At 63.9% G+C, this 115,343-nt stretch carries 89 protein-coding genes, 2 pseudogenes and 2 riboswitches (1 of these 93 only partly in view); of the genes and pseudogenes, 58 read left to right on the plus strand and 33 right to left on the minus strand.

What is annotated here, in order from left to right; genetic code table 11:
- The first annotated feature begins 300 nt into the window (after positions 1 to 300).
- From CLV47_RS10975 to CLV47_RS22785, 4 genes and pseudogenes are all read left to right on the plus strand, one after another.
- On the plus strand, positions 301 to 4,605 hold the full coding sequence (locus CLV47_RS10975) for a Tc toxin subunit A-related protein (RefSeq protein WP_106349091.1): 4,305 nt from the start codon (positions 301 to 303) through the stop codon (positions 4,603 to 4,605).
- An 89-nt stretch (positions 4,606 to 4,694) separates the two neighbouring features.
- Positions 4,695 to 5,054 carry an MmcQ/YjbR family DNA-binding protein gene (locus tag CLV47_RS10980; protein ID WP_106349092.1) on the plus strand — a complete coding sequence of 120 codons (360 nt, stop codon included), beginning with the start codon at positions 4,695 to 4,697 and terminating at the stop codon, positions 5,052 to 5,054.
- Positions 5,055 to 5,988: 934 nt separating this feature from the next.
- On the plus strand, positions 5,989 to 6,366 hold the full coding sequence (locus CLV47_RS10985; RefSeq protein ID WP_202862517.1) for a VOC family protein: 378 nt from the start codon (positions 5,989 to 5,991) through the stop codon (positions 6,364 to 6,366).
- Between the two features lie 201 nt (positions 6,367 to 6,567).
- Positions 6,568 to 6,856 (plus strand): annotated as a pseudogene (locus tag CLV47_RS22785) (HipA domain-containing protein).
- 12 nt (positions 6,857 to 6,868) lie between these two features.
- Here the strand turns inward: CLV47_RS22785 and CLV47_RS10995 are convergent.
- From CLV47_RS10995 to CLV47_RS11005, 3 genes are all read right to left on the minus strand, one after another.
- Positions 6,869 to 8,728 carry an acyl-CoA dehydrogenase gene (locus CLV47_RS10995; protein WP_106349094.1) on the minus strand — a complete coding sequence of 620 codons (1,860 nt, stop codon included), beginning with the start codon at positions 8,726 to 8,728 and terminating at the stop codon, positions 6,869 to 6,871.
- Between the two features lie 179 nt (positions 8,729 to 8,907).
- Positions 8,908 to 9,951 carry a Gfo/Idh/MocA family protein gene (locus tag CLV47_RS11000; protein WP_106349095.1) on the minus strand — a complete coding sequence of 348 codons (1,044 nt, stop codon included), beginning with the start codon at positions 9,949 to 9,951 and terminating at the stop codon, positions 8,908 to 8,910.
- 2 nt (positions 9,952 to 9,953) lie between these two features.
- Positions 9,954 to 10,952, minus strand: a complete 999-nt coding sequence (locus CLV47_RS11005; protein ID WP_202862520.1) for a nitronate monooxygenase — start codon at positions 10,950 to 10,952, stop codon at positions 9,954 to 9,956.
- A 146-nt stretch (positions 10,953 to 11,098) separates the two neighbouring features.
- Here CLV47_RS11005 and CLV47_RS11010 point away from each other — a divergent pair, with 146 nt between their 5' ends.
- The gene (locus CLV47_RS11010; RefSeq protein WP_106349097.1) at positions 11,099 to 11,449 is read left to right on the plus strand and encodes a GntR family transcriptional regulator; all 351 of its coding nucleotides are present in this window, start codon (positions 11,099 to 11,101) and stop codon (positions 11,447 to 11,449) included.
- Positions 11,443 to 12,450 carry a hypothetical protein gene (locus CLV47_RS11015; protein WP_146135358.1) on the plus strand — a complete coding sequence of 336 codons (1,008 nt, stop codon included), beginning with the start codon at positions 11,443 to 11,445 and terminating at the stop codon, positions 12,448 to 12,450. The genes CLV47_RS11010 and CLV47_RS11015 overlap by 7 nt, the downstream gene beginning before the upstream one ends.
- Here CLV47_RS11015 and CLV47_RS11020 read toward each other — a convergent pair.
- Positions 12,443 to 14,008, minus strand: coding sequence for a long-chain-fatty-acid--CoA ligase (locus CLV47_RS11020; RefSeq protein ID WP_170111038.1), 1,566 nt, complete (start codon positions 14,006 to 14,008; stop codon positions 12,443 to 12,445). The genes CLV47_RS11015 and CLV47_RS11020 overlap by 8 nt on opposite strands.
- Positions 14,009 to 14,168: 160 nt before the next feature.
- Between CLV47_RS11020 and CLV47_RS11025 the strand changes: the two genes are divergently transcribed.
- A complete protein-coding gene (locus CLV47_RS11025) occupies positions 14,169 to 14,492 on the plus strand; it encodes a DMT family transporter (protein ID WP_106349100.1) in 324 nt (107 codons plus the stop codon).
- Positions 14,493 to 15,053 carry a TetR/AcrR family transcriptional regulator gene (locus CLV47_RS11030; protein WP_106349101.1) on the plus strand — a complete coding sequence of 187 codons (561 nt, stop codon included), beginning with the start codon at positions 14,493 to 14,495 and terminating at the stop codon, positions 15,051 to 15,053.
- Here the strand turns inward: CLV47_RS11030 and CLV47_RS11035 are convergent.
- Positions 15,050 to 15,934: an alpha/beta hydrolase fold domain-containing protein gene (locus tag CLV47_RS11035; RefSeq protein WP_106349102.1), complete on the minus strand. Its 885-nt coding sequence runs from the start codon at positions 15,932 to 15,934 to the stop codon at positions 15,050 to 15,052. The genes CLV47_RS11030 and CLV47_RS11035 overlap by 4 nt on opposite strands.
- A 64-nt stretch (positions 15,935 to 15,998) precedes the next feature.
- Here CLV47_RS11035 and CLV47_RS11040 point away from each other — a divergent pair, with 64 nt between their 5' ends.
- The 5 genes from CLV47_RS11040 (at position 15,999) to CLV47_RS11060 (ending at position 22,314) form a co-directional block, all read left to right on the plus strand.
- Complete coding sequence (locus tag CLV47_RS11040) at positions 15,999 to 16,430, plus strand: MarR family winged helix-turn-helix transcriptional regulator (protein WP_146135359.1); 432 nt, start codon at positions 15,999 to 16,001, stop codon at positions 16,428 to 16,430.
- A gap of 13 nt (positions 16,431 to 16,443) precedes the next feature.
- Entirely contained in the window at positions 16,444 to 17,712 is a 1,269-nt protein-coding gene (locus CLV47_RS11045; RefSeq protein ID WP_106349104.1) for an MFS transporter, read from the plus strand.
- A 202-nt stretch (positions 17,713 to 17,914) separates the two neighbouring features.
- Entirely contained in the window at positions 17,915 to 19,609 is a 1,695-nt protein-coding gene (locus CLV47_RS11050; RefSeq protein WP_146135360.1) for a sigma-54-dependent Fis family transcriptional regulator, read from the plus strand.
- Positions 19,610 to 19,724: 115 nt separating this feature from the next.
- The gene (locus CLV47_RS11055; RefSeq protein ID WP_106349106.1) at positions 19,725 to 20,624 is read left to right on the plus strand and encodes an alpha/beta hydrolase; all 900 of its coding nucleotides are present in this window, start codon (positions 19,725 to 19,727) and stop codon (positions 20,622 to 20,624) included.
- A 40-nt stretch (positions 20,625 to 20,664) separates the two neighbouring features.
- A complete protein-coding gene (locus tag CLV47_RS11060; protein WP_106349107.1) occupies positions 20,665 to 22,314 on the plus strand; it encodes a flavin-containing monooxygenase in 1,650 nt (549 codons plus the stop codon).
- 141 nt (positions 22,315 to 22,455) lie between these two features.
- On the opposite strand, the gene CLV47_RS11065 is transcribed toward CLV47_RS11060, so the two are convergent.
- Positions 22,456 to 22,935 carry a pyridoxamine 5'-phosphate oxidase family protein gene (locus tag CLV47_RS11065; RefSeq protein WP_238145353.1) on the minus strand — a complete coding sequence of 160 codons (480 nt, stop codon included), beginning with the start codon at positions 22,933 to 22,935 and terminating at the stop codon, positions 22,456 to 22,458.
- On the opposite strand from CLV47_RS11065, the gene CLV47_RS11070 reads away from it, so the two are divergent.
- The 4 genes from CLV47_RS11070 to CLV47_RS11085 all read left to right on the plus strand — a co-directional run bounded on the left by CLV47_RS11070 (position 22,934) and on the right by CLV47_RS11085 (position 28,177).
- Positions 22,934 to 24,400: a cobyric acid synthase gene (locus CLV47_RS11070; RefSeq protein WP_106349204.1), complete on the plus strand. Its 1,467-nt coding sequence runs from the start codon at positions 22,934 to 22,936 to the stop codon at positions 24,398 to 24,400. The genes CLV47_RS11065 and CLV47_RS11070 overlap by 2 nt on opposite strands.
- Positions 24,397 to 25,479, plus strand: a complete 1,083-nt coding sequence (locus CLV47_RS11075) for a cobalt-precorrin-5B (C(1))-methyltransferase (protein WP_106349108.1) — start codon at positions 24,397 to 24,399, stop codon at positions 25,477 to 25,479. Before CLV47_RS11070 ends, CLV47_RS11075 begins: the two co-directional genes overlap by 4 nt.
- Positions 25,480 to 25,609: 130 nt before the next feature.
- Complete coding sequence (locus CLV47_RS11080; RefSeq protein ID WP_202862521.1) at positions 25,610 to 27,232, plus strand: MFS transporter; 1,623 nt, start codon at positions 25,610 to 25,612, stop codon at positions 27,230 to 27,232.
- Between the two features lie 102 nt (positions 27,233 to 27,334).
- Complete coding sequence (locus CLV47_RS11085; protein WP_106349109.1) at positions 27,335 to 28,177, plus strand: DMT family transporter; 843 nt, start codon at positions 27,335 to 27,337, stop codon at positions 28,175 to 28,177.
- A gap of 49 nt (positions 28,178 to 28,226) precedes the next feature.
- On the opposite strand, the gene CLV47_RS11090 is transcribed toward CLV47_RS11085, so the two are convergent.
- On the minus strand, positions 28,227 to 29,111 hold the full coding sequence (locus CLV47_RS11090) for a DUF2127 domain-containing protein (RefSeq protein WP_106349110.1): 885 nt from the start codon (positions 29,109 to 29,111) through the stop codon (positions 28,227 to 28,229).
- Between the two features lie 196 nt (positions 29,112 to 29,307).
- Positions 29,308 to 29,451: riboswitch (cobalamin riboswitch) on the plus strand.
- A 38-nt stretch (positions 29,452 to 29,489) separates the two neighbouring features.
- On the opposite strand from CLV47_RS11090, the gene CLV47_RS11095 reads away from it, so the two are divergent.
- The 3 genes from CLV47_RS11095 to CLV47_RS11105 are packed head-to-tail and all read left to right on the plus strand — an operon-like array spanning position 29,490 to position 31,318.
- Positions 29,490 to 29,705, plus strand: coding sequence for a CbtB domain-containing protein (locus CLV47_RS11095; protein ID WP_106349206.1), 216 nt, complete (start codon positions 29,490 to 29,492; stop codon positions 29,703 to 29,705).
- Positions 29,706 to 29,730: 25 nt separating this feature from the next.
- On the plus strand, positions 29,731 to 30,582 hold the full coding sequence (locus tag CLV47_RS11100) for a CbtA family protein (protein ID WP_106349111.1): 852 nt from the start codon (positions 29,731 to 29,733) through the stop codon (positions 30,580 to 30,582).
- A 25-nt stretch (positions 30,583 to 30,607) separates the two neighbouring features.
- On the plus strand, positions 30,608 to 31,318 hold the full coding sequence (locus CLV47_RS11105) for a (2Fe-2S)-binding protein (protein ID WP_106349112.1): 711 nt from the start codon (positions 30,608 to 30,610) through the stop codon (positions 31,316 to 31,318).
- Here the strand turns inward: CLV47_RS11105 and cobN are convergent, their stop codons facing one another.
- Positions 31,319 to 34,978 (minus strand): cobaltochelatase subunit CobN, encoded by a 3,660-nt coding sequence (cobN, locus tag CLV47_RS11110; protein WP_106349113.1) that lies wholly within the window; start codon positions 34,976 to 34,978, stop codon positions 31,319 to 31,321. It lies immediately after the preceding gene.
- Positions 34,979 to 35,011: 33 nt separating this feature from the next.
- Positions 35,012 to 35,164, minus strand: a riboswitch (cobalamin riboswitch).
- Between the two features lie 4 nt (positions 35,165 to 35,168).
- Between cobN and CLV47_RS21830 the strand changes: the two genes are divergently transcribed.
- From CLV47_RS21830 to CLV47_RS11165, 10 genes are all read left to right on the plus strand, one after another.
- Positions 35,169 to 36,314 (plus strand): hypothetical protein, encoded by a 1,146-nt coding sequence (locus tag CLV47_RS21830; protein WP_146135361.1) that lies wholly within the window; start codon positions 35,169 to 35,171, stop codon positions 36,312 to 36,314.
- A 1-nt stretch (position 36,315) separates the two neighbouring features.
- Complete coding sequence (locus CLV47_RS11125; RefSeq protein ID WP_238145361.1) at positions 36,316 to 36,966, plus strand: precorrin-8X methylmutase; 651 nt, start codon at positions 36,316 to 36,318, stop codon at positions 36,964 to 36,966.
- Positions 36,966 to 38,483: a precorrin-2 C(20)-methyltransferase gene (locus CLV47_RS11130; RefSeq protein WP_106349115.1), complete on the plus strand. Its 1,518-nt coding sequence runs from the start codon at positions 36,966 to 36,968 to the stop codon at positions 38,481 to 38,483. Before CLV47_RS11125 ends, CLV47_RS11130 begins: the two co-directional genes overlap by 1 nt.
- A 169-nt stretch (positions 38,484 to 38,652) precedes the next feature.
- On the plus strand, positions 38,653 to 39,570 hold the full coding sequence (locus tag CLV47_RS11135; protein ID WP_106349116.1) for a hypothetical protein: 918 nt from the start codon (positions 38,653 to 38,655) through the stop codon (positions 39,568 to 39,570).
- A gap of 148 nt (positions 39,571 to 39,718) precedes the next feature.
- Positions 39,719 to 40,636, plus strand: coding sequence for an enoyl-CoA hydratase (locus CLV47_RS11140; protein WP_106349117.1), 918 nt, complete (start codon positions 39,719 to 39,721; stop codon positions 40,634 to 40,636).
- 205 nt (positions 40,637 to 40,841) lie between these two features.
- Positions 40,842 to 42,101 (plus strand): ABC transporter substrate-binding protein, encoded by a 1,260-nt coding sequence (locus CLV47_RS11145; RefSeq protein ID WP_106349118.1) that lies wholly within the window; start codon positions 40,842 to 40,844, stop codon positions 42,099 to 42,101.
- 186 nt (positions 42,102 to 42,287) lie between these two features.
- On the plus strand, positions 42,288 to 43,541 hold the full coding sequence (locus CLV47_RS11150; protein ID WP_106349119.1) for an ABC transporter substrate-binding protein: 1,254 nt from the start codon (positions 42,288 to 42,290) through the stop codon (positions 43,539 to 43,541).
- Between the two features lie 125 nt (positions 43,542 to 43,666).
- Positions 43,667 to 44,941, plus strand: a complete 1,275-nt coding sequence (locus tag CLV47_RS11155) for an acyl-CoA dehydrogenase family protein (RefSeq protein WP_106349208.1) — start codon at positions 43,667 to 43,669, stop codon at positions 44,939 to 44,941.
- A 28-nt stretch (positions 44,942 to 44,969) separates the two neighbouring features.
- Positions 44,970 to 45,647: a TetR/AcrR family transcriptional regulator gene (locus CLV47_RS11160; RefSeq protein ID WP_106349120.1), complete on the plus strand. Its 678-nt coding sequence runs from the start codon at positions 44,970 to 44,972 to the stop codon at positions 45,645 to 45,647.
- A gap of 96 nt (positions 45,648 to 45,743) precedes the next feature.
- Entirely contained in the window at positions 45,744 to 46,901 is a 1,158-nt protein-coding gene (locus CLV47_RS11165) for an acyl-CoA dehydrogenase family protein (RefSeq protein WP_106349121.1), read from the plus strand.
- On the opposite strand, the gene CLV47_RS11170 is transcribed toward CLV47_RS11165, so the two are convergent.
- Genes CLV47_RS11170 through cbiE form a run of 3 tightly spaced genes read right to left on the minus strand, consistent with a single transcriptional unit; the run spans position 46,902 to position 49,676 of the window.
- A complete protein-coding gene (locus CLV47_RS11170; RefSeq protein WP_106349122.1) occupies positions 46,902 to 47,591 on the minus strand; it encodes a GntR family transcriptional regulator in 690 nt (229 codons plus the stop codon). It lies immediately after the preceding gene.
- A gap of 34 nt (positions 47,592 to 47,625) precedes the next feature.
- The gene (locus tag CLV47_RS11175; RefSeq protein WP_238145363.1) at positions 47,626 to 48,408 is read right to left on the minus strand and encodes a cobalt-precorrin-4/precorrin-4 C(11)-methyltransferase; all 783 of its coding nucleotides are present in this window, start codon (positions 48,406 to 48,408) and stop codon (positions 47,626 to 47,628) included.
- Positions 48,375 to 49,676 carry a precorrin-6y C5,15-methyltransferase (decarboxylating) subunit CbiE gene (gene cbiE, locus CLV47_RS11180; protein ID WP_238145365.1) on the minus strand — a complete coding sequence of 434 codons (1,302 nt, stop codon included), beginning with the start codon at positions 49,674 to 49,676 and terminating at the stop codon, positions 48,375 to 48,377. Before cbiE ends, CLV47_RS11175 begins: the two co-directional genes overlap by 34 nt.
- A gap of 277 nt (positions 49,677 to 49,953) precedes the next feature.
- Here cbiE and CLV47_RS11185 point away from each other — a divergent pair, with 277 nt between their 5' ends.
- From CLV47_RS11185 to CLV47_RS11215, 7 genes are read left to right on the plus strand one after another with little or no spacing between them, the layout of a single operon-like run.
- Positions 49,954 to 52,080, plus strand: coding sequence for a putative cobaltochelatase (locus CLV47_RS11185; protein ID WP_170111039.1), 2,127 nt, complete (start codon positions 49,954 to 49,956; stop codon positions 52,078 to 52,080).
- Positions 52,080 to 52,694 (plus strand): cob(I)yrinic acid a,c-diamide adenosyltransferase, encoded by a 615-nt coding sequence (gene cobO, locus CLV47_RS11190; protein WP_106349123.1) that lies wholly within the window; start codon positions 52,080 to 52,082, stop codon positions 52,692 to 52,694. The genes CLV47_RS11185 and cobO overlap by 1 nt, the downstream gene beginning before the upstream one ends.
- Positions 52,688 to 55,213 carry a bifunctional hydrogenobyrinic acid a,c-diamide synthase/histidinol phosphate aminotransferase CobBC gene (locus tag CLV47_RS11195; protein ID WP_106349124.1) on the plus strand — a complete coding sequence of 842 codons (2,526 nt, stop codon included), beginning with the start codon at positions 52,688 to 52,690 and terminating at the stop codon, positions 55,211 to 55,213. Before cobO ends, CLV47_RS11195 begins: the two co-directional genes overlap by 7 nt.
- Entirely contained in the window at positions 55,214 to 56,293 is a 1,080-nt protein-coding gene (gene cobA / locus CLV47_RS11200) for a uroporphyrinogen-III C-methyltransferase (RefSeq protein WP_106349125.1), read from the plus strand.
- Positions 56,290 to 56,862 carry a histidine phosphatase family protein gene (locus CLV47_RS11205; RefSeq protein ID WP_106349126.1) on the plus strand — a complete coding sequence of 191 codons (573 nt, stop codon included), beginning with the start codon at positions 56,290 to 56,292 and terminating at the stop codon, positions 56,860 to 56,862. Before cobA ends, CLV47_RS11205 begins: the two co-directional genes overlap by 4 nt.
- 30 nt (positions 56,863 to 56,892) lie before the next feature.
- Positions 56,893 to 57,945, plus strand: a complete 1,053-nt coding sequence (gene cobT / locus CLV47_RS11210; protein WP_106349127.1) for a nicotinate-nucleotide--dimethylbenzimidazole phosphoribosyltransferase — start codon at positions 56,893 to 56,895, stop codon at positions 57,943 to 57,945.
- 2 nt (positions 57,946 to 57,947) lie between these two features.
- Positions 57,948 to 58,721: an adenosylcobinamide-GDP ribazoletransferase gene (locus CLV47_RS11215; RefSeq protein WP_106349128.1), complete on the plus strand. Its 774-nt coding sequence runs from the start codon at positions 57,948 to 57,950 to the stop codon at positions 58,719 to 58,721.
- A gap of 17 nt (positions 58,722 to 58,738) precedes the next feature.
- Here CLV47_RS11215 and CLV47_RS11220 read toward each other — a convergent pair whose 3' ends face one another.
- A complete protein-coding gene (locus CLV47_RS11220; protein ID WP_106349212.1) occupies positions 58,739 to 59,314 on the minus strand; it encodes a bifunctional adenosylcobinamide kinase/adenosylcobinamide-phosphate guanylyltransferase in 576 nt (191 codons plus the stop codon).
- Between the two features lie 35 nt (positions 59,315 to 59,349).
- Between CLV47_RS11220 and CLV47_RS11225 the strand changes: the two genes are divergently transcribed.
- Positions 59,350 to 60,288 carry a cobalamin biosynthesis protein gene (locus CLV47_RS11225; RefSeq protein ID WP_106349129.1) on the plus strand — a complete coding sequence of 313 codons (939 nt, stop codon included), beginning with the start codon at positions 59,350 to 59,352 and terminating at the stop codon, positions 60,286 to 60,288.
- Here the strand turns inward: CLV47_RS11225 and CLV47_RS11230 are convergent.
- A complete protein-coding gene (locus CLV47_RS11230; RefSeq protein WP_106349130.1) occupies positions 60,269 to 61,051 on the minus strand; it encodes a cobalt-precorrin-6A reductase in 783 nt (260 codons plus the stop codon). The genes CLV47_RS11225 and CLV47_RS11230 overlap by 20 nt on opposite strands.
- Before the next feature lie 63 nt (positions 61,052 to 61,114).
- Between CLV47_RS11230 and CLV47_RS11235 the strand changes: the two genes are divergently transcribed.
- Positions 61,115 to 61,870 (plus strand): enoyl-CoA hydratase-related protein, encoded by a 756-nt coding sequence (locus tag CLV47_RS11235; RefSeq protein ID WP_106349131.1) that lies wholly within the window; start codon positions 61,115 to 61,117, stop codon positions 61,868 to 61,870.
- Here CLV47_RS11235 and CLV47_RS11240 read toward each other — a convergent pair whose 3' ends face one another.
- Positions 61,871 to 62,599 carry an enoyl-CoA hydratase gene (locus CLV47_RS11240; RefSeq protein WP_238145367.1) on the minus strand — a complete coding sequence of 243 codons (729 nt, stop codon included), beginning with the start codon at positions 62,597 to 62,599 and terminating at the stop codon, positions 61,871 to 61,873.
- A gap of 28 nt (positions 62,600 to 62,627) precedes the next feature.
- Positions 62,628 to 63,473 (minus strand): SCO6745 family protein, encoded by an 846-nt coding sequence (locus tag CLV47_RS11245; protein WP_106349133.1) that lies wholly within the window; start codon positions 63,471 to 63,473, stop codon positions 62,628 to 62,630.
- A gap of 144 nt (positions 63,474 to 63,617) precedes the next feature.
- On the opposite strand from CLV47_RS11245, the gene CLV47_RS11250 reads away from it, so the two are divergent.
- From CLV47_RS11250 to CLV47_RS11285, 8 genes are all read left to right on the plus strand, one after another.
- Positions 63,618 to 66,923: an acetyl-CoA carboxylase family protein gene (locus tag CLV47_RS11250; protein ID WP_106349134.1), complete on the plus strand. Its 3,306-nt coding sequence runs from the start codon at positions 63,618 to 63,620 to the stop codon at positions 66,921 to 66,923.
- Between the two features lie 192 nt (positions 66,924 to 67,115).
- Positions 67,116 to 68,045, plus strand: a complete 930-nt coding sequence (locus CLV47_RS11255; protein ID WP_106349135.1) for an alpha/beta hydrolase — start codon at positions 67,116 to 67,118, stop codon at positions 68,043 to 68,045.
- Positions 68,046 to 68,102: 57 nt separating this feature from the next.
- Positions 68,103 to 68,438 (plus strand): YnfA family protein, encoded by a 336-nt coding sequence (locus tag CLV47_RS11260; protein WP_106349213.1) that lies wholly within the window; start codon positions 68,103 to 68,105, stop codon positions 68,436 to 68,438.
- On the plus strand, positions 68,435 to 69,628 hold the full coding sequence (locus CLV47_RS11265; RefSeq protein ID WP_170111040.1) for an MFS transporter: 1,194 nt from the start codon (positions 68,435 to 68,437) through the stop codon (positions 69,626 to 69,628). The genes CLV47_RS11260 and CLV47_RS11265 overlap by 4 nt, the downstream gene beginning before the upstream one ends.
- Positions 69,629 to 69,669: 41 nt before the next feature.
- On the plus strand, positions 69,670 to 70,347 hold the full coding sequence (locus CLV47_RS11270; RefSeq protein ID WP_146135362.1) for a hypothetical protein: 678 nt from the start codon (positions 69,670 to 69,672) through the stop codon (positions 70,345 to 70,347).
- Entirely contained in the window at positions 70,344 to 71,060 is a 717-nt protein-coding gene (locus CLV47_RS11275; protein ID WP_146135363.1) for a hypothetical protein, read from the plus strand. Before CLV47_RS11270 ends, CLV47_RS11275 begins: the two co-directional genes overlap by 4 nt.
- Positions 71,057 to 71,731, plus strand: coding sequence for a hypothetical protein (locus CLV47_RS11280; RefSeq protein WP_106349139.1), 675 nt, complete (start codon positions 71,057 to 71,059; stop codon positions 71,729 to 71,731). Before CLV47_RS11275 ends, CLV47_RS11280 begins: the two co-directional genes overlap by 4 nt.
- Positions 71,731 to 72,429, plus strand: coding sequence for a hypothetical protein (locus CLV47_RS11285; RefSeq protein ID WP_106349140.1), 699 nt, complete (start codon positions 71,731 to 71,733; stop codon positions 72,427 to 72,429). Before CLV47_RS11280 ends, CLV47_RS11285 begins: the two co-directional genes overlap by 1 nt.
- Before the next feature lie 12 nt (positions 72,430 to 72,441).
- On the opposite strand, the gene CLV47_RS11290 is transcribed toward CLV47_RS11285, so the two are convergent.
- From CLV47_RS11290 to CLV47_RS11300, 3 genes are all read right to left on the minus strand, one after another.
- Positions 72,442 to 82,452: a WXG100-like domain-containing protein gene (locus CLV47_RS11290; protein WP_146135364.1), complete on the minus strand. Its 10,011-nt coding sequence runs from the start codon at positions 82,450 to 82,452 to the stop codon at positions 72,442 to 72,444.
- Positions 82,453 to 82,528: 76 nt separating this feature from the next.
- A complete protein-coding gene (locus tag CLV47_RS11295; protein ID WP_106349142.1) occupies positions 82,529 to 82,855 on the minus strand; it encodes a hypothetical protein in 327 nt (108 codons plus the stop codon).
- Positions 82,856 to 82,859: 4 nt separating this feature from the next.
- Positions 82,860 to 83,264 (minus strand): YbaB/EbfC family nucleoid-associated protein, encoded by a 405-nt coding sequence (locus CLV47_RS11300; RefSeq protein WP_106349143.1) that lies wholly within the window; start codon positions 83,262 to 83,264, stop codon positions 82,860 to 82,862.
- A 228-nt stretch (positions 83,265 to 83,492) separates the two neighbouring features.
- Here CLV47_RS11300 and CLV47_RS11305 point away from each other — a divergent pair, with 228 nt between their 5' ends.
- Complete coding sequence (locus CLV47_RS11305) at positions 83,493 to 84,836, plus strand: S8 family serine peptidase (RefSeq protein ID WP_106349144.1); 1,344 nt, start codon at positions 83,493 to 83,495, stop codon at positions 84,834 to 84,836.
- Positions 84,837 to 84,911: 75 nt separating this feature from the next.
- Here the strand turns inward: CLV47_RS11305 and CLV47_RS11310 are convergent, their stop codons facing one another.
- The 4 genes from CLV47_RS11310 to eccD form a co-directional block, all read right to left on the minus strand.
- Complete coding sequence (locus CLV47_RS11310; protein WP_106349145.1) at positions 84,912 to 85,217, minus strand: WXG100 family type VII secretion target; 306 nt, start codon at positions 85,215 to 85,217, stop codon at positions 84,912 to 84,914.
- A gap of 41 nt (positions 85,218 to 85,258) precedes the next feature.
- Positions 85,259 to 85,594, minus strand: a complete 336-nt coding sequence (locus CLV47_RS11315; protein WP_170111041.1) for a type VII secretion target — start codon at positions 85,592 to 85,594, stop codon at positions 85,259 to 85,261.
- 204 nt (positions 85,595 to 85,798) lie between these two features.
- Positions 85,799 to 87,226 (minus strand): type VII secretion protein EccB, encoded by a 1,428-nt coding sequence (gene eccB, locus CLV47_RS11320; protein ID WP_106349147.1) that lies wholly within the window; start codon positions 87,224 to 87,226, stop codon positions 85,799 to 85,801.
- A gap of 3 nt (positions 87,227 to 87,229) precedes the next feature.
- A complete protein-coding gene (gene eccD / locus CLV47_RS11325) occupies positions 87,230 to 88,621 on the minus strand; it encodes a type VII secretion integral membrane protein EccD (protein WP_106349148.1) in 1,392 nt (463 codons plus the stop codon).
- 126 nt (positions 88,622 to 88,747) lie between these two features.
- On the opposite strand from eccD, the gene eccCa reads away from it, so the two are divergent.
- The 5 genes from eccCa (at position 88,748) to CLV47_RS11350 (ending at position 97,912) form a co-directional block, all read left to right on the plus strand.
- Positions 88,748 to 92,719, plus strand: coding sequence for a type VII secretion protein EccCa (gene eccCa / locus CLV47_RS11330; RefSeq protein ID WP_106349149.1), 3,972 nt, complete (start codon positions 88,748 to 88,750; stop codon positions 92,717 to 92,719).
- Between the two features lie 229 nt (positions 92,720 to 92,948).
- Entirely contained in the window at positions 92,949 to 93,524 is a 576-nt protein-coding gene (locus CLV47_RS11335) for a hypothetical protein (protein ID WP_106349150.1), read from the plus strand.
- A gap of 39 nt (positions 93,525 to 93,563) precedes the next feature.
- Positions 93,564 to 95,645 carry a hypothetical protein gene (locus CLV47_RS11340; protein ID WP_106349151.1) on the plus strand — a complete coding sequence of 694 codons (2,082 nt, stop codon included), beginning with the start codon at positions 93,564 to 93,566 and terminating at the stop codon, positions 95,643 to 95,645.
- Between the two features lie 99 nt (positions 95,646 to 95,744).
- On the plus strand, positions 95,745 to 97,238 hold the full coding sequence (gene eccE / locus CLV47_RS11345; protein ID WP_146135366.1) for a type VII secretion protein EccE: 1,494 nt from the start codon (positions 95,745 to 95,747) through the stop codon (positions 97,236 to 97,238).
- Entirely contained in the window at positions 97,235 to 97,912 is a 678-nt protein-coding gene (locus CLV47_RS11350; RefSeq protein ID WP_106349153.1) for a hypothetical protein, read from the plus strand. The genes eccE and CLV47_RS11350 overlap by 4 nt, the downstream gene beginning before the upstream one ends.
- Here CLV47_RS11350 and CLV47_RS11355 read toward each other — a convergent pair.
- On the minus strand, positions 97,909 to 98,310 hold the full coding sequence (locus tag CLV47_RS11355; protein ID WP_106349154.1) for a hypothetical protein: 402 nt from the start codon (positions 98,308 to 98,310) through the stop codon (positions 97,909 to 97,911). The two genes, CLV47_RS11350 and CLV47_RS11355, sit on opposite strands and share 4 nt — an antisense overlap.
- Positions 98,307 to 99,290 carry an SseB family protein gene (locus tag CLV47_RS11360; protein ID WP_170111042.1) on the minus strand — a complete coding sequence of 328 codons (984 nt, stop codon included), beginning with the start codon at positions 99,288 to 99,290 and terminating at the stop codon, positions 98,307 to 98,309. The genes CLV47_RS11355 and CLV47_RS11360 overlap by 4 nt, the downstream gene beginning before the upstream one ends.
- A 121-nt stretch (positions 99,291 to 99,411) precedes the next feature.
- Here CLV47_RS11360 and CLV47_RS11365 point away from each other — a divergent pair, with 121 nt between their 5' ends.
- Positions 99,412 to 101,178 carry a right-handed parallel beta-helix repeat-containing protein gene (locus CLV47_RS11365; protein WP_106349156.1) on the plus strand — a complete coding sequence of 589 codons (1,767 nt, stop codon included), beginning with the start codon at positions 99,412 to 99,414 and terminating at the stop codon, positions 101,176 to 101,178.
- A gap of 58 nt (positions 101,179 to 101,236) precedes the next feature.
- On the opposite strand, the gene CLV47_RS11370 is transcribed toward CLV47_RS11365, so the two are convergent.
- The 5 genes from CLV47_RS11370 to CLV47_RS11390 all read right to left on the minus strand — a co-directional run bounded on the left by CLV47_RS11370 (position 101,237) and on the right by CLV47_RS11390 (position 106,950).
- Positions 101,237 to 101,800: a hypothetical protein gene (locus tag CLV47_RS11370; protein WP_146135367.1), complete on the minus strand. Its 564-nt coding sequence runs from the start codon at positions 101,798 to 101,800 to the stop codon at positions 101,237 to 101,239.
- The gene (locus CLV47_RS11375) at positions 101,797 to 103,170 is read right to left on the minus strand and encodes a MinD/ParA family ATP-binding protein (protein ID WP_106349158.1); all 1,374 of its coding nucleotides are present in this window, start codon (positions 103,168 to 103,170) and stop codon (positions 101,797 to 101,799) included. The genes CLV47_RS11370 and CLV47_RS11375 overlap by 4 nt, the downstream gene beginning before the upstream one ends.
- A gap of 164 nt (positions 103,171 to 103,334) precedes the next feature.
- Positions 103,335 to 104,477: an acyl-CoA dehydrogenase family protein gene (locus CLV47_RS11380; protein WP_106349159.1), complete on the minus strand. Its 1,143-nt coding sequence runs from the start codon at positions 104,475 to 104,477 to the stop codon at positions 103,335 to 103,337.
- A 91-nt stretch (positions 104,478 to 104,568) separates the two neighbouring features.
- A complete protein-coding gene (locus tag CLV47_RS11385) occupies positions 104,569 to 105,741 on the minus strand; it encodes a CaiB/BaiF CoA transferase family protein (RefSeq protein ID WP_106349214.1) in 1,173 nt (390 codons plus the stop codon).
- Positions 105,742 to 105,822: 81 nt separating this feature from the next.
- The gene (locus tag CLV47_RS11390) at positions 105,823 to 106,950 is read right to left on the minus strand and encodes a lysylphosphatidylglycerol synthase transmembrane domain-containing protein (RefSeq protein ID WP_106349160.1); all 1,128 of its coding nucleotides are present in this window, start codon (positions 106,948 to 106,950) and stop codon (positions 105,823 to 105,825) included.
- Positions 106,951 to 106,979: 29 nt separating this feature from the next.
- Between CLV47_RS11390 and CLV47_RS11395 the strand changes: the two genes are divergently transcribed.
- From CLV47_RS11395 to pgi, 3 genes are all read left to right on the plus strand, one after another.
- A complete protein-coding gene (locus CLV47_RS11395; RefSeq protein ID WP_106349161.1) occupies positions 106,980 to 108,377 on the plus strand; it encodes a glucose-6-phosphate dehydrogenase in 1,398 nt (465 codons plus the stop codon).
- A 64-nt stretch (positions 108,378 to 108,441) separates the two neighbouring features.
- Complete coding sequence (gnd, locus tag CLV47_RS11400; protein ID WP_106349162.1) at positions 108,442 to 109,461, plus strand: phosphogluconate dehydrogenase (NAD(+)-dependent, decarboxylating); 1,020 nt, start codon at positions 108,442 to 108,444, stop codon at positions 109,459 to 109,461.
- A gap of 3 nt (positions 109,462 to 109,464) precedes the next feature.
- Complete coding sequence (gene pgi / locus CLV47_RS11405; RefSeq protein ID WP_106349163.1) at positions 109,465 to 111,117, plus strand: glucose-6-phosphate isomerase; 1,653 nt, start codon at positions 109,465 to 109,467, stop codon at positions 111,115 to 111,117.
- 135 nt (positions 111,118 to 111,252) lie between these two features.
- Here pgi and CLV47_RS22655 read toward each other — a convergent pair.
- A pseudogene (locus tag CLV47_RS22655) lies at positions 111,253 to 112,296 on the minus strand (M23 family metallopeptidase); the annotation flags it as partial.
- 194 nt (positions 112,297 to 112,490) lie between these two features.
- Between CLV47_RS22655 and CLV47_RS11415 the strand changes: the two are divergent.
- On the plus strand, positions 112,491 to 112,910 hold the full coding sequence (locus CLV47_RS11415; protein WP_170111043.1) for a nuclear transport factor 2 family protein: 420 nt from the start codon (positions 112,491 to 112,493) through the stop codon (positions 112,908 to 112,910).
- A 30-nt stretch (positions 112,911 to 112,940) separates the two neighbouring features.
- Here the strand turns inward: CLV47_RS11415 and CLV47_RS11420 are convergent, their stop codons facing one another.
- The 3 genes in view from CLV47_RS11420 to CLV47_RS11430 are tightly spaced (at most 27 nt apart) and all read right to left on the minus strand, a layout consistent with a single transcriptional unit that may run on beyond the window.
- Positions 112,941 to 113,702, minus strand: coding sequence for a 3-hydroxyacyl-CoA dehydrogenase (locus CLV47_RS11420; RefSeq protein ID WP_106349165.1), 762 nt, complete (start codon positions 113,700 to 113,702; stop codon positions 112,941 to 112,943).
- 27 nt (positions 113,703 to 113,729) lie between these two features.
- Positions 113,730 to 114,716 (minus strand): NADPH:quinone oxidoreductase family protein, encoded by a 987-nt coding sequence (locus CLV47_RS11425; RefSeq protein WP_106349166.1) that lies wholly within the window; start codon positions 114,714 to 114,716, stop codon positions 113,730 to 113,732.
- Positions 114,716 to 115,343: the final stretch of a long-chain-fatty-acid--CoA ligase gene (locus CLV47_RS11430; RefSeq protein ID WP_106349167.1), read on the minus strand. It continues 953 nt past the right edge of the window; 628 of the gene's 1,581 nt are visible here — the last part of the coding sequence; the start codon falls outside the window, past its right edge; its stop codon occupies positions 114,716 to 114,718. The genes CLV47_RS11425 and CLV47_RS11430 overlap by 1 nt, the downstream gene beginning before the upstream one ends.

The following is a 115,343-nucleotide window of genomic DNA, read 5'->3' on the forward strand; positions in this document are numbered from 1 at the left end:
GTTCTTAATGCCCGCCGAACGCATCTGCTATTACGGCACCGATATCTTTTATCGTCCGGCGCCGGGAACAGTCGAATCTTCGTGGTGATGATGACGGAGCAAATGAACCAGGCGATCTGGCTCAATTGATGGCAGAATTGGAAAACCCGATCGACATCGGCGCCGCGCGCACGGGAGAGCAAGGGCGAAATAGGCCATTGTTTGCACGCTTCCGGAGAGTCATACTGACTGTGTTAAGTCCACGTTTTTGGTAGCACTCCATCACCCCTTTGCTGGCTGGCGCACATTCCGGAGTTCCACATGCTCAAGGACGCCCAACCCCTTGCTGTTCGGATCCAGGCCAGTCACGCTGACACCGGCGTACCCCTCGGATCGGTCGCGGTAGAGGCATATCTCCAAGACGGCGCTGTACTGGCCCATGCCAGCACCGGCCCCGACGGATTCGCTCAGTTGATGATCGACCCCGATAAATGGCGCAGCGAGATATTCGTGCGCGTGGCGAGCGGGGATGCGAATGGAGTGCTCGTCGACCATGCGGCGCTCGACGGCGGCGAAACGGTCTCGGTCGCCGTCAAGATCACCGAGGATATTTCACCCGACTCCTTCGCCCTGCTGGCCGACGATCTGGTCACGCGCAGGCTCGTGCGGGCCGAAGACCTTATCGCGGACTTGCAAGACCCCGCACCAGACAGCGGGGTACGGCTACTTTCGGCGAGCGACCGCGTAACGCTGATCGACCGATTGGCGCGCGAGCTGAGTGGGCATGGCGAAATCGCCGCGGACGGGTTGATCGTCGACCCGCCCAGCGTGCGAAATGGTGACCTCACGCTGGTCCCCATCGGGGACTTCACCGACCGGCCCGGCGTCCTGTTCCCCATCGATCCCACATTCACCAAGCCGGGTCTTGGCTGGGGTACGTTCCCGTGGGCGCTGCCGGACGATCAGTCCTACCGCGACTACCTTCGCACTGTCTTCGTCCTGTTCGCGCAGCAGCAGAAGCTCGGCGTCATCGCGGATCCAACGTCATTCCCCGACGTCGTGCTGCGTCAGCTGCCACACCGCTTCTTCCAGGACTTCATGACCGCGGACCGCACCGAGGTGCCGCTCAACCGGTTGCTCATACCCATCGTGACCGCGATCCTCACCGCGCCGAAAGGTTCCGGTTTCGGTTTCGCGATTCCGGCGGCGTCGCTTCCGGTCCAGGGCACCGCTGCCGACCGGCAGCACCTGGACGTGCTGCTCGCGGCTGCGCCGATAAGTGTCCAGGAATTCGCCAACCGCTACCGGCTCCAACTTAGTGAACCCGACACCACGTTGTCGACTCCGGTGAGGGTCAATGTCTACACGCTGTCGCGGATCCTCAGTGACACGGCGCAAGGGCCAATAGAGCCGCCGGACAACGTGATCGAACCTCAGCTGCCCGGGACGGAGGGCAAGACGATTCTGTGGAAGGAAGTAGTCGGGTCGGCGCCGTTCTTCCTTCGCTTCGACGAGTGGCTCGCCAGACAGCAGCCGTTCTACCCCGAGAACCTGTTTGCCTTGCGCACGCAGATCGAGGGCGTCGCGCTGGGAGTTTGGCTCACCGACGATCGCAAGAAGTTTCTCGAGTATCACCGCGATCTTGCGACGTCGTCTATCTCGTCGTACAACGGCAACTTCGCCACTATGGATGAGGTCCACCGCTCGGCCACATTTCTTCTCTCGTACGGCGTCGCCGACGCCAAATTGACTGAACTCGTCGCGGCGATCGACACGCGGCAGTTCGGTGCGGCGGCCCGGCTCGCCGATGAAGCCGAACACCTCCTGCAGACCGCGTCGCCCAGCCCGAAGGCCGGCGAAGACTGGGAGCCCAACTTGACCGTCGGCGGCTGGGCCCAGCCGCTGAGTTTCAGCCGCCGCAGGAAGGTCAAGGTTACGACGATCACCGCGCTGACGGGCACCCGCTCCTCGTACTTGCCGGACGGTTTCGAGCGCTTCTACGAACTCAGCCGGCCCGCCGATCTCTGGAAGGACGTGTCTAGTTTTCGCGACGCCCGCGATCAGGCAACGCGTAAAAGGACCTACCAGCAGGCGTTCGTGCTGCCTATGCTGCGCGCGAGCATCCGCACCGGGCTCGGCGATCTGCCTGGTGCGGTGGATGCCTACGCTCAGGTGACGGGGCTGTTCGTCGGGATTGCGATGGTGGGGACCCCGGCCGGCATGGTGCGCTACCCGGACTCGGTCGGCGTGGAAACCCGCGTGGTCGCCGGCAAGTTGCGCTGGAACGACCAGCTTGGCGATCGTCCGTACACCGCGCGGTTGATGTACGACGAGCAGCGCAACCTCCTCGAACCGTTCAGTTTGACGCCGCAGTATCGGCCGCCCCGCGACGTACTTACGCCGGACCCGCCGATCCTGCACCTGCTGGAGGAGCGGTATGCCCGAATCGCCCAGGCAGACGCGATCTTGGCGTGGGCCGAAGCGCTGTACCGGACCGACGACGCGGCGCTCCTTGAACGCGCCCGCGAGCTCTATAAGTCAGTGATCTTTCTGCATGGCGAAGATCCCGGCACGAGTGCCTACCTTCCTCGCCAACTGCACATCGCACCGTGGATGGGCCTGACCGAAAACCCTCGGCGTCGTAACCAGATCGACAGGGCCAGGTTGGCAATGCAGCAGCTGGAGGCGGGGCTGAACTTCTACGGCTACCACGAAGACGCGGTACCCACGCTGCGATATCAGACACTTGTCGATGCCGCCCAGCGATGGGTCAGCGGCGCCAGGTCCGCGCAAAGTGACTACCTCACCTATCTTGGCCGGGTCGAGCAACTCGACCTCGACATGCTCGCGGCGAAGGCGCAGGAACAAAAGGCCGCCGCTACCGTGCAGATCTCGACCGAACTCGTCGAGATCGCCAAAGCCGGCGTGGTCGTGGCGCAGAAGGCGGTCGCCGACGTACAGAAGTTGATCGCCGCGAAAAAGGCCGAGATCGAGGACAAAAACTCTATCTTCAGCCAGTTCTCGGACTACTTCAGCGGCATGAAGTCGAGCGTCAGTTCGCTGGTCGACACTGGCAAGTCCGTGTCGGAGGGGTACAGCGCGTTGAGCGGAAGCAGCGCGGGCGAGGCGCTTGGCCTGGGCCAGGGAACCGGCGGGGGAGCCGGGGCGGGCGGCGGTGCCGAGGCGGCCGGTTTGGGCAGCGCGGCGGGAGGTTTCGCCGTACTCGGTGCGTACGGCGCATTCGTAGTCCTCAGCACGACCACCTTGCAAGGCATGGCGGATGCGGCGACCAAACGGCAAGGTGACCTGACCGCATTGATCAATGAGGCGCTCCCCGCTGCGCAGGCCGGCGTGCGGGTGCAGGAGCGCAACGTCGCGATCACTCAGTTGCAGGGGCAGATCGCAGTCACCGACCTTGCCTACGCCCGCGACTTGGTCAACTACCAGAACGAGCGCTTCCTCAATCGTGACTTCTGGGATGCACTGGCCGGTGTCGCTGGCCGATCACTGCATCGCTACCTCGACCTGGCGGGTCAGGCGGCGTGGTTTGCCGAGCGGGCGTTGGCCTACCGGCTGGCGAGCCCGATGCGGCTAATCAAACTTGGCTATTTCGATCCGCGCATGCGTGACCTGGGCGGCCCGGACCGACTTGCGCTCGATCTCGCCGAACTCGAGGCCGTCCGCCTGGGTGCTGCCCGCGTCAGTGTGCCGATCACTCGGACCTACTCGCTGGCGCGGGACCTGCCGCTGGCGTTCGGTCAGCTCAAGAGGGACGGGCGCTGCACGTTTTCGTTGAGCGACGACGACCTACTGGCGGCGTACCCGGGGACCTTCGGCCACCGGATTCGGGCCGTTGAGGTCGCGGTCGACGTCCCCGGAACGGCGGTCGCTGCGGCGGGAATGCTTACCAACAGCGGGTTTTCGCTGCTACGGCGCGCACCGGGCGACGCGCGGGTGCCGTTGCTGAGGTACGCCGACGCCTACCCGATCAGCGAGTTTCGGATTCGTAGTGACGGTGCGCTGCACGGCATGCCCGGGGAGCAGCTCATGCCGTTCGAGGGGGCGGCGTTCACCACGACCTGGACCCTCGAACTGCCGCCTGCGGCCAATCCCGCCGGATTGCAACGGCTCGCCGACGTACGGATCACCTTCGATTTGGAGGCGGGGTACGACGCGCGGACCCCCGCGGTGACCGGGCCCGCTCCAGCGGTCAGTCGCTCGATGGTCGTTTCGGCGCTCGCGTTGGACCCGAAGGGGCTGGCGACATTGCACGCAGCCACCGGTCCGATCCAGGTGACGTTTGGGCTCGATCGTCTCGCCGTCCCGGCCAGCGGGGTGGTGACCAATCTGGCCGTCGTACTGCCCGGTATTTCTGGTGGGACGTTCTCCGCGACACTTGCGCCAACCGGTGGGCCGGCGACCCCGTTTGTTATTGAGGATGGCCTCGCGCTGTCCAACCTCGGCGTACTCGATGATGGCGATCCGTCACACGCTCAGCCGCTGAACGCCGCCGCGGGCGGTGGTGCCGATCGTGCCGTGTCGCTGACGATCACGCGCGCGGGCGGTGCCGGGGGACTGGCGAAGGCACGCGACGTACTGCTCTGGGTCGAGTACGACGTTCCGTAAACCTTCTCGATCGATGGCGATCACTGGCGGATACTGGATCTCGTGCGAAAACGCGACTGGCCCCGGGTCATGATCGACGGGTTCTGCCCATGGCGGTGATCGAGGACCTGCGGCCGCTGGGAGTCGAGTTGGAGCGCTCGTACGAGGTGTATGTGCGCGGCAGGTTGAAGTTCCGCGTCAAGCAGATCGTCTACGTCGCGTTCTCCCTCGACGAGCGCGTGATGGGTTTCGCGTTCCCGAAGGAGGAGCGCTCGGCGCTCGTCGCGAGCGAGCCGCGCAAGTTTCAGCTGCCGTCGGTGTCGGACATGCGCTTCAACTGGGTACACGCCGACCTTGCGACCATCGACCGGGCCGAGGCCCGCGAGCTCGTCGTCGACGCTTGGCGCATGGTCGTCCCCAAGAAGCTCTCTCTCGCTTACGATCTCGCGCATCCGACCGGGCCGGGCTGAAAGGTGCGCTCCGGGACGACTGGGCGAATCGTTTGTGATTCCACTGTGGCGCAATGCGCCGGTTGAGCGGGTTTGCCAGTCGAAACCTCGTAACCAGAGAGTGTCAGCAACGGGAGGCTGGGTCCGCACCGACTCGTGTGCCGGACAGAATATCGCGGGTGCCGTGGTAGGCCCATTCCCGATTGTCGACGTCACGGCGTGGCAGGTGGCGGCACCGACGAAAAGGCGTGGCTGACGGCGGCCGGCGACGTGCGGTGGCTCTTTAAACCGGCGGTTGTCCGCGATGGGCGTCGGCAGGGGGAGACTGGGCAGAGAAGGTGTCGTCGGAACTCGCGGGGTTGATCGCCGTTCCGGTAGCGAGGACTCAGATGGCAGTTCGTTCGATGGCGCCAGGTTCAATCTCGCGTAACCTAGCGTCAGATCGGATACGAAATTCACCCCGAGACGGCGTCGATCAAGGATCTCGAGGGCGCCGTGCCGCAGCCTGCGCGACCAAATCAGTGTCGACGAGGTGAGTGAGACCGACCAAGGCTTCCTCAGTTTGGTTACCCTCGTCAACCTAGAGTCGAACGAGACGCGATCGTGCGGGACTGGGATCGGGCGACCATGAACTCAGCGCCGAGACCTACATGCTGGAGTCGTTGACCAATCCGTATCCGAATCGGCGGTTCACGAAAACTGCCGAGGAGTGGTGGCATTACCTGGATCTGGGCTGGTGGACTCGCTCACGCTGTCGATGGTCGGGCGGCGGTTGAGCGCCCAATTCGCGTGGCCGGGGTATTCGGTGGAGGATTCCCAGTGGTGCTTGCGCACCATCATGCGGCACGATCCAGAGCAACGTCTGCCGCCTGCCGCCTGCCGCCTGCCGGCTTGCGGTCGTCGTGGCAGGACGTAATGACTTTCGGTCCGCACTGGGGTCTAATGAAGCATGACGATGACGACGAAAGTGCTGAGCGTGTCGGTTCCGGTGGCCGATCAGGACCTCGCGTTGAAGTTCTACACCGAGGTGCTGGGCTGCGAACTTCGCACCGACGTGGAGGTATGGCCGGGTGCGCGGATGATCGAGGTTGTGCCACCGGGCTCGAATGTCTCCCTCGTGCTTCTGCCGCCGGACAGCCCGATTCCCGTCGCGATCCGGTTAGGCACCCCTGACGCTCAGCAGGCCCACAACAAGATCCGAGAGGCCGGGGTGACCCTGCATAACGAGGAACTGGTCCGCATGGAAGGGATTCCGGCAATGTTCTCCTTCACCGACCCCGACGGCAACGGACTCGTCTACCTCGAAGACACCGACGAGAACGAACCTCGCTGAGCACCGAACCTCTCCGCCCAACAGCAAGGAGAAGGATCACGACCTGGGTAATCCCGGCCAGCGAAGAGTTCCAAATCGAATATGCACGGCTACCAGTAGACCCGACGACATGCAAGGGACCTAGGGTGCGCGCGACACAAATGGACAAGGAAATCTTGCGACGTGCCCCGAGCACAGATCATCCAATCAGTTGGGAGACATGTGCTGCTCATCGAACGATTCGACCGCCCGGCTCGCGGTCAACGGCGTCACGTCGTGTCGGGACTGACGTTGCTGGGATTCGATGCACTCCTCGGGGCGCGCTACGGTTCGTACCCCGAGATGCTGGACGTGCTTCTCGAGTATGCCCGCGCGCCGCGCGAGATCAGTCGTAGCGCTCTTCCAGCGCGTGGTCTTCAACGTCGCCATAGGCAACAACGATGATCACGCGCGCAACCACGCCGCGCTTTGGAAGCGTTCGATCCTCAACCGCTCCACCTTTTATGAATGAACGCCGCCTGCGCTAGAAGGCGGCCTCTGGGATCTCCATAAGCGAGCCGTCGGTGGCATCGACGATCGCGCGTTCGGCGGCGATCTTCGGCAGTACCTGTGCCGCGAAGTAACGAGCGCTGGCGATCTTGCCTTCATAGAAGGCCTTGTCGACATCGCTCACGCCGCCGGCATCAAGCGCGTCGATGGCTACTACAGCGTGCCGCTGCAGTAGCCATGCGATCACTAGATCGCCCGCAGCGAGTAGCAGGCGCGAGGTGTTTTCGCCGACCTTGTAGATGCTTGTCGGGTCTTCCTGGGTGTTCATGAGCGCGGCAGTCATCGTGCCGAGCATCGACTGCACATGGTCGAGGGCGGTCGCGAGCTGAGCGCGCTCCTCCTTGAGCCGGCCGTCACCTGGGTCGCTCGCGGCGAACTGCTCCACCTGAGCGGCGATCCACATCAACGACTGTCCTTGGTCGCGGACGATCTTGCGGAAGAAGAAGTCCTGGCCCTGGATCGCCGTCGTGCCTTCGTAGAGCGTGTCGATCTTCGAGTCGCGGACATATTGCTCGATCGGGTAGTCCTGCAGGAAGCCCGATCCGCCGAATGTCTGCAGCGACTCGGTGCCCAGCAGCGTGTAGGCGCGCTCCGAGCCGCAGCCCTTCACGATCGGCAGCAGCAGGTCGTTGATTCGCTCGTACTTCTTGGCCTTGTCGGCATCCTTTTCGTACGTCGCAATCTGTACTTTCTCCTGTATGGAGGCGGTGTAGAGCACGAGCGCGCGCAGGCCTTCGGCGTACGACTTCTGGAGCATCAGTGACCGGCGTACGTCGGGATGCTTGATGACCTCGACCCGCGGCGCGGTCTTATCTGTCTGGCGGGTCAGATCGGCGCCCTGCTTACGAGTTTTCGCGTAGTCCAGCGCGTTGAGGTAACCGGTGGACAGTGTCGCCATGGCCTTGGTGCCGACGAACATCCGCGCGTATTCGATGATCTTGAACATCTGCGCGATTCCGTCGTGTACCTCGCCGACCAGCCAACCGACCGCCGGTACGCCGTTCTGGCCAAACGTCAGTTCACACGTGGTCGAGACCTTGATGCCCATCTTCTTCTCGACGTTGGTGACGAAGGCGCCGTTGCGCTCGCCGAGCGCACCAGTCTTCGGATCGAAATGAAACTTCGGTACGACGAACAGCGAAAGTCCTTTAGTGCCAGGACCTCCGGCGCCTTCGACCCCTTCGGGACGGGCGAGCACGTAATGAATGATGTTGTCGGTCAAGTCATGCTCGGCGGAAGTGATGAACCGTTTCACGCCCTCGATATGCCAGCTGCCGTCGGCGTTCTTGTATGCCTTGGTGGTCGCGGCGCCTACGTCGGATCCGGCATCGGGCTCGGTGAGCACCATGGTCGCGCCCCAGAGCTTGTCGATGAACAGTTCCGCCCACTTCTTCTGCTCATCGGTCGCCAGATGCCAGAAGACGTTGGCGAAGGCCGGTCCCGCGGCGTACATCCACGCCGCCGGATTGGCGCCGAGGATGAGCTCGGCGAAAGCCCACCACAACGAACGTGGCGCGGGAGTGCCACCGATTTCGGCGGCCATGTCGAGGTTGTAGCCGCCTGAGTCCATGAGCATCGCGAAGCTCTTCTTGAACGATTCGGGGATGGCGACGGAGTGATTTTCGGCGTCGTACGTCGGGGGATTGCGGTCGGCATCGGCAAACGAGTCGCCAAATGCTTCGGACGTCGCCATCTTGTGGACCTGGTGGAGGAAGTCGCGCGCGCTCGCCTCGTCGAGGTCGGAGAACGCGCCCTGTCCCAGGCGCTCGTTGGTCTTCAAGAACTCGTAAAGATTGAACTCGAGATCGCGCAGGTTGGCTTTGTAGTGCGACATGGTGACTCCAGAGACGGTGTTACTCGCTAGTAACTTCACTATATTACTCGTGAGTAACTTATGCTCGGCGGGCTCGAGGTCGCCAGCTACCCCGTGACGGATGGGTGGGGACTTTGTGACGGATGGGCGGGGACTTTGCGACGGATGGGCGGGGATTTTGTGACGGATCGCGGGGCGGGTTAGGGGCGGCTTGTGTCGATGTGCCCGATTGACGTCACCGGCTCGATGTCGACCGGCTTTCCCGTCTCGAGTGACTCGATGCACGCCTGCGCGACGAGCAGCGAGGCGTAGCCGTCGTACGCCGAGGCCAGCTCGGAGAAGCCGGTTTGCGGTTCGCGCACCGAGGTGATCCACGCCTGCAACTCAAGGCGGTAGGCATTGGAGAACCGGTCACGCCAATCCCGACAAACATTTGTGTTTAATTGAGGGTCGCCGATGGCGGCCGGGGCAGTCGCGCTGCGCGACGAACCGTCCAGCGTTGCGGTACCGGAGTCGCAGACGACCTCGCAGCGCACTTCGTAACCATATTTGGCATTCGAGTACATTTCGATGTCGGCGATGATGCCGCTCGCGGTCCGGCACACAATGAAGATTGGGTCGTCGAGTTCGGCAGGTTTACCCTCGCTCTGCTTGCCGGTGTACGCCGTGACCTGGGTGATCTCTTCGCCCGACAGCCATCTGATCGCATCGAACTCGTGCACTGGCAGGTAGCGGATCTGGTCGGCCGTTGTCTCCCATTGGTTCTGGACGTTGCGGTGCACGTTGTGGATCAGCAGCGGCGGACCGTCGTTGCCCTCGGTGATGAAGCGGCGCAGCGCGCGGTATCCAGGGTCAAAGCGGCGCATGAAGCCGACCGATATCAGCCTTCCGTGGGTGGCATTTTCGGCCGAGACGACCGCGAGGCAGTCTTCGATAGTCGTAGCCAGCGGCTTCTCGCACAGCATCGGCGTGCCAGCGGCGAGGGCTTTTTCGATCAGCATCCGGTGCCGATCTTCGGGCGCCGCGATGACGACCGCGTCGGCCTCCTCGATTGCCGCGTCGACATCCGTTGTCGCGACCGCGCCCTCAATAGGGTCGGCGACGTCCGCGGCGCGCGAGAGGTCGAGGTCGACAACGTGCGAGACAACCGCGTTCTTGGTGGCGAAACTCAACGTCGAAGTGTGTTCTGAACCCATCCGGCCGGCGCCGATCACGGCGATCCGGACATCCGGCAGCTTGCCCACGCCTAGCCCTCCGCGCCGGTCGGCCAGAGGTCTGCAAGGACCTGCGCAGCCGGTCGACGTATGGCGCTGGCATGACCGGATCCGGCCCACAGCGCCATTCCCTGCGGATCACCGGCCTTGCCCGCGGCGCCGCGAATGGTCTTGGTCATGTGGTGCAGATTGGGGTACGCCGAGGGGGCGGCAGCGTCATGCTCCCGGACGAAGTCGTTGGTCAATGCCCGAGCCAACCGTCCGCTGAAGGCGCGCGTCACGGTTGCCTGGGTGAAGTCGCCGCTGGCGAGTGCGTCCTTGTGGGGTTCGGGGCTCGAGCTTTCGTCGGCCGCCACGAAGAGGGTGCCGACTCCGGCCGCGAAAGCGCCGGCGGCGACCAGGGCTTTGACCGCATCGGGTCCGTCGACTCCACCGGCCGCGACGGTGGGTAGGCCGGTGGCCTCGATGACGGCCCGCGTCACGGTGGCCGCGTCGTCGGTGTTGGGTACGTCGGAGATATTCCAGGTGCCGCGGTGCCCGCCGGCCTCCGCGCCTTGCGCGAACAAGAAGGTTGCGCCGAGCCGGACTGCTTCACGCGCTTCGTGTGCGGACGTGACGGTGAACCCGACCTCGCTGCCGGCCGCGCGCAACGCGGTGACGGTCTCGACGTCGACCGGGCCGAAGGTAAACGTCACGGCCGCGACGGGATGGGCACTCAGGTAGGCGATCTTGGCCTCGAAGTCATCGCGGTCGTACGCCGCTACGCCGAGCTCGACCCCGTACTTCTGTGCCGTAGCGGCAAGTGAGTCCCGGTAGCGCGCGACGCGCGGGCCGAGCTCGTCCGTGCGGTCGAGCTGCGGAGTAAAGAGGTTCATCGCGAACGGCTCGGCCGTGAGGGCGCGCATTCGGTCGATTTCGGCGGCCATGCCCTCGCAGGACTTGTAGCCGGCGGCGAGGAAGCCGAGCCCGCCTGCGTTGGAGACCACGGCCGCGAGTTCCGGCGTACATGCGCCCGCCATTGGTGCTTGCACGATAGGGATCGGGCGTTGGTAGATAGGTGATGTAGCGCCCGGTTGCCCTTGCTTCACTGTGTACCTCTTGGATATTCATTCGGAAAGCTGACGCCCTCAACATACGCGGCTTGCGATGGGACGAATTGTTATAGTATAAATAGAACATGTTCGTTAGCGTTGATCCGCGAAGCACGGTCCCCCTGACCGGGCAGATCGCGGCGAGCATTCGCAAGTCGATCGCGGCGGGCACGCTGAATCCCGGCGATAGATTGCCGCCCGCTAGGCAGCTGGCGCACGACCTTGGCGTCAACATGCACACGGTCCTAAAGGCATACCAACGGCTGCAGGAGGACGGCTTGCTCGAAGTACGTCGCGGCCGCGGCGTGAGTGTTGTCGGCACGGCGTCGGCGGCCACCGCTGCGCTGCACAACGCAATCGAGGACGTCATCCGGCTCGCGCATTCCGGTGGGCTGAGCCGGGACGAGCTGACAGACCTACTAAGGAGGTCATGGTGAGAACGGCAACTCCAAGGCAACCGCCTCGGACACCCAAAACCGCGCGAGAGTGGTGGGTGGCGTCGGTGCTGCTTGTCGCGATCGCCGCGGCGACCGTCGTCGTTGTCGCGCTCAGCAAAAGTCACCTGCCCGATCCGATGGGATCGCACTTCAGCGGGTTTGCCAACTCACCACCCGACGGATTTAGTTCGCGGACGGCTAATTTGTTGGTGATGCCCGCCATTGTGGTCGCGCTGTGCGTCCTGGCCTGGGTGGTCTGGTTCGTGAGCACGTCGTTCGCGGTACGACGCTGGGTAGTCGCCGGTGGTAGCGGTATCGCGATGATCCTGTTCGCGGCGCTGCTGTCAGTCATCGTTGCCAACTACGGCCTCACAGACGCGCACGACGCGCGCACCGGCGCCCTCGATGTGCTGTGGCCAATCGTCGGCGCAGTGGTGATCGCTGCGCTGGCGCTGTACGTGTACGGCCCGGTGCCCGAAAGCGAGCGGAACCTGAGCCTGATCGACAGCGACCGGCCGCTGATCGAGGTGTCGCCGACCGAGCGTGTTTCCTGGAGCCACCGCGGTCACAGCGACCTCCTCATCGCGATCGGGCTCGTCGTCACGTTGGTCCCGCTAGTGCTGGTGTTCGTAGGGATGGGCCCGAGCCTGCTGATTGCCGTGGTCGCCGGCGTCATCGCTCTCCAGTTTGCGTTCTACAACGTCAGGATCACGAACGATAAGATCGTCGTACGGTCCGGCGCTATCCCGTTCGCGTCGATGTCGATGCACATGCGCGACGTCGACCACGCCGACTACGCGGACAAGATCTCGCCGCTTCGGTACGGCGGCTGGGGTCTGCGGATGCGTCCCAACGGTCGCAACCTGATCATGGGCAGCGGTCCTGCTCTCCTGGTGCGCATGACAAACGGCAACGAGCACGTCATCTCGATGCCCAGCCCGCGCGAGGCCGCCGGCGTCATTAACGGCGTACTGCGGCACGCGACTAGGGGCGCTAGCTGAACTGTTCGCGCAGCACCCGCTTGAGGATCTTGCCGTTCGGGTTGCGCGGAAGCGCATCGACGAAAGTCACGCCGACCGGGCACTTGAAGTGCGCGATCTGTTCGCGAGACCAGCTGATGATGTCCTCTTCGCTGGGGTCGGTGCCGGCTCGCTTGACGACAATGGCGTACGGCGACTCGCCCCACTTCTCCGACGGGACGCCGATCACGGCGACCTCGGCGATCTGTGGGTGATCAGACAGCGCGTTCTCGACTTCGGCGGGGTAGACGTTCTCACCGCCGCTGACGATCATGTCCTTGATCCGGTCGGCGAGGTAGAGGTATCCCTCTTCGTCGAGCGAACCGCCGTCGCCGGTGCTCAGCCAGCCGTCCTCGGACAGCGCGCGGGTCGTCTCGTCGTCGCGGTTCCAGTAGCCAGCCGTGACCCGTGAACCGCGGACCTGAATCTCGCCGCGCTCGCCGACCGGTAATGGCTCGCGAGTGACCATGTCGACGATACGGATCTCGGTGTCGTTGAGCGCCCGACCGACCGACCCGATCTGCTTCTCGCGGCCAGGACTCGGCAGATGATCTTCCGGCCACAGCACGGTCACTGCCGCGGTCGTCTCGGTCATGCCGTAACCCTGGAATAGTCCACAGCCGATCAATTCGGTGGCCGCCTTGATTACCGCCACTGGCATGGGGGCGCCGCCGTACCCAAAGAACTTCAGGTTGGACCAATCGGCCGTTTGCGCGTCCGGATGTTGCGTGATCATCTGCAGGATCGTCGGTACGCCGACCGCGTGCGTCACCTTCTCCTCGGTGAGCAATCGGATGAGATCGCCCGGGCCATTGGGCATCTTGAGCAGCAGTACGCCGCCTTTGGAGTTGGCGCTGAGTGCGGAGGTGAGCCCGGTGATGTGGAAGAACGGCACGGGCGCCATCGAGATAGGCGTGCCCTCGAACTCGAGGTGGTCCTCGGGCGCGGACAAATTGCCGCTGAAGTTGATGCCATTGAGCTTGATGCCCTTGGGTAGGCCCGTGGTGCCTGAGGAGAACAAGATCACGCCGGTATCGGTTGGTTCGCTCTGGTGACCGGGATCGGTCGTCGGCTGATCCTTGATGAACTCTTCGTACGACTCAGGATCGAGGTTGATACGGATGCTCGGGACCGCACCGGTCGCAGGTGCAGCCTCCCCCTCATCGGCGCCGACAAACAGCACCGTTGGATCGCAACTGCTCAGTACCCGAACGATCTCTGCAGGCGCCAGCAGGGTGTTCGCGGGAGCGGCGATGGCGCCCATTTTGGCTGCGCCGTACACAATCTCCAGAAAATAGTGGCTATTGCCGCTGACGAGTGCGACCCGATCGCCGGGCTGGACGCCTGCGGCGATCAAAGCATTCGCGAACTGGCTGGAACGTTCATCGAGCCGTCGATAGGTGGTGTCGCCGGACTCCTCGCGCAGCGCGACGTCGTCGCCGAACGCCTCCGCGCTTTGCCGGATGATGTCGGCGACCTGGCGAATTGGTCTGCCCATGGCCCCATCGGCAAACGGGATCGACAGTGGTGCTGCAGTCATGCGCGGTCTCCATCCATCTATGCGGCGCGTCACACTTCTGGGGCCCATTCTGCATGACGAGTGCGCGGTGGGTCAGAACGGTCACCAAGCCGGTTCCGTGGATCGATAATTGGTACGCTCGTACCAGTAATCAAATCGCAACCAATCAGGGAGTTTGGCGATGGCGTGGGCCGTGTTGATCGTGTCCGGGTGTATGGAGGCGGGCTGGGCGCTCGCGCTCAAGGCCTCGCACGGGTTCAGCAGATTATGGCCGTCTGTCACGTTCGTCGTGCTGTCGATCGTGTCGCTTGCCGGTTTGATGTATGCGCTCAAGTCGCTCCCGGTAGGTCCGGCGTACGCCGTCTGGGTCGGTATCGGGGCATCGCTGACGGCGATTATCGGGATCGTCTGGCTGAAGGATCCGGTGAACGCGATGGTGATCGTCTCGATCGGGCTCATCATTGCCGGCGTGATCGGGCTGCAGGTGTTTGGAGCGGGGCACTAGATGACTACGCCGCAGCAGGATCGGGCGATCGCCAAACGCGCGCTTCTTATTGAGGGCGGCGCCGAGCTGATCCAGACCGATGGGCCCAGCGGGTTCACCGCTCGGGCCGTCGCCGCTAAGGCTGGGGTCGCGTTGTCGGCGGTCACCTATTATTTCGCGTCGGTCGATGACCTTCTCGCCCTCAGTGCGGCCGAGGTGTGCCGGCAGTGGGCCGATGCCGCGCAGGAGGCGGTACGGCGTACCAATCGCCGCGGTTCATCCGCGGCCGCGGCGGCGATCACGGCCGCGCTCCTTCCGCCGGGCGATACCGACGACGTGCTTTGCCGCTACGAACAGCTTCTTGCTGCGGCCCGGGTGGCGCCGGTTGCCAATGCCCTGACCGGGCTGCGGCCGGCGCTCGTGAGCGCAATCGAGCAGATCCTCACCCGCTGTCAGGTGCGCACGAGGCTGTCGGCCGACCTGATCCTGTGTGTCGCCGACGGCGCCATCTTCGGTGCGCTGTCTGAGCGCCGCCCCGACCCGCGCGCCGTCGTACGCGATCGCCTCACCGAAGCGCTCTAGGCGCTCCCGCGGAAACGCTCCGCGGCGAGGTCCAGCGAGCGCTGCGACTCCGGGGTGTCGACGCCGATGTATACGTGGAACGCGCCCTCTACAAGCTCAAGCTCCACCTCGGCACCCTGCTCTCGGGCACGGTCGACGAAGGTGAGTACGTCGGGCAGCAGCAGGTCGTTGGTGCCTTGCAGCACCGTAATTGGCGGTAGTCCGCTCAGGTCCGCAAACAGTGGACTCACCATCGGGTCGGTGATCTCGCGCGCACCGGACCAGTTTCGTGCGGCACGGTGAAGCTGATCCACAATCATGAGGGCATCGATGTCCTCCATCTCCAGCGACTTTGGGTCACACGTGCGAAGGTCTACCCACGGCGCGTGGATCACCAGGTGGTCGGGCAGCCGCGTGCCGTTGTCGCGTGCCCGCAACGTCTGCACAAGAGCCATGTTTCCGCCGGCCGATTCTCCAGACACGATGTAGCGGTGGTCGCCGGCGGCTTCTGGGACCGTGAGAGCGAGTGCATCGATGAACGGCAGAGCGTCGTCGACCGTGGCATCCGGCGAGGGGGTGTAGTGCGGTATCCACAGGTCCGCGCCGGTGCGGTCGGCCAGGCCGACGACTATCGGCCAGTGCAGCTCCAGGAAAGGAAGCGTATAGGCGCCGCCGTGAAAGTACACCGCCTGAATCCCGGAGCCACCCTGGCGAGGATGCAGGATCTGCACGCCGAACCCGGCCACCTGGCGCTCCTCGATGTCGTAGCGTCTGCGCACCTCTTCAGGCGCGGGGGCCGGCGTTTTCGGCGCACCCGGCGCGAGGGCCGCCTCGAAGTCGTTGACGAGTTCCGGCTTCATCGCTAGGAACTCCCGGTACACCTGCTCAAGCTGCTCCGACATGCGCTCATCCTAACTCTGGAACCCCATTGCGAGGTTATATAAGTCAGTTATATAGTTCCTTAACGTGGCTAAGCAATTAAACGCGATGGCGCTCGCCGACGGTCTCGATCGACTGATCCTCTGGGGTAGGCGTTATGCGCCGGTGATGGTCAGCTCGACGACGGTGACCACACTCGACACCTTGCGCACCGACGGGCCGCTGCGGATCTCCGCACTCGCTGTCCGCGAAAGCGTCTCTCAGCCGGGCATGACGACCCTCGTCAACCGTCTCGAAGCAGCCGGACACGCCGAGCGGTATCCCGATCCGCATGACGGTCGGGCATCCCTTGTGCGTATTACCGACGCCGGGCGCAAACTCCTTGCCGATCGGCACACGACCCGCACCCGCTCATTGCTCGGCCCGATCGAGCGATTGGACAGCGCCGACCGCGCGGCTCTGATGGCAGCGCTGCCAGCCCTCGAAAGACTCATCAACATGCCAATGACAACAGAATAGGGAGCTTCCTCGTATGAGTGTGTCTACGCCTCAACAGAGCCCATTCAAGCAACCCAAGGCTGTTTGGGCCGTCGCGTTTGCGTGCGTGATCTCGTTTATGGGCATTGGCCTGGTGGACCCGATCCTCGCCTCCCTAAGCAGCGAGCTCCACGCGTCTCCAAGCCAGGTCGAGCTGCTGTTCACCAGCTACCTCGTCGTCACTGCGGTCGCGATGCTCATCACCGGATGGGTCTCGAGCCGGATCGGCGCTAAGCGCACCCTGATCGCCGGGCTGGTCCTGATCGTCGTGTTCGCCGCCCTCGCGGGAATGTCTGACACCATCGGCGGAATCGTCGGCTTCCGCGCCGGCTGGGGTCTAGGTAATGCTCTGTTCATCGCCACCTCGCTGTCGGTGATCGTGAGCTCGGCCAGCGGCGGTTTCGCCGGTGCCATCGTCCTCTATGAGGCCGCACTGGGTATCGGTATCGCACTGGGTCCGCTGTTAGGCGGCACGCTGGGCGACATCAGCTGGCGCGGCCCGTTCTTCGGCGTCGCGGTCCTCATGGCGATTGCACTCATCGCGACGGTGTTCCTCGTACCCAAGAGCGAGAAACCACAGCGCCGCGAAAGCGTGCTCGAACCGATCAAAGCCCTGCGCCACCGCAGTCTAGCGACCACCAGCATCGTCGGACTGCTCTACAACTGGGGGTTCTTCACCCTGTTGGGGTATTCGCCGTTCCTGATGCACGCCAGCAGCCCACAGATGCTCGGTTTGGTCTTCTGTGGATGGGGCATACTCGTCGCGATCTTCGCCGTCTTTGGCGCGCCGTGGCTCAAGGCTCGTTTCGGTACGGCGGGGACCCTCTACGGAAACTTCGTCCTGATGGCAATAGACCTCGCCATCATCGGGATATGGCCAAATAACCCGACGGTGGTCGTCGTGGCGGTTATCGTGGCCGGGGCGTTCATCGGTGTCAACAACACCCTCGTCACGACCGCGGTCATGAGCATTGCGCCGGTCGAGCGGCCCGTGGCCTCCGCGACGTACGGCTTCGTCCGGTTCATCGGTGGCGGTCTGGCGCCGTTCGCTGCCGGACTGCTCGTCGAGTCGTTCAACGCGCACGTGCCGTTCATCATCGGTGCGGTGGCGGTGCTGGTCGCGGCCGTCGTGCTCAGCACGGTCCATCGCGCACTTGCCGCAGCGGATCGCGGTGAGGTCGCGCAGCCCGAACTGGACGACCTCGACCGGGTAGAACGCGAAGACGAACTCGCCGTGGGGGCGGCGTACGGCAACGAAAACTAGCCGGTACGACGCCCCGCCGGGTATCGTGTGATGCACATCATGCGAGTCCGTTCGGCGTACCAAGTCGTTGCCCACTGGCACGAAGGACGCCAGAGAGGGCACCGGAGTGGGAAGTCGGCCAGCTCAACAAGCACGTACGGCGGCGGCGCGAGAATCGCTGATCCGTAAAGGACTCTTTGCCGAAGTGGCGAAGGAGCCCGGCGTGCCGGAGACGATCGTGCGCAGTTGGCGTCGATCGTTGGCGAGCGCCGTACCGCACGACGGCGAAGTAAGAGTGCGTTACGTCAACAATATCGATCCCGAATCGCTGCTGATCCGGGCCGCGACGCCGGTGCTTGACCGTCTCGAACACGACCTGGCCGACGTCAACGTCGCTATGGTGCTGTCCGATCAGAGCGGCCAGATCATCCTGCGGCGTACCCGCGACCGGACGCAGACCAGGAAATTCGACCGCGCCTCTGCGGCGCAGGGTTTCGACTACTCCGAGCTTTCGATCGGCACGAACGGGCTCGGCACGGTGCTTGAGGAGAAGAAGCCCGTATTCGTCCGGGGCGCCGAACACTATTCCGAGTTGCTTGCGGATCTGTCCTGCGCCGGCGTACCGATCAAGAGTCCGATCTCCGGTCGGGTGCTTGGCGCGTTCTCGTTCGCGTGTTCCATCGGCGCGACCAGCCCGCTCATGAGCGCACTGACGCTCGACGCCGGTCGGCAGATCGAGTCTCGGCTGCTCAGCCTCGCCTCGGAAAGTGAGCAGCACCTGATGCGGATCTACACCGCGCGCGAACGCCGCCACCGCGGGCCGCTCGTCGTCCTCAGTAGGCGCACCATCCTGGCCAACTCCCTTGGATTGGCCTACATCAACACTGAGACCCACGCGCAGCTCTGGGAAATGTTGTCCGGGCACGACTGGGTCGGCACACTCCCTCTCACCTTGCAGACTGCCGTTGGCGAGGTCGGCTGTGTCGCTGAAAGAGTCGACGGTGTCGGGCAGTCGGCGTACTACTCGCTTGAGATCATGCCGCAGGCCGCGCTCCCCCGATTCCAAGTCTCCCGAGGGGACTCGTCAGGGGGCGAGGCGCGGCACCACCGGTTGCCACACGTCGAGGAGCAACTTCGTCAGGTAGCGCAGATGGGTGAGAATCTAGCGCTGTGCGGTCCCACCGGGGCCGGGAAGCTTCACATTGCACGGGACTTCGTCGAACAGCACTTGGGAGCGACCGCTCCGATGACTCTCGACGTGACTGCGTTTGCCCTTGGCGATGGTGCGTCTTGGTTCAAGGACGCCAGCGGTCGCCTCGCGGGCGGCGGAACGCTCGTCCTACGGCACTTGCAGGACCTTCCTTCGACGGACGTCACCAAGGTCCGGCATCTCGCCGAGACGGCGTCATCCGGCGATGGACGACTGGTCGTGACCGCCGACCCAGACTCCGCACCGGCTCACGTCGGCGCATTGATCGGTCAGATTGCTACCGTCGTTGAGATCCCGGCCCTGGCCGCGATGCGCGAGGATATCGTCCCGTTCGTGCGCGCGATGGTTGCGGGATTCCCCGAGCCGCTCAACGCGATGACGCTGTCGTCGCAGGCCATGCAAGCGTTGATGAGGTGGACGTGGCCGGGCAACCTCGCGGAGCTACACCGGACGCTTCTCGCGCTCGCTCAGCGCAAGCGCGGTGGTTTGGTACAGCTAACGGACCTGCCCGTGCAGCTCGTCGAGTCGGTGCAGGCCCGCCAGCGTACGCCTATCGAAAACGCCGAGCGCGAAGCCATTGTCGCCGCTCTCGCCAGTGCCAACGGTAACCGGTCGGAGGCCGCAAGGTCGCTCGGCATCGGCCGCACGACGTTGTATCGAAAGATTCGGGTTCATCACATCGATGAATCCGAGGCGTTGGCCGACTGACGCTTCAGCAACTTCCAAAAAAGCGGGGTGTTCCACAATGGAACACCCCGCGTTCTCTATTCACCGTTAGAAATGTCAGTAAGACAGATTCCGACATGAGTAGAGGAGCAACGCAATGTCGCCAAGCCGCGAATCAGACAGCCTGCGGGCGCTGTACCAGGGATGGACCGACCGGATGGTCGCCGATCCGGCGATGGATCTTCCGACGATGCGGGACATGTTCGACCAATGGCACTCGACCGCCAGCGAACCTGAGGACGTGCGCTACAAGACTGAGACCGTCGCCGGCGTACCGGTGATCTGGGCGCTGCCCGATGGTGCGGACGAGGCGAAGCTGATGATTTACACCCATGGAGGCGGTTTTGCGGTGGGGTCAGCAGACTCCCACCGCAAGATGGCCGGCCACACCGCTAAGGCGTGTGGGGCAAACGCGATCGTCGTTGACTATCGCCGCGCGCCCGAAGACCCGTTCCCAGCACAGCTGGAGGATTCGCTGGCGGTCTACAAGGAGTTGCTCGATCGCGGCTACAAAGCCGAGAACATGAGCACTATTGGAGACTCCGCCGGCGGAAACCTGGCCGTCGCCAGCGTGCTCAAGTTCCGCGAGGAGGGTCTTCCGTTGCCGGGCTGCGTCATCGCCTACTCGCCATGGCTCGACATGGAGCACAAGGGCAAAACCCTTGACACAAACGCCGACACGGATGCGCTTGTCTCCCGCGCAATCCTTGAAGGTATGGCGGGGATGTTTCTTCCCGAAGGGGCATCGCCGAGCGATCCGTTAGCGAACCCGTTGTACGCCGACCTCACCGGATTTCCTCGCCTGTATATCAACGTCGGGGGAGTCGAAACGCTCCGCGACAACGGGGAGCGACTACACGCGCTAGCGACGGCGGCCGGCGTCGACTCCACGCTGTCGATTGTCGACGGCATGCAGCACGTGTTCCCGTCCATGTCCGGTACGGCGCCGGAGGTCGATGAGGAGATCCAGCGGGTCGCCACTTGGTACAAGAAATAGCAGCCAACATATCTATTTATGTAAGGAAAGTTCTGTAATCATGACTCAGACACAAACCCGAGGTAACTCCTCGGATACGAAGACGACCGACTACGACGCGATCGTCATCGGCACCGGATTTGGCGGCATTTACTCGCTGTACAAGCTTCGCAACGAGCTCGGGCTGTCGGTGCGGGCGTTCGACAAGGCTGGCGGCGTGGGCGGCACGTGGTACTGGAATCGGTACCCAGGAGCGCTCTCAGACACCGAGAGCTATGTCTATCGCTACTCCTTTGACAAGGAACTGCTGCAGGAATGGGAGTGGGACACCCGCTACCTTCAGCAGCCCCAGATCCTCGCGTATCTCGGGCACGTCGTTGAACGCTACGACCTCGCCCGCGACATCCAGTTCAATACCGGCATCACCGGCATCCTGTACGACGATGCCAGCGGTCGTTGGACACTCAAGACCGACACCGGCGAGACGTTCACCGCGCGTTTCGTCGTTACCGCCCTCGGCCTGTTATCGCGCACTAACATTCCCGACATCAAAGGAATCGAGACGTTCGCCGGCGACATGGTCCACACCGGTGCGTGGCCCGACCAGCACGACTTCTCCGGGAAACGCGTGGGAGTCATCGGCACCGGGTCAACAGGGATACAGGTCATCACCGCCATTCGCGACGAGGTCGACCATCTCACCGTCTTCCAACGTTCTCCGCAGTATTGCGTACCGGTCGGCAATGGTCCGGTGACGCCGGAGTACGTCGACTCGGTGAAGTCCGATTACGACCAAATCTGGGAACACGTCCGCAACTCCGTGGTCGCGTTCGGGTTCGAGGAGAGCGACGTACCGGCGATGAGCGTGTCGGAGGAAGAGCGCCAGCGCGTGTTCGAGAAGAACTGGAACGAGGGCGGCGGCTTCCGTTTCATGTTCGCTACCTTTAGCGATATCGCTACTGATGAGGAGGCCAACAAGGCCGCGCAGGACTTCATCAAGGGCAAAATCGCCGAGGCGGTCAACGACCCGGAAACGGCGCGCAAGCTGATGCCTACCGACTATTACGCGAAGCGTCCACTGTGCGGGACGGACTACTACGACACCTACAACCGAGAGCATGTTGAGCTCGTGGCGTTGAAAGAGAACCCCATCGACGAGATCACCCCGAAGGGGATTCGCACCGCGGACGGCGTTGAGCACGAAATCGATGTGCTGATTCTCGCGACCGGATTTGACGCCGTCGACGGCAACTACACCAAGCTGGACATCCGTGGCCGAGGCGGCGTCACGCTGAATGACCACTGGAATGCAGGACCCACGAGCTTTCTCGGTACGACAATCTCGCAGTTCCCTAACCTATTCATGATTCTGGGCCCAAACGGACCGTTCACCAATCTGCCGCCAAGCATCGAGACCCAGGTCGAGTGGATCTCCGACTTGGTCAAGCATGTGAAGGATCGGGAGGGTGTCACCGTGGAACCGACCAAAGACGCCGAAGACGGCTGGACCAAGACCTGCCAGGAGATCGCCGATATGACGCTCTTCCCGAAGGCTGACTCCTGGATCTTCGGTGCCAACATCCCGGGCAAGAAAAACACGGTGATGTTCTACATGGCCGGACTTGCCGCCTATCGGGAACAGCTCGCCGAGGTAACCGATAACGGCTACCGCGGGTTCGACATCAAGACTCCCGCTGGAGCCGATAAGTAGTTGGGCCACTCGCTACCCGTCCCACCCCGCCGTCCGTCACGTATGTCCGGCGATCCGTCACGAATGTCCGGCGATCCGTCACGAATGTCCGACCGTCCGTCACGAATGTCCGACCGTCCGTCACGAATGTCCGGCCGTCCGTCACGCGGTACCGGCCGTCGTGACGTGCCCCATCATCGAGTCGACCTGCATGACGAGCGCGATACGACGCGGATTTTCGCGTGGCTGACGATATCGAACGGCGTATCGGCGTACCGCTTCGGCGATCTCGGCCGGGTCGCGGGACAGGCGAATCGTCCCCTCGAGTGTCAGCCAGCTCGGACCGTTCAACTGACAGATCGATGCGCGCGCGGATCCGCCGGCCATCTCGGCGTTCTCGATGTTGCGCACCTTGACTGACGTGACCGAGGTCGTCACTCGAGCGGTCTTCGTCGACGGATCGTAGGTGAAGCCGACCGGTACGAGATGCGTCGTACCGTTGGCGCGGGTGGTCGCGAGAGTTGCTAGATGGCGCGCCCCCAGCTCGTCGAGCACAGATTCAGGGAGGCGCTCGAGGTCGAATTTCATGAGCTCAGCATGCCAGAGCGGCGTCGTGACGGCGGCGAATAGGGTGGAGACCATGTCTCATGCCCCTGGTCGCGGCCTGCTGGTCGCCGGTACGTCGTCGGACGCCGGAAAGTCCCTCGTCACGACGGGTATCTGTCGATTCCTCGCCCGCCAGGGACTCGCGGTCGCGCCTTTCAAAGCGCAGAATATGTCTAACAACTCGATGGTCTGCGCCGATGGAGCGGAAATCGGCCGCGCCCAATATCTCCAGGCCCAGGCCGCCCGCGCCGTACCAACCTCCGCAATGAACCCCGTGCTCCTCAAGCCCGGCTCGGACCGTCGGTCGTTCGTCGTGGTGCGTGGTAAGGCCGACGGCGTACTGGAAGCAGGGGAGTTCGCGAGTGGGCGCGGGCACCTGGCCGCGGCCGCGTTCACGGCGTACCGCGAACTCCAGGAGCAGTACGACGTAATCGTGTGTGAGGGTGCCGGTTCGCCGGCCGAAATCAACTTACGGTCCGGTGATTACGTCAACATGGGGCTCGCGCGCGAGTTCGACCTGCCGGTGGTTGTTGTGGGGGACATCGACCGAGGCGGGGTGTTCGCATCTCTGTATGGAACCGTCGAACTGCTCGAGCCAGCAGACCGCGCACTAGTGAAAGCGTTCATCATCAACAAGTTCCGCGGTGACGAATCGTTGCTGCGTCCCGGTCTTGAGCGGTTGTCCGAGCTCACCGGGCGGCCGTTCCTCGGGGTGATCCCGTGGATGCGCGACATGTGGCTGGACAGCGAAGACACGCTCGAGGTGGGCCGGTGGACCGACGCCGACGGCGGGACCCTACGCGTCGCGGTCGTCCGCTTGCCGCGCATTTCCAACGCGACCGACGTCGACGCTCTCGCCGCCGAGCCGGGAGTGGCTGTCGCCGTGACCATCGATCCGGCAGCGATCCGGTCGGCGGATCTCGTCGTACTCCCCGGTTCGCGTGCAACTGTGAGCGATCTGCATTGGCTGCAGGACAGCGGAATCGCCGATGCACTTCGCCAACGGGCCAATCAGGAGCTACCTATTCTTGGCATCTGCGGTGGTTACCAGATGCTCGCGCGGACACTCGACGACTCGGTCGAGTCCGGTGCCGGCGTGGTCGAGGGGCTGGGTCTGCTGCCGACCGCGGTGCGCTTCGAAGACGAGAAGACGCTTGGCCGTCCGCAAGGCAGCTGGCGCAGTCACGTCGTTGAGGCATACGAGATTCACCACGGCATTACGAGGACGATCGGTGATGGCGGCTCCGCGATCGCTTTTCTAGACGGTATCCAGCTCGGTACGACGTGGGGTACGACGTGGCACGGCACCCTAGAGAACGACGCCTTCCGGCGCGCCTGGCTGGTCGAGGTAGCCGCGATGGCCGGATCAGAGTGGGAGCCAGCGAGGGACGCACCAGGGTTTGGTGAACGGCGCGAGCGGATGATCGATGCGCTGGCCGATGCGATTGAGGAAAACCTCGATACGGAGGCGTTGTTGGACATGGTCGGCGTACGACGATGACGCAGCGCGAGCAGCAGCCCGACGGCAAGATGCGTTACGGCTGGACAACCGGGGCATGCGCGACCGCCGCGACAACGGCGGCGTACACGGCCCTTTTGTCGGGGGAGTTTCCAGATCCGGTCATGATCACGCTGCCGCGCGGCCAGACGCCGTCATTTGCGCTGACGAAACATGAGCGGGTTGACGAGCAGACGGCCCGCGCGACGATTACGAAGGATGCCGGTGACGATCCTGACGTCACGCATGGCGCGCTGGTTACCTCGACGGTGACGCTCATTGGCGGCGACGCAGTCGTTTTTGCGGCCGGTGAGGGTGTCGGCATCGTGACAAAACCAGGTCTGCCTGTCGCGGTGGGGGAGCCGGCGATCAACCCGGTCCCGCGGAAGATGATGTGTGACCATGTAGCCGAGATTGCCCGCCGTCTAGGACATCCGGGCGGCGTACGCGTCGAGGTCAGCATCGAACACGGTGCGGATCTCGCGCAGCACACCTGGAATCCGAGGCTCGGGATCGTCGGCGGCCTGTCCGTCCTTGGTACGACGGGGATCGTGGTGCCCTATTCGTGCTCGGCGTGGATCGACTCGATTCGTCGTGGCGTGGATGTCGCGCGCGCTACCGGAGTCACCCACGTCGGGGCGGCGACCGGTACGACGTCCGAAGCGACCGTGCGGGCGCTCTACGGGTTGGATGAGGGCGCAATGCTCGACATGGGCGACTTCGCCGGTGCGGTCCTGAAGTACGTCAAGGGTCATCCCGTGCCACGTCTCACGGTTGCCGGCGGCTTCGCGAAGATGTCGAAACTCGCCGCTGGTCATTTGGACCTGCACTCTGGACGATCGTCAATCAACCTCGACTTCGTCGCCACCTTCGTCGAGGACGAGGCGCTCGCTGTGCAGATCGCGGCGGCCAACTCCGCACTGCATGCGTGGGAGATCGCCCGAGATCACGGTGTGCCGCTGGCCGATCGGGTGGCCGCCGCCGCGCTCGAAAAATGCCGGAGTGTCCTGGGCAACGTGCAGGTCGAGGTCGACATTGTGGTGATCAACCGGGCCGGCGACATCATTGGTCGTGCGAAGTAAAGACCCCGTGAGTAGGTCCGCGCACGTGTATCTCGCCACTAATTAATGCTTAGCACTGCTAATTACCGTAGTCTGTTGCTGTGAGCAACTATCTACCAAACTACGAGCATTGCGAGTCTGATCAATCCGTATGACGCTTCTTGACACATCGACGACGACGCCATCCGTGCAACGGATGGCGTCACCGCGTCGGGTCACCGCAATCCTCGCGATGACCGGCATGGCCGTTTCGATCATGCAGACCCTGGTCATCCCGATTTTGCCGAGTCTGCCGAAGATCCTGCACACCCATCCGGCGAACTCCACCTGGGTGCTAACAGTGACGCTATTAGTAGGCGCCGTCTTCACGCCGATTTCGGGGCGTTTGGGCGACATGTTCGGTAAGCGACGGATTCTGCTCATATCGGTCAGCACAATGGTGATCGGGTCCGTGTTCTGCGCGTTGAGCAACTCGCTCGCACCGATGCTCATTGGTCGGGGTTTGCAGGGGATGTCCCTCGGCTCGATCGCGCTCGGGATCAGTCTGATGCGCGACACGTTGCCGCGCGAACGTCTCGCGTCGGCCGTCGCGCTGATGAGCGCGACCCTAGGCATTGGCGGGGCGGTCGGTTTGCCGCTATCGGCAATGGTCGCCGAGAAACTGAGCTGGCACTATCTTTTCTGGGGTTCTACGGTCATCGGCGTCATCGCAATGATCGGTATCGCCCGCTCGATACCGGAATCGACGATCAAGACCGGCGGGCGGTTCGACTTCGTCGGCGCGGCGGGGCTCTCGATCGTGCTCGTGTCGTTGCTGTTTGGCCTATCGAAGTCCACCGACTGGGGTTGGGGCGATCCGAAACAACTGGCGCTGTTCGCTGTGGCGGCGATCGTATTCGTCGCCTGGAGTCGCTACGAGCTGCGCTCGAAAGCCCCCCTCATCAACATCCGGACCTCGATCCGGCGAGTGGTGCTCTTCACCAACTTGACGTCGATCCTCATTGGTTTCGCGATGTACACCCTCAACCTGGTGATGACTCAGCTGCTTCAAGCGCCGGACGGGACCGGACTCGGTTTCGGTCAGTCGATGATCGTCGCGGGCCTGTGCTCCGCTCCGATGGGCATCGCGATGATGCTCGTCTCTCCGCTGGCGGCTCGTATCATCGTCCGATTCGGTCCACGTTTCGCTCTGCGGCTCGGATCGCTCGTTATCGCCTGCGGATTCATCTATGCGGCGTTCTTCCTTGAACACGTGTGGGAAGCGTTGATTGTTGCCGCAGCCACCGGTGTCGGCATCGCCATCGCGTATGCCGCGATGCCCACAATCATCATGCGATCGGTGCCGACGACGGAGACCGCGGCGGCCAACAGCGTCAACACGCTGTCCCGCTCGCTCGGGACCTCGCTGGCGGCGGCGGTGCACGGTGCGATTATCGCGGTAGCCTTCGCCAGCTCGGCGGCGCACCCCGAGATCATGCACCACCATTCATTCACGGCATTCGACCTGTGTTTCCTGCTCGGCGCGATCTCCTGCGTGCTGGCAATCGTCGTCGCATCGTTCATTCCCAAAGACCGTAAGGACACGCAGCCGTTGGTTCTCGATCTCGACGTACTCGCCGACCTCGAAGGCGTTGCAGGTATCGAGATGGATCGAGACCTCCTGGACACGCATCACGATCGGCGTGCCTCGGTCCTGATCAGGGAAGCTCGCCCTCGCAGCGTCGTACGCCGGCGCCCGGCAGCGCGTCCGCGCAGTCATGCTCGGCGTCGCTGACGCAAGTCAGCCCCAAGCACATAGCCAACCACTTTGCCGGCAACTCGCCTGCGTGGATCGGCCTCGATCAGGCATAGGGCATCGTGCAGTTAGTCTGACCCGATGCACACCTTGTTGCCTGCGCTGCTCGCGATTGGAGCGGCCATGCTCATGGCGTTGGGGACGGTCCTGCGGCAACGAGCCTCCCGCGCCGACGGCCGCATCACCGGGCGTTGGTGGATTGGCGCGTTGGTCGCATTTGGCGGCTTCGCGCTGCAGGCGGTCGCGCTGGGCCTGGGTGCGGTGTTGTTGGTGCAGCCGCTGATCGTGCTCTCTGTCCTGTTTGCCCTGCCCATCGACCACTTGCTGAATGGCGTCGCCGTGACGGCTCGCCAATGGCTCTGGGGAGTCCTGCTGGCAGCCGGAGTCGGTGCGTTCGTGGTCTTCGCGAGGCCCGTACCGGCGCGGATTGGGCCGCAGTGGTGGATCCTGGTCTTGGTGGTGTCCTTGTTATTGGGCGGGCTGGCCGCTGTCCTGGTGTACGCGGAGCGGTCCCCGCGAGCGCCGCGCGCGCTGATATACGGGACGGTCGCGGGTGCTCTCTTCGGGATCGTTGCGGTGCTGATTCACTCCATCGGTCAGGATTGGCAGCATCCGACCCGGGTGCTCGTCCACCCACCGCTGTACATGGTCGCGGTCGCAGGCCTGGCGGCGGTGTATTGCCAGCAGCGAGCGTTCGCCGCCGGTCGGGTGCAGGCATCATTTCCGGCCATGACGGTTGCCGAGCCGATCGTGGCCATGGTGCTAGGAATGGCGGTGCTCGGCGAGAAGCTCAATCGACACACCTGGGCGACCGCGGTAAGCCTGCTAGGGCTGGCACTCATGGTGACTGGTGTGCTGCGGTTGTCGCGGCTGTCCGCGGCGAAAACCAGGCAGTCTGAGGCACGCGCGGCCGAGACAGGCTGAGCGACAGGCGTTCCCGGTACGACGAGGCTCCCGATAATCCGGAAATGTCCTATCGATCGGGGTTCTTTGCCTCCCACGGGGTGCTGCGGTAGAGCGGTTCCCAGCCTGTGTCGCGAGCCATTTCCGCACGATCAGCGCGTCCGCCACCGCGCACACCGAGAAGCCGGTGAGCCCACAGCAGGTAGGCCACGACCGCGAGATTGAGCGCCAGAGTGAGGGCCTTCAGGGGGCTCACGCTGATCGTCAGCTCGTGAATCTCGATGGGCAGCAGTACGACAACTTCGATAAGGGTGAGGTATTTAGCCCATCGCCGCGATCGCCACAGCCCCACGGCCTCGACGCCGTTGATCAGCGCGTACAGCGCGATGCCCGCGCCGTACAGGTAGAGCGTCTTGGTGGGTACGGCGAATAGCTGGTTGAGGTCGTGCAGGAGGCCATGGCGTGCCGAGCTGCTCAGCGGGCCGCCGAACGCGCCCTGAAGGCCGTTGAGGATTCGGAGATAACCACCGTGCAGATTCACCCGGTCCTGCGCGAACAGAAAGATGGACACCGCGACGGCCGCGAGCACTAAGAAATGAATGACGCGATCGGCTGCGATCAAGCGGAGCACGAACCTGTCGCGCAGTGGCCGGCCGCGCAATGGCGGCATCAGGGTGTCGTCGACTGCGTGCTTGCCCGAGCGGGGTGCGGGTACGTCGGCCTCGCGTAGCGGGACCCAGGCATCGCATCGCAAGCACCGCAACCACGTGAAGGCACCGCCCGGCTCGGCACGCGTCAGGAGGTCGACGTGACCGGTGGCCGCGGCGTCGACCGGTCCGAGCAGCTCGTGACTGTGGAGAGCGCAACCGAGCAGCTCATAATGCACACGGGGCCGCCGCGACGACTCTGCGCCTGGCGGCTGCGTCACCTGCGTCTCGACGTCATCGAAGACCATCGGCTGAGTTGTCTCAAAGCGTGTCTGAAGGTTGGTCGACAACGCTGACTTTCATGAACTGAAGATAGCGCTGACAGTCACACTGCAGCCTGGCCGAGGCCTTGCTCGCCGCATGCGGCGCAGGAGCGTCGGCGAGACCATGCCCGTGGCGGTCTCGACCGGTGGCAGCGATGCGTGATCCTTGCCCCGCTCTCGACCGGTTTGCCGTTTGATTGCTAGTGTCGTCGTATCGCGTATTGGTGTGAGGAAGCTGGTGTGATTCCAGCACGGTAGCGCCACTGTGAGCCTTGTCGCACCTGCGGCGGGCAAGTCAGACACTTTGCCATCACGCGGCCACATTTCAACGAGGGACGCATCATCCCCGAAGGAGGCATTCTCATGGCCAACATTTCGGCTCCGATCGTCGGCGCCACCCCAATCGTCATCCCGATATCCCACGCGGTGCGCTGGATCATCGGCACCTTGATCGCGGCGTTCGCGGTTTACTACTTCGTCGGAGTCGACCAGGGTGCGACGTCAGTTTTCGGCGCCGACACTCACATCCACGAGTTCGTCCACGACGCGCGCCACTTCCTCGGCTTTCCTTGCCACTGATTTTGCCGGTTAAGGACAACTTTATATGGATAAGTTCATTCTTCGTGGCGTGCTCAGTGGCGCGCTCGGCGGGCTAATTGCTTTTGTTTTCGCCCGTATCTTTGCCGAACCGCAGATCCAGGCAGCGATCGACTACGAAGAAGGTCGCGGCGCCGCCCAAGAAAAGCTCGACAAGGCGGCCGGCATAGCCGTCAGTGGCCATGAGCACGAGATCTTCAGCCGTACAATTCAGGCTAGTCTCGGCATCGGCGTCGGCATGATTCTGCTGGGCGCCGCACTCGGCGCAATTTTCGCTGTCGTGTTCGCCGTATGCCTCGGCCGGGTCGGCAAGCTGAAGGCCCGCTCGCTGGCACTTCTCCTTGCTGGTGGCGGGTTGGTCGGCTTCTACCTGGTGCCGTTCGTCAAGTACCCCGCCAATCCGCCGGCGGTCGGCAACGCAGACACGATAGGCGCGCGGACCGGGCTCTATCTGGCCATGGTCGTGTGCTCACTGCTGTTCCTGGTGCTGGCGGTGTTCCTTGGGCGCAAACTCCAGGCGCGCCTTGGCGCCTGGAGCGCCAGCCTGGTCTCCGGTGCTGCCTTTATCGTCGCTGTCGGCATCGTGATGCTGATCCTGCCTTCACTTGGCGAGCTGCCTGCCAACGTGGCCGCGTTCGGACATCACGCAACGGAGACTCCGCTGCCGCTGACCGATCCGGATGGCGCGATCGTCTACCCGGGATTCCCAGCAGATGTACTGGCAGACTTCCGGCTCTATTCGGTCGGCGCGCAAGTGATCATCTGGGGCACGATCGGCCTGGTATTTGCGCCGCTCGCCGACCGGTTGCTGACTCGACTCGGTACAACCGCCGCGACCAAGGCGACGGCCAACGCCTGAGCGGGAGACACTTGGTGTCGCTACAGTGACGGACGGCCTGCAAACTCTTGAAGCCTGCGGGCCGTTCTTCGCCGTCGAGAGGCATAAGCCGGGCGCCTCCCCGGTAGCGCCGTGGCGACCCATTCGCGACCTTGTCGACGGTGACGACGCACTTGGTGACCGTATTGCCGCCGTACGAAGCGTGCTCGCCACCTCCGCGCGGATTTCGGCAGAATCTGTCGAGCTTCGCGTCGCCGGGTCGGTGATGCAGCTCGGCGTGGTCGCCCGCCTGCTCTCACCCGTTCTCGGCTTTGCCGCGGCAGTGGGGCGCCAGCTTGTTTTCGACGTGGACAGCTGGTGGTGGCAGCCCGAACCTGGTGGCGCTTTCCCGCTGTCCTTGCCGAGCACGGCGTTCGTCGCGGGCCCCACGGACGCAGGCGGTGGGGTTCGGGCGCTCGATGAAGTGATCGCGGCGATCGTCGCCGAGACAAGAGCCGCCTGCGGTGTCTCCCAGGCTCTGTTATGGGGCAACGTCGCCTCCGCTATCAACGGGGCAGCGAGGATGGTTGCTTCCACGCGTCCAGATCTGTCCGATGCTGTTTACGCGCAGGCAGCGTCTGTCGCGCAACGCTTACGGCTCCACAGGTCGTCGACCGGGCCGTTCGGTCCTGAGTTCCGGCGACGCAGCTGCTGTCTGATCTACCGAACGGCTTCGTCTACGCCGCAGGCGATCTGCGGTGACTGTGTTTTTACCTAGCTACTCGTCATCCTCCAGGTCGCCTTCGACGTCGAGGTATAGCTGAGCGAGTTGAGACATGAGCTCTGGATCTGGTTGCTCCCAGAGCCCCCGGTCACTCGCCTCGGTGAGGCGCTCAATGATGCCGCGTAACGCCCACGGATTCGCGTGCCGCAGAAAGTCTTGATTGACCTTGTCCAGCGCGTATGTCTGCGCCAGTTGCTCGTACATCCAGTCCGTGACGACGCCAGCCGTCGCGTCGTACCCGAAGAGATAGTCGACGGTCGCGGCCAGCTCGAAGGCGCCCTTGTAGCCGTGCCGGCGCATCGCGGAGATCCAGCGCGGGTTGACGACCCTCGCCCGGAAGACGCGTGCCGTCTCCTCGGTCAGAGACCGCGTGCGGACAGCATCGGACACCGTCGAGTCGCCGACGTACGCCGCCGGCGCGGTGCCGGTCAGCGCACGCACGGTCGCGACCATGCCGCCGTGGTACTGGAAGTAGTCATCGCTGTCAGCGATGTCATGCTCGCGGGTGTCGGTGTTCTTAGCCGCGACCGCGATCCGCCGGTAGTTGGCTTCCATATCGTCACGTGCGGGGACGCCGTCCATGTCGCGGCCATACGCGAATCCGCCCCAGACCGAGTAGACCTCGGCGAGATCCTTGTCGTCACGCCAGTTGCCGGACTCGATCAGCGGCAGGATGCCCGCGCCGTACGACCCGGGCTTGGACCCGAAGATGCGCGTGGTCGCCCGACGCTGGTCGCCGTGCTGGCTCAAGTCGGCCGCCGTATGAGCCTTGACGAAGTTCAGCTCATCAGGCTCGTCGAGGTCAGCGACCAGCCGGACCGCATCGTCGAGCATCGTGATCACATGCGGGAACGCGTCACGGAAGAAGCCCGAGATCCGCACCGTGACATCGATCCGGGGCCGATCGAGCTCCTCGAGCGGTACGACGCGCAGACCGGTGACCCGACGTGATGCCTCGTCCCACTCAGGAATGACGCCCATGAGAGCGAGCACCTCGGCGATGTCGTCGCCCGACGTACGCATCGCTGACGTGCCCCAGACGGAGAGCCCGACGTTTCGGGGATAGTCGCCGTTGTCGGTCTTGTAGCGCTCAACAAGCGATTCGGCCATGGCGGCCCCGGTGTCGTAGGCAAGGCGAGACGGGATCGCCTTGGGATCGACGGAGTAGAAGTTGCGCCCGGTGGGCAGCACGTTGACCAGGCCGCGCAGCGGCGACCCCGAGGGGCCGGCCGGAATGTATCCGCCGTCAAGGGCGTGGAGTATCGCCGGGATCTCGCCGCGGGTTGCATCGAGCCGCGGGATGACCTCGGTGGCAGCGAAGTGCAACGACGTACTCACGTCGGGATTGGCCTCCCCGAGTACGTCGAGGACGATCTCGTCGACCCGCTCGTGCGCCCAGCCCGCGGCATCAAGGGCGGTCACGAGCGCCTTGGCCTTCTCCTCGGCGGCGTCGACATCGGCGAGCTCACTGTCGTTTTCCTTCAGCCCCAGGGCAACTCGCAGTCCGGGGACGGCTTGGACTGTCCCACCCCACACCTGGTTGGCGCGAAGAATCGCCAGCACGAGGTTGATCCGGCCCTCAGCGGCCGGCGCTTCGCCGAGGATGTGCAGCCCGTCGCGGATCTGTACGTCCTTGATCTCGCAGAGCCAACCGTCGACGTGCATGACGAACTGGTCGAACTCCTCGTCGTCCGGGCGCTCGGAAAGCCCGAGATCGTGGTCCATCTTCGCGGACTGGATGAGCGTCCAGATCTCCGCTCGCATTGCCGGCGCCTTGGCGGGGTCCATCGCCGAGACGTTGCCGTACTCGTCGAGAAGCTGCTCCAGGCGGGCGATGTCGCCGTACGACTCGGCGCGCGCCATGGGCGGGATGAGGTGGTCGACGATCGTCGCGTGGGCGCGTCGCTTTGCCTGAGTGCCTTCGCCGGGATCATTGATGAGGAACGGATAGATCAGCGGCATATTGCCGATTGCAGCGTCGGCAGCACATTCCGCCGACATGCCGACGTTCTTGCCGGGTAGCCATTCCATGTTGCCGTGTTTGCCCATGTGTACGACGGCGTGGGCGCCGAACGACTTCTCCAGCCAGCGGTATACAGCCAGGTAATGGTGCGACGGAGGCAGATCCGGATCATGGTAGATCGCGATCGGGTTCTCGCCGAACCCGCGTGGCGGCTGGACGATCACCAGGACGTTGCCCGCTTGCAGGGTGGCAACGACGATCTCGCCGTCGGGATCGCGCGAGGTATCGACGAACAACTCCCCGGGGGCTTCGCCCCATTTCTCGACCACGCTGTCGACCAGCTGCTTCGGCAGCTCAGCGAGCCAAGCACGATAGTCGGCGGCCCTGATCCGCACTGGCTGCCCGGACAGCTGCTCGTTGGTGAGCCATTCTTCGTCTTGCCCGCCGGCTTCGATGAGCGCGTGGATGAGCGCATTTCCGGCAGTCGTATCGGGCGACTCGTCCTCAATAGGCTCAAGGGGAGCGAGCCCGGGGAGCGCGTCTTTGGTGCCGACCGGGCCGACGTCGTAGCCCGCCTCATGCATCGCGCGCAGGAGCCGGACGACGGAGACTGGCGTGTCGAGCCCGACCGCGTTACCGATACGGGAGTGTTTGGTCGGATAGGCAGACAGCACGACCGCGATCTTGCGATCGGCGGGCGGGATGTGCCGCAACCTTGCATGCGCGACCGCGATCCCGGCGACTCGAGCGCACCGCTCAGCATCCGGAACGTAGTGCGGCAGTCCGTCCGCGTCGGTCTCCTTGAACGAGAAGGGCACGGTGATCAGGCGGCCGTCAAACTCGGGTACGGCGATTTGGGTTGCGACGTCGAGCGGTGACAGTCCCTCGTCGGAGGTAGCCCAGGTCTCGCGGTCCCAGGTGAGGCACAGCCCTTGCAGCATAGGGATATCGAGCGCCGCCAAGGCCCGCACATCCCAGGCCTCGTCATCCTGACCGGCGCCCGCCGTACCGGGCTTTGTACCGCCCGCGGCGAGGACCGTAGTGACGAGCGCATCGAGAGTTCCCAGATGAGTCAGGAGATCGTGCGGTGCATCACGCAGGGATGCGCAGAAGATCGGGATACCAACCCCGCCAGCGTCATCGATAGCGTCGGCAAGCCCATGGACGTAGTCGGTGTTGGCGGCGGTGTACTGCGCTCGGTAGAAGAGAATTCCAACGCGTGGCCGGACCGCCCCGTCCGTGGCCGGGCCGGCCGGTGCCGGGCGATCGAGCTCGCCCCAGTTGGGCATCCGCAGGGCCGGCTCGAATCCTTCACCCGTGAGCAGGATCGTGTCGCAGAGAAACGCGTGCAGCTGCCGGAGGTTGTCGGCACCGCCCTCCGCGAGGTAGACGTGTGCGTCGGCTGCGACTCCCATCGGCACGGACGAGATCTCCATCAAGGACGCGTTGGGTGTCTGTTCGCCACCGAGTACGACGAGCGGCTTGCCGGTCTGGCGCATCCTGTCGAACTCCTCGCGCAATGACTCGGGCGAGCCGAGGATGCGCGCAACGATCAGGTCGGCACCGTCACAGAGCGAGCCCATCTCGTCCAGCGTGATCTTGGTTGGATTGGCATAGACGTAGTCGGCCTGGCTGGCCCGGGCCGAGAGTAGGTCGGTGTCTGAGGTCGATACCAGCGCGATGCGGGGCATGAGACGAGCTCCTTATCGAGGTCCGCGCCTCGAGTCGTAGATGCCATCGCGGTTAGTTCCTGACTTGCGCGGCAGCTGGTGCGTGCCGCGTTCACAGTGGCGGGACCGTCCCGGAGTTGCACCGGGTTCCTATTCCATCGATGGGTTGCCGGCTCAGCCTATCGGGCGACAATCCCACTACGATGGGCCGGTGACATTAGCTGACCACGCCGAGCCAGACCGCTGCCCCGGGCTGTTGCGTCCGTTCGTCGCGGCGGACGGCGCGCTCATCAGGCTGCGGGTGCCGGGCGGGCAGACAACGATCGCGGGATTGGTTGCGCTGTCACGACTTTCGACGGCGTACGGCGATGGCCACATTGCGATCACGTCGCGGGCGAACCTGCAGGTCCGCGGCTTGACCCTGACGGATGGAGAGGTCGACGAGCGACTTGCCCAGGGCGTTATCGACGCGGGCTACCTGCCGTACCCCACGCACGAGCGTGTCCGCAACATCGTCGCCTCGCCACTGACCGGTCTCCTTGGCGGGTTCGCCGATATCCGTCCTCTTGTGGCGCAGGTTGATCGGTTGCTCGCCTCCGAGCCGATCCTCGCCGACCTTCCTGGTCGTTTTCTTTTCGCTTTGGACGACGGACGTGGCGACATGGAGGCATTTACCTCGGATTTGTCCTACCGGTTGGTCGATGGGACTCGAGGAATTCTGCGTGCCGGCCGCCAAGGGCTGGGCGAGCACCTGGCATTGACCGAGGCCGCGCCGGTCATTGTCGAGCGAGCGAAGCGATTCATGCAGGCGCGTCATTCGCAGTGGCGCGTCTTTGACCTGCCAGATGGGGGAGCCCAGATCGTCCAATCGCGGGTTGTGGCGTCTGCTGTTCGGCCTACGCCACGCGCGCTGGGCACACTCAAGCAGGACGATAGCCGGATCGCGCTCTATGTTCACGCGCCACTCGGCCTGCTCACCGCTGACCACCTTGGCGCCCTCGGGCAGGTTGCGGGTGACGGATCGCTCGTCATCACGCCCGCGCGGGACATCGTCGTACCGGGGATCGACCGTGATGCGGCGGGCGATTCCCTGGCCCGGCTCAGTGCGGCGGGTCTTGTCGCCGACGCACAGTCGCCGTGGAGCCGGGTCTTTGCCTGCGCCGGAGCACCCGGCTGCGTAAGGGCCGCGTTCGACACGCGTAGAGTCGCCGAGCGGATCGTCGAGGCAGGTGGTCTAGCCCCAGACGAGATTGTGCACATCAGCGCCTGCGATCGCCGTTGCGGCCAGCCCGCCGTACCGCATCGTGTAGTTAGCTCACCCGATGGCTTCGACGCCGTCCCAACGAATGGATCTTGACGTGACCACGCCGCCGCCGAGCGTCTACGACTACGAGCGCGACGGATCGCAGATATATGAGCGATCTTTCGCGATGATCAGAGCCGAAGCGGACCTGACGCAGATTCCGCACGACGCGCGGGCCGTCGTCGTGCGGATGATTCACGCGTGCGGCCAGGTCGACCTACCGGCAGACGTCGTCGTACACGATCAGCTGGTCGCGGCGGCCCGTGCGGCTCTCGAGTCCGGAGCGCCGATCTTTACCGACGCAATGATGATTGCGTCCGGGATCACGCGCAAACGGCTGCCCGCAGACAACAACGTGGTGTGCCTGTTGCGCGACCCGCGAGTTGCAGAGCTCGCGAGCACATGGGGCACAACGCGTTCGGCCGCGGCGGTCTCGTTGTGGGGAGACCGGCTCGAAGGCGCCGTGGTGGCGATCGGTAATGCGCCGACGGCGTTGTTCCACCTGCTTGAGTTGATCGCCGCAGGAGGACCTCGCCCGGCCGCGATTGTCGGCGTACCAGTCGGTTTCGTCGGGTCGGCCGAGTCCAAGCTGGCGCTGACGGCCTTTACGCCTGCGATTCCGCACCTCGTCGTACACGGTCGTCGTGGCGGTTCGGCGCTCGCCGTGTCGGCGATCAATGCGCTGGCGCAGGAACGCGAGATCTGATGACAAGCCCAGGACGGCTCTACGGGATTGGCGTCGGGCCAGGCGATCCGGAGCTCGTCACCCTCAAAGCGGCCCGCCTCATTGGCGCGGCGGACGTGATCGCCTACCACTCGGGCCCAATGCGCAAGTCGATCGCGCGAGATATCGTCTCGTCACTGGTCCCCGACGGTGCATTGGAAGAACTGCTGGCATATCCGGTGACAACCGGCTCAAGCCCTCATCCTGGCGGTTACTACGGCGCTATCAATGACTTTTACGACGAGTCCGCCGATCGGCTCGCGGTGCATCTTGAAGCCGGGCGGACGGTCGTCGTACTCGCCGAAGGGGACCCGCTCTTCTACGGATCCTTTATGTATCTGCACGACCGGCTGTCACCACGCTTTGAGTGCGAGGTGATTCCGGGCGTAACCTCTGTGTCGGCATCGACCGCGGCCGCCGCCGTACCGCTCGTTCGACACGAGGACGTGCTGACCGTGTTGCCTGGCACGCTGCCGAAACCCGAGCTCGCCCGGCGGCTGGCGGACACCGAGGGTGCGGTGATCATGAAGCTGGGCCGGACGTTTCCCGCTGTCGTGGAGGCGTTGCGCGAGTCGGGTCGACTCGGCGATGCGGTGTATGTCGAGCGGGCGAGCAAGTCGCAGCAGCGAGTGCTGCCGGTGACCGAGGTTGATTCAGCGTCGGTCCCGTACTTCTCGATGATCGTCGTACCTGGTATCGACAAACGCGCCGACTCCGCCGGACGCGCTGCGGCGCCGGAAGTCTCGGTGCCCGCGGCGAGCGCCGGACCGGCGGAGGTCGTCATCGTCGGGCTCGGTCCTGGTCCGGACAGATGGCTGACACCGGAGGCCTCGGACCTGCTCGCCGAGGTGTCGCACGTCGTGGGTTATGCGCCGTACGTCAACCGGGTGCCGCAGCGTCCTGGCCTCACCAGGCATGCCTCTGGCAACACCGTCGAGCTTGACCGGGCCCGTCACGCGCTTGACCTCGCGGCCGCGGGGGAGAAGGTGGCTGTCGTATCGGGTGGGGATGCAGGGGTCTTTGGGATGGCGGCCGCTATTTTCGAGGCGGCTGCTGACGAGAGGTACGCCGGCGTACCGATTCGGGTTGTTCCCGGATTGACTGCAGCGCAGGCCGTCGCGGCGCGTGCGGGTGCGCCGCTCGGTGCGGACTTCGCAGTCATGTCCCTGTCTGATCGACTCAAGCCGTGGCCTGTGATCGAGCGTCGGCTCTTGGCGATCGCCGAGTCTGACCTCGTTCTCGCGATCTACAATCCACGGTCGAAGTCGCGGACCGAACAGGTTGCGATGGCGAAGGCCGCGCTGCTGTCACGAAGGTCCGCCGACGTACCGGTGGTCATCGGCCGGGATGTCGGCCGATCCGAGGAGTCGCTGACGGTCACCACCTTGGGCGAACTCGACCCGGAGCAGATCGATATGAAGTGCCTGCTCATCGTCGGCGCGAGTTCAACTCAAGTCACCCCCGCCGGCCAAGTCTGGACTCCCCGCTCAGTGACCTAGCCCCGATCCGTCACAAAATCCGCCGCGATCCGTCACAAAATTTGCCACGGTCCGTCACAAAATCCGCCGCGATCCGTCACAAAATTCGGCACTATCCACAACGGGTGTGTCATCCACATTTGCCATTGAGTGATGTGCGGACAGGCGGCGTCGGCGCTGCAATTGAAACATGGGACTTATCAATGACGGAATACCTTTCCGTGGCGACCAATACCGGGATCTGGGGTTTAGCCGGAGTCAGCTGTTCGATGCCGTACGGGCGAATGATCTACGTCGGCTGTTTCATGGTGTTTACGTCGACGGCGAGGTCTCGGACAGCCGCGAGTTACGGTTGCGCGCAATAAAACTAGTTACGCCGCCTTACGCCGTGGTTAGTGATTGCTCCGCGTCGTGGGTCTATGGTGTCGATACCTTCAGGCCAAGTGATCGGTTCCTGATGGTCCCATCGTTAGTGATACCCCATGGAGCTTCGCGAGTTCGGCAGCGATTTTCACACTGCCGCGAGGCCTACATCGATCAGAACGATGTCACGGAACTGGATTCACTGCTCATCACCACGCCTGTACGGACGTCGGCTGACCTTCTGCGCGGACTGTGGCGTCCATACGCGCTCGCTGCCGCCGATGGGCTGACGAGGGCAAACCTTGTTTCTGCCGAAGAGGTTCGCGGCTACCTCAGGAGGCTTCGCCGCTTTCCGGGAATCATCCAAGCACGTCAGCTTGCCGAGCTGATCGACCCACGGGCTGAGTCACCGGGAGAGTCCTGGATGCGGTTGCGCGTTATCGACGCGGGATTTCCGCGGCCCGATTTGCAGATCTGTATCAATGACCGGAATGGTGTGGAGATCGCGCGCATAGATATGGGTTACAAGAGCTTGCGTATTGCGAGCGAGTACGACGGCAAGGAGTTCCATACGAGCACCGCCGACCGCGAACACGATGAACAACGTCGCGACTATCTGCACGAGCTCGAGGGCTGGCGATTTGTGGTCGGGGATAAACGAAAGATCTTAGGCCCGGACGCGGGTTTTGAGCTATGTCTCGGCAAGTGGCTAGATATAGAGCCACGGCTACCACGGATGTGGTGACGCACTCGTTGAGTATGCCGCCGAACGGGATTTTGCGACGGACGGAGCCGAACTTTGTGACGGACGGAGTCGAACTTTGTGACGGATGGACAGGGATTTTGTGACGGACGGAGCCGAACTTTGTGACGGATCGTGCGAGGATGGCCGAATGAGCGAGTATTCCTGGGTCAAGTACGAAACCATCGACGATGGCGCGATCGCGATCATCAGCCTCAACCGCCCGCGGCAGCGAAATGCGCAGAGCCGCGGATTGCTGGTCGAAGTGGACGATGCGTTTATGGCGGCCGAGCGTGACGATGCGGTCAAGGTCGTCATACTCCGTGGTGAGGGCGGGTCGTTTTCGTCGGGCCATGATCTTGGCTCCAAGGACTCGCTCGCCGAGCGTGAGCCCGGCCCGAATCAGCATCCAAGTTTCTCGACCAACGGCGCGACCAAGGACGCGGTCGAGCGCACGTGGCGCCAGGAGTGGCACTACTACCTGACCAATACTCGCCGTTGGCGGGACCTTCGCAAGATTACGATCGCGTCGGTCAACGGGCCGGTCATTGCCGGAGGACTCATGCTCACGTGGTGTTGTGACTTGATTGTGGCGGCCGAGGATGCGTTTTTCTGCGATCCGGTCGGGTCGCGGCTGAGTATGTGCGGTCTCGAATACTTCGCGCACCCTTGGGAGTTCGGTCCACGCAAGGCGAAAGAGCTGCTGCTGACCGGTGACGGGATCGAAGCGGAAGAGGCCTATCGGCTTGGCATGGTGAACAAGGTATTCAAGACCGAAGAACTCGCCGACAAAACCATCGAGTTTGCCCGCCGAATCGCCAAGCGCCCGTCCGCGACGGCCTTGATGATCAAGGAAAGTGTCAACCAGACGGTCGACAACCAAGGCTTCTACAACTCGCTGCAGGCGGCGTTCAACCTGCACCAGATGAACCACGCGCACTGGCAGGTCCACACCGGCGGCGACGGGATCGTACCGGTGCCGGGCAAAGGTGCCGAGGAATGGAACGAGTCCGGGCCGATGTTGCCCGCCGTCAAAGACGACGTATATCCGCCGGCTCCAACCAACTAAAACGCCGCACGCGGGCGTGAGTTGAACGTTAAGGGCGTTACCGACGTGCGTATTGCGAACGCGTAATCAGCATCGGGGTCGCCCCGGTTAAAAGTCAGTCACAGTATGTCCAGCCGTCTTGACGCGGACCACACGTCTTCTGAAGTATGCGGTGCGACCGTTCGTGTACACGACGGCATACTGGCATATCGAAAGAGGTTTATGAATGCGCAACCATAGGTTCGCTGTCACGGCGATCGCAGGGTTTCTCGCCCTCGCGGTCACGTCCGGATGCTCGACCAAGGGCGGAGGGGCTGGGGAAGCGAAGACCGGTGACGACGGGGTCAAAACGGACTTTGGCGTCACGAAAGACACGATCACGCTGGGCGACCTGACCGACAACTCCGGTCCGTTCAAGGTCTCGGGCATCAGCTTGGCCCACGGCTACCAAGTTTGGATGGACGACGTCAACAAGGCTGGCGGAATTTGCGGTCGGCAGGTCAAGGTCGATCTGCAGGACATGGGCTATTCCACCGAGAAGGCTGTGTCGCTGTACGCCGGGATGAAGGACGACATTCTTGGACTGGTCAGCATCGTCGGGTCGCCGATGATCGCCGCGCTGAAGAAGGAAATGACTAGCGACAAGATCATCTTCATGCCCGACTCGTGGGCGTCGTCCAACCTCGATACGCCGATGGCCATGATGATCGGCCCGTCGTACGACCTTGAGATGATCAACGGCCTGGCATATCTGCAGGAGCAAGGCGTTATCGCAGACGGTGACAAGATCGGGCACGTGTACGTCGATAGCGAATATGGCCAAAACGGGCTCGAGGGCAGCAAGAACTACGCCGAACAGCACAAGATGACCATCGTCGAGGGCAAGTTGACCTCGAATGATGTCGATATGTCGTCGATCGTTACCAAGATGAAGAGCGAAGGCGTCAAGCTTCTCCTCGTCACTACGACGCCCAAGCAGACCGCCGCGGTCGCCGCCCAGGCGCTTAACCAAGGGCTCGACGTTCCCATGCTTGGCAATAACCCGTCGTTCGACGCGACATTGCTCGACACTCCTGCTGCGCCGGCGTTGTTGAAGAACTTCATGTTGATGAACTACGCCGTACCCTTCTCGGATCCGGCAATGTCGAAGGTCGCTGCGGCATACACGGCGGCCACGACTGATCCGCCGAACAAGACCGCGGCGTACGGCTACGTCGCCGGGGTGATCTGGGGCGAGATCCTGCAGAAGGCGTGCGACGACAAGGACCTGACGCGTGACGGTGTGGTCAAGGTAGCCAAGAGTCTGTCCGACGTAGACACGAAGGGCGTCACCGCGCCGCTGGACTTCTCGCTCGAAGGCGCACCCTCCTCGCGCGCTTCGTTCATCCTGAAGCCCGATGCAGCGCAGCCGGGTGGGCTGAGCACGTTGGCAGCGAAGTACGAGTCGAAGGAAGCTAAGGCGTACAAGACGCCGTACCAGAAGTAGCTCTGTACGACACACGCACCAAACACTGCCGCGGCACCGTCAAGGTGCCGCGGCAGCGTGCTTTGTGTTCGTTGTCACGCGTGAGGTTCATGTTAAAGAAAGCACAATTCTATTGACTACAGAATCTTCCCGTCGCAATATTTGCCGTGGTCTCGCTGGGGGATCGCTATATAGCAACGGAGAATTATGCGGAAGAGATTCGCGGTGACGGCGACGGTGGGCGTGCTCGCCCTTGCCATCACTACTGGCTGTTCGACTAAGGGCGGTTCGGGAGGCGCGGCTACCACTGGGTCCGACGGCATCAAGACCGACTACGGCGTGAGCGACACCGAGATCACGCTCGGTGAGTTGACCGACCACTCGGGTGCGTTCAAGATCGGCGGGCTCAGCGTGAGCCAGGGCGCCCAAGTCTGGGTCGATGAGATCAACGCCGCAGGCGGGATCTGCGATCGCAAGATCAAGATCGACAGTCAGGACATGGGATACCACACGGATAAGGCGATTTCGCTGTATGCCGCCCAGAAAGATCGCATTCTCGGCATGATGCAGTTGCTCGGCTCACCGATGATCGCCGCGCTGAAGGGCCAGCTCAACTCCGACAAGATCCTATTCATCCCGGCGTCGTGGGCATCGACGAACCTCGACGTCGAGACGCTGCTGATGATCGGTGCGTCGTACGACGTGGAGACGATAAACGGCATGGCCTTCCTGCAGAAACAGGGCCTCATCGCCGACGGCGACAAGGTCGGCCACATCTATATCGATGGCGAGTATGGCGCGAACGCTCTTGCTGGCAGCAAGTTCTACGCCGGGAAGCACAATATGACGGTGGTGGAGCAGAAGCTGACCGCCACTGACAATGACATGTCAGCCACAATCACGAAGATGAAGAGTGAGGGTGTTAAGGGGCTGATGCTGTCCACCAGCACCGCTCAACTCGGATCGATCGTGACGCAGGCGAAGAACCAGGGTCTCGACGTACCAATGGTCGGCAATAACCCGTCTTTCGATGCTCCTTTGATGGATACGCCAGCGGCCGCTGCCATGGACAACTACTACCTATCCAACTACAGCGTCCCGTTCGCGGACCCTGCCATGGCCGACGTCGCCGCCAAGTTCAAAGCGCAATTTACCGATATTCCTAACAAGACAGTTGGGCTCGGGTATCTATCGGGACTGCTGTGGCAGGGAATCCTTGAAGAGGCTTGCGACGCAAAGGATCTCACGCGCGACGGGGTAATCGCCGCGTCGAAGAAGGTCACGAAGCTTGAAACGCAAGGAATCACGGCGCCGTTGGACTTCTCCAAGGTCGGCGAGCCATCGACACGCGCGACGTTGATCTTGAAGCCTGACGCGTCGGTCGACGGGAAATTGGTCACCGTACAAAAGGCTGAGGCCTCGAAGGAAGCAACCGAATACAAGCTCCCGTTCCAGAAATAACTACTTGCGACCTGGCCGGTTGGGCGACCACTAGTGTGGGTCGGCCGACCGGCCAGGTCTCATATCTCGATGAAGTTGCGGCGCTAGGGGTTGACTCCCAATTAATGCAAGTGCATTATCAGGTCATGTCTTGGGATTTTGAAACCGATGCCGAATACCAGAAACTACTCGACTGGGCGGATGAGTTTGTCCGCACGAAGGTCGAACCGATGGACTATGTCTACAAGAACCCGTACGACAAGTCCGACAAAGAAGCAGTCGCTGCCCTCAAGCCACTGCAGAAGGAAGTAAAGGACAAAGGTCTCTGGGCCTGCCATCTTGGGCCAGACCTCGGTGGTCCGGGCTACGGCCAGGTCAAACTCGCACTTCTCAACGAGATCCTCGGCCGCTCCAGCTGGGCGCCGATCGTTTTCGGTTGCCAAGCGCCTGACTCCGGAAACGCGGAAATCCTTGCTCACTACGCCACTGAGGAGCAGAAGAAGCGCTATCTGCAGCCGCTGCTCGATGGCGACATCCACTCTTGCTACTCGATGACTGAGCCGCAGGCGGGAGCCGATCCGGCGCTGTTCGAGACCAAGGCCGTGCGCGACGGTGATGGCTGGGTCTTGAGCGGGGAGAAGTGGTTCTCATCCAACGCGCCGTACTCCGAGTTCTTCATTGTGATGGCCGTGACCGACACCGAGAAGAGCACCTACCACGGTCAGTCGATGTTCATCGTGCCTAAGGAGACTCCCGGCGTGGAGATCATCCGCAGCACGGGGGCGGGGCCCGACACGAGCCACCAGAGTCACTCTTACATCCGCTACAACGACGTGCGCCTTCCATTCGATGCGCTGCTCGGTGAGGAAGGTGGCGCCTTCGCTATCGCGCAGACCCGGCTCGGTGGCGGCCGCATTCACCACGCGATGCGGACGATCGCGCAGTGCCGTAAGGCATTCGATCTGATGTGTGAGCGCGCACTGTCGCGGCGTACGCGTAACGGCAAGCTCGCAGACCTGCAGATGACGCAGCAGAAGATCGCCGACAGCTGGATCGAGTTCGAGCAGTTCCGACTGCTCGTGCTGCGTACGGCGTGGAAGATCGACAAATACCAGGACTATATGAAAGTCCGTAAGGACATCGCGGGCGTCAAGGTAGCGATGGCGAAGGTCTATCACGACATCGTGCAGCGTTCGATGCAGTTGCACGGCGCTTTGGGGATCTCTGGCGAGATGCCGTTCTCGTCGATGATGATTGGTGCGCAGGTCATGGGCATCGCAGACGGGCCGACCGAGGTGCACCAGGTCACCGTCGCCAAACAGGTGCTGCGTGACTACGAGGCCGGCGACGAGCGCTGGCCGTCGGCGCACATCCCGACTCGCACGGCTGAGGCACGTAAGTTACTCGGTGTCGATAAGTAGTACGCCGAACGGGTAACTGGACAAGTCAATGCTCCACACCGACGCGCGGGCACGCCTGGTGTCCTCGGCCGAGCAACTCTTCGCCGAACGAGGCATCGACGGTGCGTCACTGCGTGAAATCACCCGCAACGCCGGGCAGAAGAACGCGACTGCGTTGCAGTACCACTTCGGCGACAGGGATGGGATCTTGCGCGCGATTATCGCGAAGCACGATCCGGAAATCGAGGAGCGGCGACATGCTCTTCTCGACGAAATCGAGGCGCACGAGCCGCGGACACTCGCTGAGCTGTCCGCGGCTTACGTGCGCCCGCTGATTCCGAAGCTCAAACCTGGCGACGGCGGTCCGGCGTTCCTAATCGTCGTCGCCGAGCTGATGTACGGCGCAACTAGAACGATTGACGAGGACGATCCGCTTCATCTGATCCTCACTGGCTCGACCGACAGCATGCGCCGGTGGGGCAGACTCGTGCGGCCGTTGCTCCCTGAGGGCACGATCGGCGAGCCGTTTCACCGCAGGTTTACCGCGATGAGGTTTGCCCATCTCGAGTTTGGGCGGCGTGCCCGGTCGGGGCCTAAACGCAGCGACCGGCTCTTTACCGCCCAGCTGATCGACCTCGTCGCGGCGATCCTTCAAGCACCGCTTGGCGACGAGACGCGGCGGTTGGTCGACGGCCGCCGGCGTACGTCGACAACGAGGATCGACTAACTGAGACTCATCGAACTCGGCTACGCATTGCATCGAGCGACGTAAATTCTATAGAATCCACGGTAGTCCGCTGTCGTAGTTGTAAGGAGTAGCCGCATGCTTGCGCTCAATGAGGAAGAACAAGCGATCGTCGAAGCCGTGCGCGACTTCGTCGACGAACAGGTCAAGCCCAACGTCCAGCGGATCGAGCACGCAAACGAGTATCCGACCGAGTTCATCGAGCAGATGAAGAGGATGGGCATCTTCGGGCTGGCGATCCCCGAGCCGTACGGCGATGTCAAGGTGTCGACGCCTTGCTACGCGCGCGTCACCGAAGAGCTGGCCCGCGGCTGGATGAGCCTGGCCGGCGCGATGGGCGGACATACCGTCGTGTCAAAACTGCTGTTGACATACGGCACCGAGGAACAGAAGCAGAAGTACCTACCACGCATGGCCACCGGCGAGTTGCGCGCAACGATGGCGCTTACCGAGCCCGGTGGTGGTTCGGACCTCCAGGCAATGCGCACGGTCGCGAAGAAGGACGGCGACAGTTACGTCATCAACGGCTCGAAAACCTGGATCACCAACGCCCGCAAGTCCGGTGTTGTCGCGTTGCTCTGTAAGACCGACCCCACCGCGACCCCGGCCCACAAGGGCATCAGCATCCTGCTGGTGGAGAAGGTGCCCGGCTTTGAGGTCTCCAAAGACCTGCCCAAGCTTGGTTACAAAGGCGTCGAGAGCTGCGAGCTGACGTTCGACGACTGCCGGGTGCCGGCCGACGCCTTACTCGGCGGCGAAGAGGGCAAGGGCTTTGCCCAAATGATGCGCGGCCTGGAAATCGGCCGTATCCAGGTCGCGGCGCGCGCGACCGGTGTCGCGCGGGCGGCGTTCGACGACGCCCTGCAGTATGCGCAGGACCGCGAGAGCATGGGCAAGCCGATCTGGAAGCACCAGGCGGTCGGCAATCACCTCGCGACCATGGGCACCAAGCTCACCGCCGCTCGGCAACTGCTGTGGCACGCGGCCGAGTCGTACGACGGGGGCGGACGCTCGGACATGGTGGCCGGGATGGCCAAGCTCTTCTGCTCCGAAGTCGGCATGGAGGTCGCGCTGGATGCCCTTCGGGTACACGGCGGCTACGGCTACTCGACGGAGTTTGACGTCGAACGATACTTTCGGGACGCCCCACTGATGATCGTCGGTGAAGGAACCAACGAGATTCAGCAAAACGTCATTGTTCGCCAGCTGGTTGAGCGCGGCGGGTTAGACGAGTAACTAGTCCAGGCCGATATGACGCTTGAGGTGCGCGACCAGTAGATCGCCGACGTGATTGATGTGCTTGCTCATCGCCTCGCGGGCGGCGTCGGCATCACGTGACCGAAATGCCTTAAAGATCGCCGCGTGGTCGTGCGCAGAAGCGTTGGCCCAGCCAGTGATCTCGCCGTACGACGAGAGCGGGACGTACTGCACCGTCGTACGCAGCAAGTTGGCCAGTCGAGCGGAATCCGCTGCGTTATTGACCATGCGGTGCACCTCGTGGTTGAGCCGATCGACCTCGGCGAAGCGGCCCTTCTTGTGTTCGGCCTTGAGCTTGGCTTGGATCTCGTCGAGACGGTCCAGGTCATCGTCAGTGAGCAGCGTCGTAGCTCGCGCGGCTAGCTCTCCCGCGGCGAAGGCCTGCACGAGGAAGAGGTCTCGGATATCGCGGGCGCTGAGGTGTACGACGCGAAACCCGCGCCGCGGCTCCCACTTGACCGACCCCTCGCTCGCCAGAACCATGAGGGCCTCACGGACTGGAGTCGGGCTGACACCGAGATCTGCCGCAAGCTGTTCGGTGCGGATATAGTCCGGCGACCGGTAGTCGCCGACCATGATGGCCTCTCGCACGCGCATAGCGACTTTCTCGCTGAGCTGGGCGTGTTTGGCGCCGCCGTTGAGGGGAGCGAGCTTCTTGCCGTTGGCCATCAGGGTCTCCGTTGTTATGGGGATCCTCAATATTCTATGGGGCCGGCCGGCCGCGGTCACGCTTCGAGTAGAGATGAGATTCGGCAAAGCTGACCGATTCGAGCGCGTGACCCACGAAGATCAGCGCCGCTTGGCGGATTCCGGCCGCTTCGACGTGGTCGGCGATCGTCTCAAGTGTGCCGCGGAGTATCTGCTGGTCCGGCTGCTCGGCGTTCGCAACGACTATCGCGGGGCACCCTGCGCCGTACGGTCCAGCCAGCTCGGCCGCGAGGCGCCTGATATGCCGGATCGCCAGGTGCAGAGCCAAAGTAGCTCGCGATTGCGCCAGGTAGGCAAGCGATTCCGTCTCCGGCATCTTCGTTGAGTCGGCCTGCGCGCGGGTGAGGATGACGGTCTGCGCGACTTCCGGGACGGTGAGCTCGCGGCCGAGTAGCGCCGCCGCAGCGGCATACGCTGGTACGCCGGGAGTCACGTCCCACGGCACTCCCGCGGCATCCAGCCGCCGGGTTTGCTCGGCCAAGGCAGAGTAGAGCGATGGGTCGCCACTGCACAGTCGGGCAACGTCATGGCCGGCCGCGTGTCCCTGTACGGCGTGCGCGGTGATCTGGTCGAGGTTGAGGTGCTGAGTGTCGATCAGTGTCGCGCCAGGAGGGCAGTGCTCAAGTACGTCGTCGGTGACATAAGTGCCGGCATACAGGCATACCTGCGAAGCGCCGAGGAGCGCGGTGGCACGTAGCGTTAGTAGATCCGCGGCTCCGGGGCCGGCGCCGATGAAGTGGACTGTCATGAGTTTCGGGCCGGTCTCGTCGCGCTCCATTGGGTCACCGCGCGGGACGGGGCCCATCCGCTGAACGAGCCGATGGGTTGCAGGTATTCAACCGATACACGCACGAGTTCTCCACCGTACTTCGCCTGGGCCGCATGTAAAAGCGCCTCGGTCTGCACGGTGACGGCGTGTACGACGAGGCGCCCTCTTGCGCCGAGTGCCGACCAGCAGGCATCCAGTAGACCCTCGGCGGTCGCGCCGCCCCCGATGAAGATCGCCTGTGGCGTAGGCAAACCGACAAACGCGTCCGGCGCGTCGCCGGTGACGACATGGAGGTCCGGTACGCCGAGTCGGTCGGCGTTTCGGCGGATCGCGGCCGCACGGTCCGGGGACTTCTCGATCGCAATGGCCTGTGCACGCGCGTCGGCGCGCATCCATTCGATGGCAATCGATCCGGCGCCGGCACCGACGTCCCACAGTAGGTGGCCCGGCGACGGGGCGAGGTGTGCCAGTGCCGACGCACGGATTTCCCGCTTGGTGAGCTGCCCGTCATGCTCGTAAGCTGTGTCGGGTAGGCCCGCGATCGTTGGCAGCACGGCGATGTCGGGGTCGGCCTGGCACTCGCAGCACACGACGTTGAGCCGCGGAAACTCGGGTACGTCGCTGCCGGACCACTGCCGCGCCGTACCTGACAGCGCCGATTCGGTGGGTCCGCCGAGGTTGCCTAGCACCGTCAGGGTCGTCGGCCCGTAGCCGGCGTCGGTCAGCAGGCGCGCGATCTCACGCGGGGTGGCCTCGTCGCTGGACAGTACGACGAGGCGCCGGCCGGGTGCCAGTGCGCGCAATACCAGCGATGTGCGTCGACCGACGACCGTGATCACGTCGGAGGACTCCGCTGACCAGCCCAGCCGGGCTCGCGCCAGCGCGTCGGAGGAAACGGTGGGGATGATGCGGATATTGCCCGAACCGAAGACCGAGATCAGCGTCGTGCCGATTCCGGAGCGCAGCGGGTCGCCGGAGGCCAATACGACGCGACGCTTGTGCTTGTGCTGGTCGAGCGTCTCGCGCAGCGCCGGGAGCAATGGCCGCGGCCACGCGACCAGCTCCTGACCATCGGTGGCGGTGATTGCCGCCAACTGCCGCGGGCTGCCGAAGATGACCTGGCCGTCGTGGATGATTTCGCGGACGTGCTCGCTGAGGCCCTCGATGCCGTCGGCGCCGATGCCGACGACCTGGATGAGGCCACCACGTTGCGTGCGGCCGGGATCGAAGGTCGATCGGGGCGTATCTGGCGTTGGTTCACGATCCGGCGTACTCACATCGCCAGACTAGCCGTAACCGCGCGAACCGGGTTGTGGGATGATCAGGGAGTTGACTAACGAGGAATACAGTGCGGCGCGCACGCTGGCCCGATGCCGGCTTCATACGCGCTAATTCTGCAGCGGTCCCGCCACTGTGACCGTCCGTCTCGCCGATTAATCCAGTCGGGGAGGGGATGGAAGCCAGAGCGTCGCCAGTCAGCCGGGCGCCATCCGGTGCCAAATTTTCCGTTGCATGATGCGGGCGTGGATACCCGCAGGCTGGAGTAGTGCACACGTGCGAACGTTTCCGTTTTCGGCCGTCGTCGGGTCCGACGACATGGCTCTCGCGCTCATCCTCACCGCCGTCTCGCCCGAGGTTGGCGGCGTTTTGGTGCGGGGTGAGAAGGGTACGGCAAAATCGACCATGGTCCGCGCCCTCGCCTCGGTTCTGCCCGAACAGACCGTCGTCATGGGGTGCCGATTCGGTTGCGACCCCGATGACCCGGACCCCAGTTGCCCAGATGGCCCGCACGCCGGGGCCCGCGCGCACACCCGGTCTGCCCGGCTCGTGGAGCTACCGGTCGGTGCCACCGAGGATCGGGTGATCGGCTCGCTGGACCTGCAGCGTGCGCTCGGCGAAGGAGTCACGGCGTACGAGCCGGGACTGTTGGCGGCGGCACACCGCGGCCTGCTGTACGTCGACGAGGTCAACCTGTTGCACGACCATCTTGTGGACCTGTTGTTGGATGCGGCGGCCATGGGCCGTTCGACCGTCGAACGTGAAGGGGTCTCGGTGTCGCACGGTGCGAAGTTTGTGCTCGTCGGGACGATGAACCCTGAAGAAGGCGAGCTGCGGCCGCAACTGCTTGACCGGTTTGGCCTGACCGTAGAGATCAAGGCGCCGCGCGATCCGAAGCTGCGCACCGAGGTAGTACGGCGCCGGCTTGCCTTCGACGGCAACCCCAACTCGTTTGCCGCAAAATACGATGATCAGGAGGAGACGCTGCGTAAGCGCATCAGCGATGCGCAGCTGCGGTTGCCCACGGTCGAACTCGGCAACGAGGCGCTGGAAAAGATTGCCGAAGTGTGCGCGGCCTTCGACGTCGACGGGATGCGCGCGGACATCGTGACTGCACGTGCGGCGGTCGCGCACGCTGCGTGGAACGGCCGCACGAGCGTCGACAAGGCGGACATCCGGGCCGCGGCCAGGCTCGCTCTGCCACACCGCCGCCGCCGCAATCCCTTTGACGCTCCGGGTCTGGACGAGGATCTGCTTGACCAGATCCTTGAAGACCAGCCCGAACCTGAGCCGCCAAATGATCCGGACGACCGTGGTTCCGACGACAGCTCTCCCGACGACCAGAGCCTCGATGGTTCGCAGTCTCAGTCGCAGTCGCAACAGGATTCCGGCCAGCCAGACTCTGCTCCTCGCAACCAGTCGGCCCCGCAGCCGCGGGACCACGGACCGGCCGATACTCCGGCAGATGCGTCCGACGAGTCGCCGTCCGACGGACCCGCGCCAGGCCTGCACGTGGCCGGCGTACAGGAGCCTTACCGCACCAAGTTCTTCGCCGCGTCTGGAATTGGCGGCGGCGAAGCCGGTAGGCGGTCGCGGGCGATCACCTCGATCGGCCGGACGGTTGGCGCCGCACCGGGCGGCGAGACCAGCGGCGGTGTCCACCTTCCGGCGACGATCCGCGCCGCGGCGCCGCATCAGGTAGCGCGCGGGCGTACTGCGCGGTCGGGTTCGACGTCGCGCCGCGAGTACGACGGCCCCGAGGCGCTGCGCATCCAGGCCTCCGACGTACGCCGGTCCATCACAGAAGGTCGCGAGTCGAATCTGGTGTTGTTCTGCGTAGACGCATCCGGATCGATGGCCGCCCGCAAACGCATGGAGAGCGTGAAAACCGCCGTGCTGTCACTTCTACTTGATGCCTATCAGCGCCGCGACAAGGTCGGCCTGGTGACGTTCCGTGGTCGTGAGGCGGTGCTAGCACTACCGCCGACGTCGTCGGTGGATACCGCCGCGCGCCGGCTCGAAGAGTTGCCGACCGGTGGTCGCACACCACTGGCCGAGGGGCTGATGATGGCCGAACGCACGCTGCGCCTGGAGCGTTTGCGTGACCCGAAGCGACGCGCGCTGCTGATTGTGGTCACCGACGGGCGCGCTACCGCTGGCGCCGATGCGCTCGCCTACTCACGCCGAGCAGCGGAATACCTCGCTGCCACTGGTGTCGACGCGATCGTGGTGGACTGCGAGACCGGCCGGTTCCGGATGGGTCTAGCCGGCTCGCTGGCGCAGTCACTGGACGCGCAGTACGTCGCCCTCGACGAGGTGGGCGCGTCACAGCTCGTCTCGGTCGCCGGCGGAAAGTCCTTGCACTCCGAGGACACGGGCCAGACTCCGGGACGGGCCGCCTGATGCCAAAGGGAGAGATCGCCGTCACGCCGAACGATGGACTGAGCACCCGGCAGCGGCGCAACAGACCGCTGATCATGGTGCACACTGGCGATGGCAAGGGTAAGTCGACGGCTGCATTCGGGATGGCGCTGCGCGCCTGGAACCAGGGCTGGTCGGTTGGCGTATTTCAGTTCGTGAAGTCTGCCAAGTGGCGGATCGGTGAGCAGACCGCGCTGGAGACTCTCGCTGAGCTACACGCGAAAGACGGCGTCGGCGGGCCGATCGAGTGGCACAAGATGGGATCGGGCTGGTCCTGGTCTCGCCGGCAAGGCAGTGCCGAGGACCACGCCGCCGAGGCCGCCGAGGGCTGGCAGGAGATCAAGCGCCGGCTCGCGGCCGACACGCATCGTCTCTACGTGCTCGACGAGTTCACATATCCCATCAACTGGGGCTGGGTAGATATCGATGACGTCGTACAGACGCTTCGTGATCGCCCCGGCAACCAGCACGTGGTGATCACCGGGCGTCGGGCGGACCCCAAACTGCTCGAGGTCGCCAATCTCGTGACCGAGATGACGAAGGTGAAACACCCGATGGATGAGGGACAGAAGGGCCAGCGCGGCATCGAATGGTGAGCACATTGCCGCGGGTCGTGATCGCCGCGCCCGCATCCGGGCACGGCAAGACGACCGTCGCTACCGGACTGATGGCGGCGCTACGCCGCAACGGCCGCACCGTCGCGCCCTTCAAGATCGGGCCGGACTATATCGATCCCGGTTATCACGCGCTCGCAACCGGCGTACCCGGGCGCAACCTCGATCCGCACCTGACCAGCCCCGAGCAGCTCGTACCACTGCTGCTGCACGGGGCGGCGACGCCGCGACGGGCCGATATCGCCGTCATAGAAGGTGTTATGGGCCTCTACGATGGTTCGATCGGCGGGGACGGATTCGCATCCACGGCGCACGTTGCCGACCTTATCGGGGCCCCCGTCATACTCGTGGTCGACATTTCGGCTGCGTCCCGATCTGTCGCCGCGACCGTGCACGGGATGGCGACCTTCGACCCAAGAGTGCATATCGCCGGCGTCATCCTCAACAAGTCCGGTTCGGCCCGACACTCTGGTGAAGTCATTGAGGCGATGGCGCAGACCGGCATCCCAGTGCTCGGTGTGCTTAATCGCGACGACGGGATTTCCGCGCCATCCCGGCACCTCGGTCTCGTGCCGGCCGCCGAGCGTGACGAGGCCGCAGCCTCCATCGACCGACTTGCCGCACAGATCGCCGCGAACCTCGACGTCGACGAGATTGCCCGGATCGCTGCTAATGCAGCAGACCTCGCCGGGAAACCCTGGTCTCCCGCGTCAGTGGTATCGCCACCGTCGGACCTTCGTCCGATTGTCGCCGTGGCTGGCGGTCGTGCGTTTACCTTTCGGTACGCCGAAGCCGAAGAGTTGCTCGTGGCCGCGGGCTGCGAACCAGTGATCTTCGATCCGACGCGCGATACGTCGTTGCCGGAGGGGACCGCGGGGATCTACCTCGGCGGCGGATTTCCGGAGATTCATGCCGCGGCGCTGAGCGCCAACTTGCCACTGCGGCAGGCCATCGCCGCGGCGGTTGCGGCCGGTACTCCGACGGTGGCCGAGTGCGCGGGCCTGCTCTACCTGTGCCGCGAGGTCGACGGTTCGCCGATGAGCGGCGCGCTCGACGCGGCCGGGTCGATGACTCCGCGGCTTACCCTTTCCTATCGCACCGCCATTGCCGCTCAGGACACATTGGTCGCGCGCGCTGGCGAGCGAGTCTCCGGGCACGAGTTCCACCGCACACAGGTCGATCCGCCGATGGCCGACGGCCGTAGCGCGTGGCTGTTGGACGGCGCGCCGGCCGGATTCAGCACGGACCCGGCAGGTACCGGTACACCGACATTGCATGCGTCGTACTTACATACCCACTGGGCCGGACATCCGCGGATGGCGCAGCGATTCGCCGATGCGATGCACAGGTTTGCCGCGACGTCGCCGGCTACTACGTCGCAGGAGTCCGTGCCGTCGACGGCCGTGTCACCGGCGCCCGCGGTCGTCGAACCGGATGCGGTTGACCTGCACCACCACGGCGATCAGGAAATCGGAGAGGGGCTGGTCGACTTTGCGGTCAACGTGCGATTGGATGCGCCGCCGGACTGGCTCGCGCAGGTAGTCAACAGCGCTACGGCGTCACTGGCGGCCTACCCGCGCGCGAGCGCGGCGAGCGAAGCGCTCGCCCAACGACACTGCCGGCATCTGTCCGAGGTGCTGCCTACTTCTGGTGGGGCAGAGGCATTCACGCTTCTGGCGCGCGCCCTGCCACGGCACCAGGCGGTCGTCGTACACCCGCAGTTCACCGAGCCTGAGACAGCGCTACGGGCGGCCGGCCACGAAGTGACCCGTGTCCTGCTTTCCGCTAACGACGGGTTCGCCCTTCGACCGGGCCTCATCCCCGATGATGCGTCTTCGGTCTTCATCGGCAATCCAACCAATCCGACCGGCACCTTGCACCGCGCGGACCTACTGCGCGCGATAGCCCGGCCGGGCCGGACCGTGGTCGTCGACGAGGCATTCATGGATGCCGTACCAGGTGAGCAGCAATCGCTAGTGCAGCGGTCGATGCCCGGCCTGGTCGTGATCCGGTCACTGACGAAGACCTGGGGGATCGCGGGACTGCGCGCCGGTTACGCCGTCGGCGATGCCGCGGTCATCTCCTTGATGGCGGCGCAGCAGCCGACCTGGTCGGTCTCTACTCCCGCCCTCGAGGCCATCGTGGCGTGCAGCGAACCGCGCGCAGTGGACGCCGCTGAGTCGGCGGCCGCCCTGAACGTCCGCAACAGGCAGATCCTCGTCGACGGACTCACCGAGCTCGGCATTGCCGTCGCCGGCAACCCGCAAACGCCTTTCGTGCTCGCCGACGCCTCAGCTGTGAAGCCAGTCCGCGCCGCGGAGGGTTGGCTGCGCCGCGAGCTGCGCGATGCGGGTTTTGCGGTACGTCGGTGCGATACCTTCCCCGGGCTGCACGCAGACTGGGTGCGAATCGCCGTCCGGGCCCCGGCGCTCAGCCGCCGACTACTTCACGCCGTCGCGGCGCAGACTGGCCGCGCCCACTACCTGCAGGGAGCCAGCTAGATGCAGCCGTTCAGAGTCGCGCTGCCCGTCGCTGACAAACGAGTCGTGGTCGTCGGCGGGGGTCCTGTGGCGATGCCTTATGTAGCAGGACTTCGCGATGCCGGTGCCCGGATTGACGTGATCGGCGCCGAAGTGACTGACACACTCGAGGATTTGGCGCAGCGCGGTCACATTCGCCTGCTCCGGCGGCAGTTCGAGGCCGCCGACCTCGCGGATGCCTGGCTGGTTGTCGCGGCCACCAACGATGCAGGAACCGATGCGCAGGTGCGGCGGCTCGCCGACGAAGAACGAATCTGGTGCCTGGAAGCGAAGTCGACGTCCGCCGAATCGGTGGGCGAAGGAGGACGCGGTCGCGTCGTACTGGTCGGTGGTGGGCCCGGCGACCCCGGGCTGCTCACGGTCGCGGGCATGGAGGCCCTACGGCGGGCAGACGTTGTGGTCGTTGACCGGCTTGCGCCGGTCGCCGCTCTGGCAGAGGCGCCGCCGCAGGCGGAGATCATTGACGTCGCGAAGATTCCTCGCGGCCAGTACACGCCGCAAGATGTCATCAACAAGACGCTGATATCCCAAGCGCAGCAGGGCAAGTACGTCGTACGCCTCAAGGGTGGCGACAACTTCGTTTTCGGTCGCGGCGGCGAAGAATGGCAGGCGTGCGCAGAGGCAGGGGTCGCCGTCGACGTGATACCCGGAGTGACATCCTCGATCGCCGTACCCGCAATGGCCGGCGTCCCGGTCACGCACCGCTCATTGACCCAAGGATTCAGTGTCGTATCCGGACACGTGCCCCCCGACCATCCGTCGTGCATGCTCGACTGGTCATCCCTTGCGCAGACAAACACGACCCTCGTCATATTGATGGGACTGGCTAATCTTGCAGCCATTGCGGACAAGTTGGTGAGTTCCGGGCTCCCTGCCACCACCCCGGCGGCCACGATCGCGGACGGCGGGCTGCCTACCCAGCTGGTGGTACGTGCCGAGCTGTCCAGCCTCGCGACGGCGGTGGACGCCGCCGGACTTCGGGCGCCAGTCGTCACCGTGATTGGCGCCGTCGCCGGGTTCGACCCCGAAGTACGCCGGTGAGCGACTTCGTGTTCGTCCGCCACGGGCAGTCGACGTGGAATGTCGAGGGACGAGTGCAAGGTCAGCAGCACGAACCGCCTCTGACGGAGCTCGGCCGACGTCAGTCCCGGGCCGCGGCAGAGAAAGTGCGCGACCTCGGGGCGGCGCTGCTGGTGTCGTCCGACCAGGTGCGAGCCGCGCAGACTGCCGAGATTATTGCGACCGCGGTCCGGCTCCCGGTGCACTATGACGCGCAGTTGCGCGAGCACGACCACGGTAACCTAACCGGCTTGACCAGCGAGGAAGCCATGCGCAGGTGGGGAAGTGATCCGGACACGCCGTACGATCCCGATGCCGTCCAAGGCGTAAGTGGTGAGTCGGCGCGGCAGGTCGGTGGACGCATGATGGCGGTGCTCGCTAGCACGCAGGACTCGTTCCCGCCCGGCCCGGTGATCGTCGTCGGGCACGGGAGCGCGATCCAGCTAGCTATTGCACTACTGCTCGAGGAAGACCTAGCGCACATGCAATGGCGGCAGTTGGAGAACGGTGCTGTGGCGCGCGTGCGGGATGGACACTATGAACTGCTGTAATTACTGCACGACCTCAAAGGAAGTCAGCTGATGTCAGAACAACTGCGCGGACCGGTAGCGCCACCATCGCAGGAGGCCGCCGCCGCGGCGGCGCGGGAACGTCTCGACGGCCTTGCCAAGCCGCTGGGAGCTCTAGGACAGATCGAAGACCTCGCCGCCTGGTTATGCGCCGTACAAGGTGAATGTCCGCCACGACCGGTTGACCGGGTGCGCGCGGTGATCTTTGCCGGTGACCATGGCGTCACCAAGTCTGGTGTCTCGGCCTACCCCGCAGAAGTCACAGCGGCCATGGTTCGCGCCTTCCTCGCCCAGGTCGCGGGCGTCAGTGTCCTGGCCCGTCAGCACGACGTCGCGGTCCGGGTGCTGGACATTGCTGTGGACGACGAGCTCGTCGGCGTACCTGCGGAAGTAACGCGCTATAAGGTGCGCCGTTCGTCGGGGGCCATTCATATCGAGGACGCGTTGAGCGTCGACGAGGTCACGATGGCGCTCGATTACGGAGCGCAGATCGCTGCCGAGGAGCTAGCCGCCGGTGCGGACCTGTTGATCGGCGGAGACATGGGCATCGGCAACACCACTCCCGCAGCCTGCCTCATCGCCGCTTCGCTGGGGCTGAGCGCGGCGGAAGTCACTGGCAGGGGGACCGGGATCGACGATGCTGGGCTGATGCATAAGCGCCACATCATCGAACAAGCGCTGTCCCGCGTTGGCGACCGCGCGAGCGATCCGGTCGAGCGACTGCAGGCATTGGGAAGTGCCGACATGGCCGCTGCAGTGGGCTTCTTGATCGCAGCGGCGCGCGCCGGCGTACCTGTGCTGCTGGACGGGGTGATTTCGGTAGCGGAGGCGATCATTGCCGACGCCATCGCTCCAGGCGCAGCCATGTGGTTCGCCGCGGGACATCGTTCGCCAGAGCCCGCGCAGGCCCTGGCTTTGGAGAAGTTCGGACTGACACCCATTCTCGACCTGGGACTGCGGCTCGGCGAAGGGAGCGGAGCTGTCGCGGCGGTTCCGATTGTCCGTTCGGCCGCACTCGTGCTCCGCGACATGGCTCTGTTATCTGACCTGGTCCCGTCTGACTAACAATGGCCGGCTACTTTCTTGACGGCATACGGATGTCGGTCGGCACGCTAAGCGCCATCCCGGTCGCCGCTCCACGCGACATCAACCGTCGTACCGCTCGGGTGGCGATGACCGTTGCGCCACTCGCCGTCATACCGCTCGCTGCCGTAGCGGGGCTTCTTGGTTATGTCGCGATGTTGGTCGGCCTGCCACCGCTGGTCGCCGCCGTACTCGTTATCGGTGCGGTGGCGTGGGGTAGCCGGGGAATGCACCTTGACGGACTCGCCGATTCCGCGGACGGGCTGAGCGCGTCCTGGGACCGAACCCGCGCGCTGGAGGTCATGCGTCGCGGAGACTCGGGGCCGATGGGCGTGGCCACGCTGGTGATTATGCTTGCACTCCAGATCGCATGTATGGCTGTAGTTCTGAGCCATCCGTGGGGCGGTCTGGTGGCCGGCGTGCTGATCTGCGTCTCGCGTGGAGCACTTCTGATCGCTTGCGCCTCCGGCGTACCTGCCGCGCGGGGCGACGGACTCGGCGCGACGGTGGCCGGAGTGGTGCCTCGACCGATAGCGGTCGGTGTCTGGATCCTGGGCGCTGTCGTCGTGTCCGCCGTCTTTCTGCTGGCTGGCCGGCGCTGGTGGCAGGGCGGCCTGGCCGCGTTGGTGGGCGTGATTGCCTGCTGTGTCTGGGTCTTTCACTGCGTACGACGATTCGGGGGCATCACCGGCGACGTACTCGGTGCGTCCATCGAGATCACCCTCGCCGTGATGGTGGTCGTGGCGGCTGCCGGATGAGACTCCGCCCGATGCGCCTAGGGCAACGTCAGCGCGCGCCCGGCGATGACCAGCACCACGTCGTCACAGGCCTCCGCAATCCGCTGGTTGGTGAGACCGAGCAGGTCGCGAAATACCCTGCCGGAACGGTGTTCTGGGACGACCCCGAGGCCGACTTCGTTAGTGACGGCTACCAGACGAGCGGGGCTGGCGTGCCACGCAATCGCCAGATTGTCGAGTTCAGTATCGAACCGATGCTGCCAGTCGGCGAGCGGCTCGTCCCACGTCCCGAGGTCGTCGACCAGTCTCGTGAGCCAGGTACCCAGGCAGTCCACGATGATCGCCCCTGGAGTGTCTCTGATGGCGCCTGCGACGTCGGGAGTTTCCACCGTCTCCCAGTGCGTGGGGCGCTGCGCGAGGTGCCGCTCGATGCGCGCCGCCCACTCCGGGTCGACCCGTGGGTCTGGGACTGGTCCCGGCGCGACATAGCGAACAACCGGTTCGTCGGCGAGGAGCTTTTCGGCGTACCGGGACTTCCCGGACCGTACGCCGCCGGTGACGAGGGTGCTCGGCGGTCGCAGACCTGCCGGCCGGCGCGGGCCGATCGTCGGCATCGACACGTCGTACTCCATCGGGTTGGGGGTGTCCGATGAGCGTATCTCGTGGTTCGATAGCCGCCGGCCTTGCCTTGGGATGGTGCGCTGATCGCCTCTTCGCGGACCCACGCCGCGGTCATCCGGTCGCCGGATTTGGCTCGGTGGCCGGCGCGTTGGAGCGCCTGGCATACGCCGACCGGGCCTCCCGGGGTGCGGCTTATGCCGGGACGCTGATCGCGGGCACGATCGCGTTAGGCGCAGGCATGCAGCGGATGACCCGCGGAAGCCGGATCGCTCGCATCGCGGCCACTGGACTGAGCACGTGGGCCGTCGTCGGCGGCCGCTCGCTCGGACGAGAGGCGACGCAGATCGCGGCGTACCTGGAGCGCGGTGACCTGGAAGGGGCGCGTCGCCAAGTCCGCAACCTCGTCGGGCGCGACCCGAGTGGACTCGACGCCGCTCAGATTGCCAGAGCGGCCTTGGAGTCCGTCGCCGAAAACACCTCAGACGCCGTTGTCGCGCCGCTCTTGTGGGGCGGGATCGCTGGCATACCAGGATTGCTTGGCTATCGGGCGATCAACACTCTCGACGCGATGGTGGGCCACAAGTCGGATCGTTATCGCAAGTTTGGCTGGGCGGCGGCACGTATCGACGACATTGCCAACTTTCTGCCGGCGCGCGCGGCGGCGGCGTACACCGCGTTGGCGGGGCCGGCGTTTGGCGCCAGCGTAAGACAGGTTTTGACCGTCGTACGCCGCGACGCGAGACGGCATCCCAGCCCTAATGCGGGGCCGGTCGAGGCCGCGTTTGCCGGGGCTCTGGGCGTCACGCTCGGCGGCGTCAACGAGTACGCCGGACAGCGTGAGGACCGGGGCACGCTTGGCGATGGCCCGGCTCCGACGCCGGAAGACATCGTGCGAGCGGTCAAACTCAGCGAGATCGTGTCTGTCGCGGCGCTGGTCACCGCCGTCGTCATCGGCGTACGGCGATAGCTCTGCGCACCCACGCGGCGGCGTCGACCGTGGAGGCGACCTGAGGGACCGATTCGTCGTACTCCGGGCGGCGTACGACAATCACGTGCACGCCGAGTTCGCCTGCGGCGTCTAGCTTTGCGGCCGTGAGCGCACCGCCGGAATCCTTTGTGACAAGCGTATCGATACGGTGCTCGCGGAGGAGCAGACGTTCGCCGTCGAGGTTGTAGGGGCCACGCGAGGTGAGGACTTGCCACGTGTCAGGGAGTGCTGACTGCGGCGGATCGACCACGCGGAGCAAGACGAACTCAGCATTCAGCTCACGGAAATCGTCGATACTCTGCCGACCAGTGGTCAGGAACACCCGCCGCGATTCCCCGAGCGCCGCCCGTGCCGCCTCATCGTGGTTGTTGACCCACGTCCACGAGCCCGCAGCTGCGCGAGACCCCCATCCGGGCCGGGCCAGCCGCAGTATCGGCACCTGACCGCGGTCGCATGCGGCGACCGCGGACGTTGAGATGCGCGCTGCGAATGGATGTGTCGCGTCGACGACGAGGCAGATATCGCTGGTGCGTAGGTAATCCAGCAGACCTTCGGGACCACCGAAGCCGCCAATTCGCACGGCGCCGTCCGGCAGCGCAGGGTTCTTGACGCGTCCGGCTAGTGAGCTGATGACGTCGTACCCGTCGCGCACCAGTACCCCGGCCAGCGCGCGCGCTTCCGACGTACCTCCAAGGATCAACACGCGGCCCAGCGTGTGTGAGGTGGTCTGAGATGATGGCATGACGATCAAAGAGCCTTTGGTGTAGTCGCGGAAGGCGAGTCTTTCACAACAGAAGGAAGAATAATGGCGGGAATCAAATTGACCGATGCCGGTGACGGTATCCGCGTCTTAAGCATCGACAATCCGAAGAAAAAGAACGCGCTGAACAACGCGTTGTGTGCGGAGATGGCGCTCAAGGTCGACGAGCTGCAGCGCGACAAGAGTGCGCAGGTATTGGTCGTCACCGGCGAGGGTGGCGCGTTTTGTGCCGGTGCTGATCTGCCAGATGTCTTCGGCACGATGGGCGATGACGTCAATGACATCCGCGACCATCTCGGAGACGTCGTCTATCACAGCTTCCTTGCCTTGCGCGCGTTGAAGATTCCGGTGATCTCGGCGGTCAGCGGCCCGGCCATCGGCGCCGGGCTCAATCTCGCGCTTGTCGCCGACATCGTGATCGCGCACCCGGAGGCGGACTTCGCTGCCACCTTCTCGCGCATTGGATTGCACCAGGGCGGCGGATGTACGCCGATGCTGGTCGAAACCCTTGGCAAACAGCGCGCTTTGAAGCTGTTGCTTGAGGGCGGCCGCCTGACCGGTCAGCAGGCTTACGAATGGGGCATGGTCGCGGAGCTCAGCGACGACCCGCTCGCGGCCGCGATGAAACTTGCCAAGACGACGGTCGGCATCGACCCGCGACTGGTGCGCAACATCAAGACCGCCGTACAGCTGGCCGACACCAGCGGATTCGACGCCGCGCTGCAGTTCGAGACCTGGGCGCAGGCCTACACCGCGACTCAGCCCGGGATCCAGACGATGATCGAGAAGCTGCGCAGGTAGCTACTTGCCGCGAAAGAGCGGCGCGCGCTTCTCGCTGCGCGCCGCTCTGGCCTCGGCGACGTCTTCGCTGAAGAAGCAGGCCTTGAACTGGGCGTAGAGCTCCGTTTCGCGATCCTGCTCGTCATCCATGTCATTGAGGACGCGTTTGGAGTAGGCCACTGACAATGGCGCGAGCTTGGCGACCTGGGCGGCCCACTCAAGCGCGTCCTCAAGGCTGCCGATGCGTTGCACCAGACCGTACGACGCGGCCTCCGTGACCGACAGGCTTCCGGCTGCGATCAGCAGCAGACGAGCCGGGCCACCGCCGATCAACGACGCAAGGCTGCGTACCGTCCAGGGGTCGACGGCCAGGCCGTTCTTTGCGGTGGGTACGCCGAAGACCGCGCTTTCCGACGCGATGCACAGGTCGCATGCGATCGCGAGCTGCGTGCCAGCACCGATCGCCGGACCGTTTATGGCGGCGATCACCGGTATCGGGGCGTTGCGGATTGTCTCGAGCATTCCGTAGAGCGCCTGCAAGAACTCGTCGTCGTACGCCGCATCCAAGTCGGCTCCCGAACAGAAGCTGGTGCCCTGTCCGGTGATAACGATGACGCGAGCACCGTCGTCGATCTGCGATGTCACCGCTTCGCGCAGCGCGTCGCACAACGCGACGTTAAGGGCGTTACGCCGCTCGGGTCGGGCAAGTTCGATGACACCAACCGCGTCGTTTAACTGCTGGTTAAGCACAAAAGCCTCCTGCATTCGGGGTCAGCGATTAGGGCTTCTTGAGCCAGTTCCCGCCGCCGGGCAGTTCCGGCAGTAGCGCCTTGACGAGCGGACGTGCCAATTCGCGCAGCCGGGCGCACCCCTCCTCGCCGAGAGGCTCCCAACAACCAGCAGTCAGTTCGTCGGTGCAGTCCTCGACCCACTGGCGCGCCGCCAATCCGTCCTTAGTGAGTTCGCCGGCGCCGTTGAGCCAGCCGCGGTTCTGCACCGACGCGACGCCGGCGGCCCATGCTTCGTCTGACCATGCTCGAGTGGTCTGCAACGTGCCCGGAGGCAGGGCACCGGTCGCCTGGTGGATGACCAGGGCCTCGATTCCAGAGAGACCCTGCGTGGTCATTGCGGCGATGTGACCGTCACCGCGAAACTCGCGCAGCAGCGTCAGCGCCCACCATAGAACCAGGTGCGGTTGGGTCGGCCAGTCCTGCGCGGCGTGTCCGGCGTAGAGCGGATGACCTTCTAGATAGCAGCCGCTCGTAGCGGTCTTCGCAAGTTCGGCGGCCTCCGCGATCTCGGATCCTTCGACAGCGTCGCCGAGCACCCTGCGTAATGCAGAATCGGCGGCGCCGATTCTGGCCGCAAGGAGCTGTTCGGGACTCGCCAGACTCCACGCCTTCGGAAGGGCGGCGTACACGAGCTCGGGATTGAAGTTGAAGAATGTGCTGATCACAGTTTCGGGGCCGACCGGTCCCATGGCGGCGGAGCGAGAGGCAAAGTAGCCCATCCTGCCGTGGATTCCGAGGTCGGCGTACGCCGCAGACGCTTCGGGAACAAAGTAGATCATTCCGTGATACGCCTCGAGGCTGCGGTGCATGGCTCGGATCTGCGCGTTGTCCATCAACAACTCTTCTCTGGAGGCAATAGGACCTGAACCGACCGTACGGCACCGTGGCCGATGAGTGTGGGCCGCGCCATAACCTGCTCGGCCTAGCGCCGATATATTCGAGCAATCCTCAGCACCGAACCCCGGAGCGTAAATCGTATGAACGAAGCACCGCAAGCCATTCTGATCGCGAACCGCGGAGAGATCGCATTGCGCGTCGCTCGCACCGCGCAACTTATGGGTCTGCGTACCGTGGCCGTGCACTCAAGCGACGACGCGGACGCGCTCCACGTTGGCCGTCTCGACGAGGCGGTCGAGCTACCGGGTAACGGCGCGGCGGCGTACCTCGACACGGAGCAGATCATTGCGGCGGCGAAGCGGGCCGGCGCGACCCTGCTGCACCCCGGCTATGGATTTCTCTCGGAGAACCCTGAGCTGGCTCGGGCCTGCGCGGGGGCCGGGATCACGTTCATCGGCCCGGATCCAGAGGTGCTGGACCGACTGGGTGATAAGGGCCAGGCGCGGGCGTTAGCCGCGGAACTGGACATTCCAACCGTGCCCGGGACATCTGCCGGGTCGACGTTCGACGAAGTCGCCTCTTTCGTTGATGACCACGGCCTCACCGATGACGGTCCGTATGCCGGAGCGATCATCAAGGCGGCGTACGGCGGCGGCGGGCGCGGTATGCGGGTCGTACGGGACCGGGACTCGCTCGAGCGGGCATATGAGGCGTGCCAAAGTGAGGCGAAGTCGGCCTTTGGCCGCGACGAGGTGTACGTCGAGGCGTTGGTGCGGTCGCCGCGACACGTTGAGGTGCAGGCGATTGGTGACGGAACCGGTGCAGTGACGCACCTGTATGACCGAGACTGCTCGATGCAGCGTCGGCACCAAAAGCTCGTCGAAGTCGCACCAGCGAGCGCGGTCCCAACTCAGATCCGGCAAGCGATGGCGCAGGCCGCCGTACGGATGCTGTCGTCGCTGTCTTACCGCGGGCTAGCGACTGTCGAGTTCTTGGTCGCCGGCGACGCATGGTTCTTCATGGAGGTCAATCCGCGCATCCAGGTCGAGCACACAGTGACCGAAGAGGTGCTAGGCCGCGACTTGGTGCGCGACCAGATCAACGTCTGCACCGGTCACGCGCTAGACGCGCTCGGCCTGCGGCAGGAAGACATACCGGAACCGGCTGGGCATGCCATACAAATACGCATCAACGCAGAGAAGATGGGCAAGAACGGCCAGCCGCTTCCACAGGCCGGCACAATCGGCGAGCTGAGTTTCCCGTCCGGCCGCGGCGTACGCGTCGACTCGGCGGCGTACGCCGGTTACGCGATCAACCCGCGTTTCGACTCAATGCTGGCGAAGATCATCGTGCACGACCGCGCGAGCGACCTGGACGGTGTACTACGGTTCGCTGACGCTGTGCTTGCGGACACCGTGATTGGCGGGGTGTCGACGAACATCGGTTATCAGCGAGCCATCTTGGCCTCGGATGGGATGCGGGCCGCGGCCAGCACTCAGTACGTCGACCTGCACGCGAAGGAGCTCGCGGAGCACGCGAAGGAACTGGAACCGCAGCAGGCCGCAATGGCCGCGCCGCAACCGAGTGCCGAAACCGCTTCTGTGGCTGACATCCCAGAGGGCGCACGGGCGCTTGAGGCGCCAATGAGCGGTGTGATCACGGCAGTCGAGGTCGCGCCCGAGGATCAAGTCTTCGCCGGTCAGACTGTGGTGCTGATCGAGTCCATGAAGATGCAACACGTCGTCGCGGCGCCGTCCGGCGGCCGGATCATCGCTATCACCGTGCAGGAAGGCACCGTGGTGGATGCCGGCGCGCCCGTCGGTTACCTCGATGCTTCCGAGGCCGATGATGACGATCAGGTCGTAGTCAGCGAACTTGACCTGGATCGGATCCGCGCGGACCTGGCAAATGTGCAGGCCCGTAAGAAGCTGCTACTCGATGAATCCCGGCCGAAGGCGGTTGAGAAGCGCCGGCGTACCGGTAACCAGACCGCCCGGGAGAACGTCGACGGCCTGTGCGACAGCGGGAGTTTTGTTGAGTACGGCGGGTTCGCGGTCGCCGCGCAGCGCGGTCGTCGGTCGCTCGATGACCTGATACACAACACTCAGGCCGACGGCATGATCACCGGTGTGGGGCACATTAACGGAGATCAGTTCGGCGCCGACCGCTCCCAGTGCGCCGTGCTGGCCTACGACTACACCGTGCTCGCCGGCACCCAGGGTTACTTCAACCACCACAAGACCGACCGCATGTTGCATGTGGCCAAGGAGAGTGAGCTGCCAGTCATCCTGTTCGCCGAGGGCGGCGGTGGGCGTCCCGGCGACCTCGATCCGCCGAAGGCCGGCGGTCTGGTCACCCACACCTGGACCGCATTAGGCATCCTGAGCGGGAAGGTGCCGACGATCGGCATCGTTTCCGGTCCGTGCTTCGCCGGAAACGCCGCCTTGCTGGGCTGCTGTGACGTCATCATCGCGACCGAAGACTCTAACGTCGGCATGGCGGGCCCGGCGATGATTGAAGGTGGCGGTCTCGGTGTCTTCAAACCGACCGACATCGGCCCGATCGGCGTACAGCGTGCCAATGGTGTCGTCGACCTCGCCGTCAAGGACGAAGCCGAAGCCATTTCGGTTGCGAAAAAATACCTGTCGTACTTCCAAGGTGACGTGGCCGAATGGCAGGCGCACGATCAGCGCGAACTGCGGCACGTCGTACCGGAGAACCGCAAGCGTGCGTACGACGTACGCCGCGCCGTCGAACTGGTCTGTGATGTCGACAGCGTGCTGGAGTTGCGGGCGGACTTCGGCCAGACAATCATTACCGCGCTGGCAAGGATCGAGGGCCGCGCCGTCGGCGTGATGGCCAGTAATACCGCTGTCCTCGGTGGCGCGATCGACTCGGACGGATCAGACAAGGCAGCGCGGTTTGTGCAACTGTGCGATGCATTCGGGTTCCCGATCGTCTCGTTGTGCGACACGCCCGGGTTTATGGTCGGTCCGGAGTCTGAGGAGGCCGCGGCAGTCCGGCATTTCAGCCGGATGTTCCTCGCGGGCGCGAACGTGAGCGTGCCGATCGCCGCGGTCGTGTTGCGCAAGGCCTACGGGCTCGGTGCCATGGCGATGGTCGGCGGGTCGCTGCACGCGCCGCGCCTGACTGTTGCCTGGCCGACCGGCGAGTTCGGCGGCATGGGGCTTGAGGGCTACGTACGGCTCGGCTTTCGTAAGGAGCTTGAGGCCATCGAAGACCCGGAGCAACGCAACGCTCGGTACGAAGAACTCGTTGGGCAGATGTACGAACGCGGTGGTGCGATCAACGTCGCGATGCACCTTGAAGTGGATGACGTGATCGATCCGATCGACACGCGGCGGACAATCCTGTCGGCGATTCCCCCGGTTCCCAAAACCAAATGGTCCAACGCGAAACGGTCCCGGTTCGTCGACGCCTGGTAGACGATTGGCCGGCAGCGAGTTTGTCCCCGGCCATTCGTGAGCGGTATTGCAGCGGCCCGATGTGTCAATCCGCCGGGGAGAGACTCCGCCCGGATCATGACGTAATGACAACGGCTGTGAGGCGTGCCATAGTGCTGGAGGGGGCCGATCAAGCGCGTCCCCGTCCGGTACGTCGTCACTCATGGAGGCAACATGCCCGTGCATCCCGAAGTCCAGCAACTACTCGACGGATTGGCCGCGCAGGGAGCACCGCCGTTTGAGGAGATGACAGTTCCGCAAGCGCGGGAGGCGACGACCGCCTTCGAAGGACTCCAGGGCGAACCCGAAGACGTGTCGAAGGTCGAAAACCGCTCTGTCCCAGGTCCCGCCGGCGATATCCCGGTACGCATCTACACGCCGTCTGGCGATGGCCCGTTTCCGATCGTCGTCTTCTTCCACGGCGGCGGTTGGGTCATCGGCAACCTCGAGACCGTTGACCGACCTTGCCGCGCGCTTGCGAACGCCGCCGGTGCGGTCGTGGTGTCGGTGGACTACCGGCTCGCCCCTGAGCACCGCTATCCGGCCGCGTTCGACGACTCTTACGCTGCGACCGCCTGGGTGGCCGAACACGCTGCCGAACTCGGTGGTGACGCCGCTCGGCTCTGCGTCGCTGGCGACAGTGCAGGTGGCAACCTCGCGGCCGCTGTGTCGTTGGCCGCGCGCGACCGCAAGGGCCCCGCGATCGCTGCCCAGCTGCTGGCCTACCCGGTGATCGACTTTGACTTCAGCACTCCGTCGTACGACGACAACAAGGAGGGCTACCTGCTCACCCGTGGCGCGATGCAGTGGTTCTGGGCGCACTATCTCGGCGCGATGGAGCTCGGGCCGGATCCATTTATCTGTCCGGCACGCGCAACCGACCTCAGCGGCCTGCCACCGGCGTACGTCGCCACGTGCGAATTCGATCCGCTGCGCGACGAGGGGGAGGCCTACGCCAAGCGCCTCACCGAGGCGGGCGTGCCGGTCGTCGCCAAGCGGTTCGACGGCATGGTGCACGGATTTCTGTGGACCCTTGGCGCGACTCCGGTTGGCGCTTCGATCATGACCGATTTGGTCGACGCGGTGAAACGAACGGCGGGGTAGCGCCGCCTAGTCGTGCGCGTCGCGCGTCCGTGGGCCAGGTATGTAGGCTCGGCGAGTATGACCGTTGTGCGCTCGCTGGTGCTGTTCGTCCTTGCCGCATTCGCGGAGATCGGCGGTGCGTGGCTGATCTGGCAGGGGGTGCGAGAACACCGTGGCTGGGCGTGGATCGGCGCAGGGGTCGTCGCTCTCGGGCTCTACGGTTTCGTCGCCACGCTGCAGCCCGACGCTAACTTCGGACGAATTCTTGCGGCGTACGGCGGTGTCTTCGTCGCAGGTTCACTGGCATGGGGGATGGTCATCGATGGGTTCAAGCCGGATCGATACGACGTGATCGGCGCACTTATCTGCCTCGTCGGAGTCGCGGTCATCATGTATGCACCGCGCGCGGCATGACGGCCGCGGACGCCGTGACGGTCCCGGACGATGCACTGGATTCGCGGCGCGGCTGGTTGGTTGTCGCCGCGACGTTCCTGAGCACATTTGTCGTTTTCGGACTTGTGTATAGCTTTGGCTCGTTCTTCGAGTCGATGGCGCAAGACTTCCACACCGGCCGCGGCGCAACCGCGTTCATGTTTGCCGTGACAACGGCGTTCTACTTTGGTCTAGGCCTGGTCTCGGGGAAGGCCGGCGACCGGTGGGGGCCACGCCCATTGCTCATTGTCTCGGCGATTTTCCTGGTGCTTGGCATGGTTGCGACGTCCCGGGTGCACTCCATCTGGGTCGGCTATCTCACCTATGGCGTCGGTGTTGGCGTCGCGACCGCGTGCGCCTACGTGCCGATGGTCGCGTTCGTCGGCGGTTGGTTCAAGCGGCACCGGACCGCGGCGCTCGGTGTGGCAGTCTCGGGCATTGGTATGGGTACCCTCGTGGTCGCACCCCTGTCCTCAGCGCTGATCCGCGCGCACGGGTGGCGCAACTCGTTCGTCATCCTCGGCATCGCTGGAGCGGTCCTCCTGCTGCTTGCAGCGGTGGCCGCGCGTCGTCCACCAGGTGGCGTCACCACCGATCAGGTGCCGGTTCGTACGACGATGCGAGATCGCGGGTTCATCATCTTGTACGCCGCAACTTTCCTGATGTCGTTGACGTTGTTTGTCCCCTTTGTGTTCCTGAAGGACTATGCGACTGGGCACGGCGTCGCAGTCGGTCCTGCTTCGGCGCTCGTCGGGATCATCGGTGCCGCCAGCGTGGTGGGACGACTCGGACTCGGAGCGCTCGGCAACCGCCTCGGCGCGGTTCGCCTTACCCAGCTCAGTTTTGCCACGATTGCCGCGAGTTTCATACTGTGGTTAACCGCTGGTGGCAGTTTCGTCATTCTCGTGATCTACGCGATCGTCCTCGGCGTTGGGTATGGAGGCTTCATCGCGCTCACACCGGCCGTCGTCGCCGGTCTCTACGGCACGGTCGGGCTTGGCGGCGTACTTGGCGCGCTGTATACGGCGGCAGGGTTAGGCGGGCTTTTCGGCTCGCCGCTCGCAGGTGCGCTGATCGATGCGACGTCCTACACCGTCACGATCGTTGTCTCTATGGCAATCACCGCAGGTGCTGCTGCCGTGCTGTTGTTGCTTCCGCGATCCGCGATGTAATCTCAAGCGGGCCTTCTGGCTACTCCGGTAGGCTTAACTCGATGGCTGCAGACACCCCGATCGCGATGCTGATCCCAATCGGACAACCCTTAGGTATGGATTTCAGTCGCGCCGCAGAAACCGCTGGCACGAATGGCCGCGCAGCAGATATGCAGCCCAACTTCCGGGTCCGTGTCGGCAACACTATTGCGCGACTGACCGACGAACAGTTCGGTGCGTGGCTGCTCGCGCATGGAGACCGCGGTCGCCGTACGCCGCTGATGACGTCCCGGACCGTGCATATTGAGCTGCAGCGCTCCGGGGTAGCCGAGCCTGATCGCGCAATTGCGTCGCTAGTCGATATAGGGCTTCTCAAAGAGGTGCCGACCGATGACGTCGGACGGCTTCTGTTCGCCCGTACCCACCGGATGCGACCGCTCATGATGGGTCTGGGCAATTCGCCGGACTACCCGGACCGATTCGCCGTGGGATTTCCCAACAGCCCTTTGGTGACGATGACGAGCAAAACCTATCGGTTGGTAACCCGCTCCGCTATGTATGGGACTTTGATAGAGGCTGTGCTCGACCTGTCAGATGTCGGTTCTGCAGAGGCGACGCGAGAAGGCGAAACCGGTGATGTGCTTCGCACTCTTCTCGCGGATATACATGAGTTCTTGAGCGTAAACGTCGTCTATTTCGATCATGCAGCCGAGCGCCTTTCTGACACGGTCGGGGCATGAGAGCCAGCGCAGTGGACAGTGCGCGAGCGGTCGTACTTCCAGTCGGGCAGTACCTCGGGGCGACGTACGACGCGGACCAGACCGAACCGGGCGCACATCTCGTCCGGATGGGCTGGCAGGAGGGCGAGATCGTCGACCAGAACGACGTCGACTTGTGGCACCTTGCGCACGGCGCATGGTCCGGGCAACGCGGCCGATGGACCATGCGCGATCTTGTTCGCGCGGCCGACGACATCGGAATTACCGACTTCGAGTCGAGGCTCTCGGCGATGTGCCGCATCGGGCTGGTTGTAGTTCTTGGCGACAGCCAAGAGATGACGGACTTTGCCAAGTCGCACCGACTACATGCGCTGATGGCGGGTCTAGGTGCGAGCGACGCAGACGATCGAACTCGTAGCCTCGGCATCGTCGGGCAAACGCCGATCGCGGTCGTGGATGAAGCCTCGTATGACTTCTGGCAATGGGGGCCGCTGGCACCGGACATTTGGACCGCGGCCACGACAATGTTTCACCGTCCCGAAGGTACGGCACAACCGCACCTGTCACGTGAATCGCACCTGAGTGAGGTGCTCGGATACATTCAGATGCTCGTCTCTCGGGGAGTGGCGTACGTCGATCGGGTCGCTCCGTCAATTCCCCCACAGCGGTCGCGGCGCACTCCGGTCGCCGCCGCCGAACAACCTGCTGCCGATGATCACGGAGGCCCTGAATGACAGAGATACGGCTTCCACGGGTCTTGCTGCCCGTAGGCCACGATCTCGGCGCACATTTCGCAGACAAAGACAGCGACCCGACTTTTCGGGTCCGAGTGGGCGAGCAGATGGTGGAGTTCGACGCTTCGGAGTACGTCGTGTGGTCTTTGGCCCACGGCTCCATAGGGCGGGGTGAGGAATGGTCCCGCGCAGACGTGGCGGCCGCCGCGACTGCGCGCGGTTTGACCGATGTCGAGTCTGTCATCGATCGGCTAATCGAATGGACAATGCTTTACGACATTGGCCTCGGGACCGACGAATCGATCGACTTCTCGCTGGTGTTTCGCCCAGTGCCGCTGATGTTGGGGTTGGGCACGACGATTGACGATCCGGACGTATTCAGTGTCGGGCTCGCGAACGAGGCGTTCATCCAGACAACCAGGCCGATCTACGACCTGTATGTCTGGGCACATCTCGATGAAAATCTGTGGTCGGCGTGTGTGGCCTCAGCTGCCCTCGCGGCCAAGGACGGTGCGTCGGCGCCTGAGCGGACGGATCCGCGGTTGCTCATGGAGTACTTCCTGCTCGGTGCGCACGATTTCCTTGCCGCGGATGGCATGTACTTCGACATCGCCCGGGACCGGTCGGGAACACACAGCCCGGTGATGGACATCGAAGGCGGGGCCGTCTGATGGATCGCGACACCGCGGTGGTTTACCCAGTCGGCTATTTCGCCGGCTATTTCGGCGCTGGCACCGACGATCAGACTCGCTCGATCCGCCGCGGCTGGGAGCCAGTGTGCCTTACGCAGGGGATTGATTTCGAGTTTTGGGCGGCCGCGCACGGTTCGCTCAGCCACGACTGGTCGGTGCCATGGACTGTCGGCCAGGTCGTCCAGAGTCTTCGGAATTCGGTGGAGGGGCGCGACCCGTGGACCGCAGGAATCGTGCCGGCGCGAGCCGATCTCTATGATATAGCGGCAAACGAGGCGATTGCTCGACTTCTGGATTACGGGTTGCTCGCGCTCGTCGGCGACTCCAGCGAGGAGCGTACGGCGTTCGCCAAGACTCATAGATTCGACCCGATGCTCCTCGGTCTTGGTAACACTGCCACCCGACCGGATCGGTCCGTCATCGGACTGCGAGATCGGCCGGTGATGCAGATGCCGGAATCGCAGATCGAATTCTGGCAGATGTCGAATCAGTTCGATTCCATCTGGGATGCGTGTGAATGTATTGCGGGCGCTGTTACCGAGGGTCCGTACGCCGACGCGCCCCCGGCCACGCTTGTCCCGCAAGTGTTATCCGATATCCGTGCTTACATCGCCCACGGGGCAGGATACTTGGACGTCGTCGTACGTGAACGACATCGCCCAGTTCCCCCAAGCTAGATCGGAAACCTGCTAGCGCGGTGACCAGTCTGAGGTTTGGTCGATTCGTTCCACCGCATCCCAGAAATCGTTCGGTGCGTTGCCATCACCGCGTCCGCCGCTCACGCCCGCCTCCGTCGCAGCCGGATTGTCTGAGTGCCAATCCGGCAGGTAGTCGCCTAGCGTTTCCAGCAAGTCGTCCGGCAGGAAGGCGCGGCGTTCGGCGGCGTGCGGCGTGTCCAGGTCGAGCCCGATCGCATCGACCCGGTGGTTAAGCAAAGTCTCGAGCACCGGGCGGTCGTGGTCGGTTGCGTCCGCGAGTAAGAAGACAATTTCGCGGAGGCCCGCGATCGCTTGGTGGTCGGCGATCGTTAGTGGACTCCCTGGTGCCGGTACGGCGCCAGGCTGCAGGACCGGTGCCGACTGTGGTGCACCGAGAGCGTCCTCAATGATGGCTGTGACGCCGGCAACGATGTCGAGGCTAATGTCGGCGATCGATGCGTTGCGGTTGACGATCACCGAGATCACCCGACCGTCTCGCGTCACGTCGAGTGCCTCGTCAGGATCGGATGCGTCCTCGGAAAGGATGAGCTGGATCGGCTCTTGCCCGGGGATGATCAGCAGTGCGCGCCCGTCGTCGTACACACGCAGCTCGATGCCGAGGTTCTCAGCGGCTCGCCGCAACGCAGCGATCGCCGCAGCGAGCCCGCTATTGGCGGCTGGCTGATCGGTGATGTCACCGGGGTCGAGAGAGTTGTGTGGTGGTTCGTGTGGGTTTGTCGGATCATCCGGACCGGGGTGCGGCGAAGGGTCCGGCGTAGGCGCAGGATGCGTGGGCCGAGGATCCGGTCGCGGCGGATCGACCGGCTCGGGGCCGGTCGGGTTCGGGTCTGGATGAGTGGGATCGTTCCGATCCGGGTCCGGACGATCAGGATCGGGGATGGGTCGAGTGGGTTCGGGTGTTGGCGTGTGTCGTTCGCCCGGCGCCGGCGGCGGATCCTGGTGGGTCGGCTTGAAGGGCCCGCGCCGTTCGTAGCGATCCCAAGCGTCGTCGAGAAGACCCGGGGTGTTGATGATGTCGCGAAGCTTGCGCCGGTACTGCGGCCGGTCTGGTTCTGCCTCCTGCCGCGGAGTGGCGTCGACGGATCCATCGGAGCGTGGCCCCGGCATATACGGTGCATTGAGATCAAACGGCTGTTCTGACGGTCGTGGCTCCGACACTCCAGGCTGCTCCATGGCGGGGCGGACCGGCGTGAGTGGCGTGGTCGATTCTGCGACGTCGACGCCCTCCGCGTTGGGATTGCCGAATCCTGGCTGACCGGTGAGCCGCCCGAGCCAGCCGAGCCGTGCGGCATGGAAACTGCGGTTAGCCTCGTGGCCGAGAACGCGCCTGCCCTCATCGGCCGGAGAGCTGGTTGGCGTGAGACCAACGGCTCGCATTGCGGCCCGCGCGTTGGAATGAGCTAGGGCGATGTGGTGGTAGGCGCGCACAGACTCGTCGTGGTATCCAAATGCTGACTCCATCGAACCCCTAGCGAGCCGCTGGGCCGCGTCCGGATCGGTCTCGAACGCTGCGGCGGCGTCGGCGGCCTGCTGCTTTGCCTGTGCGGCGAGCCGTTCTGCCTCAGCGGCAGCTGACTTGGCGTTCGAGAGCGACTGCCGCGCCGAGACCGCCGCATCGTTGGCGGCCTCGACTGTTGCATCGATGTTCTCGCTTGCGGCGAGCACCTCTGTCTCGGCCGCGCCGATCGACGCGTGCACGATGCCCAACATCCGGGGTGATGCGTCGCGCGATGCGGTCTGCGCTAGAGCCACGGTCTGCTCGGGCGTTAGACCTGGGTCGGTGGGATCTGCAGTGTCGATCTTCGCTGCGAGGTCGGCGTACGTCGTGCGATGGCGCTCGAAATGGGCGTCGTACGCCGCGTGCTCAACAAGGCGATCTGCCTCCGCGCGGACAGAGGTCGCCGCGCTGCTTGCCGACACAACATGTGCGATTCGCGCGTCCACGTGGGCCCTGTTTGCGTGTTGATGTGCGAGACCGGCCTGTCGATGAAACTCGCTGGCGGCAGTCAATCCGTCGCGGGCGATGCGCCGTGCGGTTGCAGGCTCGGAGTCGATGAGTTGTTCGGCGCGCGAAGCGGCCTCGTGCGCCGTGGTCGCAAACGAATTGGCCGCCGCGAGGGCGGCGGACGCCGATGACGCGTGCTGTTGCGCGCTATTCGCCCTGGCGAGCGCATCAGGATTATTGCTACTCGAACGGACCGCGTCCCGCGCAGTATCGACCGCTGCCTGAGCGACCAGATCGAGGTGTCGTTGGACATCTGGGGTGATCGAATCGCTTGCTGTGCGTGCTTGCCGCACCGCCTCGGCGGTGCGCGTGGGCGCGTGGCGAGGCGTAGCGACCCCGTGAGTCGACTCGGCGGCGGACCGGGGCGAGGCCGATTGCGCGGGACCGGTCTCAGGGGCGGGTGATGCGTCTGTGGACAACACGATCGTCGCTGTCATTCGATCTAGGTCCGGGGTCATGCGCATGCCGCCCGACTCGGACGTGTAAGCCCGTGCCGGTGGTGTCTCGTTCACGAGGACGTGCGGATCGGTTTCGTACGGCGTTGACTCGACTTCTACAGGCGCAGTTTCCAGTTCGACCTGTTTTCCCTGACGTTGCGCTGCCTTCGTCGCGATGCTCTCTTGGATCGCCGCGCGAGCGTCATTAATGAATAGGTCGAGTTGGAGTTTGCGTGCCGCTTCGGCGCGTGCGGCGTCGTGTTTGACCAGGCCGTCGCCGACACCACCGGCGAGCGCGCCGATCACACCCGCCGCTCCACCATAGATCGAGGTAAAACCTCCCGCGTTCATCGCGCTCCCGATCGCCGATGGCGCGAAGACTCTCGAGAAGAACGTGCGACGAGCAGGCACAAAGGGCGCCGCTTCGGGCTCCTGCTGACCGTATGTCTCGAACAGCGCGGTGTGGAATCCACTGCTTTCTTGGTCATTGGACGGGGCGAGATCGGACGAGACGTTTTCGTCGATGATGTTCAAGATGCGGTTCTGTTTGGTTAGTTCGCTCTGTAGCGTTTCGTCCATTGCCCGGAGAGCGGGTTCAAACTTCGCCAGGTCCGATGGCAAGATCCGGTGTCTGCGTGGGTTGATCGCTGCGGCTCGGTTCTCCGCATAGATGCCCGTGATTTGCTCTCCAGCGCCAGCTATCGGTCCGACGACTGCGGTACTGATGATGGACTCGATGAGAATTTCGAGTGGGCCGGTACCGATGACCGCGTTGTACGCCGCGACACCGGCGCCGGCGCCGAGACCGGTCGACGCGGTGCCCTTGAGTAGGTGCGATTGCATCGATGCCGTGCTGTATGGAAGATTCGTGAGTGCCGCGAGTCGGTCAGATAACCCCGGGGTTTGAAGCGCAAACCAGCGATGCGCCCAGTGATGCGCTGTCGTCGGATCGATCGGCACATCCGTACTGCCCGTACGGTCGGGCGCCATGTCGAGTTCGGCGAGGGCGTCATGCAACGCCGACTCTTCTGGCGTAGCCGACGTTCGCAGGTTTCCAAAGGGGCGAGTCTCGCGGGCGGCCTCAGCGAGCGTGGCGAGTTCGGCGATCCTGGCCTCCTGGTCGGCGCCGATGCCGAAACGTTCTTGAAACTTGGCGATGGTTTCTGCTGTTACAACTCGCAGGTCCGGTCTGCCGCGCCTAGCCGAGGTCGTATCGGGAGTGTGTTGGTTCTGGCTAGCGGCGTCGAGTTGGTTTGCGATCTCATGAGCGCGCGAGGCCAGCGCCTGGTCGAGTTCGGCGGCCGTTACCGTCAGCACGTCCTCGATCACCTTCGCGCGGTCGGTGTCGATCTCGGTCTTCCTCGACGAACGTTCTTGGCTCGCCGCTTGGTTTGCGTGCGCCAGTATCTTTTCGCTCAAGATTGAACCGACGGCGCCGACGGCATTGCCGACGGCGCCGCCCAAAGCCATGTCGAAGATGCTGGCCCCACCGACGACCAGATGCGTTGCCGCGTTGTCCATGATCCCGGACACGCTGAGTTCTGTTGCCGCCGCGGCCCCGTATCGCTCACCGAAGTATCGGGTTGTTGCGACCTTGTTGGACTTTTGCAGGGCGCCGGCTCGATCGTCGTCCGGGTTGGCGCGGTTCGCCTGGAGTGGCTGCCCGCCACCATTTTCAAGTGCGCGGCGCGCTTGTTCTGCGAGCGCAGCTTTCTGCAGCCGCATTGCCGAACGGTCAAACGGGGTACCGCGAGCGATCGACAGGGACTGGTTGATGGCACCGAGCGCCGCTCTGCGGTGGGCGCTACGTGACTCGCCGACACCCTGGACGACGCCGCCGACGGTGCGTCCCACTGCCGTCACCGCGCCGCTGATGACGGCCAGGGGGTTGAACCCACCCGCCACGCTTCGAGCTAGTCCGGTTGCGACACCTGCCACGCCTTGTTGGAGCAGCCCCCGCGTGACGTAGACGCTCAACGGTGAGTAGCCGTGATTGAGGACGTAGGCATCAGGGTTGATGTTGCTCAGTATGACGATCGGAACGAGATCACGCGGCAGCCCGGCGAGGCGACGAGCGAACGGCGAGATCTCACTGTCGTTCGTCGTGCGGGAGACCGGAAGATGGTTGGGTCCGTCGACCGATGCATCGAGCCCGAGATGGGTCAGAAGCGCCGACAACTCGTTCATCAAATGCTTCTGCTTGGCGCCCGTAGTCTCGACGATGCTTTGCTCAAGCGAACGCAGTTCGCTGATCCGCCCGTGGTCGTGTGCGCTCAAATCGTCTTTGGTCAGCGGCCGCGAGGGCACGGTGCGGTCAGTGAGAAGGTTTTCGCGCCGCGTATTTCCCTTCTCAATTTGGGCGATTTCGCCAATTTCGTGAGCTAGCGCGCGCCCGATCGACTGACTGGCTGCAGTGTCCGAGACAGTCACGGTGTAGACGTTGACATCGGCGCCGGCGAGATCGCTCTCTTCGGTATGAGTCTGGTCGAAGCTCGCCACCGGCCGGCCGCCGGACATCGTGGTCGGGGTGGACCCGGGACGGATGTCGACGCGAAACACTGAGCCGTCGGTATTCGAGACCTCGTAGGTCGTGTCGACGATGTGCTGAACGGTGACGACGTCGGCGAATGCCGCGATCTTGCTGCGATCCTCATTTGGGTACGACGCAGCCATGTCCGATTCGATCTGACGCGCGACAGCGTCGGGGTTCGGCAGGATCCGCGAGTCCCCGCTGAACTCTGAGCCCGGCACCTCGGCCGCCGTACCGGATGTAGCCGGCTCAGACCCAGTGGGATTCGAGCCGGACGGCGCGAGAGTCGGTTCGTGGCGGACGGTGATGTTGACGTCGTGATCAAGGAACAGCTGTTGGAAGATCTGCGCTTGGTGCTCGTTTTGGGTTACCCAGACAACGCGATGCCCGTCGGCAGCCTCGAGCTGCACCCGCGCCTCGGCAAGGATGTTGTCCGCCGCGGTCCGTCCACCACGGAATCCTCGCCAGAGACTGCGCAGATTGTTCTCACGGACGCGATCCGTCGTCTCGCTGAAATCCGGATCGCCGGGGGTCGTGTAACTCGGGTCGAACACGCCGAAGTAGTTGGCCTTCGCATCAGTGAGTTCGCCGTACCGAATACCGTCGAAGTTACGTTTCTCAAGATGCTCGTTACCGTTAGCGTCGACGACGACTTGCGTCACTTGGTAAACGATGCCACCCATGGCGCCAGTGATCTGTTGTTGGTATGTGGAGGGACCAACCCGCATACCTTTCTCGTTCGTAGCGACCACCCAGTTACCAGGTCCTTCGATGCCGAGCTCCGCCGCGTTGTTATTGGCGATATCGGCGACATTCTGCAAGAAGGTTTCGAGCTGGATATTTCGAATGCGGTTGAGCGGTTTGCCCGCTTTCACGGTGTCGATCAGCAGTTTGGCCGCGTCGGCCTTTGCCGCCGGGCCGAGACTGTTTAGTTGCGTCGCCACCTGAGTCTTGATGTCCGCAATGGTCATCGTCCGAGGGTTGATTGCAATTTGCTGGCTGGAGGGTAGGGCATGTTGAAGGTTCAGCGCGAACGAGACCAACTGTGCTTTGGACAACGTTTGCTTAGCACCGTCGAGCATTGTGTCGACGACGCTGTCTGACGCTGCGTTGCCCATCGCGTCAATGCCGTGTTTAAGCATCGTTCTGGTCTGAGTCGCCGATGGTTTGCTAGCCGCGGGTCGCAAGTCATTGGGGTCGAACTGGTTGCTCGACATTTCCTGCGTCGCTTGATCGACTGCATTGTTGAGGTTTTGTGCTTCCGGCGCGATCTGGGTGCCGTGCGACGTAAGTGCGTTCGGGTCGTTGATCGAACCCAGCGGGTCTACGACAGCGTCATCGGAGTTGGTATCTGTGGATGCTACGAGGCTATCGTCCCGTGCTCCGGCCACTCCGTCAGCTGCTTCTTGCGCATCTGATAGATCAGCCACCCGGCTATCTTGTCGGCGTCCCGTTGCGGCGTCTTCGGACCGGGTGTCACCGTCTTGGCGTTCTTGTCGATAATTGCCCGGTACGTCAGATCTTCCGCCTGTGTTCCGAACTGGTACTCCACCATTTGTGGAGTCTCCTGGACTTTGACTAGATACATCAGTAGTGCCATGGTCACCCTTTAGGTCGCTGATTCGTTCACGGGTAGGTTCGGGACGCACACTGTCCCAGGCGTACGTCCGCTGAGTCGCGTCGTGTGCGTCGTTATAGGTCATGTCTGGATCTGCTGTCATCATGTTGCTCTCGGTGAGCTCATGCATCAGCAGGGTGATGTCTGCCTCGTGGTGGCGCCCAGTGGCGAGCCGGATCCACGCCTCCGCGATGTCCGGGTCAGCATCGAATCGTTTGGTTTCCACCTCGCCCGTATAGCGATCAACAATCTTGTGCTCATCGACCATGAGGTGCTGCTTGACCTGAGCCACCTCGTCCGTGGTGAATCCGGTCTTGCCGTCCGGTCGCGCCACATCCGCGGTGTTACTGACGATGGCCGCGACATCGGTTGAAGAGTTGCGTGCCGCGGCGTACGCGTCGCCGGCCCAGTCCCAATCCTCACCGAGGGCCTTTGGACGAATATCGCCGCCGGTGAACGCATCGCCGTCCGGCGCGCCCGGCTGATCGCTATGACGGTTGGCTTCCGGACGCTGATCCGGGGCGGAAGGCCGGCCGTGCTGGTCAGCCGCCCGGCTCTGGTTGCTGCCGGGATTCGGCGCCTGGCTCGGTGTGGGACCGGCCGCGGCGACGCTTGGTGCAGGCGTCACTTCATCGGGTTGCGCCGTGGAATTCTCGTCCGGATCACTGGTCTGATCGGTCGTGTCTTCGGCCGCGGTGTGTTCGACTGTGGTGGCCTCCGGCGACGGCCCGTGCTCGGTTGTAGCGGATTCGTCGGGGCTCTCTTGCGACGGCTGGTTTGGCTCGCTTGTCTGTGCTGCCGAGTCGTCTTGGTTCGGGGCAGACCGGGGGTCCGTCGTACGCGCGCGATCGGAGGCTGTTGGGGACGCGGCCGGCATGTTTTGCTGGTTCATGCCGGCCGGCGTGCCGCCGATCATTTGCTGCTGCGAAGTGTCGTCTGTTGTCGCCGATGGGTCGGTCGCAACCTGCGCATCGTTCGTCGGTTGCCCGCCGGGCGCCGACTGATCCGGGCTGATCGGCGTACCCGGCGGACCAGGGGGAGGGCCGTCTTGCGAGGTTGTCGACTCGGTCGCCGTTGTCACGTCGGCCGTCGAGGTGGCCGTCTCGTTGGATGGCGCAGCCTCACTGGGTGCCGTTGAGCCCTGTTCGGATGTCGCGATGCTGTGCTGCGTCGTGTCCGTTGACTGGGTGGATACGTCGCTAGTTGGTGCGGTAGTCGAGGCCGGGGATCCGGATGACTGCTGACTAGTGGATTGCTGGTTGCCGCTCTGCGACGCACTCTGGGTTGCGGTGTCGGTCGTGCCGTGGTTTTCGGTGGTGCCCTGGTTGTCCGTAGTGCCCTGGTTTTCGGTGGTGCCCTGGTTCCCGGTCTGGTTACCGGTGTCGGTCGACCCTTGGTTACCGGTGTCGGTCGTGCCCTGGTTGTCCGTAGTGCCCTGGTTTTCGGTGGTGCCCTGGTTCCCGGTCTGGCTACCGGTGTCGGTCGACCCTTGGTTACCGGTGTCGGTCGTGCCCTGGTTGTCCGTAGTGCCCTGGTTTTCGGTGGTGCCCTGGTTCCCGGTCTGGTTACCGGTGTCGGTCGATCCTTGGTTACCGGTGTCGGTAGCGCCCTGGTTACCAGTGTCGGTGGCACCCTGGCTCCCGGTCTGGTTCCCGGTGTCGGTCGCGCCCTGGTTATCCGTGGTGCCTTGGTTCCCGGTCTGGCTACCGGTGTCGGTCGTGCCCTGGTTGTCCGTAGTGCCCTGGTTTTCGGTGGTGCCTTGGTTCCCGGTCTGGTTACCGGTGTCGGTCGATCCTTGGTTACCGGTGTCGGTCGTGCCCTGGTTGTCCGTAGTGCCCTGGTTTTCGGTGGTGCCTTGGTTCCCGGTCTGGTTACCGGTGTCGGTCGATCCTTGGTTACCGGTGTCGGTCGTGCCCTGGTTGTCCGTAGTGCCCTGGTTTTCGGTCTGGTTACCGGTGTCGGTCGACCCTTGGTTACCGGTGTCGGTCGTGCCCTGGTTCCCGGTGGCACCCTGGTTGTCCGTGGTGCCTTGGTTCCCGGTCTGGTTACCGGTGTCGGTCGATCCTTGGTTACCGGTCGCGCCCTGGTTATCCGTAGTGCCCTGGTTCCCGGTTTGGTTACCAGCGTCTGTACTGCCTTGGCTCCCGGTGTCAGTGCTGCCCTGATTGTCTGTGGCGCCTTGGTTTTCGGTTTGGCTCCCCGTATCGGTCGAGCCTTGGTTATCCGTGCTGCCCTGATTTCCAATATCGGTCGCGCCCTGGTTCCCGGTGTCAACGGCCGGGCTGGTTGACGGTGCGTGATTTGTGGCGGGGGCGTTTGCTATGTCCGCTCGGATCGCTTGTCCGACTTCTTTATACGAGCCTGGGTCAAACGCGGAATGGCCGAACGACCGCGCTCCACCCGAGATCGCGGCGTTGATGAAGTCGGTGACGTTGAGGCCGTTGACTTTGCCGTAGACGATCGCGTTGGCAATCAGACTTGCTACTGGCGAGCTGATCCCATTGCTGATCATGGCAGTCACCATGTTGCCGATGACCTTGCCGCGGAATGCCGGCTTGCTCAGTGCTTTGCCTAGCGGCATACCCATGGCGCCACCGAGCGCACCGCCCAGACCTGAGGCCATCGAGCGCTGCCAGTCGAAATCCTTTCGGATGTCTTGTCCGCCCGGCGTCTGCTGGTTCATCTGCATGACTTGAGCCAGGCCGTCCTGAACCAGCTCTTCAGCCGCCTCGGTCGCCATCTCCCGCATGACCGACTTGACGGTGATTTTCTCAGCCGCGGTCTTGGTCGCGTCCTTGACAGCGACCTTCACCGCATTCTTGAGCGCAACCTTCGTGAGCTCTTTGACCGCAAATTTTCGGGCGGCCGCTGCGACGAGTTTCTGAAGCGCGGCCTTGATCCCCTCCTCGAGGATCAGCTTCGCCGCTCCGATCGCGACCGTGCCGCCGCCTAACGTGAAAAACGCCACGAGTACGGCGATGAACAATTCAATGAGGGCGATCACGAACGCGATGTTGATTGTGTACTTGCCGTACTGCGTCTCGGTGCCGAATGCGAGAGTCTGTTGTGAGAAGACGCTCGCAGCCTCGGCGAGACCCGGAAGCCCGGAGCCTGTGGTCCAGAGCAATTGCTGCGACAGTTCGCGGAAGGTCTCGGCAGCCGGACCTTGCCAGGCGTCCAAGAGGGTATTCGCGGCTCCGGTGTGGTCGTGAACCGCGTCGTTCAGGTGCGTGGATAGATCGTTGTACGCATCGGACAGGTCGAAGAGCCAGCTCTCGCTGCCCTCGGGCCATTTGCCGCCGCTGACCGCAATCGAGATGAGATCGTTTGCCCAGTCGGGTAGGTCCATGCCGCTCCACAGCGGCTGAACATCGGCCGGGTTCTCAGGCACATCTATCCTTCGGGCGGGTCTGCGGTTTCACGCCTGCTGAATCAGTAGCGTCAGGGAGTACTGACTCAAACGGGAGCTACTTCTTCCACTTGACTTTGGATGCCTGACTTTTGTCGGACCCAAGTGAGTGCTCAAGGGCTGTCTCGACGTTGGGCCCGGTGTCGACGACCTTCTTTACGAGCTCGGCTGCGATGGGATCGGTGGGGAACTTCTTGCCCTCTTCGTAGCTCCCGGCGAACGTTGCCCCGGCATCGTCATTGCCCCATGGCGCCTTGGCCTGAAGGTCGGTGATCTTCTGGAGTGAAGTCTCCCAGTTGCTGTTCGTGGTCGTGGCCGCTGCCTTCCACTGCGCCACTCCGTTGGAAGCGCCCTGTGGGTTGATGGTGACTTCGTTGTTAGCCATTGGTCTACTCCCTGCCCATCATGCGTGCACGCATATCGTTCGAGATTCCTTCTATGTCGCCATCCATGTGGCGTTCCAGCGTCTGGCGCGGGGCAATTTTCTCGAAGATCTCGATGACGGCCTCTTTCGCCTCTGCGATGGCCGCCTGCGTCACCTCGACGATCGACTCAGCGAGCTCACGCGAATCGGGACGACGGTAGATGCGCGGGTCGAGCTCCAACTTCTCAAGCTCGCCACGAGCGCTGACCGTGACGGTGATGAGGCCATCTTTTGACTTCTTAGTGATGCTTACGGCGCGCGCCGCTGCCGCCACCTTCGGTCCTTCAACGAGCATCTTCTCGAACGACGATTGCAGCTGCTCGGCGTACGCCTTGACGCCTGCTACGTCGGGTAAGTCCGATGAAGTCATGCCCAGTCCTCTCGAAGATCGGCTGCTACCTTTTGCCCTCGATCGCGCGGGAACGTCTTGACGACGTTGGTGAGTAAGCCCCGTCTGCCGGGGCGAACGCACAATCGACCATACTTGGAAGTACCAAGGGGCGTAACCGGTTCCATTTATCTGTTCATCTTTTGGAAACCTGGCGATTTTGTCTCCGGCCCCGTTGGTGGCCGACCGAACGCAACCGGATTGAGAGCAATGCAACTCATGCGCCTGCAACGCATCTCTTGCGCCGTTGTCGCTGCCCTGATCATGCTGGCCGGATCCGTAACGTTGGGCTCGCGGGCTGCTGCCGATCCTGCGACAGGATGCAAACAGTCACCGGACCCGAACGCCGCGATCACTGACCCGTCCTGGCCGCTTACCCAATATGACTTGCCGGACAAGGTGTGGCCGTTCACAACAGGAAACGGAATCACGGTCGCGGTCTTGGATTCGGGCGTCGATCGGAGCTATCCGGAGCTCGCTAAGAACTTGCTGCCGGGCATGGACATGGTCACGGGCCAGCCGCAAGGCAATGTCGACTGCACGGGCCACGGAACGGGTGTCGCCAGCGTTATCGCGGCACAACGAGGGGATGGTATCGGTACATACGGAATCGCGCCGGGCACCAAGATTCTGCCCGTGCGGACCTCAGAGACTCTCCAAGCCGACCAAAGCGGGGCGCCGGAGCCGTCCGGCGCGCGAGTCGCCGGTGGAATCAACTACGCGGTGAGCCAGGGCGCGCAGGTCATATTGGTCTCGACTCCCACGCTTGAAAACTCGCCCGAGCTAGAAGCGTCGGTCGCGCAGGCGATCGGCGCTGGGGTCGTTGTTGTGTCGGCCGTGGGTGACCAGCATCCGGACAAGCTGCGGCCCAACGAAGCTACGCCACCGAAATTCACGCCGTACCCGGCCGCGTATGACGGTGTCATCGGTGTGGGTGCGGTCAATGCTGATGGAACCAGACTTAAGACGTCGCAGATCGGCAGCTACGTCGACGTAGTAGCGCCAGGAGCCGACGTCATCGCTGGCGGGATCATTGGCCAGAACAGCTATTCAGATACATCGGTAGCATCGGCATTCGTCGCGGGTACGGCGGCGCTCATGCTGGCAGAGCCGGGCAATCGATATGCGGCAATGAGCGGCGCAGAGAAATCGAAAGCGGTCGCCGACACGATCATCGGCACCGCAAGCCCGATGATCAGTAAGAACACGAATGCCGGCTACGGCGCCGGAATAGTCGATCCCTACCGCACTGTCACCGAAACCATGGCGCAGACTTCACCGCAGGCCCTGCCCGCACATGTCGGTCCGCCGTACAACGCCGCGGCTGTGGCCGCCGAAGCGCGCGCACAGCGATCGGCAACGAACTCGGCAATCATCGGCTGGGCCAGTGTATTGGTAGTTGCTCTTGCCGGCATCGGCATCTTCGTGTGGAAACGCTCGCGTAGGACCGGGTGGCGGTCAGGACGTGCCGACACGACCGAACTTACGCGTCCCGAGGCCGCGCCAGAGTTCGTCTCCGGCGAGGCATTGTTTGCGCCGCCGCCCGAATTGTGATCATCCAACGGCACAAAAATGCCGACGGCCCGCGCTCCGCCGCGCGGCCCGTCGGCATTCTGAAGTGACCGGCGGTCAGCCGCTTCCTACGGTGCCAATGTTCTTTTTCTCTGACCCGGACGACAGGCCCGCTGCCTCAGTGAGACCAGTCTTGAACTGCAGAAGCGCCTCTTTGATGTGGTCGCTCGCAGTCGTCCATTCCTTTTGGCGGATTGAGTAGGCTTCCTTGGCCTCAGAATCCCATCCCGCGGTCAACGTGTTGACCTCGGTGTTGACATCGCCGAGCGTGCTGTCGAGCGCGCCGATACCGGTGCCCACGCTTGCGGCCGCTGTGTGCTGATCGTCCCAGTTGACGTGATAAGTGCCATCACCGTTGAACATTTTTCCTCCAAAGATTTAGAACGTGCGAGACCGACGTGTCGCTATTTCTTGACCAAGGCGTCGGTGATACCGGTGGCCTTCTGCTCGGCCTTCTTGATCGCGGCTTCCTGCTCCGCGTCCGACTTCTCGTACTCCTTGGCGGCAGTACCGACGTCGATGGCGATTCCGTGTAGCGCGTTGCTGAGGTTCTTAGTCTCGCGTTCGACGATCGTCTTCGTGATCTGGAACGCGCTCGCGAATGCGCCCTTCGAGGCATCGAGAATGCTCAGCTCGCCGATCATCTTGTTCATCGAAATGGTGATGGTTTGCGCCGCGTCGCCGGCCTTGGTCTCGAACGCCTTCATCTGTGGCGTTGTTGCCTTTGTGCCTGGTGCCATTGCGAATCCCTCTTTTCGTAAGTCGCAAGCCTCGGTGCGAGGCATGATTTGCTGCGTCAAGTCGGCCAAAGCGCTGGTCGAACCGACTAAACGTATCGAACCTCGCTGGATAATTCGAGGCGTTTCATCAGAAGTTCACCTCGGCCACGTAGTGGACGCGGTGCTGATCCGTCCCGTTCCGCAATCGTCGAAATTAACCGTCGCCTAGAGCGGCTGCCGCGCGGCGTCACTGTCCAACGATGGTCCAGATGGAATGCGCGCCACGAGCGATGCAGGCATCTGGACAGGCTTCACGTCTCCGTAACCTAATGCTTGGACGGCGGCGGTGTCCTTGAGAGCGTATTTCTTACCCTCGTCAGTGACGAGAAACTTCGGGCCGGTGTTCGCGGTGGGCGACAGCATCGATTCGACGATCGCCGCACTTCCGCCATTGACGAGGACGCGGTCAGCGAGGACCGCGCCGTCTTGAGTGCGTCGAGGTGTCGCCGGCGCCAGTTCGGCCCCCTCGACCGTTGCTTGGACTGCGACCTCCGGCACGCCTTTCTGGCTCTTGAATGACGCGCACATCGTCGAGCGTTCAGATGACACGTTTGCCATCGTCGGCGCGGTGGCCGGCGGGTCCGCCGGATCGTTCGCTGGCGGTTTCTGCCGTGGGGCACTATTGGCGTCGGCGGCGCTGAGCGCAAGGGCGACGGCGGGGCCGCCGGCATACACGGACTGGCTGAGGGTGGGATCCGCGAGTGTTATTTGCGCCTCCGCCGCGGTCAGTTGCCTGATCTTGTCGGCCAGTACGACGTAGTACTGCTTGCTGCTGCCGGTGTCGACGACCCGAACTTCGCCTATCTTCGCGCCGGCCAGCGCAGTTGAGGGCGCGCCGCGATTCGCGACCGGATATGGCTCGAGGTCCTTACCGGCAGGCAAAGCGCTCAGCCACGCCGTGCCGACGCGTACTTGCGGGGCATTACGGAGGCCAAGACCCTCGAGCACGGCGTCTTCTTGCTTGATCGGGTACTGATGCCCATCCACGACCAGGTGCAGCGTGTTGGTCTCGGTGTCGCGCACCAGCACGGCGTCAGATTGGATCGGCACGCCTGTGGACTTCTCGCGACCCACGACCAGAGCGGTGTTGGGGACCTCTTCGCCGCTCGTGGTCGCTGCAGGAAGCGAACACAGGGTCCACGGACCGGTCAACATGGATTCGGCTGCGGGCAGTGAGTCCGGCGCATTCGCGATGCCGATGCGTGCGGCCCGCGGGGTGCCGGCGAGTGAGTTCTGCGAGACGGATATGACGTCCTTTGTACTCACGAGGAGTGCGGCCGAGGCGAGGTTGGGGACCGGGTGTAACTCCTTGACCCCTTGGTCGTTAGGGATGTAGACGTATCGGGTGCCCGTCTCTTCCTCGACGATGACCTTATTCGCGTCTTTCCAGGTCGTGTTTCCGCCAGGTTTGATGACTCCGATTACCCCTGCCGCGGCAAGGCTGAGGATCGCGATCATCACGCTCGCGAACGCGGCGCCGCCCATCCGCCGGAGCGGACTTTGAGGCGGATCGGTTTCGCGCAGCACAATTCCAGATACCAGTCGTTGCATCATGAACTGGTACGACTGGTAGAGATCGCGTCTGCTTGCCATGGGTTAGCCGTACAGTCCGCGGAGATAACCGTAGAGACCGACAACGATGCACATCACTGGCACGATCGCGATGACGAGCAAAACGTCGAGGATGTCCGCTATGCGGCCGAAGTAGGGGGTCGGCTGTCGGCGTTGGAAGTAGATTCCGGCGGTCAGCACGAGTCCAGCGACGACGACCAGGATCGGCACCATCACCGAAATCCGGAACGTATCACTCGCGGCGAGCGAACCGAGGGCGACCGCTGTCATGCCGCCGAGCCCCGAGAACAGGAGCGGGATGCGATGCCGTGCGGCGGGAAACAGCCTCGCTCGTAACAGTGACGCGGACGCGACGACGAGCGTGAGGATGATGGCGCTCGTGAGCGCGCTCTTGACGAGCGCGAACTGCGCGACGACGAGCACTACGCTGCTTCCCAGCAGCAAGCCAGTGAGAATCTCGTCGGAGCGGCGTACGGTCGCGTGCACCCGATCGAGCGGGACCTGCGGCGGATCGGCGAGGAGGTCCTCGGTGCTCGTGGGGAGAGCCGGCACGGGCAGCTTCCCTAGCCGAATCGCGAGTATCGGGTAGATCGGGGTGAACGCGATCACCACCGTCACGATGATCGCGGCCGAGTCAAACGGGCCGATATACGAGGCGCGAGTAAGGACTGAGGCAATAATTCCCATCAACCCGATGAGCATTCCAGCTACGAAGAACTGCGTCTGGTTCGCGACGCCAACGTATGCCAGAAACGACAGCAGAAGGAGACTGGCAGACGCGACGAGGTACTCCGAGGACCCGAGTGCGTTGAAGGGGTTCTCACCGCCGAGGATCACCAGCCCGCCGCCAAATGCGTAGAGCATCGCAACCACGCCGATCGGCGTACCGGCGGCGGCATCGCTCATCGCGCGAGAGAGTACGACCGCTGCGACAAGGAGTACTACGGCAAGCACCAGCGCGACCGCGCCCGGCATCGTCCAGGACGGACCGCTCAGCATGATGAGTAGCAGTCCCACGAGCAGGGTGAGGCATGTGACGGCGATACCGGCCAACCGGGTGGCGGCGCCGGACCATGCACGACTTTGTTTGCGGGCGCCGGTCGCGATGGCGTCGACGACATCGTCGTAATCCATCTCGGGCCACTCGGCCTGCTTCGCAACGAGGTGCAGAATCTCGCCGTCGCGCACGTCTTGTACGCCGAGCGAACGACTCGGATCGACCAGGGCGCCGTCGGCGCGCCTGAGCACCCAGCCGCCATGAGCCTGACCGTCATCGGCCATGCCTTCGCCAGCATGCCGCAACAATCCGGGCAGAAGCTCGGCGACGACAATTGATTCGGGTAGAGCGACGTCGACTCGACGTCGCGGTGAAGCCACCGTCACTCGCGCGAGTCCGCTTCCGGCAATTCTGCTCACGTGGTTAAGTCCTGTGTTTTTTCCGGTGTGCTTACGCCGGTCCGTTAGCTGATTCCGTTGGCTACGATAGTGGCTCCATCAGCAGTACCTGACGCATGGGCACCGCAACCTGGGAGATTTGTACTTTTGAGCACGGTCATTGTTCGTCGCCAGCCACGCCGCGATGCTCCAGAGATTCCTTCCGGCGAGGTGGTCATCGATCCACCTCCGGAGATCCCCAGCGCGGCAGGCAAAGGCTGGACTCAAATGCTCATGGTGTTGCCGATGTTGGCAGGCGCCGGTGCGATGGCATTGATGTTCAGCAGCCGCAGCAGCGGCCCACTCGGCTACGTAATGGGCGGCATGTTCGGCGTCTCGGCTCTAGGCATGGTCGCGATGGGATTCATGAACAACTCCGGCGGTCCAAGCAAGAAGGAGATGATCGCTAACCGTCGCGCATACATGCGGCATCTGTCGCTGCACCGAAGGAAAGTCCGCAGCACGGCCGAGCAGCAGCGAATCGCGATGTTTTACCGGCACCCTGATCCCGACGCGCTGTGGGTGACGGCGGCGAGTCATCGGCTCTGGGAGCGACGGCAAGTCGATGCGGACTTCGGCGTCGTCCGTATTGGAATCGGGCCACAGTCGCTAGCTACGCCCTTGATTACGCCGCAGACGAAGCCACTGGACGAGCTGGAGCCGTTGTGCGCCTCGGCCCTGCGGCGGTTCGTGCGTACGTATTCGACGGTGCAGGACCTGCCCATCGCGATGGCGATCAACGGCTTTAGCCGCGTCTACCTGACAGGAGAGGACGAGCGTAAACGCGCCCTGGTCCGCGCGCTGATCGCGCAGCTCACCGTTCATCATTCGCCGGACGACATCATGGTCGCGATATGCGCGGGACACGATGAGCGCCCGCACTGGGAGTGGGCGAAGTGGTTGCCTCATGGGCTGCATCCCGATCGAATTGATGCGCTCGGCAATATGCGGCTGATCGCGCCTAGCATTCCCGCGCTCGAGGCGATGCTCGACGACATGCTTGCGGCGCGACCCCGGTTTAATCCCAACGGTCCGGCGACCGAGATCGCTGGACAGCATCTCGTCGTCGTCATCGACAACGGCGAGACTGATGGGTCGAGTCATCTGACGGTCGATAGCGGCGTCGAGGGTGTGACGATCATCGACTTGGGCAATCCACCGCCGAGGTTGCTCGACAACGCGACGCTCTCGCTCGACATTGCCGCTGACGGCAAGATGCGCAGCATCACGAAAGATGCCGAGACCAACATCGGCCGTGCGGACGGCTTGAGCGGACCTGCCGTCGAGGCTCTCGCCCGTCAGTTGGCGCCGCTACGGGTTTCGGTAGGTGCGACTGGCGAACAGGCGATGAGTACGGCGCTGGACCTGGCCGATCTGTTGGAGATGGGCGATCCGTTCGAGTTCGCCGTCAAAGACCATTGGAAGCCGCGGGCCAATCGCAACATGCTCCGGGTCCCGATCGGCATCGGACCGGAGGGCCAGCCGGTCGAACTGGACATCAAGGAGTCCGCGCAAGACGGGATGGGCCCTCACGGTCTGCTGATTGGAGCGACCGGATCTGGCAAGTCCGAGCTGCTGCGCACGCTCGTGCTGGCGTTGGCCACCACACACAACTCCGAGACCTTGAACTTCGTGCTGGTCGACTTCAAGGGCGGTGCGACGTTCACCAAGCTCGACCGATTGCCGCATACAAGCGCCGTGATCACCAACCTCGCTGACGAACTGCCGCTCGTCGACCGGATGACGGACGCGATCAATGGAGAACTGCTACGCCGCCAAGAGCTGTTGCGCAGTGCTGGCAACTATTCCTCGCTGCGCGACTACGAGAAGGCGCGGATGGCCGGTGCGCCCATTGCTCCGATGCCGAGTCTGCTGATCATCTGTGATGAGTTCAGTGAGCTGTTGTCAGCCAAGCCGGACTTCATCGACATGTTCGTGCAAATCGGTCGAGTCGGCCGCTCGCTCGGCGTACATCTTCTGTTGGCGTCGCAACGACTGGAAGAGGGGCGGCTGCGTGGCCTCGACACCCACTTGTCGTTCCGCATCAGTCTGCGCACGAACTCGGCTATGGAGAGCCGTGTCGTCCTCGGGTCGCCCGATGCCTTCGAGTTGCCGCGAGCGCCGGGCCACGGCTACATGAAGTACGGCACCGACCCACTCACGCGGTTCCGGGCGGCGTACGTGTCTGGGGTTTACCGGCGGGCGACCGGTTCGGCTATCGCCACGTCGGATGGCTCCGGCCCCACTGTGATGACGTACGACACGCAGTACCTCGCCCCGGCGATCGACGAGGACGAGGTTAAGGAGGAGCCGGTTGTCGATCCCGACGAATCGGTCGGCGAGAGCCTGCTCGACGTACTTGTCGAGCGCGTTGAGGGCCAGGGGCCGCCAGCGCACCGAGTGTGGCTACCCCCGTTGGCCGAACCGCCCACGCTCGATCAGTTGCTTCCGTCGCTCGTGCGCGACGAACTGCGCGGAATCACCGTGTCAAACCCCGATCTGCAAGGGGCGCTGCAAGCACACATCGGCCTGATCGACCGACCGCTCGAGCAACGCCGCGAAACCATGCGGATCGATCTGGCGGGCGGAAACGGCCACGTCGCTGTCGTCGGGGGCCCGCAGAGCGGAAAGAGTACGGCGCTGCGCACGATAATGTGCAGCCTCGCATTGACTCACACGCCTCGAGAAGCGCAGTTCTACTGCCTCGACTTCGGCGGTGGCTCGCTCGGCTCGCTGCGTGGACTGCCGCACGTCGGCGCCGTGTCGTCGCGTAACGAGATCGCGCAGATACGCCGGACCGTTGCCGAGCTGCATGCGCTGCTCAACCAGCGGGAGACTCGGTTCGGCCAACACGGAATCGATGGAATGGGTAGCTATCGACGCCGGATGCGGGCCGGTGACTTCACCGAGGATGCCTTCGGCGACGTGTTCTTGTTCGTTGACGGCTGGCTTACGGTGCGCAACGACTTCGAGGACCTTGAAGCGCGGATCACCGACCTGGCGACCCGTGGATTGGCATTCGGAATCCACGTGGTCATCGCCGCCTCGCGGTGGATGGACTTGAGACCGGCGATCCGCGATCTTATCGGCACCCGCATCGAGCTGCGCCTCGGCGATCCGAGCGACTCGGTGCTCGACCGGCGCGCCGCGATGAATGTCCCCCAAGAGGCACCCGGACGCGGCATCACGGACGACAAGATGCACATGCTGATTGGCCTTCCGCGCGTGGACGGGGTGCAGAACGTCGAGGATCTGAGCGATGGCGTGGGCGTGCTGGTCGACGACATTCGTGGCGCGTGGCAGGGGCCTGCCGCGCCTCGTGTGCGGTTGCTTCCGGACATGGTGCGCTACCAGGATGTCCCGCCCGATCGCAATCGCGGAATCGCCCTCGGGATTTCCGAGGACGATCTTGGCCCGGTATATGCAGACCTCATGAGTGAGTCGCACTTCGTCGTGTTCGGTGACGCCGAGGTCGGCAAAAGCGCGCTGTTGCGGGCCATCGGCCAGCGCATCGTCGATACCTATACGCCGGACGAAGCGCGGATCATCATCGTCGACTACCGACGTAGCCTTCTCGGCGCGCTCACGACCGAGCACGTTATCGGGTATGGGACCTCCGCGCCGACTTCTGCGGACATCATCGACGAGGTGTGCGGTGTCATGCGTGACCGGCTGCCGGGGCCAGACGTAACCCCCGAGCAGTTGCGCAACCGAAGCTGGTGGAGCGGTCCGGAACTGTATTTCCTCATCGACGACTACGACCTCGTCGCGGCCGCCAACCCCAACCCGGTCTCGTCCTTGGTCGAGTTTCTGTCGCAGGCGCGCGATGTCGGCCTGCATCTGATTCTCACGCGGCGCAGCGGCGGCGCCGGCCGGGCACTCTACGAGCAGACCCTCATGCGTCTGCGTGAACTAGCGGTCCCGGGCATCGTGATGTCCGGTGACCGTGACGAAGGCGCCCTAATCGGCAATGTGCGTCCGCAGGCGCTACCCGTGGGCCGTGGGTATCTGGTCACTCGCAAGGAGGGGACCAGGCTCATTCAGCTTGCCTACCTACCGCAGGAGTTTGAGGAGTCGTGAGCGCCTTCGCGAGCCGCGAATTTAGCGCATGACCAGCAAGTGACGTGATCGTAAATTCTGCTGTTTCGGTCGACGTGATCGGCCAGATCATGGCAGGCTTGAATGTGGCAAAGACGTGGCAGTTCAAATAATTTGCGACGAGCGGGAACGTGCGCTGGGCTACGGGCCGTCGTAATCCGGTGCCACGTCAGTGACATACACGCTAGCTGTTTGAGGAGAGTTGCAGACCATGGGTGGATCATCGATCTTCGCCGAGACTGACAAATTTATGAGTTTCTCGACAGCGACCGGGAAGTCGATGACTACGTTTATGGACGCCGCTGGTACTCCTATCGGCCAGCTGGGCGCCAAAATGGGCATGTGCGGTGTCCCAGGGGGCCAGAACGCGATGACCTATTATCGCTCGGTCATTGAGCAGTTCAACCAATTAATGGAGGACCTGCCGATGGGCGTCGGTGCTCTTTCGCAGGGCGCGGTGACTATCGGCGCGAACTACATCGGGGCGGACCTTGACTCAGAGGCCGGGATGAACGTCGTTGCCGACACCTTCAACCCAAAGAAGGGCGACCAGACTACGCAGGACGCCCTCCAGAAGCAGGCGGAGAAGGACGGTAAGAATCCCGATAACCAGACCAAGGACGGCAAGCTGCCCGCTGCCGACGACATGACCCCGGACAGCTACGAGAAAGACAACCAAACCGAAGGTGGGCAAGCCTACAACGACGCTTCTGCGCATCAGACGAGCGACGCAAACAACGGAAACGGGGAGCGAAAGGTCTGGGGCAAGGACCCGGAGGAAAAGTAGTCTCGTGCCCGATCGACGCAGCTATGAAGGTGGATTGACATGAGCGATGATGCCTGGCTCAAGTCCAACCAGAATTTCGGTTACGAGGCTCCGTCAGACTACGGGTCGTATACCAACCCGGAGAACGCGCACTACGACACTCCAGACTGGGACAAGGAGATGGCGAAGGCGTCTCCTGCGGATGCTCAAAAGTCGCAACTCGACCCGGGCAGCACGGACATCAACCGGCACTACCCGGCGATCGCGGCGGAGGATCCGCAGTCAATCTATGAGGCCGCGACGGCCTGGGGCAGTCTGCATGATGCGTTCGACACGCTAGCTTCGGACCTCGTCACCAATGGCAAGCACCTTGAGTCGAGTTGGGACTCGCCGGACGCCAAGGACGTGTTCTTCGAGTACGTCGGGAAATCGACGTACTCGATCCGCGAATGGCAGAAGATGGCAGGAACAAACAGCGACGCCTTGTGGACGCTGTATAGCGCCGTGTGGGATGCGAAGAACGCCATGACCCGCGAGGGTGGGTTATGGGATCAGTTCATGGCCGACTATCGATTGGCGCATGCTGATCAGGAGATCTTGGAAGGCCCGTCGAACACAAGGATGAGCGGCAAGGACGTCTACACGTCCAGCCCTACCGACGCGCAGCAAGAAGTAGCCGACCGCCGCGGCCTCGATACGCATACGACGCACTCCATGATGGGTTCCGGTGGTAGCACCGTCGATTTCTACGACAAAAACGGCCGTGATCTCGTCGGGCAGAACCTCGATCATTACACGAAGCGGTCTCGCGATGAGATCATGACGCCGATATCGACGGCATACGACAAGGCGTTCATGGCCTTGACGACGGCACCGAAGTTTCGGGGCCCGACTAACGCGGTCACGCCAGAGAAGGCGATCCGCGACGCCCAAGGCCGAATGCGGTCTCAACTGCCCGGCCCGCCCGGATCCCCTCCTGGGGCACCGGGAGCCGCTCCCGGTGCGCCGCCCGCGGCGCCAGGTAATTTGACGGGCGCTCCTCCGCAGGCACCGAACCTGGGCCAGGCTGGGATGATGCGTCCGAACGGGACGCCGCCTTCGCTCCCGGATGGCTTGACCGCCGGACAGCGTCCCGAGGGGCTCCCGGGCTCGGTCAACGAATACACCAATATGCCCGCGGCACCGAATGTCGTCATGCCGGTAACGGCGACAGGGAATCGAACCAGTTCGGGGCCGGCGCCAGCGGCCCCCGACCTATCTCAAGCCAACCAAAACGCGCCGGCGGCGCCCAACCTCAGCGGGACCGCCGGTGCCACTGGTGACGCTGCCGGGGTACCCAACGCGCTGGCCGGTCGCGGCGTGCCGCCGGCGGCACCGAACGTCAACGCACCGAGTAATCCCGGCGTGCCAGGTGGCGCGCGCCCGATGTCGCCACCTGGTGGCATGGGTCGCGGTGGCCCGCCCGGGGCACGGCCATCGTCACCGTCGCTGAGTGGGCGTAACGGGACCGGCGCGCCCAGCCGTCCTAGCGCCCCTGCGCCGAACCTTCCCGGACGCGGCGGTGGCCCACGCCCCGGCGGGCCCGGCAACGGTCGAGGCGCGCCGCCGTCATTGCCCGGCCGTAATGGACAGGGCAAGCCTGGCGGCCCGAAGCCCGGCCGTCCCGGAGTCCCTGGATCTGGAGAACCCGGGGCACCGGGAGCGCGTCGTCCGGGGATGCCGGGCCGCGGCGGCGTACCGAAAAGTCTTGCGGGTCGAGGCGACAAGGTCGCCAAATCCGCGATGAAGACACCGACCAGACCAACTCCGACCGAAGGCCTCGGCGGACGCGCTGCCCCTCGGCTGAGCCGCGCTGAGACGCTCAAGAGCGCGCGTGCGGCGCTTCGTCGCAGTCTGGGTGGCCGACCGGCAGAACCTGCTGACCTCAACGCCCCTCGCGGCAGTCAAATGTCGAAAGAAGAGAAGCGCAAGATGGATATGCGGCGCAGGGACGAGGAAGCCGCGGCGCCGTACGGCGGTATCGTGGGCGACCATGAGTTGTTCGATATTCGCGAGGAAGGGCGAGGCGTGCTTGAGCCCGCCGCGCAGAGCGGTCCAGTCAAGCGCAGTGGACCCGCACTCGGCGCTGGCCGGCTCGGATAGCCGGTGACGTCACCGAATCCGCCATCGCGAGATGGCGATCAGCGAAGCGACCCAGCACAACGTCCAACCTCCGGGCAGTTTGGTGATGCGGCGGCCTCTGTGAGCCCTCAGGTCCCACCTGCCACGAGCGCTCCGGGTGGCGTCATCGGCGGGCGGCAGGTTTCCGCTGATTGGCTCGGCCGAGCGGCGGCAACCTCGAGCGATGCGGCGGTGATCGCACCCCCGGCGCGCAGCGCATCCAGAGAGCAGAACCTGACCCAGTTCGACGTCACCGAAGAGGCGAGGGCACGCGCCCGGACCAAAGCGGTGGCCGAGCAGCACGCGTTAGCGCTCGCCCAGGCGCGCGAGCGCGCGGCCGCGGAGTCCGAGCAAGACGCCGAGGCGAAGGCGCGCGCCCTCGCAGCGACGGCTCCGTCGGTGCCCCCTACAGTTCGCGATGAGTTGCGTCCGCACGCTCGACGTGATCGTGCTCGGTACTTCGGCGTCCATGCCGGTCAGATCATGACGTGGGAGGGTGCCGCATTCGGCTTGCTCGCCGCGCACCGCCAGCCGTTAGCCGTCTTGATCCCCGTGGCCGTTATCGCGATTGCGGCCGTCCTCGTGACTGCCGTCAAGGTCAACGGCCGGTGGCTTTATCAGTGGTTGGGATTGCGTGCCCGATTCCATACCCGGAAACGTTCGTATGCCGGCGCGCCAGGCGATGCAGACACGTTACTCGCATCGATTGTGCGAGGAGCGAAGATCGAGACCGTTGAGATCGATGACGATGAAATGGCGATCGTGTCGCATGCCGGCGGATTCACCGCGATCCTGGAACCCGGACAGGACAACACCTCTCTTACGTCGCAGTCGATCGTGGAGTCCTCACCGTTACCTCCACTCAACGATCTGCTGCCCACTGACGATGACGGACCGCTTGTCTCGGCACAGATCGTCGTACATACGACGCCCGCGCCCGGAATGGCCGGCGAGCAGGATGCGGCCGCGAAGTCCTACGCGGAACTCAATGGCGTCTCGATACCGGCGCAACGACGAGTGTGGGTTGCGCTACAAGCGCAGCACACCGCTGATGAGTTCACCGGCGCTCAGATGCGTGGCGCGCTCGTCAACGCCGTTCGGCGGCTCGGGCGCAGGCTGCGTAAATCAAAGCTGTCTGTCAACATACTGAGCCGCACCGAGACGGTCGCAGAGTTCCTCGCGATGTTGAATCCCTCGTCTGGCGCGATCGATGCTCAGAACCTTGCGATCACCGAAGACTGGACGACCTGGAGTGCCGGATCCGGCGTGCACACGTCGTACAGGGTGCTTGGTTGGCCCAACCTCGCCGATCAGACCGGTTCGAGGCTCGTCGACAGATTGTCGACGGTGCCGACATTGGCGACCACGATTGGAATCGCGGCCCGTCGGTCCGGATCCGAGCTTGAGTTGGAAGCCACCGTCCGAGTTCTGGCGGTCGACGCGGCAGCGGCGGCGAGGGTGAGCGCGGACCTGATGCGCGCGGCCGCAGACTGCGGCGCACAGCTCCAGCGACTCGATGGCGAACAGATATTCGGGATCGGAGCCTCGGTACCGCTGGGAGGTTTCGCCGCATGATTTCGATGCCCACTCAAATCGGCGTACAGGTTGCCGATGACGAGACCGCCGCTGCGTTGCACCTGTCACTCGGCGGGGCGGGCCTCATCGTCGGAAATGACGAGCACGGCGCTTCGGTCGCGGTCCGTTTTTTTGAGCGCGAGCCGCGCAACTACGTATCGATCGGCGGGCTGAAGTTCCTGCAGCTGCTGGCTTTTCGAGCGCTTGGTCTGAGCGCATCGGTTGTTGTCAAGACACAACGGCCGGCCGCATGGGAGTCCTTTGTGCGGATCTCGGCCGGGAGTACTGCTTCGATCCGCTGCGTGCCAGAGATAGCTGACGTACCACGGGGTACGCCGAACCGCCCGGCACTACTCATCGTTGACAGTGACTCCGGGATCGCAGGTGAATTGTCGAACGGTGGTGACTGGTCTGCGGTCCTGTCGGCGTACGACTATGTGTCGCAATGGAACATCGAGGCACTGGCCCACGCCGACACCGTGTTTGCCCAATCGCTGTCGATGGCCGAAGCAACGCTTGTGACGCGGAAGCTGGCCATCGATGAGCCGCCGGAGACCTTGGGTCGGATCCCGGATGGACAGCTGGCGGTCGTGAGCCGACACGAAGTGCACTTTGTGCACCTGTCGATGACATCGGTTGAGAAGTGGATGATCGGCACCCTCGAACGTCGCTAATCGGGTGACTTGATGAACGTCGAGTGCATCCGGCGTGCGCGAATCTCGATCGCTGGCACCCAGCGTCGATAAACTCCTCGTTCGATGCGATCGAAGCCGTATTCGGCCGCCTTGGGAGCGAGCCCGCCCAGGTATTCCACCTGCACAGTGTCATCGCGCTCGGCACAGATCGCGCAGTCGAGACCGCGCCATTGAGCCAGTGCCAGGCTGTAGTAGATGACGTCGCACTCGTCTGCGTCAACCGGCTGCACGTAGGTCCCGTCGCCGATCTCATCGAAGCCGAAGCGCGGTGTCGGGCTGTATAGACGAACTTCGAGGCCGTCGTCGGACGGGTAAAGCCCGCAGCGGAACTCTTCACCGTCGTATCGCGCAACGTACGCCGACAAGGGCGCGCTCATGAGGTTTCCCGCGGGTCGAGTTTCACGGCAGAGACGGAATCTGGGACGCGCATCCGCGGCGGACCCGGAGGATCTTCTTGCGGCGGGTCCGCAACTGCCCGCACCATGTACCAGGTTCGAGTGTCCGCGCTGTAGATCGCACGGCGGTGTTCGTCACCGTTTCGGTCGAACTCCCAAACTTCGGCACCGTGTGGCAATTCCAGCGCCGTGACCTTGAACTCGACGACGGTCGAATTCGGGTTAGGCGCGAAACCGAGGCCGACAAACGGCTCTTCCTCGACGACCCAGCCATCGACGGCTGCGCACTGCGCCGCATCCCGCCCGCCGAACGGGATGCGATAAAGATCGCTCGCTACCGCAGGCCAGCGCAATAGGTTGATCGAACCGTTGTTGAAGATGAACTCGGCGGGGTTGATGATTCCGAGCGCTTCTACGAGGGCGCCGGGTGTGGGGACATCGAGGACGTCACCAAGTTGATGGACGTAGCCCGAGATTCGGGTGATCGGCACGGTGAAGAGGTCGAACAGATCATTGACGCCGATCACTTTCTGCATGAGAGGTACCGGCGCATCGGGAAAGATCTCTTGTTGCTGCTCAAGTGTTAGCGCGGACCACTGCGCGAGGGTTGCAGCGTCGATGGTCAGAAACACTGGTACGCCGGGGTTGACGGCGAGCCCCCAGCGATTGTCCGGCCACCCGGCCGCCAACCCGGGAAAGGTTGTGATCCGGCCATGGCCGAATCGGTCACCGCCGACCTGCTGCATCAGTTCTACAGAGGTGTAAGCGACGACATGGGTGCCGCCGTGCTCGTCGGTGTACGTCGCCCATTCCGGCGGCTCATCACCGTCGAACGCGGCCTTGGTAATGGGCAGGACCAGCTCGGCGCTGCGCAACAACGCCAGCGCGGGGCCGTCGTCCTCCCTCTCATACGCCTCGCCGAGGGCTACTTCCAATGGGCTGGTGGGCATCCAGTTCTCCATGTGCAAAGCGTATCGGACCACGATGGGCCCTTCCGGTCGCATCGATCGTTGTCGGCAAGTACCCTCGACTGCGGATTTGATTTAGACCGTACTGATGTGAAGACACGATTGCAGCGGAGTTATGTCTCGTACCTTGCAGGTTGACCCGAACCGATCTGGCGCCTACCCCAATCTCCGAGAGGCAGTGGGCGATGCGGCAGCCGGGTCAACGATCGTCGTCGCGTCCGGGAGCTATAACGAGACGGTCGATGTATCCGGCCTCGACCTGACGATCGCCGCGGCGGAAGGCGATGAGGACGTCATCATCGACGGCGAGGATTCGTACGATCCGGCGATCGTCTGTCGTCGCGGCGAGCTCGTGCTGCGTGGCCTCACAGTCCGGTCGGATGCGTCTGACGCGCTCAGGGTGACCGATACGCGACTCACTGTCACGAAGTGTGACTTCTCGTCGAAGTATGCATCCGCAGTCCGACTGGGCGATCGCTCGGAAGTCTCGCTCGACGGGAGCACCATCTCGGACTCGCAGCAAGGTCTGATCATCGAGGACACGTCGGGCACGATCGAGAATCTGACAATTAAGAACTGCGCGGACGACGCGATCGTCATCCGGCTGGGGGCTGACCCTGTCCTTCGCAACGTCGCTATCGACGGATCTGGCCACCGCGGTATCTACATCTATCAGTCAGCGAAGCCATCGATCGAAGGCTGCGAGGTCGCGAACACTCGTGAGGAGGGCATTCTCGTCGCGCAGGGCGGCGCGCCCAAACTCAACCGGTGCCATGTGCACGACATCCAAGCGAGTGGAATCTCCTTTGCTGCCGGCACCGGTGGTGATGTGCGCAGCTGCAACGTGGAGCGTACGGCGCAGCCCGCGATAGATATCGCCGACGGGGCCGAGGTGACGGTCCATGAAGGTAACTCGAAGTCCGCGGGCGTCGGCTCGGTCGAGGTTGCCAAAGGCGATCCGGCGAAGGTCGAACAGCTGCTAGCTGAACTCGAGCAGATGGTCGGCCTCGATGGGGTCAAGGCCGAGGTTAAGTCGATCATTGACGAGATCCAGGTCAACGAGTGGCGCCGCAGCGCGGGTCTCAATGTCGATGGGATGAGTAATCACTTGATCTTTGCCGGCGCTCCGGGCACGGGCAAGACCACGGTTGGGCGCATCTACGGACAGCTTCTCGCGGCCCTCGGGGTACTGCCCGGGGGGCCGCTCAGGGAGGTCTCGCGCCGGGATCTCGTCGGCCAGTACATCGGGCACACCGCAGAGAAGACGGCCGCGGTGTTCGACGAGGCGAAAGGTGGCGTTGTCTTTCTTGACGAGGCGTACACGCTGACGCGGCAGGCCGGCAGCGGTGGCGGAGACTTCGGGCAGGAAGCGGTCGACATGATCGTCAAGCTCATGGAGGACATGCGCAAAGACATAGCGGTGATCGCGGCCGGGTACACCAATGAAATGCGCGAGTTCCTCGACGCCAACCCCGGCCTTGCGTCCCGGTTCGTCAAGACGATCGAGTTTGAGAACTACTCGGCTGAAGATCTGACGTTGATCATTACCCGAATGATCAACTCGGGTGATTACAAGGTCGGCGATGGGGCGGAGGCATGCCTACTGCGGCATTTCCAGACGATCCCGCGTGATGAGAATTTCGGTAACGCGCGCGATGCACGCAAACTCTTTGAAAAACTTCGCAAGGTGCAGTCGCAGCGGCTGCGCACGCTGACCGATAAGCCGACGATGGACCAACTGCTGACGATTACGTTGGCGGACGTGGAGGTGGCGACCGGCATCACCGGTTCGGCTCCGGCTAGTCCTTCAATGAGTGAAGCCCCAACGCCTCCGGCTGCTTCTTCGGATGGGATCGACTCGGCGACTCGCCGCTGGCTCTGATCACGCGGCGGATGAGGTGACGGACGGACCGGGATTTTGTGACGGATCGAGGGTGGTTCTAGTCCGGGCGTCCGCCGTACTCGATCAGTAGCTCGCGGTACGCCGACTGTACGTTTTCGAGCCGGATCAGGGAAAACCGCTCCGGCTCACGTTCGTAGATTTCGCGTCCCCGTTCGCTGCGCAACGCCGCACTGGGGACCGTTTCGGTGTGTGGGTCGGCGAACGCGATCGCCTCAGTGACAGCGGCAAAGGCGGTCGCCAGCAACGAGCGGGCCTCTGCCCGATCGGGGCCCGCGGCGGGTGCCGACTCTGGTACGGCGTCGGCGAAGCGGTCGGCGACGAGCATCCATTCGCCTGGGTCCAGCAGCTCCGACGTCCCTTCCCCACCAAACAGGTCGGCGTCCGTGTCGATCTCGTACGGCGACTCGGGCAGCAGGAAAGTGAACTCGCGCGGTTCGCCGCAGTCCTCACACGTGCCGTGGTAGTGACTGCACAGACCGTCAGGCGTGTCGATGACGCTCGACGTGCGGTCAAACGTCGCGCAGCCGCACAGGCACGGATGGAGGTCCATATATATGTGCGATTCAGCGTTGGTTCGCGCTACCGCGATACGGTCGCTCATGGGACGGACAGTGCCGCCTCGAGAACGTTGGCCGCGAGATCGTGTGCGGCGCGGACCGTCGGTGCGGCTAGAGCGTCGTACCTCAAGTGGCTGCCGGGGGCGAGGTGAGGGTCGGACGGAATCGTAACGACGGCTCGGCACAACGGGGCGAAACGTTGGCGAGCTTCGGCCAGGTCGATCCGCGGGTTGTTGATGTCCACGTTGCCGATCGCGACGATGCTTCGTCGGGCAAGCGCTTCGTAGCCGATCGAGTCGAGCCACTGCAGTGCGTTGTGGCTCGCCAGCACGCTGTCCATGCTCGGCGCGGTCGCGATGACCAGTGAATGCGATGCGGAGATGACCCGTTGCATCAGTGTGCCGGCCATCCCGGCGCCGCAGTCGGAGACCGTGATGGGGAAGTGCCGGTAGACCGCGCGCATCGCCTGGACATATGTCGCCTCGCCGAACGCTGCGCTCTGCGCTGGTGTGCGGCCGGTAGGGAGTACCCACACGCCGTCGTTATTGCGACTGATTGCCCCGGCGAGCACGTCGAGGCTGCCAGGGTCGCCCATCTGTGCGATGTCGTGCGAACTAGCGACGGGCGCGATTCCCATCCGCAGCATCAGAGAGCCGTAGGTTGTATCGGCGTCGAGCAGCAGTACCTGTTCGCGGCGGGCTCGCGCGGCAGCGGTGGCGAGCATGATTGCCATGGTGGTCTTTCCGACGCCGCCCTTCATGCCGACGACACTGATCCGCCGAGGCGTGTGGATCGGCAGCTCGAGGCCGTTGCTGACCGGATTGGCCGGCATCGACGCCGGTGCTCTGCGCATGGGGAACCGCCGCCGAGTCGGCACCTGCTCGAGCCCGGCAACACGCGGGTCGAGATGCGGTGCCTGGGGACGTTCTGGTGCGGCGTACGGGTCGACCGCGGACTGGCGACCGGGCTCGACGAAGCTGTTGGCCGGTGGCGGCGGCACGCTTGGAGCCGGCGGCTGGCCGGCCCCGAATTGTTGCGGTACGGCGGGTCGCTGCGGGGCGGCAGACCGTTGTGGCGAGTGAAACTGTTGGGGGTGGCCGGCCTGTGGCGGGTGTCCGGTCTGCATCGGCGGACTGGCCTGTACGGGCGGGCTGGACGGTACCGGCGGACCGGCGTGTGGTGGCTGCCGACGGGTCAACGCGGCGCGGCGGTCGGTCGAGCTGGAGTCTGCGAGTGGCTGCTGCGGAGCCTGCGCCGAGTGCGGCGTTCGGAACTGTTCCGAGGTCGCCGACGGCGGCGGGGGAGCCCACACAAGTGGTGCTTCGTGTGTCGACGAGCTATCAGCCGGCGCGACCGGTTGCGGCGCGGACTCGGGCCGCGAGTCGCCGAACGGGTGCCGAGGCGGAGTGCTCATGCGTCAAGTACTTCGATTCTCGATTTCGTCGTGGAGTGATTTACTACCCGCGAGGCCCTCGAACAGAAGCGCTGCGGGCACGCGTTTTAGGGTACGTCATCTGCGCTCTACGACGCGGCCCCGGGGATTTTCGTGCCATCCCGTTGAGGAAACCTGGGTCGCCGTCAGCTTTTGGCGAGGCCGCGGCTGATCACGAGTCGTTGGATTTGATTGGTGCCCTCGAAGATCTGCATGACTTTGGCCTCCCGCATGTAGCGCTCCACTGGGAAGTCCTTGGTGTAGCCGGCGCCGCCGAGGACCTGTACGGCGTCCGTAGTGACCTTCATGGCGTTGTCCGTCGCGATTAACTTGGCGATGCTGGCCTGTTGGGAGTACGGCTTGCCGGCGTCCTTCAGACGCGCCGCCGACAGAGTGGTTGCGCGTGCGGATTCGACCGCGGCGGCCATGTCGGCCAGCACGAACGCGAGCCCCTGGTGGTCGATGATCGCGCGCCCGAACGTCTCGCGTTCCTTCGCGTAAGCGACCGCGACGTCGAGCGCTCGCTGGGCTAAACCGACCGCCACCGCGGCGATCCCGAGCCGGCCGGAGTCGAGTGCGGCTAGTGCAATCTGCAGGCCCTGCCCTTCCTCGCCGACGCGCCGGTCTGCGCCGATCGATACGTTGTCGAATCGCATCGTGGCGGTCGTGGAGCCGGTCAGTCCCATCTTGCGTTCCGGGGTGTCCGCGCTCAGGCCGGTGGTGTGCGACGGCACCGAGAAGCAGGAGATGCCGCGCGAGCGGTCGTCGGAGGTGCGGACCATCGTGGTGTAGAAGTCAGCATGACCGCCATGTGTGGTCCATGCTTTGGCGCCGTTGATGACGTAGTTTTCGCCGTCGCGGGTCGCTCGGGTAGTCATCGCAGCGGGGTCTGAGCCCGCTTGCGGTTCGGAGAGGCAGTAGGCGCCGAGCAACTTGCCGCCGAGCATGTCGGGCAGCCACGATCGCTGCTGGTCGGAGCCGAAGCTCGCGATCGCGAAACAAGACAGCGCGTGCACGCTCACGCCTACCGCGACGCTCGACCACCGCGACGCGAGCTCTTCGAGGACCTGTAGGTAGACCTCGTATGGTTGGCCGCCGCCACCGATCTCCTCAGAGTAGGGCAGTCCGAGTAGACCGGCCTCGCCGAGCACGCTGAAAACCTCGCGCGGGAAGCGTTCATCCGCCTCGTCCTTGGCTGCCTTGGGCGCCAGCTCGGCGTCGGCGATCTCGCGAGTGAGTTGAAGAAGGTCTTCGGCCTCACGGCTGGGTAGAAGTCGTTGAACGGCCACGTCGTACCTCCGGCAGGGCAAAATTCAGTGAGTGATCATTAACTGAAATATCTGCCGCTAATTGTACGTAATGAATGGGCCGTACGCGGACTCAGGATTCGTCCAGCCACGCCCGGACGGAGTCGTTGTGCTCGCCGAGCAGCGGCGGGTAGCGATGGTCGCGGTGCCATTCGGTGTCGTCGTCGTAGAAGCGCAGTGGAGGGCCGGGCAACTCGATGTTGCCCAAGACCGGATGGTCGACGTCAACCACGAGGCCCTGCGAGCGCACCTGGTCCCACTCGTAGACCTGCTCAAGATTCTTCACTTCGCCGCACGGCACGCCGACCTCGTTGAGCTTGGCCAGCAAGTCTTCGGTGGAGTACGCCGCAAACGCCTCGTTGACCAGCTTGCGTAGCTCATGGGTATTGCGCACCCGGTCGCCGTTGTTGGCGTACTTCGGATCGGCGGCGTCAAAGCCGAATGCCGCCGCGAACTTGCCCCAGATGCTCTCAGAGCCGACCGAGATCTGCACGATCCCGTCCTGGGATCGGAACAGGCCGTACGGCGCTACGGACGGGTGGTGGGGGCCTTCGGCAACCGGCAGGTCCTTGCCGACGGTCCATCGAGTGCCCTGAAATGCGTGTACGCCGACGACGGACGCGAGCAGGGACGTGCGGATGACCTTGCCTTTGCCGGTGCGCTCACGTTCGTAAAGCGCCGAGACGACTCCGTAGGCGCCGTACATCCCGGACAGGACGTCCGCGATGGGTACGCCGACCTTGGTGGGCGTTTCGGGATCGGGCCCAGTCATTGACATCAAACCGGCCTCGCCCTGTGCGATCTGGTCATAGCCGGCGCGGCCGCCTTGCGGGCCGTCGTGACCGAACCCGGTGATCGACAGGATGACGAGCCGGGGGTTGATCTCGTGGATGCGTGTGGTGGTGAACCCGAGCCGGTCAAGGACACCGGTGCGGAAGTTTTCCAGCAGGACATCGCTTTTTGCGATCAGCTTGGTCAGAGTGTCCTTGCCATCATCGCTTTTCAGGTCGAGCGTGATCGACTCCTTGTTGCGATTGCAGGATAGGTAGTAGGTCGCGATCTCGTCGTTCGGGCCGACGAACGGCGGACCCCATCCGCGGGTGTCGTCGCCGGATCCCGGCGACTCGACCTTGATCACGCGGGCGCCGAGGTCGCCGAGCATCATGCCGGCATGCGGACCGGCGAGTGCCCGGGTGAGGTCGACGACGGTGACCCCGTCGAGCGGGCCGGGCTGTGACTCGATCATGCTGTCCTCCGCGTATTCGGTGATCGTGTTCTGCAAACAGGAGCGCCCACCATGCTCGCATGGCCGGGAGCGCGGTCCGTCTCACGCCTCTCGGCGGATATACAACAGTGTGACGGCGCCGGCGAGCAGGACGAGCCACAGGCTGATCACGCGATATACCAGCGTGATCGCGATCGCCGTACTTGCCGGTATCCCGATCCCGACTAGCGCGACTCCGATGGCGGCGTCGACGACTCCGAGTCCGCCGGGCGTGAGGTTGAGCAGTTGCAGTCCCTGACCGGCGGCCCAGGCGAGAACGATCCCGGCCCACGGCACGTGTCCATAGATTGACAGCGTGACCGCGGCCAGGCAGCCGGCCTTGGAGAGAACGTTGGCGAGCGTGAGCGCCATCGTGAGCAGCGCACCCCGGCCACCGAGCCGCAATGCGGCGATCCGGTCGATCCCACTGAGAAATGCCGTCTCCATTGGAGCGGAAGGCCGGTGTCGCAGTCCGCACCAGGTCCGTACGACCCAGAGCGCGACCATGCGACCGCGGCGGCGTACCGACTCGTGATGCAGGCCGACCAGCAAAATCAGCACGGGTACGACGATGAGTGCGATCGAGAGCAGTCCGCTGATCACGCCGGCCTTGGATCCGGTCAAAGCGGCGGCCGTCGCGGTCACCGCGGCGTAGACCACCGTCGTGTAGATCCCGGACATCGCGAGTGCCCAGCTTGCAACCGTTGGTGCGACGCCGATCTTGGTGAACCGCTTGTAGGCGAAGACTGCCGCCGCCGCCGGGCCGACAACCGGAAGCGACAGCGAGATCGCATTTCCGGCGTACGTCGTTGCGACTACCGACGGCAACGAGTAGTGCCCGCCCTGTACGTCGAGAAACCGGCGTTGTTGACGGGCTAGGGTTCCGATCGAGGCGATTTGGAGAGCGACAGCGACAAGAAGCCAGCCCCAACTGGCATCGGCCAGGATGTCGGGCAGGTCGTCGAGTCGGCGCCACTGGGTCGCGACGAGTGCGACGAGGAGCACGACTCCTACTGCCGGGACAACCCTCCTGCGTAGCCAGTGCGTGGCGATCGGTTTGTGGGGGCCGTCAGTGGGTGTCGCGCTGTCGTCGGTGAGCGCTCCAGATATCTTGATGAGGTTGATTATGCCAGCGTGTGGGGCGCGTTGACGGGTGCGCGCGACCGCACGTACGGTTTGGTCAACAAGCATGGCTAATCGCTCATTTGAAGGGGACACGCATGAGGCGTGGCGCTGAGAAAACTGCCGACCTGATGGTGATTTTCGGCATCACAGGTGACCTTGCTCGCAAGATGACGTTCCGCTCGCTCTACCGGCTTGAACGCAAAGGCCTGCTTGACTGCCCGATCATCGGCGTCGCGAGCGATGAGATGACAGTGGAGCAGCTGGTCCAGCGCGCAAGCGACTCGATCAAGGAGACCGGCGAGGACTTCGACCAGAAGGTTTTCGCCCGGTTCGCCGCCCGGCTCTCCTACATCAGCGGCGATGTCACCAAAGACGACCTGTACGACGACCTGACTGCGGCCGTGAAGAAGTTCAAGCGGCCGCTCTACTACCTTGAGATGCCGCCGTCGCTATTCGGGCCGATAGCCGAGCAGCTCGGCAAGGCGGGGCTACTGGAGGACGCGCTGGTCGCGGTCGAGAAGCCGTTCGGTCATGACCTCACGTCGGCACGGGAACTCAATACGCGGCTGCACAAGGTCTTGCGAGAGGACCAGCTTCTGCGGGTGGATCACTTCCTGGGCAAGGAACCGGTCATCGAGCTGGAGTACCTGCGGTTCGCCAATGTCGCGTTCGCCGAGCTATGGGACCGCAAGAGCGTCTCGTGTATCCAGATCACCATGGCCGAGGACTTCGACGTCTCGGACCGTGGCAAGTTCTACGACTCGGTAGGCGCATTGCGCGACGTCGTACAAAATCACCTACTTCAGGTGCTCGCCTTGGTCACGATGGACCCGCCCGCCGGCGCGGGCGCCGACGAGTTGCGGGACAAGAAGACAGATGTATTCAAGGCGATCCAGGCGGCCGATCCCGAGCACTACGTGCGCGGGCAGTACGCCGGCTACACCGACGTACCCGGGGTAGCGGCTGACTCGACAACCGAGACGTTCGTTGCGTTGCGTCTCGAGATCGACAACTGGCGTTGGTCCGGCGTGCCGATCTTCCTGCGCGCGGGCAAGTCGCTCGCAGTGCGGGCCACCGAGGTCCGGCTGTTCTTGCGGCGTACGCCGAAACTCGCCTTTCTGCCGGAACTGACGCGGGCCGAGCCCAACCAAATCGTGCTGCGGATCGACCCCGATCCAGGGCTGCGACTGGCAATCACCGCCCGCGACGACGGCACGTGGCGTCCGGTCAACCTCGATACGTCGTTCAGTACACCGCTCGGTGAGCCGCTCACGCCGTACGAGCGGCTCTTCCGAGGAGCGCTCACCGGCGACCACAGCCTGTTCGCGCGGCAGGACAGTGTCGAGGAAACGTGGCGCATCGTGCAACCGTTGCTCGACAACCCTCCACCGGTGCACTCCTACAAGCCTGGTTCGTGGGGACCGACCGAAGCGGATGCCTTGATTCGTGGGCATCAAAGCTGGCACAAGCCGTGGCTGGAGAAAGCGCCCTAGGTGGCGTCGGACTCGCACCATCTCTAACCGTGACCATCGCAGAACCAATACGAGGAGACAACGCATGCAGCTTGGGATGATCGGACTCGGACGGATGGGCGCCAACCTGGTGCGCCGCTTGATGCGCGATGGACATGAATGTGTCGTCTACGACCACAACGTCGACGCGATCAAGGCGCTGGCTGATGAAGGAGCGATCGCGAGCGGCTCGATTGCCGACCTGAAGGCCAAGCTCGATGGGCCGCGGGCAGTGTGGGTGATGGTTCCTGCCGGCGATATCACGACCTCGGTAATCGAGGAACTGGCCACGACGCTGGACTCCGACGACATCGTCATCGATGGCGGCAACTCCTACTACCGCGATGATATCCGGCACGCCAAACGACTCTCTGAAAAAGGAATTCACCTCATCGACTGCGGCACCAGTGGCGGGGTGTGGGGCCTGGAGCGCGGCTACTGCTTGATGATCGGCGGCGAGACCGAGCCGGTCGCGAGGGTCGAAGCGATCTTCAAGACCATCGCCCCAGGTTTCGAGTCGGCGGAACGCACTCCCGGGCGCGAAGGTGCGATAGCGCCCTCCGAGATGGGTTACCTGCACTGCGGCCCGAACGGCGCCGGACACTTCGTGAAAATGGTGCACAACGGTATCGAGTACGGCATGATGGCCTCCATCGCCGAGGGACTTAACATCATCCGCAACGCCGACATCGGCACGAGGATTGAAAAAGGCGACGCGGAGACCGCACCGCTGGCCGAGCCGGAGTTCTACCAGTACGACATCGACGTCGCCGAGGTCACCGAGGTCTGGCGCCGCGGCAGCGTCGTCGGCTCGTGGCTGGTGGACCTGACTGCCGAGGCACTGCATGAGTCGCCGGACCTCGCCGATTACAGCGGACGCGTGTCGGACTCCGGCGAAGGTCGCTGGACGTCGATCGCGGCGATCGACGAGGGAGTCCCGGCGCCGGTGCTCAGTGCCGCGCTCTACTCCCGATTCGCCTCGCGCGATCTCAGCAAGTTCGCCGATCAAGCTCTGTCGGCCATGCGCAAGGAGTTCGGTGGCCATGACGAGAAGCCGGCGAGCTAGACGATGATGGCTCCGAAACCGGCTCGCGCGCTGACCGAGTTACCCGCGTGGCGTGAGCTTGAGCAGCACGCACGCGATATGAAAGACGTGACACTGCGCGAGCTGTTCGATGAAGATCCCTTCAGAGTTCGCGATTTTTCGTTCGATGAGCTCGGGCTGTATGCCGACTTCGCCAAGAACAGGGTCACCCGCGACACCATGCGGATGCTGCTCGATCTCGCCGAACAAGCCGGTCTGTCTGAGCGCATCGAGGCGATGTTCGCCGGAGACAAGATCAACGTCTCCGAGGACCGCGCCGTACTCCATGTGGCGCTACGTGCCGATCGCAATGCGACTATCGATGTGGACGGCCATAACGTCGTACCCGACGTGCACGAGGTCCTCGACCGGATGGCGGCGTTCGCGGACAAAGTACGAAGCGGTGAATGGACCGGGCACACCGGCAAACGGATACGCAACGTCATTAACATCGGCATCGGTGGTTCTGACCTGGGACCGCGGATGGCCTACCAGGCGCTGCTTCCCTTCAGCGATCGCGATCTGAGGGTCGAGTTCGTGTCCAATATCGACGGCGCCGAGTTCGTGGAGGCAACCCGCGGGCTCGATCCGGCCGAGACGATCTTCATCGTGTGCTCCAAGAGCTGGCACACGCTCGAGACGCTGACAAACGCGGGCGCAGCCCGGGACTGGGTGCTCGCCGCGTTCAACGGTGACACCGCGGCAGTTGCGCGGCACTTTGTCGCCGTCTCGACAAACGCGGACGGCGTACGCGAGTTCGGGATCGACACCGACAACATGTTCGGTTTCTGGGACTGGGTCGGCGGGCGTTATTCATTCGACTCGGCGGTCGGCCTGTCGCTGATGGTGGCGGTCGGACCGGATAACTTCACGGAGATGCTGGCGGGATTCCGGGCCGTTGATGAGCACGTCCGGAAGACGAAACTAGACCGCAACATCCCCGTGCTCATGGGGCTGTTATCGGTCTGGTACAACAACTTCCTCGGTGCGCAGACCCAGGCGGTACTGCCATACAGTCACTATCTCGCGCACCTTCCGGCGTACTTCCAGCAGTTGGAGATGGAAAGCAACGGGAAGCATGTCACATTGGCCGGCGACCAGGTCGATTATCAGACCGGGCAGATCATCTGGGGCCAGCCGGGGACAAACGGACAGCACGCGTTCTATCAGCTCATCCATCAAGGCACCAAGCTAATCCCGTGCGACTTCATCGGTGTTGCCAAGCCGCTGAGCGACCTGGAACATCAGCACGACCTGTTGATCGCCAATGTGTTCGCGCAAACCGAGGCGCTGGCGTTCGGGCGTTCGGAGAAGGAACTCAGGGACGCCGGCTCACCGGAAGCGCAGATCCCGCACCGGGTCTGCAAAGGTAACCAGCCGACCACGACGCTGATGCTCGACCAGCTGTCACCGCGCAGCCTCGGCACGCTGATCGCCTTGTATGAACACAAAGTGCTCACCGAGGGCGTCATCTGGGGGATTGACTCGTTCGACCAGTGGGGCGTCGAGCTCGGCAAGATCCTCGCCGGGACCATCGCTGACGAGGTCACCGCCGACGGGGCGCCGAGCCTGAAGCACGACGAGTCGACGAGCGAGCTGATCCGACGCTACCGAAAGTCCCGTGGCCGCCCGGTCTAACTTGCTTGGCGGACGGGTCAGACCGTGATGCCGCGAGCGGCGAGCCAGGGAATCGGGTCCACCCGGGTGCCGTACATCCCCCTTCTGCACCTCGAAGTGCAAGTGCGGACCTGTGGAGAAGCCGCGGTTGCCGACCGACGCGATGTTTTGCCCGGCGGTCACCCGCTGCCCCTGAGTCACGAAGATCTGGTTCACGTGGCCGTAGACCGTCACGTCACCGTTGTCGTGCCGGATGTAGACGGCCAGCCCGAACCCACTGGCTTCACCCGCACGCATGACGGTCCCGTTGCCGGCGGCGTAGATCGGCGTGCCGATGGGCGCGGCGAAGTCGATGCCGTAGTGGAACGTGCCCCAGCGTGCCTCGAAAAGGCTCGTCAGCGTGCCGTTGGCCGGCAGTGCCCAGTTGCCGGTCACCGAGCCGGGTGCGCCCGCAGCACCGGTGACACCGGGGTCAGTAGGTGTAATCCCCGCCTCTGCCTGCAGTTCAGCGAGCTTGGCTTGTTGTGCCGCGAGCTGGCTCTGCGCTTCCTGTTCCGCCGTGGCCGCAGCGGCTTCGGCGGTCGCGGTCTGCTGCGTGGCCTCGTCGGCGGCCTGCTTGGCGCTGGCCTTAGCGGTCTGCGCCGCGGTGAGACTGTTCAGCGTCGCGGCCTGATGAATGCTCAGATGATCGAGAGTGACGAGCTGGTCGATCAGGTCTTGCGGGCCGGACGCGTTGAGCAGCGCAAACTTCGACATCGATAGCGGGCCCTGGACGTAAAGGTCGTGTGCCATGTTTTGCGCGTCCAGCAGCGCCTTGCTAAGGGCCGCGACCGAGTCGTTGTACGCCGCCTGGGCAGCCGTGGCCGCGGCCTGCGCGTTCGCGAGCTGTCCTTGAGTCTGTACGTGAGCGTCGGCGGCGGCGAGCATCTGCGCGACCAAGACGTCGATCTTGGTGTTGACGTCCTGGATTTCGTCGAGGTTGGGCGTCTTCGTCGTATTGCTTGAGGCAGTATTGCTCGAGCTAGCACCGGATGACGAGCCGGACTTGGTCGACGTGCTGACCGATGGGTTGGACGTTTCGGTAGGCGTGGGAGACGCCGGATCCGAAGGGTCGGCGCTCGCCGTGCTCGCCGGGAGGACCGCGGTCACAAGAGCGACCAGCGTGCCGGCGAGAGCGGTGTTACGACTGCGATGACGCATGAACGGCGATTCCCAAAATCGGAAACAAGGACCTTAAACGCTAACCGATTTTCGAGCCCGCGGGCCTGGCTGTCCACATGCGATTGGTTACAGCGCCACCGCCGGCGGTCGTTAGGATTATCAGCGAGCGGTATGGTCGAGGTCACTTTCCGTCCCGCACTAACCCGGGGCCTGGAGCGACCATCGGAGTGGGCATGACCCAACAACAGCCAGAAACATTGTCTCGTCACGCCGCACTCGAAATGGTGGCGTCGGCTGAAAAAGCGTTCGCTTACCCATTTGACGTGGAAGGAATCCTCGACGGGTTCACCGACGACGTCGTCATTCGATTTGGTGATCTGCCTGAGATCAGCGGTAAGGCCGACGCTGAGCGATTCCTGCGCACCCGGTTCGCTCGTCAGAAGGACTACAAGCTCCGTAAGACACTGCGCGCACTCGACGGAAATATCGTCGGCAACTACTGGGACGGCACGTGGACCGACACGCAGACGGGCAAGGAAATGCAGTGCATAGGAACGGAGTTCTGGACCGTGCGCGCCGGCAGGATCGCGCTGTGGGAAGCCACGATCAACATTTGGGAGGTCGGCGCCCCGCCGTCCATTCCGCTTACTTAGTACGGCGATGTACGGCGGGGCCGGCCGGATTTAGCGCGGCGCCATCCGGATTGCGCCGTCGAGGCGGATCGTCTCGCCGTTGAGCATCGGGTTTTCCACGATGTGCGCGGCAAGCGCGGCGTACTCCTCAGGGTTGCCCAGCCGGCTGGGGTGCGGCACCTGCTTGCCGAGTGCTTCGAGTACGTCGTCTGGCGCACCGAGCATGAGCGGCGTACGGAACAGTCCCGGCGCAATCGTGCAGACCCGGATCTGCATCGAAGACAGGTCACGGGCAACCGGCAGCGTCATGCCGACGATGCCGCCCTTCGACGCTGAGTACGCCGCCTGCCCGATCTGGCCGTCGAACGCCGCGGCGGAGGCGGTGTTGACGATGACGCCGCGCTCTTCGCCGATTGGATCGTGTTTGAGCATGCGCTCGGCCGCGAGCCGGATCACGTTGAACGTGCCGATCAGGTTGATCTCGACGACCTTCTTGAACGCGTCGAGCGGAAAGGGTCCCTTCTTGCCGACCGTGCGGACCGCGTTGCCGATTCCCGCGCAGTTGATCGTCACCCGGATCTCGCCCATGCCGTCGGCGACGTCCAGCGCGGCGGCTACTTGATCGGCGTCGGTGACGTCGGCGGCGGAGAACTGTACGGCGTCCCCGAGCTCGCCTGCGATCTCGGCGCCCTTCGACGTGGGTAGGTCGATGATGACGGCCTTGCCGCCGCCTTCGACCAGTCGCTTGACGGTGGCCAGGCCGAGGCCCGAGGCGCCGCCAGTGACGACGGCGACGGTGTCTTTGATCTGCATTTGGTGCCTTTCCTGTAGGTGAAATCGCTAGCTGAACATGACGACGCTGCGCCCGGTGGTCTTACCGTCGGCAAGCTCTTGAGTGGCTTCGGCCGCATCAGAGAAGTCGACCCGGCGGCCGACAAGCGGCCGGATCTTGCCTTCGCCGACGAGCCGGACCAGGTCGGCGTACGCCGTGGCCGTCACCGCGCGGTTGCGGTCGGTGTAGAGCCCCGCGTGTAAGCCGAGGATCGAGTAGTTCTTGATCAGCGGGTGGTTGAGGCGTTGCGACTGGATCTCGCCTCCGGCGAAGCCGACCAGCAGGATCCGGCCTTCGAACGCGATGCACTTGGTGGATTCGGCGTACGAATCGCCGCCGACGGGGTCGTAGACGACGTCGGCGCCGTGCCCGCCGGTGAACCTCTTGACCTCGTCGATGACCGAGTCCTTGGTGCGGTCGATGACCAGGTGCGCGCCGAGACCGCGCACGAGCGCGGCCTTCTTCTGTCCACGGGTGACGCCAATGACCGTCGCGCCGGCCGCGATTCCTAGCTGTACGGCCGCATTGCCGACACCACCGGCGGCCGCGTGGACGAGCAGATACTCGCCGGACCGCAGCGCGCATCGCCGGTGCAGTCCGATCCAGCCGGTCTGGAACGCCGATAGCAATGACGCGGCCTCGGCGTCGTCGAGGCCCTCGGGTGCCGTGCGCGCTTGGTATTCGTTGACGATCGCGAGCTCGGCGAGTCCGCCGACCGCCCCGAGCGGCGACCCCAGGATCCGGTCGCCGACGGCGAACTTGACCACGCCCGGCCCAGTGGCGATGACATCGGCACAGATTTCGGTGCCGGGTACGAATGGCAGGTCCGGCTTGACCTGGTATTCGCCTCGGCACATGAGTACGTCGGGAAACCCAAGCGAACACGCGCGTACTCGGACCGCGAGCTGGCCGTCGCCGGGCGTTACCTCCGGGAGGTCGGTGAGCGTCATGACTGCGCCTGGCTCTCCCTGAGCGCCGACTTGCCAGGCGCGCATCAGACGGAGCTTTCTTGCTTGGCCTGATCGCGAAGCGGTCCCTTTAAGATCTTGCCCGAAGCATTGCGCGGCAGAACTTCGACGATGTGCACTCTTGTCGGTTTCTTGTACGACGCGAGGTGAGTCTGGCAGAAGTCGATGATCTCTTCGGCGGTCGGCGGGTCTTGCTCGTCGTTGGCAACGACGAATGCGACCGGGGTCTCCACCCACCTGGGATGGGGAGCCCCAACCAGCGCGACCTCCCGCACCTTCGGGTGATCGGAGATGACGTTCTCAACCTCGGCGGAGTAGATGTTTTCACCACCCGAGATGATCATGTCCTTGAGCCGGTCGACGACGTAGATGAAACCTTCCTCGTCCTCGCGCACGAGGTCACCTGAGTGGAACCAGCCGCCGCGGAATGCGTCCTCGGTTGCCTGCGGGTTGTTCCAGTAGCCGATCATCGTGCCTGGGCCGCGATAGACGATCTCGCCGATCTCGCCGCGCGGTACGTCGTTCATCTCCGCATCGACGATCCGGGCCGAGACGCCGGCGACCGGCTTGCCGACAGATCCGAGCTTGCGAATCGCATCCTCGCCGGACAGCACCGTAGTGACCGGTGACATCTCGGTCTGGCCGAAGGTGCAG

This window comes from Antricoccus suffuscus, from assembly GCF_003003235.1.
Taxonomy (GTDB): Bacteria; Actinomycetota; Actinomycetes; order Mycobacteriales; family Antricoccaceae; genus Antricoccus; species Antricoccus suffuscus.

Bases quoted from the DNA above. Each gene is read 5' to 3' on its own strand.
- CLV47_RS10975 (WP_106349091.1), top strand. From the start codon at position 301: ATGCTCAAGGACGCCCAACCCCTTGCTGTTCGGATCCAGGCCAGTCAC.
- CLV47_RS10980 (WP_106349092.1), top strand. From the start codon at position 4,695: ATGGCGGTGATCGAGGACCTGCGGCCGCTGGGAGTCGAGTTGGAGCGC.
- CLV47_RS10985 (WP_202862517.1), top strand. From the start codon at position 5,989: ATGACGACGAAAGTGCTGAGCGTGTCGGTTCCGGTGGCCGATCAGGAC.
- CLV47_RS10995 (WP_106349094.1), bottom strand. From the start codon at position 8,728: ATGTCGCACTACAAAGCCAACCTGCGCGATCTCGAGTTCAATCTTTAC.
- CLV47_RS11010 (WP_106349097.1), top strand. From the start codon at position 11,099: ATGTTCGTTAGCGTTGATCCGCGAAGCACGGTCCCCCTGACCGGGCAG.
- CLV47_RS11015 (WP_146135358.1), top strand. From the start codon at position 11,443: ATGGTGAGAACGGCAACTCCAAGGCAACCGCCTCGGACACCCAAAACC.
- CLV47_RS11020 (WP_170111038.1), bottom strand. From the start codon at position 14,008: ATGACTGCAGCACCACTGTCGATCCCGTTTGCCGATGGGGCCATGGGC.
- CLV47_RS11025 (WP_106349100.1), top strand. From the start codon at position 14,169: ATGGCGTGGGCCGTGTTGATCGTGTCCGGGTGTATGGAGGCGGGCTGG.
- CLV47_RS11030 (WP_106349101.1), top strand. From the start codon at position 14,493: ATGACTACGCCGCAGCAGGATCGGGCGATCGCCAAACGCGCGCTTCTT.
- CLV47_RS11035 (WP_106349102.1), bottom strand. From the start codon at position 15,934: ATGTCGGAGCAGCTTGAGCAGGTGTACCGGGAGTTCCTAGCGATGAAG.
- CLV47_RS11045 (WP_106349104.1), top strand. From the start codon at position 16,444: ATGAGTGTGTCTACGCCTCAACAGAGCCCATTCAAGCAACCCAAGGCT.
- CLV47_RS11055 (WP_106349106.1), top strand. From the start codon at position 19,725: ATGTCGCCAAGCCGCGAATCAGACAGCCTGCGGGCGCTGTACCAGGGA.
- CLV47_RS11060 (WP_106349107.1), top strand. From the start codon at position 20,665: ATGACTCAGACACAAACCCGAGGTAACTCCTCGGATACGAAGACGACC.
- CLV47_RS11070 (WP_106349204.1), top strand. From the start codon at position 22,934: ATGTCTCATGCCCCTGGTCGCGGCCTGCTGGTCGCCGGTACGTCGTCG.
- CLV47_RS11065 (WP_238145353.1), bottom strand. From the start codon at position 22,935: ATGGTCTCCACCCTATTCGCCGCCGTCACGACGCCGCTCTGGCATGCT.
- CLV47_RS11075 (WP_106349108.1), top strand. From the start codon at position 24,397: ATGACGCAGCGCGAGCAGCAGCCCGACGGCAAGATGCGTTACGGCTGG.
- CLV47_RS11080 (WP_202862521.1), top strand. From the start codon at position 25,610: ATGACGCTTCTTGACACATCGACGACGACGCCATCCGTGCAACGGATG.
- CLV47_RS11085 (WP_106349109.1), top strand. From the start codon at position 27,335: ATGCACACCTTGTTGCCTGCGCTGCTCGCGATTGGAGCGGCCATGCTC.
- CLV47_RS11090 (WP_106349110.1), bottom strand. From the start codon at position 29,111: ATGGTCTTCGATGACGTCGAGACGCAGGTGACGCAGCCGCCAGGCGCA.
- CLV47_RS11095 (WP_106349206.1), top strand. From the start codon at position 29,490: ATGGCCAACATTTCGGCTCCGATCGTCGGCGCCACCCCAATCGTCATC.
- CLV47_RS11100 (WP_106349111.1), top strand. From the start codon at position 29,731: ATGGATAAGTTCATTCTTCGTGGCGTGCTCAGTGGCGCGCTCGGCGGG.
- cobN (WP_106349113.1), bottom strand. From the start codon at position 34,978: ATGCCCCGCATCGCGCTGGTATCGACCTCAGACACCGACCTACTCTCG.
- CLV47_RS11130 (WP_106349115.1), top strand. From the start codon at position 36,966: ATGACAAGCCCAGGACGGCTCTACGGGATTGGCGTCGGGCCAGGCGAT.
- CLV47_RS11135 (WP_106349116.1), top strand. From the start codon at position 38,653: ATGGGACTTATCAATGACGGAATACCTTTCCGTGGCGACCAATACCGG.
- CLV47_RS11140 (WP_106349117.1), top strand. From the start codon at position 39,719: ATGAGCGAGTATTCCTGGGTCAAGTACGAAACCATCGACGATGGCGCG.
- CLV47_RS11145 (WP_106349118.1), top strand. From the start codon at position 40,842: ATGCGCAACCATAGGTTCGCTGTCACGGCGATCGCAGGGTTTCTCGCC.
- CLV47_RS11150 (WP_106349119.1), top strand. From the start codon at position 42,288: ATGCGGAAGAGATTCGCGGTGACGGCGACGGTGGGCGTGCTCGCCCTT.
- CLV47_RS11155 (WP_106349208.1), top strand. From the start codon at position 43,667: ATGTCTTGGGATTTTGAAACCGATGCCGAATACCAGAAACTACTCGAC.
- CLV47_RS11160 (WP_106349120.1), top strand. From the start codon at position 44,970: ATGCTCCACACCGACGCGCGGGCACGCCTGGTGTCCTCGGCCGAGCAA.
- CLV47_RS11165 (WP_106349121.1), top strand. From the start codon at position 45,744: ATGCTTGCGCTCAATGAGGAAGAACAAGCGATCGTCGAAGCCGTGCGC.
- CLV47_RS11170 (WP_106349122.1), bottom strand. From the start codon at position 47,591: ATGGCCAACGGCAAGAAGCTCGCTCCCCTCAACGGCGGCGCCAAACAC.
- CLV47_RS11175 (WP_238145363.1), bottom strand. From the start codon at position 48,408: ATGGAGCGCGACGAGACCGGCCCGAAACTCATGACAGTCCACTTCATC.
- cobO (WP_106349123.1), top strand. From the start codon at position 52,080: ATGCCAAAGGGAGAGATCGCCGTCACGCCGAACGATGGACTGAGCACC.
- CLV47_RS11195 (WP_106349124.1), top strand. From the start codon at position 52,688: ATGGTGAGCACATTGCCGCGGGTCGTGATCGCCGCGCCCGCATCCGGG.
- cobA (WP_106349125.1), top strand. From the start codon at position 55,214: ATGCAGCCGTTCAGAGTCGCGCTGCCCGTCGCTGACAAACGAGTCGTG.
- cobT (WP_106349127.1), top strand. From the start codon at position 56,893: ATGTCAGAACAACTGCGCGGACCGGTAGCGCCACCATCGCAGGAGGCC.
- CLV47_RS11215 (WP_106349128.1), top strand. From the start codon at position 57,948: ATGGCCGGCTACTTTCTTGACGGCATACGGATGTCGGTCGGCACGCTA.
- CLV47_RS11220 (WP_106349212.1), bottom strand. From the start codon at position 59,314: ATGCCGACGATCGGCCCGCGCCGGCCGGCAGGTCTGCGACCGCCGAGC.
- CLV47_RS11225 (WP_106349129.1), top strand. From the start codon at position 59,350: ATGAGCGTATCTCGTGGTTCGATAGCCGCCGGCCTTGCCTTGGGATGG.
- CLV47_RS11230 (WP_106349130.1), bottom strand. From the start codon at position 61,051: ATGCCATCATCTCAGACCACCTCACACACGCTGGGCCGCGTGTTGATC.
- CLV47_RS11235 (WP_106349131.1), top strand. From the start codon at position 61,115: ATGGCGGGAATCAAATTGACCGATGCCGGTGACGGTATCCGCGTCTTA.
- CLV47_RS11245 (WP_106349133.1), bottom strand. From the start codon at position 63,473: ATGGACAACGCGCAGATCCGAGCCATGCACCGCAGCCTCGAGGCGTAT.
- CLV47_RS11250 (WP_106349134.1), top strand. From the start codon at position 63,618: ATGAACGAAGCACCGCAAGCCATTCTGATCGCGAACCGCGGAGAGATC.
- CLV47_RS11255 (WP_106349135.1), top strand. From the start codon at position 67,116: ATGCCCGTGCATCCCGAAGTCCAGCAACTACTCGACGGATTGGCCGCG.
- CLV47_RS11260 (WP_106349213.1), top strand. From the start codon at position 68,103: ATGACCGTTGTGCGCTCGCTGGTGCTGTTCGTCCTTGCCGCATTCGCG.
- CLV47_RS11265 (WP_170111040.1), top strand. From the start codon at position 68,435: ATGACGGCCGCGGACGCCGTGACGGTCCCGGACGATGCACTGGATTCG.
- CLV47_RS11270 (WP_146135362.1), top strand. From the start codon at position 69,670: ATGGCTGCAGACACCCCGATCGCGATGCTGATCCCAATCGGACAACCC.
- CLV47_RS11275 (WP_146135363.1), top strand. From the start codon at position 70,344: ATGAGAGCCAGCGCAGTGGACAGTGCGCGAGCGGTCGTACTTCCAGTC.
- CLV47_RS11280 (WP_106349139.1), top strand. From the start codon at position 71,057: ATGACAGAGATACGGCTTCCACGGGTCTTGCTGCCCGTAGGCCACGAT.
- CLV47_RS11285 (WP_106349140.1), top strand. From the start codon at position 71,731: ATGGATCGCGACACCGCGGTGGTTTACCCAGTCGGCTATTTCGCCGGC.
- CLV47_RS11295 (WP_106349142.1), bottom strand. From the start codon at position 82,855: ATGGCTAACAACGAAGTCACCATCAACCCACAGGGCGCTTCCAACGGA.
- CLV47_RS11300 (WP_106349143.1), bottom strand. From the start codon at position 83,264: ATGACTTCATCGGACTTACCCGACGTAGCAGGCGTCAAGGCGTACGCC.
- CLV47_RS11305 (WP_106349144.1), top strand. From the start codon at position 83,493: ATGCAACTCATGCGCCTGCAACGCATCTCTTGCGCCGTTGTCGCTGCC.
- CLV47_RS11310 (WP_106349145.1), bottom strand. From the start codon at position 85,217: ATGTTCAACGGTGATGGCACTTATCACGTCAACTGGGACGATCAGCAC.
- CLV47_RS11315 (WP_170111041.1), bottom strand. From the start codon at position 85,594: ATGGCACCAGGCACAAAGGCAACAACGCCACAGATGAAGGCGTTCGAG.
- eccB (WP_106349147.1), bottom strand. From the start codon at position 87,226: ATGGCAAGCAGACGCGATCTCTACCAGTCGTACCAGTTCATGATGCAA.
- CLV47_RS11335 (WP_106349150.1), top strand. From the start codon at position 92,949: ATGGGTGGATCATCGATCTTCGCCGAGACTGACAAATTTATGAGTTTC.
- CLV47_RS11340 (WP_106349151.1), top strand. From the start codon at position 93,564: ATGAGCGATGATGCCTGGCTCAAGTCCAACCAGAATTTCGGTTACGAG.
- CLV47_RS11350 (WP_106349153.1), top strand. From the start codon at position 97,235: ATGATTTCGATGCCCACTCAAATCGGCGTACAGGTTGCCGATGACGAG.
- CLV47_RS11355 (WP_106349154.1), bottom strand. From the start codon at position 98,310: ATGAGCGCGCCCTTGTCGGCGTACGTTGCGCGATACGACGGTGAAGAG.
- CLV47_RS11360 (WP_170111042.1), bottom strand. From the start codon at position 99,290: ATGGAGAACTGGATGCCCACCAGCCCATTGGAAGTAGCCCTCGGCGAG.
- CLV47_RS11365 (WP_106349156.1), top strand. From the start codon at position 99,412: ATGTCTCGTACCTTGCAGGTTGACCCGAACCGATCTGGCGCCTACCCC.
- CLV47_RS11370 (WP_146135367.1), bottom strand. From the start codon at position 101,800: ATGAGCGACCGTATCGCGGTAGCGCGAACCAACGCTGAATCGCACATA.
- CLV47_RS11375 (WP_106349158.1), bottom strand. From the start codon at position 103,170: ATGAGCACTCCGCCTCGGCACCCGTTCGGCGACTCGCGGCCCGAGTCC.
- CLV47_RS11385 (WP_106349214.1), bottom strand. From the start codon at position 105,741: ATGATCGAGTCACAGCCCGGCCCGCTCGACGGGGTCACCGTCGTCGAC.
- CLV47_RS11390 (WP_106349160.1), bottom strand. From the start codon at position 106,950: ATGCTTGTTGACCAAACCGTACGTGCGGTCGCGCGCACCCGTCAACGC.
- CLV47_RS11395 (WP_106349161.1), top strand. From the start codon at position 106,980: ATGAGGCGTGGCGCTGAGAAAACTGCCGACCTGATGGTGATTTTCGGC.
- gnd (WP_106349162.1), top strand. From the start codon at position 108,442: ATGCAGCTTGGGATGATCGGACTCGGACGGATGGGCGCCAACCTGGTG.
- pgi (WP_106349163.1), top strand. From the start codon at position 109,465: ATGATGGCTCCGAAACCGGCTCGCGCGCTGACCGAGTTACCCGCGTGG.
- CLV47_RS11415 (WP_170111043.1), top strand. From the start codon at position 112,491: ATGACCCAACAACAGCCAGAAACATTGTCTCGTCACGCCGCACTCGAA.
- CLV47_RS11420 (WP_106349165.1), bottom strand. From the start codon at position 113,702: ATGCAGATCAAAGACACCGTCGCCGTCGTCACTGGCGGCGCCTCGGGC.
- CLV47_RS11425 (WP_106349166.1), bottom strand. From the start codon at position 114,716: ATGCGCGCCTGGCAAGTCGGCGCTCAGGGAGAGCCAGGCGCAGTCATG.